The organism is Thalassotalea agariperforans (assembly GCF_053470345.1).
In genome coordinates, this window is sequence record NZ_JBQMWH010000006.1 from 1 (window position 1) to 115,343 (window position 115,343).

Consider the following 115,343-nt stretch of genomic DNA (forward strand, 5'->3'; position numbering starts at 1 on the left):
TTGGACTTCAAATTAAGTTTATTGTTTAGTCCAAGTATTGGACTTCAAATTAAGTTTATTGTTTAGTCCAAGTATTGGACTTCAAATTAAGTTTATTGTTTAGTCCAAGTATTGGACTTCAAATTAAGTTTATTGTTTAGTCCAAGTATTGGACTGCAAATTGAGTTTACTGTTTAGTCCAAGTATTGGACCAAAAATAGAGGTGATAACTTGGAAATAAATAAAAAATACGACACATTCAATAAAAGGGCGTTAAAAAGTTAAATAATAAGGTTTAGATCCATAAAAAAATTATATTTTTAATTTAAATACTGATAAATTATACCCAGATTAAAAATAAAACTGGATGAACTATGGAAGATAAAGCTCGTACTAAAGCACCAATGCGGACTTGTGCGGTAGCTGCAAGAAAAGGGGGCGTAGGTAAAACTTTTGCCTCTATATCTTTAGCTGTTAATGCTGCATTTGGTGGACCTGATAAAAAATTACCACCGCTGAAAGTATTATTTATTGATGTTGATTCTCAGCAAAATTCTACTTATTTCTTCTTAAAACACTTTGGCGCAAAAGTGGTATTCGAAAAAGTATTATTACCTAAAAATCCTGATTGCGAAGATGGCAACGTATACAACATTACCGATGTATTTATGGGTAATGACTTTATGGAATATCCAACGCAATATGAAAATCTAATGGTATTACCATCCGACGGACATATCGATAACTTTAACGGTTTAGAGTTTAAAGAAGGTGAAGAAACTGTTGCTATGGCAACAAGCACACAATTTAAAAAGCTGATCAGGTTCGTTGAAGAAGATTATGACTTAGTCATTATTGATACTCCGCCATCAAAAACATTCGCTGCCACAGGTGCGCTAGCTGCAGCATCGGATTGTTTGGTGGTAGGGGCTCTAGACTCTTGGAATTCAGAGGTTGCATTACCAGGCATTCTTAGCGATATAGAAAATAATAATCAGTTATTTAGGGAAAAAAACAATCCTTTAAACGTAGTTGGTATATTGCTAAATAAATTATCGAGCAAAAAAATAACCAACGATGAAAAGAAACATCTCATCAAGATCAGAGATAATCATAGAGAACACTTAAGCAGTAACTTAATGTTAGTAGACCGGGTAGCATTTAAAACAACCGAGATGCCACAAGATCCATTGAATTACGATTACATGAAAGATGCTGAAACCGCACAACAAATGAGAAACTTTTATTATCATTTTGCTCAAAACGTACTTAAAGATATTTACGCTGATGTAGGTGTGGATATAGATAAATTTATTGAAGAGCAGAAAGGGGCATAATAATGGCAAGACAAAAACGGAAGTTTAGTGATACAAATTCATTAGATAATATTATGGCTGCTGCTGATCAAAAAATAGAAGAGCAGCAAAAAATAGAACCTGTAATAAAAGAAAAACCAAAACAACTGTTACATGCTGAAAATACAGCCTTGTCATGTGTAAATTTAAGTTATTTTAATAAAAGAGTAGTTACACAACTCATAAGATTTATTCCGGATTCAATTATTGAGTTATTAAAAGAAAATGAAGTGGCAGAAGATAACGTAAAATCTTTTGTTTTAGATCATCTAGAAAAAATTCCGGTAAATAACATTGTTAGAGAATACCGTAAAAGAGATATAGCGATAGAAGAGGGCGGTAGTTTATCTGCCGACTTTAAAGAAATGGATAAGTACATCAGACACGATGATATTTATGATCCTGAACGTGAAGGTATATTTATTGGTAAGGGCGTTTGTTTTCACAATATTGATAGTAATAATAAAGCAATTTTAGATGTTATAAATAGTTTTGTTGATGCTGTACATACAAGTGGAGAAAGTGTAAAAGAAAGCGGTGATGTTGTAGAAAAACCTTCAATCTACAAAGTAGGGGGCCAACAATATCGTTTAGTGTTTGGTCACCAACGCTATTGTTATTTAGTTTATGCTTTTGGTCGCGAACATATTTACAATTTTATTCTGGCATCAAATACTGAAAAACAAAACCAAAAAATATATTTAGAAAATAATACCAAACGTTCAGAAACCGGCTATGAAAAGCTGGTCTCATTACGTGATACTTATGCTGAATTAAATTTGAAAAATCATGCAACCCCTTGGGTCGCTTTAAGTGTAGGCAGGGCAACATATTTTAAAATAAAACGATTTATGGAAAATCCTGAATGCATTGATGTTATAAAGAAAAAAGCATTTAATTTATCTTATCATCAAGCACATCAAATTATGGATGAGGTCTATAAAGCACTCACAATTATCCATGGTAAAAGATTATCTTCTGCCATGGTGCTTGAAGCATTTTCGACCAAACTAGAAGAGTTAGAACTAAAAGGTTCAAAAAACAAAGAACTAACAGAGAAAAAAGCAACTAAAGTAAAAGTAACCTTACCACAAGAGAAATCTATCATTGAAAAATTACTCTTTGAAGATGTGAGAAATTGGTCAAATATTGATATAAATAAATATGATCTAAACAAGAAATCAGATCTAACAAAATATTTCAAAAATTTGATCGATGAACTAGAGAAATAATTTTAATTTATTGTTTTTATGATCTTTTTTTAATGATCCTAACAAAATATTTATGATCCACTAATGGATCATAAATATTATATTTTTACTAATTTACTTCCAATAACACCTCTTTTAACCGAACATATATAAAAATATAAATATGTCACGGTTACCCATGGAAACTAAGAAACATTTCTTAAAATCAATTAGTCAAGAACGCAGATATAGAATATCTCTCTTTGATGATCTTGAAGATAATGTTGCTAGTTATGGCTACTTAACCTTTAAAGAATTATCAGAAACATTAACTACTTATACCGAATCGGAAATAAAAGGTGAGGTTCCTCTTTTCAATTCAACATTATTTAAAAATAAAAGTAGAACCGTAGAATCAAGCATATCTTCAGATTTAATAATTTTTGATCTCGATGGAAAAAATTATAGCTATTCAAAAAATGATTTAGAAACTCTGTTAAAAGAATTTAACTTTATTGCTTGGGAAACTTATTCGTCAAATAAAAAACTTGAACAACAAAGATGGCGAATAGTGATCCCACTAGAAAGAAGTGTTACAGCCAAAGAATACAATTTTTTATATTTAGCATTAATTGATAAATATAAACTCGATTGTGATTTAGTAACTCAACAAGCCAATGCGATATTTTATTTACCAAATAAAGAACTAGGTAGTAATAAAGAAACCATAGTTAATGGAAATAAAAGTAATTTAAATCCTGATAAATTTATTAAAAACAAACAAATAGAAAGAAATAACGAACTACTTAACACAGATATACGTATTACTGAGTTAAAATCGAAAGGCTCTGTTAACTTATGTGGTTTTGATGTGCCTCAGTTTGTAAATCCGAATCTATCTCTTCTAGAGTTAAATGAATTAACTTCTAATACCGGTGTTGGATTAGCCCTTGCTAAGTTAATTGGTTTAAATGTTGAGAAAAGTAAATTATCACATGATAAGTTTACTAGTACCGCGTTACATTCTGTTATGCCTTGGCATGATAAAGATAGAAAACCAAGTACTGGTCTTATTATCAAATCTAGAGGGGATAATCAGGGTAGGGTGCTTTATCGATCGTTTAAAGATGAGGATAGTGATAATCCAATATTTGATCTTCATTATGTTTATGCTTGTCAGCAAACAGGAAAAAAAATACCTTTTGAAAGGTGGACACCATCTACTTCTGTGGTTTGGTTAATTAGAGCTTTAGTTGCAGCAAATGTTATTGTATTGCCCGATGTTATACCGGTTAAATCTAACAATGCTTTATTTGGTAACTTATTAAAATTTTATGAAAATTTATTATTACTTCAACGTTGTAGAGCTGTGTTGAATCATTTTAAAGATTCTGAAGTTGCATTTAGTTTTTCATTTGCTGAAGTTTGGTGTGGTCTATCTAGACAAACAGCAAGTAAATATTTTAAAGCACTTGCGTCTGATGGTTATATCGATGGTCTTGTTGTAGAAACTGCTCGAATGAAAATTAATGGTTTTAATATTCGGCTTAAAGCTAGTGTTAATATTAAGAAAAATTCACAAGTTAATATTTCTACGTTTGAAATAAATACAAAGAATGATTTATTTTCGGGTACTTATAAAGTTAAAGATTTAATATTTAATGATAGAGAAGGGAAGCAGTCAAGAGAAACACTGTTATTTGATACGGGTTAAATAGTTAATTATCTGGATTAATAACACTAGAAGATATATTAACTTTTGAAGTTAATAAAACTGTAAATTTATATTTACCCGGAATGATACAGAATACTTAAAATAAGTGATTGCTTACTAACTTAAGGTTTTGACACCAACAAGTTTTAAGTAAGGATTAATCATAGTTTTGTTGGTTCGTAGTTTTATCGCCTGATCTTTATTCTTATTAATATATGCCTTTAAGTTAGAGAATTTAGGTAACGTTTTATTATTTTGACCGAGCAATATGACAGGGGTAGTCGCATTACTCTTCTTACGCTTTTTAATATTATCTTCATTTATATATTGTAACTCTATGGTTGGTAAAACACGGTAATCTTTTAGTTGCTGAATATAATCGAAAGTTCCTGAATTAACATCATTAATGGCTGCTGTGATCATTTGCTGCCAATCTTTTTCAGCAATAAAATATTTTGGCCTGTTGAATTGTTCTTCCAACATTTTTAATGCTTGTTCAATGGAATAGGTTTTTGGAACAGGGCGTCTTGCCCAATTAAACCAGGCATTAGAAACATCATGTTCAAAATAATGGATATGTCGATAAACTTGCTCTGTCATAATAAAGTTGAATGTGTCGTGAATAAATTTATGACGTTCATATTGGTCGCGGCCATTACGAACAATACTAGCGATGATATCTTTGGTTCGATTAATTTTATCAACTAGTGTTTTAATCATTTGACAATTTTCTGTGATCACCACAATACCTGGCAGCCTATCAACAAACTTAGTTGAATAACCATCTGCTTTATAAAATTGCTTCCAACTAGCAAGTACTTGATAAAGTTGGCGAGGATTATTATCGAACAATGGAGATACATTTAATGATTGGATGCCATCTCGTAAAACCTTATCTTCATCATCCGTTTTAATTTTTTCAATTTCAAATACGATATATTGTGGTTGCTGAGATTGACAACATTCGATCAGTTGTTTGGTTAATGAATTAAGCTGATCCATTGTTTTAATTAGTTGCTCTGTATCACCCATGTTAAACGCCATAAAAGTGTGTCTACCTCCAAGAGTAGATGTTTTTAAATAGGGAGTCAATCAAACCAAATATTAACCTTACTTACAAAGAGTCAATCACCTGAATACTTATTTAGCAAGAGTTGACTAGAATAAAATGGCAACGAACTACATTTTATAAATAAAGCTTTTTGAAGGTAGACACACTTTTCTGAGGTATAATATAATTGGCTTAGAATAGAAGTAATAAAATTCAGATAATGATGAATACTGGGTTAAATTACATGAGTTAATGAAGTAGAAGCTGAATCTACGTAAAATCTAGTGATGTAAATCACTACGAAAAGTATTTAATCGTCATAGAGCAACGTTTATTTTGAAAAAATAAGCTATAAACTAACCTTAAATGATTGTTATATATAGGTTAATTTTAATGTTTTGTTGGAGATGTATGAGTAGAATATATTTAATAAAAACCTAAAATGTTTAGCAAAAAAGGCTTGTGATATTGTTATTAAATAACAAACAGCAAGTTAAGGAAGTACTATATAAACTGGTTAATGATATGAACATTCCCTAAGGAGTCAGTATGAACAGTAGATCTTTATTTAAATTTTGAAAATTAAATCAAAATATAGAAATACTAGATCGGCATCTAACCAGTGATTTTAGAGGGGTAACAAATGATGTGGACGATAGTATAGTTTAAGTTAGTGGATTAATTAGAAAAGAGTAAACATAGTAACGTTATACAATTTGTTTCAAGTTAAAAAGCGAAACAACCCCAATTAAGTCCGATACCTTTCAGTATTGGACATTGCGCGTATCTCTATTTTTAGATCAGTTTGCGATATAAACCTAATAATTGACTAAGCTTGGGTTATTCAGTAGAGAATTTATATTAATACCTTTCTACAACAACAATACCTAGGCATGAACTTAGTATCAGGTTGGAAATTCAAGCGTAGAAGTTTTTAATTTAACTAAGACGTGAGAGTTACTTATACTTAATTTAAGATCTGATGACCTAGTTAAAACAAATAACTCTCAATATATAGATAGATGTAAACTCTAATCGGCACATGAATACATAATTGAAAAATAATTTGCAAGCGCCTATGGCATGAATTGCACGCCAAATTTGCCACCCCAATATATGTTATGGCCCCCATCTCTAAAAAGGCAACAGTCCATGTTGCCAACACACGAGAGCTTCCTTTCGCTTATGTCCAAACCTTTTTATTCATAACGCAAGTTATTAACAGGCTTAGCCATAGCAGTACATGTGGCTAGTACTGCAATAATGATCCACGCCAATATTAGTGGTAATAAACCCGATATTAAAAATAACTCAAAACTTAAATCGATTGCCTCGGTAAAACCTGCTAACCATGCTCGCATAGAAAAATAAGCAATGGGCCAAGCAAATACATTGGCTAATAACACCAATAGGGAAAATTCACTGGTGAGCAGCCATACAATATCGAATACCGAAGCGCCCATCACTTTGCGAATACCAATTTCTTTACGACGACGTTCAGCAGTAAACGAAGCTAAGCCAAATAAACCAAGAGCGGCAACAAAAATAGCCAAGCCAGAAAAGAACGCAAAAACTTGTGCTTGTTTATCTTCTTTCTGATACATGGCATGAAAATTATCATCTAAAAACGTACGAGCATTAGGTACGGTTGGCATTATTTCAAGATGAAGTGCATCAATATGCTCAAGTACCTGAGACAATTTGTTAGGTTCAAAACGAATACTGACGAAGCGCTCTTCTCCTTTAACAAGGTGATACACTTGGGGTTGTTTATTTTCATGTAAAGATCCCATGTGAATATCTTCCACCACGCCCACAATTTTGTAATTGGTATAACCCGGAGGAAAGGGTATTTTAATCAGCTTATTCACAGCCTCTTCTGGTGTATAACCTAATATTTTTGCTGATGTTCGACTAATAACAGCAATGCCACTACCGACAGGATTTTCGTTAGTTGGAACAATCACGTAGTTGTCACCGTGGCTTTCTGAAAAATAACGCCCAGCAATTAATGGTATTTGGTAGTGTTCAAAAAATTGAAACGTCGCATTTAGTGTAGGTAAGCTAATTAAATTTTCAGCTACAATATTTTGATCTTCTCGTACATAAGACCACATATCGCGTAATGGTGATGTTGGCAGTTGCTGTGCCGCCGTTACTGATGTTATACCGGGATGCGCTATTAAACGCTCACGAAAGTATTTATATAGAGCATTTCTACTCTCAAAGCCTTTAGCATTACTTAACGGCAAAACAATATTATTATTACGGTCATAACCTGGGTCGCTAAGGCGAGCAAACTCAGCCTGCTTTACTACAACAATGGTTGCCACAATTAAGGTAATTGAAATAGTAAACTGCAACACTACGAGTACTTTACGCAAATAAACGGGGCTTTTTCCATGTCCTTTTCCTTCACTTAAAGCACCTTTTAATACTTGGGCAGCATTAAAGCGTGAAATATAAAAGGCAGGATAGCTACCGGCAAAACAACCAACTAAAATCGTTGTCGTTATAATGCCTAATAAAACATCTGTTGAATAAAAGCTTGTTGGTATTAAATCTCGTTCAATAAAAGCACTAAACCAAGGCAAACTTAATTCAACAACGGCACAAGCTAAAAGCATGGCAACCATTGTCATTAAAATCGATTCAATTAAAAACTGCCCCATAAGCTGGCGTTTAGTTGCGCCTAAAACTTTACGTACACCCACTTCTTTCGCGCGCTGTGTTGAGCGTGCAGTACTTAAGTTCATAAAATTAATACAAGCGATTAATAAAATAACTAAAGCAATAACCGAAAAGCTATAAACAATAACATAGCTACCATTGGCCTTTATTTCATATAATAAGTCAGAAAAGAGGTGAATATCGGTAATTTTCTGCAATTTAAGTGACTGTGTATCAGTAACATTGTCACCTAACTGCTGCATCATCACAGGGAACTTGGCTTCTAATTGCCTCGCTTCAACACCTTCTTTTAAACGCAAATATATATAGTAATAATTTAAGTCCCAATTTTTCAAATCGGCTGGCACCCATTGGCGCATCGATTCAAGTGAAAATAATACACTAAACTGTAAGTGCGTATTTTCAGGTTGGTCAGCAATAACCGCTGTTACTTCTGTTGGGGTGTTATTCATTAAAATGTAGTCACCAATAGGATCTTTATCACCAAAGAATTTTTTCGCCATTGATTCAGTTAATACAATGGTGGAAGGCCTTGTTAAGGCCGTTTCTTTATCACCAGCTAATACCGTAAAGTTAAAAGTATCAAACACGTCACTTTCAGCCATTAGCATGTCGTCAATAACAACCGTGTTTTCTTCGTTGCCAAGTATAAAATTCCACCCCATTCCCATTAAGCTAAGCGACTCTATTTCATTGAAGTTACTTTCAAGTGCTTCTTTAAAAGGTGGTGCGATGCCAGCACTATGAATGTCGTCGGCATTATAATGACGTGTTACGCGGTAAGTGTTTTCAGCATTTTTGTAGTAATCATCAAACGAGCTTTCGTAGCGCACAAAAATTAAAATTAAAAAGCAAATAGCTAAACCTAACGCTAAACCTAAAATATTAATAACACTAAAAAGCCTATTGGCTAAAATATTCCTTAACGCAATAAATAAGTAGTTTTTGAGCATATTATACTACCTCTACCTTATTATTTTGTGTGACGACTTGGCCATCAAACAAATGAATAATACGGTTAGCATATTCAGCGTGATAAGCCGAATGCGTTACCATTAAAATAGTAGTACCTGCTTCATTTAAATTTTTTAGCAGCTCCATCACTTCATCGCCGTGTTTCGAGTCTAAGTTACCGGTTGGCTCATCGGCAAAAATAACCGCTGGTTTAGTAGCTAAGGCGCGAGCAATGGCAACACGTTGTTGTTGTCCACCAGATAACTGATTAGGCATATGTGAAGCACGGTGGTTTAAATCCATTTGTGCTAGTACTTCATCCACTCTTGCTTTACGCTCTTTACTGGCTATTTTGTGATAAAGTAACGGTAGCTCTACGTTTTCGGCAACCGTTAATTCGTCAATTAAATTAAAACTTTGAAAAATAAAACCAATCTGGCCTTTACGTTTATTTGCTAACTGACGCTCAGAAAACTTGCTAATATTTTCCCCTTCAAAGAAGTATTCACCTGATGTTGGCGAGTCAAGCATACCTAAGGTATTTAACAAGGTTGATTTACCACACCCTGAAGGCCCCATAATCGAAATAAATTCACCTTTTTCAATTTGCAGATTAACGTCTTGCAACGCATAGGTTTCTATATCACTTGCTTGATAAACTTTATTAATATTATTTAGGCGGATCATTAGTTATCCTCGATTGTTATTGTGTTTAGTTGATTAAAGTTGCTATAGCTTGAAACAATAACCATTTCACCTTCTTTCAAGCCTTGTATAATTTCTACTTGCGCAGGCGTATTTCTACCAATGGTAATATTACGGCGATGAGCTTGCTTACCATTTTCGTTCACAACATAAACCCAAGTGCCGGCACTTTCTTGCATAAAGGCACCACTGTCAATAAGCAGCACTTCCTCATTGTCGCTCAGCATTAAACGCGGCGTTAACGTTTGGCCGCGACGTATACTTTTGGGCCAGTCGTCATCAAAATGTAAGTCTATTTCAAACTCGTTATTATTAATTTGCGGGTATATTTTCTTTAACGTTAATACATATGCATTACCCGCAATATTTACTCGTGCTTTTTGCCCAATAGCTAAACGACTCAAATAAAATTCACTGACTAAACCAACCGCCTTAAATTTTGAAATGTCGTCAATTTGGCCTAAACGCTCACCATGACTTTTACTTTCACCCATTTCTATATCGAAAGAAGTTAAACGCCCAGCTCTTGGCGCTTTAACTAATAAATTGTCTAAATTTCTACGTGCTATTGATAAGTTTTTTTCTAATTGAGCTACGTTACTTTCAAGTTGTTCTATTTGCGCGATACGCATTTTTTCTTCTTGTTCTTGGCTTTCAAGGGTTACTTCACGACACTGTATTAAATAGGCTAATTCGTTGGTTAAATTTTCTAACTGCTCTTCATCAATAAAATTAGCGACTTTTCTACGGCGTTTTACTTGCTGTTGTAATTGCTTTATTTGGTAATCTAATTCAATTAAATCGCGCTTTAAGCTTAACCTATTGCGCTCAATAGCGAGTTTGGTATTTCGTAAATCATTCAACTGTTCACTTACTTGTGCTTCGCGTGAAATTAAATCTAATTGCAACTTGGTATTGCTTAAACGCAGTAAAGGTTGATTTTTAATAACAATATCGCCCTCTTCTACCAATACATCTTCAACTCGACCACCTTCAATAGCATCTAAATACACGCTTTTAAATGGCTCAACACGTACTCGTAATGAAATATAGTCTTCAAAGGCCACCTTTTTTACGGTTGAAAACACTAAACGCTCTTTCTCAACAGTCAAACTTTTTTCCGCTTTTGGCATATTTACATAGAGAGCAGCAATAACTACAACAGCAGCAACAAGTAAAATATGTTTCCATGAAAACTTCTTGGCTTTTTGAATTTTTCTATCCATTATCTATAACAACAAGTAAAAGTAACCCTAAATAGCGAACATCATGCCAAACATTAAACCCTTAATATTCATATAGATAACAAATTCACTAGGGCAACAGGTGTGCGCTTGCTATACACTGATGTGTACGATAACGTACACTAAAAAAGAAACTAACGTGCCAATTAAAAGCACGAGGGCATAAAATGAATAAAAATTTGGCTAATATATTAGTCATTGATGACGACCCTGATATTTTATTAGCGGCTGAAATCTTCTTAAAACGGCATTATCAAAAAGTGCTCACCTTAACTGATCCAAATGACATTGCCAGCACCATGCAAACAACGCCATTTGATATTTTTTTATTAGATATGAATTTTGCTATTGGCTTAAATACTGGTGACGAAGGTTTGTATTGGTTAAATCAAATTTTAGCTATTGAACCCAATGCCGTTATTGTCATGATGACCGCCTACGGCGATGTGGAACTGTCAGTAAAAGCAATCAAACAAGGCGCTGCTGATTTTGTGTTAAAGCCATGGAAAAATGAAAAGCTACTTGCCACACTTAATTCTGCGCTATTACTTAGTGAATCAAGAAAACAATTGAGCCATTCTCGCAAACAAATAAAACAGCTTAGTATTAGCCAGCAAGCTCTGCAAAACCAGCAAAAAATGCCAACTGCTATTGGTGAATCACGTGCTTGGCAACAGCTACTTAACATGGCGCACAAAGCAGCCAAAACTAACGCTAATGTACTTATACTAGGAGAAAATGGGGCTGGTAAAGAAGTCATAGCACATGAAATTTTTCAACGCTCTGAACGGGCAAATAACATTATGCTAAGTGTTGACCTTGGTGCGGTACCTGAAAACCTTTTTGAAAGTGAATTATTTGGCCATGTAAAAGGCGCTTTTACTGACGCCAATAGTGATCGCGCAGGTCGCTTTCAGGCGGCAGCAGGCGGTACCTTATTTTTAGATGAAATTGGTAACTTACCATTACATTTGCAGGCAAAATTACTCAGAGTTATTGAACAAAAAGAAGTAACACCACTAGGTTCAGACAAAGCAATAAAAGTTGATGTAAGATTAATTTGCGCCACCAACATGCCGTTACAAACATTGGTTGATGAAGGTTTGTTTAGAGCTGATTTATACTACCGTATTAATACCGTACAGTTACAAATACCACCTTTGCGCGAACGACAAAGCGACATTCCTTTGTTGTTGCAACACTTTATTGAACGCTATGTACGTAAGTATCAGCTTTCGCATAAAACAATTGATAATGCGGCTTTAAAAGCACTTAAAAAATATCGCTGGCCTGGTAATGTTCGTGAACTTGCCCATACTGTTGAGCGCGCATTAATTTTAACTGACAACGATATTCTTACCGAGCAAGATTTCCAACTAGCAACACAAGCACATACAACAAAAGATACCTTTGCTGATTGTAATCTCGAGCGTATTGAAAAACAGGCTATTAATCATGCCATTCAAAAGCATAACGGTAATATTAGCCACGCAGCTACAGAACTAGGTATTACGCGTACATCGTTATATCGCCGTATAAAGAAGCATGAATTATGAAACTAAAATTCCGTTGGCGTTATCGACTCAAATTACTCACTTTAATTAGTATTTATTCACTAGTGTTATTTGGCATTTTTCATTTAATACAGCAACCATTATTCTATTTTAGCCAAGTACTTTTTATTATTGTTGCCGTACTATTGGTTATTGGCATTATTTATTTATGGGAACACCAATTAAAATTATTAGAAATATTCTTTCAAGCAGCTAATCACGATGACTTTTCGCAGCGCTATAGCAATAAACGCTTAAGTGAAGAATTAGCCGATAGTTTAAATAAAATTACCGAAAAATTTCAACAACACCGTATTACAGAACAAACAGAAAACAGCTTTTTAAAAGCCATTATTAGGCAGGCGCCTGTCGCTATATTAGCGTTTGATCAGCGTGAGCGACTTACTTTGTTTAACCAAACAGCTAGCCAATTATTATCAATAAAATCACCAACAACTCTTCAAGACTTATCCGCCAGTTTCATTGATTTACCCCATTTATTAACTAGCTTAAGTAGTAACAACTTCGCTTTACATAAAATGTATCGCGACGGAGTTGCTTATAGCTTAAAGCTTTCTGCCAACCATATTTTATTGGGTAATAAAAACCAAACCATAGTAACCATTGAAAACATTGGTAGAGAAATTAATCAGGCTGAATATTTAGCATGGCGTAATTTAATCAGCGTATTAACTCATGAAATGATGAATTCAATTACCCCTATTGTTTCGTTAGCTGATAATTGCCGAGATATTTTAACGCAACCTGATCTTCTTGCCTTGCCAGAGGAAACCCTCAAGCAAGAACTTGAGGAAACCAAACGCGCACTCAATACGATTGCTCAGCGCAGCCAAGGTATTATGAATTTTGTGGATAGTTATCGCCAGCTAAGCAAGTTACCTTCGCCCAATATTCAAAGCATTTCATTACACGAATTGTTAACAACCATTGCGTTGTTAGAACAAGCGAAGTTAGCACCACTTAATATTAAAGTTTGTATACACGTTGAGCCAGAAAATCTTAGTTTACGCGCCGACAAACAACAGTTTGAACAAGTATTAATAAATTTAATTAACAACGCCGCTGATGCCTGTAAACAACAAAAAAACGGCGAAATTAACATTACCGCATCACTACGCGGTAGCCATATTGTTGTTGCTATTAACGATAATGGCGCAGGCATAGACGACAAAATATTAGAGCATGTTTTTACACCATTTTTCACCACTAAACGCAATGGCACCGGTATAGGTATGAGCTTAACAAGGCAAATTATACATGCTCACGGCGGGCAAGTGTCGGTGAAGTCAACGCCCAAAGTAGGTACCACGGTAGAGCTGATTTTTTAGTAAATATTTACTCTTTATTTTTACAGAATAAAATAACGCTGTTCAAAAACTGTATGTACACAGAAACCTATAAACCTTGCTTTATAAAACAGAACAAGCATTTTGCCGATTTTTAGTACAGCTGCTCAACAATAGCAGCTAAGCCATTTATCGACTTTCGAAAATCAACCGCACTGCGATAAAGAAAAACATCGGGTACGCTGGTAAACATCTTCATGATGTTAGCCCGTTAAGCAGTTCAATTAAAAATGGCGCCGTTGTGTTATTGTGCCAGGTAACGATAATTCATCAGCTGAGGTTGTTAATAGGAAGTTGGTGTTGTTGACAAAACTTAAGCACTGATAAGCCGCAGGCAATCTGTTTATCAACGAAGTTTTTTCAATCATCAAGTCTTCTGCGCTACATGGGTTGCTCCAATAAAATAAATTAAAACACTTTAAATTGAAATATTAAAGCAGGAATTGTGCTGATGGCAGGACGTTTACTATCTATATATAAAATAAGCCATTAACCTGAATGGATTAATGGCTTATTGATAAAGTAGATTAGGTCAATTTTAGCGGCAAGCTTAGTTATTAACTCGCTACGTTCTGAAAGGTACCAGCATCTAAAACTTGTTTTCTTGGAACAAATTTACAAATATAGTTCCAGTTCCAGCTAGCATCATATTTATGGCATAAACCCCAACTTAAACCTGGTTTAGGTAACTCTTTTCCTTCCGGATCTCGGTATAAACCAATTGCTTCTGGCGCACCTTTTATATGAGCTTTTATTTCGAAGTTAATGCCATCTTGGGCAAATTGTATGGTGTTTTTTTCTGGTCCATCAGTGGTTAACATCGAAGCGATACCACCTTGATAATTCCAAACAACAACTTCATGGCCACTATTAGAAATAGGGTTATATTCAGATTTTACATATGGTCCTTCAAAAGTATCCGCAATAGCAACACCGTGTTTAATTTCACGGCCACCAAAATTCATACTTTCCCCCATAGTTTCACCTTTGTAATAAAGGTAAAATTTATCATTAAAAATCATTAAACAAGGATCATGCACTTTGTGACTATCAAAGCTACCTTTACTTTTTACAATGAAGCGGTTGTCTTCATCACCTAACCATTCACCATCTTGCGATGGGCTTAGAATAGGTTGTGCCGATTTTTTCCATGGACCAAAAGGACTATCAGCAACAGCAATCGCAATTTGTTCAATTTGACGATTCGTATAAGGGTACTGAACTGATTGATAAACAAGGTAATATTTACCCTGATGAGCTAATACTTCAGGGGTAAATACGGCTCTATCATCATAACTACCGGCTTCACCACGGGTAATAGCAACGCCCTGTTCTTCCCAGTACTCGCCATCTTTAGAGGTAGCATGCCAGACTTCTGTTAAATCCCACGGAAACACTTTATCATCAAGGTTATCAGAGCCAAAGCCAACTGTTTCACCTTCACCTTTCGTGTACCAAACATGGTAAATACCATCAACATTAATTACCGATGATGGGTCACGACGGATCACGCCTTCTTCAAAAGCAAAGTCACCTTTTAATTCATGCACATCGAACTCGGTTAACCACTCGCTACCAAAACTATCGTAACCACGTTCAATAGCTCTTTTACTTGCTAAGCTTAATTTTTTCTCTTGCATATTAACCTCAAAATCATGCTAATTTAGCGCAGGTATTGATATAAGCGCTTTCTAAATGTTTAAAATTCAATTCCAGATACCCTCAAAAATATAGGGAACTGTTATTCTTACTTCGGCTGCAATACAACGTCTATCTATTCAATAGTTTACCAATACCTGTTATCACTACCGCAGCTTTAATATTAGTGCCATTTAGTAAAATCACACCTTAAATTTGGGTGATCGAGCTTTCCACCTAAATATAAATACCATGTTAAGCAATTTATTAATTGGCTTTTTAATAAAGTGCTTTCATGTTACATTATAAAGCCGCAATTGTTAACAATTAAATATATTCACTCGTTAGTATTGTGATAAAGCATTAAATAAAAGCATCTTTATAAACTTCTCTTACCGTATATATAAGGAAAATTCATGACTAATGTGAATTCATCTCCAATCCCTTCAGGGTCAACAAGGCCTAAAAATGGTAATAATCCTCATGGAATGATCGTAGGTAATGGCGATTTTACTTATCGTGTAGACTGTAACTGGGGTCAATTAGACGCTAACAAATACCCTGTTGAAAATTGTCACAGTTTAGCCTTTGATTCACAGAAAAATATTGTCATGACAACTGATCATCCTCAAAACAATATTATTATTTATAACCAAGACGGTAAGCTAATTGATGCATGGGGTACTATGTTTCCTGGTGCACATTCCGCTAAAGTGGTTAATGAAAACGGTGAAGATTACATTTATTTAGTAGAAAGTGGTTGGATCCTCAATCGCCGCTGGGACGGGGTATCAACCGATAAATGGGATTCCCCTTTTAATAAAGTGATACCTCAGGCGGGTTTTATTGCCAAACTCACCATGGATGGCCGGTTAGTATTCACGATAAGTCATCCGCAAACAATTGGGGTTTATACTCCCGATATGCCATTTAACCCAACCGATATTGCTATTGCAGCTAATGGCGATTTATATGTTACTGATGGTTACGGCTCCGATTATATCATTCAATATGATAGCCAAGGTCGTTATATTCGCCACTGGGGTGGCCATGATAATGCCGATAAAAATTACAATCTCATTAATACCCACGGCATTGAGATTGATCAGCGCGATCCACTTAATCCAAAACTTATGGTCAGCTCAAGAGCTGAGCAAGCAATCAAATATTTTTCATTATCTGGTGATTATATCAGTACTTTATCTGTACCTGGTGCGTGGATCCATGGACCAGTATTTAAAGGTGAGCATTTTTATGCGCCAGTATGTTGGTCTGATATAGATGGTGAAAATAAAGACGATTCAGGTTTTATTGCTATATTTAACTCATCTGATCGTTTAGTTGCCACCATTGGTGCACAAAGCCCTATTTACAAAAATGATCAATTGCAACAAGTGTCAACCTCTTGGAATTTATTTAATCACTGCCATGGGTTATGCGTTGACGATGATGAGAATATTTATGTTGGTCAGTGGCGAGCAAACCAAAGCTACCCTTGGAAATTACATCGACTTTAATCGGGGATTTAGGATTGATTTACTTATTTTAATTAATTCAAACCCTATTTTTTGTTAACAATATTCAATTTTAGGTTTAGTATATAAAAAAGTTTCCATAAATAATAAAGAATATAGTGTACAGTTTTTAAGCAATATAAGAGTCAGGCCAATACTAACGTTAAGCTGACTATAGGAGAATATATGAAGATGTTAAAAAATGTGGCAATGATATCAGCGTTTGCTTGTCTAGCCGCTGGTTGTCAAAACGAACCACCAGTTTTAAATGCTGGTAATGCAAAACAGCAATCAACAAGTACAGATGGAGCTGTGTTAAAACAATTAGCTAATTTTAACAACGAAAACCTTAACGTTAATTTGTCTTATGTTGATGCTAAAGGTGAAATTGTTGATGGCCAACTCAATGTCTCCTTTGACAACACCAATTCTACTTATACTAGCGTGGCAATCGAACCTAAAGATAAGTGGGATTGGAGCGAGTTTTCTGATTTCAACTTAGCATTTGATATTGCTAATCATGGCCAACGTTCAGCACAAATTTATTTAGATATTACCGATGGTAATGGTGATAACTATACCCGTTCGGTTAGTATTCCGGTTGGTGGCTTTAATACTTATTACGCAAAAATGAAAGGTCATGATTTAGCAACACCTGAAGGCAAGGACGGCGTTGAACTAAACTTTACCTCAGGTTTACGTTCAAACCCTGACACATGGGAAAGTAACGAAGTCCAATTTATTTCATTATGGGGTAAAAAGAACCTCAATTTAGCTGATATTAAACGCATTAATATTAGTGTACAAAGTGCAATTTTTGATAAGCAAATTCAGCTTAAAAATATTCGCTTACGTAGCAATCCTAAAATGGATCAAAACTTTCTTGCCGGTATCGTAGATAAATACGGACAAAACGCTAAAGAAAACTTTAATGGTAAAGTATTTAGTGATGAGCAATTGATAAAAGAAAGAGAAGCTGAATCAACATTATTTGCGAATCAAAAAATAGTTGACCGTTCTAAATATAGTGGTTGGGCTTCTGGTCCTAAATATAAGGCAACAGGTTATTTCAGAACAGAAAAAACCGATGGAAAATGGTCTCTTATTGATCCTGAAGGACACATATACTTTGCTTCGGGTATTGCTAATATCCGTTTATCAAATACTTCAACCATGACAGGTTACGACTTCCCGGCTTCCGTTATTAAGAAAAAAGATCCTAATGATGTAACTCCCGAAGATTCGCAAGGTTTAAACCGCGCCCCTAACTCTGCAGTGCCTTACCGTACAAAAGCGTCTGATACACGAGCAAACATGTTTAATTGGTTACCTGAATATTCAGAGCCGCTAAGTAAACACTTTGGCTATCGTCGTAGCGCCCATTCTGGTCCGCTTAAAAAAGGTGAAACATTCAGCTTTTATTCTGCAAACCTAGAACGTAAATACAGTGATATTAATCCTGATTTTATGGAAGCTTGGGAAGAAACAACATTAAATCGTATGACCAACTGGGGTTTTACTTCTTTAGGTAATTGGGCAGATCCTGCTTTTTACGATAATACGCAAGTGCCTTATTTTGCAAACGGCTGGATCACTGGAGACTTTAAAACAGTTTCAAGTGGAAATGACTTCTGGTCTCCGCTCCCAGACGTATTTGATCCTGAATTTACTGAACGAGCAAACTATACCGCAAGTGTTGTAGCAAGCGAAGTTAACAATAGTCCTTGGTGTGTTGGTGTTTTTATTGATAATGAAAAAAGCTTTGGTCGTTCAGAAACTGATGAAGCTCACTACGGTATTGTGATTCATACACTAAAACGTAATGGTAAAGACGTACCAACCAAAGCGGAATTTACTCGCTTAATGAAACAAAAATATCAGGATATAAAAGCTCTTAATAAAGTTTGGCAAAAAGATATTAAGAGCTGGGCTGAATTTGACCAAGGTGTTGATTCTTCGTTAAATACAAAAGCTCAAATCAATGACTACGCATTATTATTATCAGCTTATGCCGATAAATACTTTGCAGTTGTTGATGCCGCATTAGCAAAACATTTATCTAATCATATGTATATGGGCGCACGTTTTCCTGATTGGGGTATGCCAATAGAAGTTGTTAGAGCTTCAGCTAAGTATGTCGATGTTGTTAGCTATAACGCATATAAAGAAGGTATCCATAAGAAAAAATGGGAATTCCTAAAAGAAATTGATATGCCAGCTATCATTGGTGAATACCATGTAGGTGCGAGAGATAGTGGTTTATTCCACCCAGGCTTAATTCATGCGTCAGATCAGCAAGACAGAGCAAATATGTTTGAAGATTACATGAATTCCGTTATCGACAACCCTTACTTTGTTGGTGCACATTGGTTTCAATATATTGATTCGCCGATCACAGGACGTGCATATGATGGCGAAAACTATAACGTTGGTTTTGTTTCTGTCACCGACAGCCCATACCAACCGCTTATCGAGTCTTCACGTAAAATAAATGCTTCGCTTTACCAACGTCGTTATAAATAGTATCTCGACTTTATATAAGTTTAGCGATAGAATGTAAGCTATCAGGCCAATATTGTAGACAATATTGGCCTTTTCATTTCAAATCCTGCCAAAGTTAATAAACTTTTAAAACAATGATTTATTAACCCCTTAATTTATAAGACTGTTAACGCTATCAAAAATTGTCATATGTGAACAATATTCTATTTGCAATATTTGCCAAACTCGCTATGATGGAGTTAATTGTTTATTGAGGAGTTATTATGGCTGGAGCAAGACCAAAAAAAATCCTAACCATAAAAGATCAAATCGCAAATGAATTACGTTCTGATATCATTTCTGGTGCTATGCCGCCGGAAACAAAATTAAAAGAGCAAGAATTAGCACAGCGTTTTGGCTTATCACGTGGTCCTATCCGAGATGTTATTTTACAGTTAACTAAAGAAGGTTTGCTGGTTTCGAAAAATAATTGCGGTGCATCGGTTAATAGTGTTTTAGATCCTAAAATGCAAAAATTGATGATTAATTTACGTCGTAATATTGAAACATTTGCCATCGAGCAGCTCAAAGGTCAATTAACTGAAAAAGATTTTAACGAGTTAGATGCTATTCTTGACGATCTGCAATCGGCTTTTGACTCAGAAGATTATACAGAAGTAACTAAAATTGATATCTCCTTCCATAACTACCTTATCTATAAAGCTGGTGGGGATGAATTAGTTAATATTTGGTATCCGTACGTAATGCGTATGCGTTTAAATTATAAACGTATTCAATCAAGCGCTGCTTGTGTAGATGAACATAGAGAAATATTAAATTCACTACGTGAAGGTGATACAGCTAAGGCCGTTAAAGCCGTTAAAGCTAATATCAAATAGTTTATATTCTATCTTTTAATATCCCAAAAATAATATCTCTAAAAGCGCGATTTAACATCGCGCTTTTTTTTTGCCTAAAAAACGATAACGTAATTTAAGCTGTGAAAATACACTTATCAATCAGCTTAAATTTTATACCTTAAAAATATTTTTTCTCATAAAAAAACGATTAACTAAAACAATCAAGTAGTTATAAACTCAAAACCAAAATTCAAATAAAAATATTATATTTATATTTAAATAATTATTGATTTATTAAATTACCCTGATTAATATTGTTAACATTCAACAAATACTAACAATGTTATATAGGTACGAATATGAGCAAAATGATACTGACAGATGAACAAGTTGCCGACTTCCACCGTGACGGTTATGTCATCGTAAAACAATTTTATAACGAAGCTGAAATTAGCCGTTTACAAGAAAAAGCCTTTAATGATGAAAACTTATACAAAAATGCTTGGGACAAAAAAGATGCTTCAGGTACGGTAAGTAAAGTATCGTTATGGCAAGATTTAGGTGACGACTTTTATAGCATGTTTTCACGTGGTCGCCGTTTAGTTGATTCAGCAGAGAAAATTTTTGATGAGCCGGTATTTCATACTTCATCAAAAATTATGATGAAAGAACCATTTGTTGGTGGTGCATGGGAATGGCACCAAGATTATGGTTACTGGGCAACAGATAATTATCATCTTTACCCTAAGTTACTAAGCTGTATGATCGCCATTAATAAAGCGACTATCGAAAATGGGTGTTTACAAGTATTAAAAGGCTCACATCACATCGGTAGAATTAACCACAGTAAAACAGGTGATCAAAAAGGTGCTGATATGGTATTTGTAGAAGAAGCCATGAAACACCATGAGTTAATTAATGTGGAATTAGAGCCGGGTGATACGTTATTTTTCCACTGTAATTTATTACATAAATCTAATCAAAATCGTTCTGCCGATCCACGTTGGGTGATGATCCCAGCATATTGCGCAGAAAGTGCAAAACCTTTTAAAGAAAACTCATTGGTTTATCGCCCATTAGAAAAAGTAGAAGATGATGCCATTCTAAATTGGTCTGCATAATCTGCATTTCAATTAAGCCATCATTAAGATGGCTTTTTTATATCTCAAGTTAACAATTAAAGCATATATTTAATATTTTTTTCGTAATAATCACTATTTATAGCAAATTAACTACAATAAAATGATGTTATTACTTGCTAACTAAAGATGAATATTATGGATAAAAGTACATTAGCTGATCCTTTTAAAGTAACAAGAGAAAACCAAGGGGTGAGTGAAATAGATGATCAAAATGATCCTGTTACTATGGTATTAGGATTAAAAGACGTTAGAAAATGTGCTCACAACTGGAAAACGTTTCAATCAGGTGCTGTCCCTGGTCGAATTGTTGTACCATCAGAAGTTAATATTCGTGACACCAGACAAATTCCTTTCGAAGTTGACCCTCCTGAGCATGGTAATTTTAGAGCTTTGTTAGACCCATGGTTTAAGCGCCCATTAGAGCAAGACTATCAAGATAAATTGCGCGCCGAAGTAAATACCATTGTTGATGCCGTTTTAAACAAACCATCAGTTGAAATAGTAGAAGAGTTTGCATTAATACTACAATCTCGCGCCTTAACTTTACTGCTTAACACCCCTTACTATGAGGCAGAAACTTGGATTGGCTGGGGGACGCATGTTTTTAGAAGTGAAGATAGCGCCCTAGATGCAAGTAAAGCCAATATTTTATATGACTATATAGACAAGCAAATAGACCTTGCCATCGCCAACCCTGGTGAAGATTTATACTCGGTACTGCTAGCGTCTGAAGTAAATGGTAAAAAATTAACCAAAGAAGAAGTCAAAGGTGTGATGATTTTAACCTTTGCCGGTGGTAGAGATACTATTATTAATGCGGTTACCAATACTATTGCTTACTTTTCAGAACATCCAGAATCACTGCATCGTCTAAAAGTAGAGCCAGAAATCAGAGGTAAAGCGGTAGAAGAATTTATTCGTTATTTTTCACCACTAACTCATATGGGCCGTGTGGTAACAGAAGACACCCAAGTTTGTGAACACGCTGTTAAAGCCGATAGCCGAATTTCATTATGCTGGGCATCAGCAAACCGAGATGCCAAAGTATTTGAACAGCCTGATGAAATTGTTTTAGACAGAAAATTAAACCCACATGTTGGTTTTGGTTTTAGTCATCACAACTGTTTAGGTGCTACCCACGCAAGGCAATTACTTAATACTTTAATTGAAGTATTAGCTGAAAAAGTTGACTCAATAAGCCTACATGGCTGTGAAGAAAATATTGAAGATTTACAACATTTTCAACGAAAAGTAGGATTTCATAGTTTAACGGTTACCCTAAACGGTAAAAACTAATCTATTTAACCCAAGTTCAGTTTATTTAAAATAACAACGATTAATAAAGAGACACGATAATGGCAAAAATTACATTTATTACAACAGACAGTGATGAAATTACGGTAGAAGCAGACTCAGGTTCAGTAATGGAACTTGCCGTAGAAAACAACATTCCAGGTATTGATGGCGATTGCGGTGGCGTGTGCTCATGCGCAACTTGTCATGTACATGTTGCTGCACAAGATCTTGATAAAATTGGTCCTGCAAGCGAAATTGAACAAGACATGTTAGAGCTAGACGACAACGCTAATGAATTTAGTCGCCTTTGCTGTCAAATAGAAGTTAATGATGCCATTGATGGTGTTGTATTAACTGTCGCCGAATAATATAACCTGAACTCGGATTAATGGGTTTTGTAACAGTCTGATTTATAATCAATAATTTAACAGTTTACGTACTTATTTTGTTGCACCTAATTTATCTTAGGCTCAATGATGAAATTTAAGTGGATATCTAGGCGTTTTTCGTACTAATAGCCAGCTATTAGAACGAAAAATAACGAAAATAGGCGCTTAAATAGCGTTATTGAGCAAAATGGCTTAAACCGAATTCAGGTTAATATAGCAAATAAACGTTACCGCTCAACAACAGGTTAGGAATAAAACATGTCAACAGATCAAGCTTTAGAGCAAACTTGTATCATTATAGGTGCTAGCCACGCCGGCGTTAGTGCCGCCTTTGCTTTACGTAAAGAAGGCTGGCAAGGAAAAATAAAGCTGGTCGATAGTGACACCGCTTTACCCTATCATCGCCCCCCTTTGTCAAAAGCATATTTAACAGAAGATAGTGATAAAGCGCCTGCAACATTAAAGCCTGAAGCAAGTTATCAGAAAAATAATATTGAGCTAATATTTGGCCAAAAAGTTTGTGAAATTAACCGAAATGACACAGCAGTAATATTGGAAAATGGTGAGCAGTTACCATACAACAAATTAATTATTGCTGCTGGTGCCCGACCATTTATTCCACCAGTAACCGGTATTGATACAGCATCTAATGTCTTTACCTTGCGCAATAAAAGTGACGTTGAACAAATTCGTCAAGCCTTCAGCGCCAGCAGTAAAAAACGCGTGGTGGTCATTGGTGGTGGTTATATTGGCTTAGAAACAGCGGCCTCTCTCAAAAAAATGGGGGGCGATGTTACCGTCCTTGAACGGGAAACACGATTACTTGCACGTGTGACCTCACCACAAATGTCTGAATTTTTTGCTCAGTTACATGCAGATCATAATGTCACAATTAAAACTGAACAAAATGTCACGGCGATTGAAGAGTCTAACCAAGAGTTGACCGTTGTTTGTGGTGATCAGAGCCAATACCCTGCAGATATAATTATTGTTGGTGTCGGAGTACGAGTTAATCAAGAATTAGCACAAGCCGCCGGTTTAACCATAGCAAATGGCATAAAAGTTAACGAACAATGCCAAACCAATGATCACAATATTTATGCTATTGGTGATTGTGCTTTCCACCATAATCAACAATATGATCGATGGTTACGATTAGAGTCGGTGCAAAATGCAGTAGACCAATCAAAAGTTGCGGCCGCATCAATTTGTCAAAAACCGACACACTATGATGCATTACCCTGGTTTTGGTCAGATCAATATGACATAAAATTACAAATGGTTGGGCTAGCGACAGATTACGATAATCTAATTTTACGTAAAGAACGTGACAGTGATACTGATATTGATAACGCACCTTTAGCTAAGTTTTCTGTCTGGTACTTTAAAGGCGATACCTTGTTATCTGTTGATGCCGTTAATCACGCTAAAGCCTATGTATTAGGTACTAAAGCACTAAAATCCAATCTAAATATAAATAAAGAAAACCTCGAAAATAACGAGATTGATTTAACATTAGATAATCTATTTTTATAAGCTTTATTTAGTGGTAGACTTAATTATCAGGGCACGTGTTAATAGCGTGCCTTGTTTTTTAGTTCTAATTTGTTTATATAACCGGACATTTATAATTCTTATGTTTTAGCTGTTTTTTCAGTGTATATAGGATTTTTAATGTTATAGCTAGAGCGTGTTTTAATTTAGTAAAACATTAGAGATGCTCTATATTTGTTAAACCAATACATTATTTAGTAGTCTTTGGATTGATTATACCTTTCACACACCCACACCGCTTTTTCAAAGCGATTATTATATTTTTTATTCTCCTACTTCTTCCTAGAAGTGTCTGTGCGGTTAATACAAAAATAACAACAGAAACAGTGATAACAATATCGATACATGCTGATGGCGGTGAGCATAAAGACAAAGTACAGGATATGTTGAATGCCTTTAATATCAAACATCCTGAAGTTAGAGTTGAGTTACTCCCTTCTCGAGGTGTCGATAATTATTATAAAATTGTTGATGACTGGGTCAAACAAGGCAAAGGAGCAAATATTATCTGGTGGTTTGGTGGCTCACGAGTGGATAAGTATGCCCAACAAGGTTTAATTCATGATCTCACTGAATTTTGGCAAAATAACCCAAACCGTCATCATTTTCCAAAGACCATATTGAACACAGCAAAGTTTAGAGAAAAATTTTATGCTGTGCCAATTTCAACTAATCTGTATACCCTATATTACCGTAAATCATTATTCAAAAAGTTAGATATTCAAGTACCCACAACTTGGGATCAGATGATTAAAACATGTAACAGTTTAAATCAAAAAAACATCAGCATGTTTGCTATCGGCACAAAAACCACACCATGGGTACTGCATGGCTGGTTTGATTATTTAAATTTACGTTTACATGGTTTAGCTTTTTATAAAAGCTTACTGTCAGGAAAACATTCTTTTTTAGATGATCGCGTTAGGTCTACATTCGAACACCTGAAAGAGCTAATCGATAATAAATGTTTTAATAAAGACCATGAACAGCATTCTACTTGGGAAGTTTTTCCGTCAATATTAAGGGGATATAGTGCCATGTCATTATCACATAGTTTGCCAGAACAGGTTCACTTTAAAAATGTCGATGATATTGGTATCGCTGAGTTTCCTGTGATAAATGCAGCTATTCCTAATTATACCGTAACGCCTGTAGATGTATTTATTGTTCCAACCTACACACATTTAAGTAGTGAAGTAATAAAGGTACTTAATTTTATCACCACAGAAGCGTTTCAATTAGCTTATGTCGAAGCACAACAGCACATACCTGCAATCAAGCTTAGTCAGCCTGCAACGGATCCTAGTGTGAAAATTTCAAGTGAAATTATCAATGCATCACCGGGAGGAATTCAGTATTTCGATAGAGAAATGAATATAGAATTTTCTGGAATAACACCTGAAATACTTGTCGACTTTATTAATAACCCAGACATAGACGCAACGTTAAATAAATTAGAGCAGTTACGATTAAAAGTATTTAGCAAGAAATAAACAGCTGTTGTAATATGATCAACTAGTTTCAATGGGTAATTAAGCGTAACAACTCTTCAGTTTGCTTTTTATAATCACTAATATGATTTGCATTATTAATATCAGGGTTATTGATATAAATGATCTTTCTGGTCTCTATATTAGCGTATTTAGCTGCTGATTTTATCATTTCAGAAGATTTCAATATGGCATCATAACTGCCATCTTTAATGGCCATACGCATACCTTGTTCTAGGTATTGGTATAATTTTTCATTGTCTTTATTAACATAAAAAAATAACGCCATTGGATAAACGAGCATTAAATTCTTTTCTACAACTAAATCCAGCTCGGGTCTTATTTTTAGATCTTGCCAAGGCTCATGTATCGCTAGGGGTAAATAGTCAAAACGCTTTGACGCTAACATTTGCCAAAGGTGCCTTCCCCGCGTAGAAGTTACAACAGGTAATCCGGCATGTTCTAATACTTTAGTATCACCCCAAAATTTACCTTGTCCAGCAATAAACTTTTGTAAATCACTCAAGCTATTAACATTTTCAAATAAATGTTGATCGTTTTTTCGAATAACAAATATTCGGTAACCGAGTATGCCTTTAAAGATCGGAATATTAACCGGTATTAAAAGATCATTTGCAAAAGAGTCCGCACTCGCCCATTGCACATCAATAAAACCTTTTTCTATAGATTTCGACTTTCTTGCTTCACTCATTACCGTGTTGAGCTGTTCGTAACATACTTTTGTAGTGACTTTACTAATTGATAAGCTAAATAATTTGAAAATTAAATTATCTTTTGACGATTCAAGCATCGGATGTTTAATGGTCATCTCACAAGAATCATTAGCCTTTGCGGTACTTGATAAGCTAAGCATGAACAAAAGAGACATAAAACAAAAAAATCTAATCATAAATATCGGGAACCTGTCATCATCAAATCTTAATTTGTACCGAAGTGAACATTGAGCATAGCAATAAAGTTTTAGAATGTAATTAACTACGCTTTTCTATACTTATTAGCTAACTTTTTTATCAAACAAATGCTTTTGATATTGTAGCGGCGTATTACCAAATTGTTTTTTAAACTGGGCAATAAAATGCGACGGACTAGAAAAGTTTAAATTATAACTGATATCCGTTATCGATTCTTTACCCAAACTCAATTGTCGTGCCGCTTGATACAACTTATGTCGTAATAGGTATTCAGAATAACTTACCCGAAAAACTTTCTTAAACTGCCGAGAGAAATGTGACGGCGACATAAAACACATAGCTGCACCATCTACCATCGTTAAATCAACATTGTCACGTTGGCGAAAATAGTTGATTACGGGTAACAACTTTTCGTAACCTGCCGATTGATTTAAGCTACTAACATCCGCTTGTTGTACAGGTTTGCTATGTTCTGCTATCCATAGTATCAACAGTTTTAACAATGTCAGACTTTTTTGACTAAGCGGATCTTGTTGATAGCTTTCTAACAACCACCTCACTTGCAACTTAATATTTTCACGCTCTGCAACGGGTATTCGTAACTGCATACCTCGTTTGAAAAAATTTTCGCAAAAGGCTAAACCTTCTGATTGAAAATACTCAGGTAAAATTTGAACAATATGCCAAGATTTTGCGCTAGGGCTTAGTTTGAAGTCATGTGCCTCAAGTGCAGGTGTAAAAATAATATCATGGTTTTGTAATGATGTTTGCCCTAAATTATAAAAATAACTACCTTCAATTTCGTCAAAAATGATAAATTCATGCACTTCATGAAAATGCATAAAACAACTATAAGGCTGATTTTTTTGATAACTTACATGATGAATATCAAACTGGTGACCACGCTCTATACAAAAAGGTTCACAGTAAACATTTCGCATCATTAAGCCCTCTTATTCAAACACCGAAAAATCATTATAATGATATAAAAAACAAATTAACACCATTACTGATACGATGATGAGCATATATTTAATACTTTATCCTCAATTTATAATAGAAGTAGTTAAACTTACATGATTGAATTAAGGTACAGAAATTTTATTGAGTAAAAACATGAAACAAGCCAAAGCGATAATTTCAAACGGACAAGGTGATTATCAATTAACTCACATAACAGTTGCCGATCCCGCTGAAAACGAAGTGAGAGTAAAAATTAAAGCCGCCGGTATTTGTCATACCGATTGGGATTCAGTACAAAATTGGAATAAAGAATTTATTGTTGGTCATGAAGGCGCAGGTGTTATTGATGCTGTTGGTGCTGGCGTTGATGGTTTAAGTGTTGGTGATAAAGTAATTCTTAATTGGGCTATTCCTTGTGGTCAATGTTTTCAATGCCAAGAAGGCAATCTTCATATTTGTGAAACCAACTCTCCTGTTTGTGGTTGTGAGCTTGAAGGACACGCGCATATCGATAGTAGTTTACACAACAACACCCCAATAGAACGCTCTTTTCATTTAGGTACTATGTGTGAATATGCCGTGGTTAAAGCACAAGCGGTTGTGAAAATTGATAGTAACATTTCATACCAAGCGGCATCAATTGTTGGCTGTGGTGTTATGACCGGTTGGGGTTCGGTAGTAAATGCGGCTAAAGTTCATGTTGGCTCAAGTGTCTGTGTTATTGGTTGTGGTGGTGTTGGTTTAAATGCGATTCAAGGCGCTAAGCAATCAGGAGCCACTATAATTATTGCTATCGACATCAACGAAGAACGTTTAGAGCAAGCAAAATCGTTTGGCGCTACCCATGGCATTATTGCCGATAAAAACGATACAGATTTTGTTAATGTTAAAGCACAAGTTTATGCCCTAACCAATAATCGTGGTGCTGATTATGCATTTGAATGTACCGCAATTCCAGCCCTTGGTTCGGCACCATTAACCCTAACAAGAAATGCAGGTACAGCAGTTCAAGTGAGCGGCATTGAGCAACGCATTGATTTTGACTGTGAATTATTTGAATGGGATAAAATATATATCAACCCACTCTATGGTATGTGTAACCCTGAACGAGACTTTACTCGCATTTTAGCGTTATATGATAATGGCACCATGAAACTTGATGAACTGGTCACCAAAACCTACACGCTTGAAACCCTTGCCCAAGGCTTTGATGACATGCTTAATGGTCGGATAGCTAAAGGTGTAATTATTATTGATGACAGTGAGTAACTTATGGCTGTTTTAAGATTAGAAAAATCTAACCCAGATTACAGTCGAAAAAACACAACTACGTTTACCATTCATAGTAGTTATCTGCAAAGCCGTCATGATGTCAGTGTTTATCACCAGTCAAGTGATAATAAAGACATTCCTATTGTTGTATTATTGCATGGTGTTTATGGCTCTCATTGGGTGTGGATGGATCTTGGTGGTGTCCACCTAGTTTATGAACAATTAAGAGCACAAGGTTTATCTGAATTTATCTTAGTGATGCCATCTGATGGGGGCTTATGGGATGGCTCTGGCTATCTTCCCTTAAATGAACATGGGAACTATGATGGTTGGATCGTAGATGATGTCATTAATACGGTAAAAGCAAATATTGACCAAGCATCAGAAAATAGTCCCGTTTATATTTCTGGCTTATCTATGGGTGGTTACGGTGCACTGAGACTCGGCGTTAAATATCCTGACATTTTCAGTGGAATTTCGGCACATTCATCTGTTACCTCATTAGCAGATTTACAGCAATTTATTGAAAATCCAGTTGATGATTATCAATGCCAAGATGAACAAGAAGCTAATTTATCTTATTGGTTAACTAAAAATAGCCATACTTTGCCCCCTATTCGCTTTGACTGTGGCACCGATGATACCTTATATCAAAGCAACCTCAGCTTAGTAAATACAATGACTGAATTAGCTATTCCCCATGATTTTGAAGCTTTAGCAGGCGCACATGAATGGCCATATTGGCACAAAAATGTCGCTAAAACTTTGCAGTTTTTTCACCAGCTAGAAACGCAAAAACGCTAAAATTCATGGCAAAAAACTTAATTAATATTGTTAGTTGCCTTCTACTTGTTTTAGCGACATTTGGGGTAAATATCACCTTAGCCACGTCTTATGAACTGCCTAAGGTGATTTATCCAAATGCTAACCCTAAAAATGAAAATAAACGCATTTTAGGTAAAATATTATTTTGGGAGGAACAGCTTGCCACCGACAATTCCATCGCATGTGGTTCATGCCATTTACCCGCTTTTTCTGGCGCAGATAAGCGCTTAGGCCTTGCCCCAGGTTTTGATAATCAATTAAACACAAAAGATGATGTTATTGGTAGTATTGGTGTCGTTAGTCGTGATCATTTAGGGGGGATTATTAAACACCCTATTTATGGTAATAATCAGCAGGTGACCGACCGAAGTGCCCAACCCTTTTTCTTAGCACTTTGGGCTAATGAATTATTTTGGGATGGTAGAGCAAAAAGTAAATTTATTGGTCCTGACGATAACTCTATTGTTATTCCTTATGGCGGCGCTTTAGAAAATCAAGCACTAGGTCCGTTAACAAGCTCTGTCGAAATGGCCAAACAAGGCCAGTTACCGAGCGAGATAATCAATAAATTAACCTATTCTAAGCCACTTGCCCTCGCTGATAACTTTCCCGACGATATCCGAGCACAATTAAAAAAACACCCTAATTATTCTGAATTATTCAAAGCCGCTTTTGGTGATGATACGATCAATATAACTCGCATTGCTATGGCGATTGCAAACTATGAAAGAAGTTTAATTGCCAACCAAACATTATGGGATAAAGCCATGAAAGGAGAAGCAGAACTACCATATTTAGAGAATTTAGGTTGGGAATATTTTAAACAAAGCGGTTGTCAAACTTGCCATACCCCACCACTATTTACCGACAATAAATTTTATAATATTGGTATTAAAGGACGCAATACAGATAAAGGACGGCAAAACGTTAGCCTCAACGATAAAGATATTGGTGCCATGAAAGTACCAAGTTTACGTAATGTCGGGTTAAAAACAACTTACATGCACACAGGCCAGTTTTCAAACTTAGATCAAGTATTTGACGCGTACGCCAATGTCCCATTTAAAGATATGGCAAGCCAACTTCCTTCAGGTGAAAAATACGACTTTCAATTTAGAGAAAACCAACGGCGCGCAATCATTGCCTTTTTAACTAACGCGTTAACTGACGAACGCGTAAAAAACGAATTATTTCCATTTGATCGTCCAAAATTAAGATCTGAATTAACATCTAAGTTAAAAGGGCATACTGAACAGCTGGTTTTTACTGAGCTATCGGCTAAGTTAAATAGCAACAACCAAGTTGAAATAACTTGGCAATTAAACAATGAAACTCTAAAAGGCTACGACCTAGAAATTGTAAGAAATGATGGCAGGCACTTTTGGGTGACTCAAGCGCCCTTTATTGATTTTTTCAGTAAATCCGGCCAGCACTACCAATATGAAATAATGCTAAGACAACCTGATTTCACCATTATTCAACAGCAAAAAGTGGCTATTAGCACCCAAGCTGAAAAAACATTCTTTAATAAAATAAGCGACTATTGGTTTCACTCAAACGAATAGTCGCAACAAATTAAAACAGGTTAACGGCCATCTAATAAACTTAACCTTAGTTTTCCAATAACTGACTAACATCATAATTTTTTCGAAATTCTGATGGCGCACTACCCGTTTCTTGTTTAAAAATACGAGAAAAATGAAATATGTCGCAGAAGCCACATTGCTCACCGATTATTTCGATACTGTCAGGTGTTACCAATAACTTTTGTTTTGCCAATGCAATCCGTTTTTTAACAATATAGCGTTTGGGGGAAACATTAAATGCCGCCTTAAATTTACGAGAAAAATGCTCAGGCGATAAATTTACAGATTGTGCTAAGGATTTAATATCCGGTGGGTTCATGATATTTTGATTAATATTACTCAGCGCCGGTAATAAATTTTGATGCCGAAACTTCGTATTATTAATACCTAATTTGGCATCATTTTGCTCCAGCTCCTTAAAAAAAGGCATTAACAATGTCAGCAAATGTTTTTTTCTTTCAAATAACGCACTAATTTTTTCACTTTTACAATGCCGGATCAGTTCATTAAAAGCAGACTCAATGTCTTTTAAATCAGAAAAATCGGGCTTAACCTCAAAGGCTGAACCATAAAGCATAAACAAATCTAAACCGGCATCAAGTTTCGCCTGAAAGTGTGTCCATGAAAAATGTAGCTCACCATAACTTTGGTGAGAAAGTAACTGATACGGCGGGATCAGATATAAACCACCTGGCTGCATTAAAATTTCTTTATTTTTGAAAGTTAATAAGGCCTCACCCGATTTTACATAATAAATACGATTGTAATGATTAATGAATTGGCTACCTGCCCAGCGTTCATCTATTTTCATATCAAAAGCAGAATAGGCATGCAGCTTTACTTGGCTAAATAGCTCATCAGGAACAATATTTTTCCAAACAAAGCCACCTGAGCCAGTTTCATAAGGTTCAATATCCATAGTATAAGCCTGCTTATTTTTTACAAACAATAACTCACACATCCCATAATAATCAACACTTCACATAAGAAAAGTCAATTTCATACAAATTAACATCATATTTATTCATTCTTTTGATGGATATGATTTTGTACTATGGAAACACTAAAAAATTAACATAATTATAAAAGCAATGGATTTAATACAATTTTTCGGTCGTTTTCATGTTCTTGTTTTGCATTTACCTATCGGTATTTTAATGCTGGCTGCGGGCATGGAAATGCACTCCCTTTTCAAAAAAACACCCCGCCATAGTACATTTAATTGGGTATGGTTTTGGGGTACCGTTTCAGCAGCAGCAGCATGTGTACTAGGCTGGATGTTATCGCAAGGTGAAGGTTATACACCTGAAGCCATATTTATCCATCGCTCATTTGGTATATCGGTTGTCGTCATTGGCTGTATTTGTTGGTATTACTTTAAAAATGTTAATGCCAATAAAACAACTACACTGCATCAAACGGTTGGCTATAGCTTAGCAACAATACAATTACTGGTACTATTTTCTACCGGTCATTATGGCGCTAACATGACCCACGGTGAAACCTACCTAGTCGATAAAGCACCTAATATTGTTAGGGTATCATTGGGTTTTCCTGAACATCCAAAACCACGTCCACCTATTAAAAATCTTGCTGATGCTGATGTTTATTTAGATGTTGTGCAACCTATGTTGCAAAGTCGTTGCATTAGTTGTCATAACGAACATAAGCAGAAAGGAAAATTAAATTTAGCAACGCTTGATGGTTTAACCAAAGGTGGCCGTTCAGGGCATACTATCGTTGCAGGTAATGCTAATGAAAGTGAATTATATCAACGTATAACACTTGACCACAGCGACAAAAAATTTATGCCAGCTGAAGGCAAAACCCCGTTTAGTGATGAACAAGTTAACATTATAAAATGGTGGATAGATAACAAAGCACCGTTCAGTGGCGCTGTTACTTCACTAGCATTATCCAAAAAAGATAAGAAAAACTTACATCAGTTCTTGGGGATTTATGACCAGACAAGTGTCGCTTCATTACCAAAAATCCAAGCTATTTCACAGGCACAGAAAAATAAGCTACGTGATTTAGGTTTTGTCGTTAAAGAAGTGTCTCAAACTCTGCCTTATTTAGATCTTAACTTAACGATTTCAGGCAACCCCCTTACCGACGAGATCATCACTGAGTTAAGCAAGATAAAATCACACATCGTCTGGCTAAACTTAGCAGGCACAAAGGTAACACCAAGCCAATTAACAACCATTGCCGGTTTTGAAAATTTGATGCGCTTAAAGCTAGAGAACAATCAACTAAGCAATGACGATATTTCTGTATTAATTAAGCTTAATAAACTCACCTACTTAAACCTTTATGGTAACCCTGTAGATGATGACATTTTAACCTTAGTTGATGACTTTCCTGCGCTTAAAAAGCTTTACTTAAGCAACACAAAAGTAACGCCTGAAGCCGTTAATAGCTTTAATCAACGTAGTGAACTTAATGTCAATTATGTTGCTTATGACAAAAGTAAAGTCTTAACCCAGTCCGAAATAAACGCTAGCCCAACATCAGAATAATAACGAGCTTAATATGACCCAATTAACTAAATCATCTTTATCAAATAAAGACATTAACGAAAACGTTAATTTAAACAAACGTCAGTTTTTACAACAGAGTACTTCATTAGGTGCAACTTTGTTAATGGCTGGCATGTCATCGTCAACCCGTGCACATGAACCGCCACCAAAGCCGATCCCAAAAGCGGCGAGAACACCGCACGGAAAAATTGTGGGTCATGGTGACTTTAAATACAAAGTAAATTACTTGTGGGGAAACTTAGATAGAAATAAAGTACCCGTTGAAAATTGTCATGGCTTAGCGATTGACTCAAAAGATAGGATCGTGATGTTTACCGATTCTGATGTGAATAACTTTGTTATTTACAACAAAGACGGCAAATTACTCGATGCGTGGGGTACTCAACATCCAGGTGCACATTCTGTCAAAATTAATACTGAAAACGGAGAAGACTTTCTCTATGTGGTTGACTGTGGTTGGGTACTAGACAGAAATCGCCCTGATGACCAATGGCAGAATAAGTGGTACCGACAAAATGGCTTTATTTCAAAGTTAACCATAGACGGAAAGCTGGTATATACCATAGGCCACCCGGTAACTATTGGCATTTATACGCCAGATATGCGCTTTCAACCAACGGATATTACCATAGCACCTACTGGCGATATTTATGTTACTGACGGTTATGGTTCTGATTATGTCATTCATTACGATAACAATGGTAAATATATTCGTCATTGGGGTGGCTGGAAAAATACTGACAAACAATTAAATTTAAAAAATACCCACGGTATTGGTGTCGATACCCGAGATCCAAACAATCATCATTTATTAGTCAGCTCCCGTGGAGAACAAAAACTTAAAAAATACACTTTAGATGGTAAGTTAATTGGCAACATTGACTTACCCGGTGCTTATGTTGGTGGGCCAATTTTTAAAGGTGAACATTTTTATGCTCCTGTTTGCTGGTCACATATTGACGGTAAAATGGCCGAAAACTCAGGCTTTATCACCATTTTAGATAAAGACAACAAAGTTGTATCCAACCCCGGCGGTACTCGGCCACATTATGAAGGTGATGTACTTACACCAATGCAAACCACCTACGACGTATTTAATCATTGCCATGCTGTTTGTGTTGATGACGACGACAACCTTTATGTTGGCCAATGGAATGCAAATCAGATTTATCCTATTAAGTTAGAGCGGGTATAAAATGACTAAAAGCTTGAGCCAAGCACTTTCGTTAAGTGCTATTTCTTTATTATTGACGCTGTCTGGCTGTGATAATAACAGCGACAATAAAACTTTTGCAGAGCCTATTCCTGAGGTTGTTGATTTTAACTTTGATGTTAAACCGATTTTATCGGACACCTGTTATTTATGTCATGGGCCAGATAAAGAAAATGCCCGTGCAGGGTTAACTTTGTCAAACTTTGCTGATGCCACCGCACATACAACAGATAGCGGTTTAAAGGCATTACTGCCTGGTAACCCTGACGATTCAGAAGCGTTTATGCGCATTATTTCTGACGATCCTAATTATATGATGCCGCCGCCATCTGCTAATTTAACGCTTTCTGCACGCGACAAAGCAATTATTAAAAAGTGGATTGAACAAGGCGCCGAATACAAAAAACATTGGGCACTAATAAAACCAGAAAAAACTGAAGTGCCTACGGTTAAATCTTCAGCTTGGGTCAATAACCCCATTGATGCCTTTATTGCTCAAAAAGCAGAGCAACAAGGCCTAGCATTATCTGAGCAAGCAGATAAAGAATCATTAATACGTCGAGTAACATTCGACTTAACCGGTTTGCCACCAACGCTTGCAGAAATTGATAACTTTCTAAACGATGATTCAGCAAATGCTTATGAAACCGTTGTTGAGCGTTTATTAGCATCACCTCATTATGGTGAGCGAATGGCTGTTGAATGGCTTGATGTTGCAAGATATGCCGATACTCATGGATACAGTACCGACTTTTATCGAGATATGTCGCCGTATCGTGATTGGGTTATCAATTCATTTAATAACAATCGCCCTTTTGACGAATTTATTACTTGGCAAATAGCCGGTGATCTGCTGAAAAACAGTACTACCGAACAAACGTTGGCCACAGCTTTCAACCGTATTCACGCCCAAAACGGTGAAGGCGGTATTGTTAATGAAGAGTTCAGAGTTGAGTATGTTAAAGACAGAGTGCAAACCATAGGTACCGGTTTGTTAGGTTTAACTATGCATTGTGCTCAGTGCCATGATCATAAATATGACCCTATCTCAGCAAAAGATTATTATTCAATGACCGCCTTCTTTAATAGCATTGATGAATCTGGACAGATTTCATATGACGCCGATGATATGCCGGTACCAACCATGTTGATGCCAACGGAAGAACAAACAAGCAACATAGCGGTTATTACTGAACAAGTCCGCGCTTTAGAACAAGCTATAAAAACTAGACATGATCACAAGAACCCGGCATTTACGACTTGGTTACGCAATAAAAAAGCGAAACGAATAGACACCAGTAATGCTCTGTTAGCCTATTTCCCACTAGAGAATACCGATAGCAATACTCAAATTGCTAACAAAGTTAAAGTGAAAGATATTGGCCGTGTTATTTACAATTCCGATCCTAAGAAAAAAGAAGGTGAACCTATGGTTCACATCAACGACGATGGTCGAGATGCGATCCAACTTAATGGTGATGATCCGTTATATTTCCCAAGCCTTAATACTTTTGAATCAGCTACGCCCTTTACTATAAGTATTGATGCAAAAATACCTAATGAGATCACCGATGGCGTATTATTTCATTACAACAAAGGCGGCATTTTATATAACTTTAAAGGTTTTGATGTCGGTATAGAAGGCAATCATTGGTTAGTGCGTTTTGCCCATACTTACCCATACAATGCGATTGTTTTAAAATCAACAGCCCCTGTGCTTAGAAATGAATGGCAGAATATTACGCTGACTTACGATGGTTCAGGAACCGTAGAAGGCATTCAGCTATTTTTAGATGGGCAAGTGGTACCAACTGACATAGTACGCAACAATCTATATAAAGACATCAAACACAATAAAGCCGGTGTTTTAAAAGAAATTGGTCTTAAAGTTGGCGCTAGATGGCGCAGCCGAGGCTTGCCTAATAGTTTAGTTGATAACCTAAAAGTGTATAATCAAGCCCTTACTCGCACACAAATTGCTGGTACATTTAATCATGCTACTGAAGATGAGTTGTTAGCGCTTTTTAATAATCAATACAACAAGCAATACCAAAAAGATCTTGCACAACTAACGGCACTTAGAAAACAACAAAATGCGTTAAAAGAACAAGTGTCAGAAGTGATGGTGATGAAAGAAATGGCAACACCACGCCAAGCCTACATTTTAGAACGCGGTAGTTATGCATCTCATGGTGAGCCAGTATCACCAGGAGTACCTGAGGCTATATTACCGTTTGATAAATCATGGCCACAAAACCGAGTGGGTTTAGCTAAATGGTTTACATCACCGGATCACCCGTTAGTTGCCCGAGTTATTACCAACAGGTACTGGCAAATGTTTTTTGCAAATGGCCTAGTAAGAACACCAGAGGATTTTGGTAACCAAGGACGTTTACCCAGTCACCCAGCATTGCTTGATTGGCTTGCCCGAGAATTTGTCGACAGTGGCTGGAATATTAAACAGCTCGTTAAAATGCTAGTTATGTCGGCAACTTACCAGCAAACAAGCAAAGTAACTGCAGAGGTAGCTGAAATTGATCCTGAAAATATTTTTCTGACTAGAGCACCAACAAGCCGACTAAGTGCAGAAATGATCCGAGACATGGCACTAAAAACTAGTGGTTTATTAGTAACAACCATTGGTGGTAAAAGTGTGCATCCATATCAGCCTGAGGGTATTTGGCGCATGAACAATATGGATTATCAACAAGGCACGGGAAATGAACTGTACCGACGTTCAATGTACACCATTTATAAACGCTCTGTACCACCACCAAATATGACAGCATTTGATTCGCCAACAAGAAGTTATAGTGTTGGAGTTAGACAAGAAACTAATACGCCTTTGCAATCTTTAGCCTTGTTAAATGATCCACAAATTGTTGAAGCTAGCCGTGTATTAGCTGAAAAAGTGATGCTAGAAATACCTACTAGCCAAGCACAATTAGCAAACATTTATCGGATATTGACAAGTAGAACGCCAAATGAAAAAGAAATTGAAGTTGTTACCGTAATGTATAACGACATGTTGGCTAGTTTCAGCAATGAGCCCGAGCGTAGCCAAGCATTTCTTGCGGTCGGAGAGCATAAATCAAACAATAACCTAGATAACATTGCGTTAGCGGCCCTGACATCAGTAACAAATATGTTAATGAATCACGACGCAGCAGTTATCAAACGATAAGGAATGATCATGAATAGACGAAATTTTATTAAAAGTTCCTTATACGGACTTTCAGCAGCACAATTAGCAAATATCCCAAACATTGCACAAGCGAAAGACTTATCGCAAGCATTAGGACAAGGTGCTTCGCCTGAGTTAAATGGCATATTGGGCGCGCCGCATATACCGGCAAAAGCTAAACGCGCAATTTATTTGTTTCAAAGTGGTGGCCCGTCACAACTAGAAACTTTTGACTATAAGCCGATGTTAGATAAGCGCCATGGCCAGCAATTACCTGCAGAAGTACGTGGTGAGCAAGTATTAACCGGTATGAGTGCCGAACAAACATCGTTACCTTTAGCCCGCTCAATTTTTGACTTTAAGCAACACGGGGAAAGTGGTGCTTGGGTCAGTGAGTTATTACCACATACCGCCGAAATTGTTGACGATTTGTGCATAGTAAAATCTATGCACACCGATTCAATTAATCATGATCCTGCGATCACTTTTTTACAAACAGGTTTCCCAATCCCAGGTAGACCCAGTATTGGTGCTTGGTTAAGCTATGGTTTAGGAACAGATAATCCAAATCTTCCGCCGTTTATTGTCATGGTATCCAGTAATGGTGGCGGTCAACCGCTCTATTCTAGATTATGGGGCAATGGCTTCTTGCCTTCTATTCACCAAGGGGTGCAATTTAGAGGCGGTAAAGATCCTGTATTATACCTTAATAATCCAAGCGGCTTAACAACACAAGATCGGAGAGGACTACTAAAACACTTTAGTCAGTTACAAAAACTACAACACGAAGAGTGGCAAGATAACGAAATTAAATCTCGCTTAGCTCAATATGAAATGGCAGAGCGAATGCAAGCCTCCGTACCTGATGCAACGGACTTTAGTGATGAGCCTGACTGGGTATTTGATATGTACGGCCCTGACAGTAGAAAACCGGGTACTTATGCTTCCAATTGTTTATTAGCAAGACGTTTAGCCGAACGTGATGTTAAGTTTACCCAACTTTACCACCAAGGTTGGGATCATCATGACGGTTTACCTGGCGGTATTAAAAACCAGTGTAAAAATACCGACCAAGCTTCTGCTGCTTTAGTGAAAGATTTAAAACAACGAGGTTTACTTGATGACACCCTAGTTATTTGGGGCGGTGAATTTGGTCGAACCAACTATTCACAAGGCAAATTAACTGACACTAATTATGGTCGTGATCATCACCCTGGTTGTTTTACCATGTGGATGGCTGGTGGTGGCACTAAACCTGGTGTTTATGGAGAAACTGACGAGTTTGGCTATAACATAGTCAAAGATCCCGTGCATGTTCATGACTTTCATGCAACTTTGCTGCATTTAATGGGCGTTGAGCATGAAAAATTGACCTTTAAATATCAAGGTCGTCGTTTCAGGTTGACTGATGTTCATGGCAAGATCATTAAAGACATTCTAGCTTAATGAAATAGTGTTAACTAACACGAACTCGGGTTAACAAATTGGCTGAATAGCACTTTATTCAGCCAATTACCTTTATCTGACATACTGAAATTATTTAACCTGAACTCGGTTTAATGGGTTTTGTAATAGTCTGAATTATAATAAATAATTTTAAAATTCACCTACTTGTTTTGTTGCACTTAGTTTGTGTTAGACTCAATGATGAAATTTAAGTGGATATCAAGGCGTTTTTTCGCATTAATAGCTGGCTATTAGAAGGAAAAATAACGTAGATAGGCGCTTAAATAGCGTTATTGAGCAAAATGGCTTAAACCGAATTCAGGTTATCTAGTTTTTACTGTACTAACCGATTGATTTTTAATTAGAGTCGGTTGAAATTTATTTTCTGACTCATCAATATACAAATGTGCGCTTTTCACCAATTGTAAAGATAACTTTGTTGCTCTAGCTGCAATGTCGGCGACAGGAGTATATATAGTGGCAAATGTAGGACGGCAAATTTTACTATACAATGAGCCGTTAAAACCTATCACTGAAACATCTTCTGGTACTTTAATACCTTGTTCTTGTAAAAAGGTAATTACGCCATAAGCGGTGGCATCATTTAAACAGGCTATCGCTGTAAACTTCTGCCCTGATGCTAATAAATTATAAGCCGCTGCTCTACCACCTTCAACAGAGCCATTACTCAATTCAATTAAACTCGGGGGTAGTATAATATTGGCTTCAGCTAACCTTGTTTTAATACCATCTAGCCGTTTGCAAGAATTTAGCAGTGAATGAGGTAAATCTATGATCGCAATATGATTGTGATGATTATTCAGCAAATAGGTTGCCATCATCGTTCCCGCTAAAAAGTCATCTAAAAAAACACAGCGGTCGGCTATGGCCGGAATATAACGATCTATTAATGTTAACCCTGGTACTTTGCTCGCGAAGTAAATTAGCTTTTCATCACTAATTGACGGACTAAATAAAACGATAGATTGGTATCTATGTTCAACCAGAGTCTCAATTGCGGCTAATTCTTTATCGCGATTAAATGACGATGAGTTTAAAACAAGTTGTACATTCGCCGCTAACGCAATCTTTTCAATACCTTGTACCATACACGCAAAATATGGTGTGATAAGATCGGGTAAAATAACACCAATTGCTGATTTAGCAACAAACTTAATTGAGCGGGCATTGGTATTTGGGAAATACCCCATTTCCTGCATAATCTTTTGAATTATTTCCCGTTTTTTAATACTTACACCGGGCTTGTTATTGATCACTCTTGAGACTAAAGCGGTAGAAACACCTGCGGCAAAAGCGACATCTTTTATAGTTGTCATAGGGTATTAATTTTATTCTTTATGTTTACTGGCGTGGTGGTGCTATCACGTTTTATTAATATCGCAGGATATTTATACCCTACACTTTGATCAGCAAAATAACTTTCATCTTTACTAAATGCTAAAGCTAATAAAGTGGCTTTTTCTGCCATAGTAACAATAGGATATTTAATTGTGGTTAATTTGGGAAAAGTAAACTGAGCAAAATGTAAATCATCAAAACCAATAACAGATATAGTTGCTGGTACAGCATAGCCTAACTGGTTAAGTTTCGAGATAGCGCCAATTGCTATTTGGTCATTGAAACAAAATAATGCACTATAATCGACTTGTCGTTTAACTAATTCAGTAACTGCAGCTTGCCCACCATCAAAGCTATTTTCTGTCGAAACAATATATTCTGGCGATAACGTTATATTCACTTCCTGTAAAAACTGTTTAATACCAATAAGGCGTTGTGATTCGTTTTGCGATTCACCATTACTGGTAAGCATTGCAAACTTTCGATGACCTAAATCATACAGGTGTTGTGCCATTAAGTAACCGCCAGTGTGGTTATCAAACCAAACACAACGAGATTTCAATTCTGGAATATACCTGTTTAGTAAGATCAACCCTTTGATTTCTTTTGCTAATTCGATCAGTTTTTCATTAGTAAGTGAGCGGCTATGAACAATCATGGTACGGCAACCTTCTGCTCGCAACCTATTAATCGCTTCTAACTCTTTATCAGCATTTTGTGATCCTGTATTGATCAATACTTTATGCCCTAAGCCACTAGCAGTTTGTTCGATGGTATGTGCTATCACCGCAAAAAATGGATCGGATAATTGCGGGAGCACCACACCTATAGTTTGTGTTGCTTTAGTGACTAATTCGCGAGCACTGGCATTTAGCACAAAGCCTATTTCTTTAACTGCTTGTTCAACTTTATTTTTAGTTGAGATTGTTACCTTGTCAGGTGTGTTTAATACTCTAGACACGGTTGCAACAGACACATTAGCTAAGTTCGCAACATCTTTTATGGTCGGCATGAATAAATATTCAAAATCAATTATAAGAATAGTGATTTTATGTGAAAAATCAGAAATATCAAAAGGGTATATTGGTTATTTATATCAGTCCATCAAAATCTTCATATCCAATTTCGATACAGTGTGCCTAGGTTATGATTAGTACGAAAAATAAAACATATATTATCGTATATAAAAATAGATTTAAAATTTTATTACCAGCTCCCACCTGCCGTCATCTAAAAATCAATACTATCTGTATTGAAGGCAATTATAAAATAAATATCAATATTGCTTGGCAATCCTATTTCTATCTGCCCTGTTCTAGCAGTATACATTTCATCTCTAAATAGCTGTTGTTATATGGTACCGACATAATGATTAGCAAGCGCGGCAGCCGTACTTAACACTTTTATGAGGGGGTCGTTTAAAGCATGCTTAAGCTGAGAAGCGTTGGGCAATCTTGAGGTAGAACTAACTGAGCTTATTGGTCAAACTCAATTGTAGCTGGTGCTATATAATCCTTAAAAGTAGCTCCGCCAACTCGGTTTACTGTGTTTATTGGCTTCCAAAAATTGATCAGTTAAATTTGTATAAGCATTTATATACATCGGCACTTCCTTGTTCAGTGTTTGCCTTCAATTATATTGCGCACATCTTCTAATTTTGCTTGCTCTTCCGTTTGGTCAGCAGCCTTTTTATACTCGGCCTGTTTTTCTTTAGCTAAATTTTCTAATAAATTCATTTTCACATCTTCTGGAATGGCATTATCATTTATAATGGCTTCCATTTTATCGTTTATTTCTTCAATTTTATCTCTATCAAGGCCCATTCTATTATCCATTATTGCCTGATGAGCTTTTTCAAGAAACGTCATATTGTCATAAGTATTCAAATCACCATACTTTAGTGTATATAGGTTTTCTTCGTTTTTATCTTGTACCGTTTGAGTTGTTATATGCTCTCGTTGGCGGGCTTGTACAGAGATAGAAACGCTATCTTGATATTTATGATCATCCTTTGATTTTTGATTCTCTGTCAATGAATTTGTATGTAAATCATTATGACGACTATAGAAATGAGCAACATTATATGTATTAAAAGATACTGTAGACATAGAGACATGAAATAATTATGAAACTTGCAAATAACGAGCAAATAATAGGCCATATATAAAAGGTGATATCACTACTAAAAAGAATTAACATCAAATAATATGTGGCAAGGAGTTACCGTTTTATGGCAATTCGTAGCCTTATAATGAAACATAACTCTTATAACGTATAGATATTGCTACATTTAATTTATATAGGAGCAACCAAAGGTGTTAACCTTATCTTGGACAACGTTATAACCATTTGTAAAGACGTACATACTTGGTTGCTTATATATACGGTTTTTACTTGATAAAAGCATTTAATACTTGTCGGCCAAGAGTAGCCTGTGTCATATCTAAAGCTTTGGCAGCTGCTGATAACGTTACTTCTTCAGCGGTAACAAGAGAAGCTCTTGCTCTATTCCAATCAAATTTTATAGCGCGTCTATTCATGCGGTAGATATATCCGTTACGTGACTTTTTACATTAGCTAATTAACAAATATTATCGGTATTACTGAAAATTTACGGCGATACTCATAGTACAGTGACTATTTCTTTATGAAAATATAACTTAAATGTCGGTGTTATAGATTACTGGCATTTGGTTTTTCCATTGTTCCCAACAATCTACATTAAGAACCAACTGTGACATAAAATGAGCAACGTTGACTCTACTTGTTTTACCATCTCCAAAAAGTGCGCTGCAAACTGGGCTTGTATATACCTTATAATTTGATACCGATCCTTCGTTGATTAAGCTATCTGGACGAACAACAACCCATTCTATTTTATTATTTCTGTTTTCTAACCGATTTTGTAAATAATCAGCTGCCTCTTCGTTATCCGCGTGTGGTGGTAGCAATGCTCTGATCAAATTAATCACGATCGCATCAAACTTAGGTAACTTTTCGTCTGCAGCTACATTTCTGTTACCTGTTGAGTTCATCAAAATAAACTTAACGGGTTGTTGATTAACCGATGAAAAGCATATCGCAGTACAAACTCGATGCACAAACTCAGTCACTAAACGCCGAGGGTGCCCGTAAATACCTTTTAGTGTTAAATTATGGCCTAAGCAGGAAACAACCGCTCGGCAACCTTTTACTTGTGCTACTAAATCTTCAATCGACAATGTTAATAAATCGGCTTCCATAACAGATAATCGACCATCTGTTTTGAAGTTATCATCTAATGTTGACAAAAATAGTTCCTTAGAGCGGACAATAACGCTTACCTTTTCATTTTTCATGAGCAATTGTTGAACTAATAATCTTCCAGTAGCACCACTAGCCCCTACAACAAGTGTTTTCATATTACCTTCTCAAGTGTCTTCATATATTTTTATTCTACCTATACAATATAAGCATTAATACGAAACTTATTTCATAATAGGTATACATAATTGTATGAACTGGCAATCACTAATTTTCGACTGGAATCATATCCGCGCTTTTTTAGTAACCGCAGAGGAAGGTACACTTTCAGCTGCTGCAAAATCGCTAAACTCAACACAACCTACATTAAGTAGACAAGTCGGGGCGCTTGAAACTGAATTGAACATCACTTTATTTGAGCGTGTGGGGCAAAGACTTGTTTTAACTAAAAGTGGTTTAGAATTATTAGAACATGCTCGCGAAATGGCTGATGCAGCCTTAGCTTTTTCATTAGGTGCTTCTGGGCAATCTAAACAAATTGAAGGTAACGTTGTTGTTTCTGCTGGTGAATTAACTGCCGCGTACATTTTACCTAAAATCATAGCTCAATTAAGACGCATGGAACCAGGCATCACAGTTGAGGTTGTTGTAACCAATGAGCCTAGTGATTTAAAACGTCGTGAAGCAGATATTGCTATCCGAAGTTTTCACCCCAAACAGAATGATCTTATTGCTAAAAAAGTCGGAGAAGAAACTATATGGTTATATGGCGCAGCTGAATATTTAAATACGCTCCCTGAGGTAACTAATTTATCTACTCTTAAAGAAGTTCAAATTATAGGGTTTGATAGAAGTAGTACGATAACTGATATATTAAATAAACAAGGATGGAATTTATCTAAACAAAATTTTTCAATTATTACGCCATTTCAATTATTGCAGCTTGAACTATCTAAAGAAGGACAAGGATTAATATTTTTTCCAGAGCAAATGGGCGATAAAGAACCCCAATTAGTCCGAGCATTTGAGAATATGGGCCCCATAATGACGTTACCTGTTTGGTTAGTCTGTCACAAAGAACTAAGAACTAGCCTGAGAGTCAGACGAGTTTTTGATTTTATTGCCGCAAAATTACAGGCTATTTATGCTTGATTTTTAGTAGCTCAGACCTGATCGTACAGTTACCCTATTTTTAAGGTGTCTTGTCACCTTAGATTTGAGCTAAATTCTTTTCAGCCCATATCGATTTTCCATCAAGTAACGTTTCTAATGGTGTTTGTCCACAGCACTTTTTACCTTGATGAGTTCGTTCATTGTTATAGTAATCCATCTATTCGTCTAGATCTTTTTGCAATTCCTCTATTGTTGAGTAGATTTTTTTCTAAATGTTATCTGATAAAACTCGTTCAATATGGTTTTGTGAAACCGTTCACAGATCCCATTCGTTTGTGGTGACATCGCTTTTTTTGTATGGTCAATATCATTAATCGCCAGATATAACTGATAATCATGGTGCTCAACGCGACCACAATACTCAGTACCTCTGTCGGTCAATATGCGTAACATTGAAAGGTCGTGAGCCTCAAAATATGGCAGCACTTTATCATTGAGCATATCAGCAGCAGTGATTGGGGTTTTAGTAACGTAGAGCTTGGCAAAAGCTATTTTGCTGTAGGTATCGACAAAGGTTTGTTGGTATATACGGCCAACTCCTTTACAATTACCAACATAGAAGATATCTTGCGATCCAAGGTAGCCAGGATGGGCTGTTTCGATTTCGCCACAAGCTTCATCATCGTGCTTTTTCTTTTCAAGTGCGGCAACTTGTGCATCAGTAAAAATTAGCCCCTCATTGGCAAATTTATCTTCCAAAGCTTTAAGCCGCTTCTTGAAGTTTTCTAAATTATTTCGTAACCAAATTGAGCGAACCTCACTACCTGAGACGAAGACACCCTGTTTACGTAATTCATTGCTTGTTCTATGATGGCCGTGAGCTGGTTGCTCAATAGCATAAGCTAAAACTGCTTTTACAGTTTATTCATCAACACGATTTTTGATATTTGGGGTTCGTCGATTCTTTTCTATCAATGCATCAATACCACCTTCTTTGACTAGTTCTTGATACCGATAAAATGTGTCTCGTGATACACCCATGACTTTGCAGGCTCTTGAAACATTGTTTAATTCTTCAGCTAAGTTAAATAAACCAGCTTTGTGTTTAATGATTGGGTTGTTAGTATGCAACATGAGAGTTACCTTTTTTGTTTAAATTAAAGATTCGACACCTTTAATAAAAACGGGTAACTCTCAACTTTTCAAGTCAATGTGTCAGATTAAGTCGGAACTAATACATATGAGTTTTTACTAAAACAGGTAACCTACCTTAAAAACAGAATACAAGCCTCCTGTGTTTATCTTGGAATCAAATAGTGTTACTTCAGCATCACTGTATCTTACTTCAGCACCAATAAAAATTTGGTTATCGAACTTCCAATTTACACCTGTTGCTAACCAATATCCTGTATCATCGTCATCTTGCTTTTCTATTTGATTATTAATAATTTTTTTACGCTCGGCTACAGCAAGGTTAATACCGCCACCAACATAAGGCTCAATATTGTTAAAAAGCCAGTATTTTCTAATACCAAGATGTAAACCGCCAGTAACTCTTTCTATCTTCCGATGTTCACTTTTTATTTCTTCACCTGAAGACATGAGATCTACAGCGATACTTACAGGCCAGCTTTTACGTTTTATGTCTAAATTAATACCAAATGCTGGGTGCTTATTGTCTACAAAATCATCTTTGTCTAAATGTTTTTTACCCAACAAGATAGAAATTCTATTTTCCCAATGTTCTTCAGCTAACGCTAGTTTATTAGGTATTACAGCTAGTAATAAAGTTGTCACTGAAATAGTAATTATGTTTTTTTAAATACATGATGTTTCCTTAATAAAATGTAAGATAAGATTATTGGCTTGAATGTATGGCTGAATATGTCGAAAAAATAACAACACCGTTTCCTATAAGTACTAATATCAAAGTACAAAGAGGCGATAATTTTTTAACCATGTTTTTATTTTGTGAATATGTTGCATTATTTATGCGTTTTTCAAATTTGTAACCTTCAATAAAAAGCATTATGCCAGCACCTATTCCAATAATTTCTATTGTCATTAATGCCGTTGACATAACTGATGGTGTTTGTGGGAATATGGAAAGTAGATCCAAAATATAAACTGCAATGTAAACGAGGGCTAATATTTTTGATACCTTAGCTGTAGCTTGATAATTGTTGATTGCTAAAGGTATAAATAATATAGAGCACATCACTAATGCGGTTAACAAAGCATTAAAGGCGACTAAAATCAAAGTATCAATATGAGAGAAATCTCTATTTTCAATCATGCCACCTGGTATTAATAAAATTAATAATAAGGCATTTAATATTAAGAAAAATGCTATTGTTTTATTATGTAATTGCTGGATAAATGAATACATGTCAACGTTCTCCTATTGAGTCAATAATTCAATTGCCATTTCTATACCAGCATCAACTTCTAGTGCTCTATGGTGTAAAGTAAAAAACGGTACTTCAACATCCACTGGTACACCGGTATGTTCAAACCACTCTCCTGTGGGGCTCAGATAAAACTCATTTGATAAGCCTATTTCAACGTTATTTGGTAAATGAAAAGATAAAATATCGGAAAATGAGCCTTGTGTTGCTTCGCCTACAATAGTTACGTTATTTAATTGTTTCATTGATAACGTAAATGTTTCTGCAGCGGAAATTGTATTGGCACTTGTTAATAAAATAACAGGTGACAAATATTGAATTTCATTACTAGGGTTAATATACACATCTGCTAATGGAGAGCGATGTTCATTTAATCTTGCTTGTTTACTATAAATATGTGTGTTTGATGCACTAACAAAACGACTTGCAATAGCTAAACTAATATAATCACTACCTCCATTATTTGTTCTAATATCAAGTATTAACCCTTGAGTGTTGGATAAATCATTAAGTGCTAAATTTAACGCAGCATTTAGGTTGTTTAATGAATCTTGAGCATGCTCAATATCCTCAGCGTCTTCAGGTAAATTGCTATAACCAGTCATTGCTCCAATATAAAGATAACCTATACCTTCGTTTTCAAACCAACGTAGCAGTCCGTTTTCAGCTGTTTTTATTTCTTCATCTGCACGGGCGTAATTGTTTATTAGTTCCCATTGCAATGCATACATTTGGGTAATATAAGCATTCAAATTATCAATCAATGTTTCACTTAATAACTCGACAGGAATCGGAAAAGGTAAATCATTAAGCGCTGCAAATTCTTCTACAAGTATCTGAGGTAGTGTTGGTTTATTGGTAATGTTATAAACATCAATACCCTCTGAATTGATGACTTGAATATGTGTGTCGGCTAATGGTGCAACCATTTCAACCATAATATTAAGTAACTCTTCTTCGGTTGTTTCAGACGTAAGTTTTTGAGTTGCTGTATGGTATAAGTTGTCTATGTCAACATTTTTAGTTTCGAAATCGAAGTAGTAGTTTTTAAATAATTCATGAAATATTGCCAAATCTTGTTCGTAGTTTTGCTGATAACCTGACGTTCCTACTTTATGAAGTAAATTTGTTTGGCAAGCTTCAGGCAATTCGTTAATCTTTTTATACGTCATCCCCGGTGCTGAAAAGGTTTCAGTACCATAACCGCCAAATAATTCTAACTGTGAATTAGCCTCCGTCAGCCTAATAACGCGTTCAATATCATTGGTACTAACATCAGCATTAGCGTCTTCAAGTAAGCAGTAGTTAGTTGTATACGCATAAGCATTCACTTTGTTATTCATAATATGGAAAACTGATCCATATTCAGGGGCTTGCCAAATACCTTGATACTTTTCATCAATACTGTTTTCACTATTGTTTGATGAACTGCTATTACAAGCTGCCATACTTAGTGTAAAAATACCGATGCATACATGTTTTATTATTTTCATGTGTGATCCTTATAATATTTTAAATGAGGTTGTTTACCTTCAGCTTGTTTGATTAACGAAAAGATACGCGTAACCTTATTAACTGAAAGTGGTAGTATTGTGTGTGAGTTTTTAAGTAAAGGTGTATTAGTAAGTAAGTGAGGACAGTTAATTGGCTGTTATAGTAAAAGATATTACATAAAACTTTGATTTTTATCTTATTTTTTAACTGTCTTATCTTATAGGAAAGAACAATAATGTTTGTTTATAAAAATTATTTCTTGTTTTTATATTGAATTGGCGTAACACCAACGTACTTTTTAAAGGCTGAATAAAAAGCAGAACGAGAGTTAAATCCGGCATCAATAGCAATATCAATAACACTTTTGTTTTTTAATTTTGGTTCATGAAGTTGCTGTTTTGCATAGTCGATACGTTGTTTATTTATATAATCGAAAAAACTCATCTTATATATTGAATTTAATGTTTGAGATAAATAATTCGGTGATACTGTTAATTTATCTGCCAACTGTGGCATGCTTAAATTAGGTTCTAAATACATCTGAGTTGCTTTCATTAAATCGTCTAACTTAGTAGCTATGCGTTGCATGTCATCGTTAGACAGTGCCGATTTAAGATACTTTGCTTTAGTTGACGTGTTATATGAAGTGGCTTCTACCTTTTCCTCGTTGTTATTATTTTTGGATGCTGTTTTTAATTCGTTAATATATGAGCGTTCAGTACGTCGATATATTCTTGGTTGCATTAATCCCATCACACCAATATAAAATATAACTGCAACAGAAAATAACTCCATAAACCCCATCATTGACGTTACTTCTTCAGATTCTTGGAAAAAAATTAATATGGATATTCCTTGAATTAAACCGAATAAGAATAGCCATAATAAGTTTGTTAACCAAAGTAGTGTTATACGTTCTCGATAAGAAAAAATATTTTTTAACTGACTTTTATGTTCAAGCAACATTTTAATACTAAGAAAAATATAAACACAAAAACTGCTAATTTTGATAACGGTTTGGCAACTAACGCTATAAAAAGCAATGCTTGGCCATTCTGTTGATATTACGCCATTTTTCATTAACGTAAGTTTAGTGTCAAAATCCATTAACCAATAAGGTATTGATAAAAGTATGCACAAGAAAAAAATTGAATAATGTTTAAGAATGACATGATTACAATTGTTCATTTCAGGATGAGTAGCTTGCCTTACATACCAATATAGAGCGATACCGACGCAAGCATCAAATGGCAAGTTAATACCTACCACTGCAGGAAATTGAAAAATATACTGAGTGTCTATTAAAAATTTTTGTATAATTTCTACACTAAAGGCAATTAAAATAATTGAAAGATGTATGTTAATTTTTCTACTTTTTTGACTGCGAAAATAGAGTAAAATGGCAAAAACAATGCCTTGCCCAGCAGCGAGAAATAAAAATAATGAGTTTAAGTTGACAATAGGCATCATTAATTTCAATAGATTAGATATCAATTGTATATTTTATATTGATTTAAAATATAACTCAGTAATTTTTTAATTAGTGGCACTGGCTATTGGTTTAAGTTCTATATGACATTTAATTTCAAGGAGCATAATTTGTACGGTCCTAACCCAAATGATAAAGAACCAATGAAAGGATTTCCACAAGTTGGTTATCTCAAAAACTTTATTAAAAGTGAGAATATCATCGTTGGAGATTATACCTATTACGATGATCCCGAAGGCCCCGAAAACTTTGAAAATAATGTTCTTTATCACTTTCCATTTATTGGTGATAAATTAATTATCGGAAAGTTTTGTGCAATAGCTAAAAATGTTAAGTTTATTATGAATGGAGCCAACCATAAAACGTCAGGTTTTTCTACCTATCCATTTCAGATCTTTGGTAATGGTTGGGAAAAAGTTATGCCTGAAGAAGGTAGCCTGCCATACAAAGGTGATACAGAAATAGGTAATGATGTCTGGATTGGTTACGATGCAACCATAATGCCTGGAGTAAAAATTGGGCATGGCGCTATAATAGCTAGTAAATCTGTTGTCACAAAGGATGTACCTGATTACAGTGTTGTAGGCGGTAATCCTGCGCAAACATTAAAATATAGGTTTGATCAAAAAACTATCGACGAGTTATTAGAATTATCATGGTGGGATTGGCCTGTTGAAAAAATATCTATCTATTTACATCTAATTGTTGATTCTGACATTTCAAAATTAAAAGAAGTTAAATAGATCTCTAACAAAGGGATAGCTTTCAGGTTCAGGATCGTTGTAAATGTACCCATAAATAAAACTGTACTAGATAATACCATCGATTGATTCAACTAAATCGAAATAAACAGCAATCGTTAAGAACGAAATACATTCTCTCCTACTAGCCTTTTTTCTTATCTCACCAGCATATCATCAGCAATAAAAGATAAAGATAAAGATAAAGATAAAGATAAAGATAATTTATACACCGAACCATTTTAAGAACTTTCTAAATTGGTTAATAAAAGGCGATTGTCAAACACTTAACGCTGACAAACAGGCTAATATTAAGCTTCATTTAATTATATTGTTGATATTTGTTCCACGGACGTATCAACATGGTAGCCCTTTAATTTTCTACGTTACAAAAATATGTAATAAGGCTATTCCCACCAAAAAATAAAATGTAAATCGCTTACATTTCATTTAACCGACTTCAGATAAATAATTAATTATAGTTATTTAGTAAAAAACAAAACCGAAAGAGTAAATTTAAAACAACCATAAAAACAATAATCTACAATACAAATACCATAAAAACCCTATCAGAGAGATTAATTTCATTACTACTCAGACTTGTTTTACCGATGTGTAACGATTACATTATATTGTTAACAATATAATGTAATCAAAATAGAATTATTAAAAGTACACAATAATAACGTCAAAAAGAGGTAGTGTTATGAAGATATATAGGGGGGTAGCGTTATTGGCCGCACTGAGTATTAGCTCAGCGCCGACAATAGCAGCTCAAGTAAAAGTTGATATTAACTTAGACACAAAACACGAAGTTAAGGGTGTTTCAGATTTTAATCGAAAAAAACATATTACTGTTCACTCAGCCTTGACCGAAACCGATTGGCAAGGTGAAGCTGACACCATGAATTACCTAATGAACGATCTAGATGTTTATTTTGGTCGTGATAACGGTATGGCTTCTTGGATATTCAAAGCGACCGCACAAGATCCTGAAAATCCAGGTAAACCACATATTGCCGATTTAACTAATTTTGGTAAATGGCACAAAGAAAACATGTACGATAATTTAGCCGAATCTGTACGTGCATATGAAGTCCGTAGTGATGAAATGATCATGGGGATCACACCACACGGCCCTTTCCCAACACAATCATACTGGCCAAAAGATTTAGCGGGTAAAGACGACGAAGCAGGTAAATATGTACTTCGCAATATCGCTGATGGCGCAGAATGGGTTGGTGAATATCTCGATCAATTTTTCCGTAAGGACGGCGAAACCAGCGGTGTATTAATGCCAAAATATTGGGAAGTAATTAACGAACCTGATATGGATATTAACGTTGGTCGAACCTTTGTAATGTCAAGCTTTGAACAACTCTTTGAATACCACAATTTAGTCGCTCAAGAAATTAAAGCCAAGTTACCAGAAGATCAACGTCCACTTGTAGGTGGGATGACTTGGGGTTTACACGATTTAGAAAAACCAGATCTGTCTGAACGATTTCCAACGCAAGAAAGAGCTGTTCGTAACCGGTACTCCTATGAACCAGGTGAACTAGAAGACTTTTTACAAGCGATCACAAGCTCAGAATATTGGGCAACGCAAGATGATACCTATTTCCAATGGGATGCGATCTGGAAAGGTTTTATGGATGCCTCTGGTGAAAACATGGATTTTTACTCACTGCATTTATATGACTGGGCACAATTAGGTGATAATCCACGTCAAGGTAGCACATTCCGTCGTGGTATGAAAACCGAAGCTATTTTAGATATGGTTGAATGGTATGACGCACAAGTTAACGGTGCTGACAATCTTAAACCTTGGGTTATTTCAGAATACGGTGCAATTGCCTCAAAGCATGGCAAACTAGAATTTCTAGCAAATGACTATCGCTATTCAGATTGGTTACACCTAAGAACGTTTAACCAAATGTTTATGCAAATATTAAGACGCCCTGCTCAAGTGGTAAAATCAATGCCATTTGCACCAATTAAAGGTAAATGGGGACTGTTGACTGGTCCTAATGGCGAAGCTATCCGCTATGAAGCAGCATTAATGCATACAGATGAACCTTTGTCTGCTAATTATGACGATGCTGAGTGGTATGTTACCGATAAAATTCAATGGTATGAATTATGGTCTGACGTAAAAGGTACACGTGTTGATACCCATTCAAGCGATCCAGATGTGCAAGTGGATGCTTATGTAGACGGTAATCATACCTATCTGATTCTAAATAACTTGGAGTGGTACGATATTCCAGTTGATTTAGCATTTATGGGTGCTAATGGTAATACTGTTAAAAGTGTTAAAATTAAACACTCATACTTGGCAGAAGGCTTAAGCCCAACTAACTTAGGGCGTCCAATTCTAGCTCAATCAACATTAACAAGCCTACCTGAATCAGTAACTTTAGAACCTGGTTCTACCATCATCTTAGATGTTGAATATAATGCCGATGTTGCAATTACTTCAACCATGCAAGAGAAAAAATACTATGGTGAAAGTTTAGCGGGTGCAGGTAAAGGCTTAGCAGCTAAAGGCCAAGTACATAGAATTACCGGTAATACTATGTCTGGTAATATTAATGGTGTTGTTGTGCCTGAAAATGGTGAAGCTACCTTGAGAATTGCGGCTGAATTTTATCCTTTCCATGCTGCAAAACCCAATAATAACACCTTTACCATCAACGGCCATACCTTAGCTGTACCAACTCAAGTTAACCCAAATACTAGTGGTGTTATGACTGAGCACTACGACTATATGGGACCAGAAGTTGATGAAGGTAGTGTTTCATTAAACTTAATTGAAATTCCAGTACCGTTAGAATATTTACAAGAAAACAATGTCATCACTGCGTCGGTTGCATCTGCTCGTACATTTACTGCGATCAGCTTATCAACTTGGGAAACTGAACAAGCAATCCCAAGAAGCCAAGTTCAAGCATGTGACCCTTGTATTACCGCAAGTGATTTAACCATCTCTGGTGAAAGTGATGTGTTATACAAAAATACCATAGCTTTAACCGCCAATGTTTTACCTGCCAACACCAGCAATAAAGCTGTTCATTGGACAAGCTCAAATGTATTAGTTGCAGCTGTTGACCAAAATGGTTTAGTTACTGGTACAGGTCCAGGTTCTGCAACGATCACAGCTAGCACACAAGAAGGTGTATTAGTCGCTGATCATGCTGTTAATGTAACTACAGTTCAGCCAACACATGTTGAATTAAACATTAACAATGCCACATTAGCGTTAAACGAAACACTTGCCTTAAGTGTTCAAATTGAACCGCTAAATGCGACGATCAAAAAAGTCACTTGGTCATCTTCAAATGAAGCTGTTGCAACCGTTGATGGTAAAGGTGTTGTTACTGCAGTTAGTACAGGATTAGCAGATATTACTGTCACTACTGTTGATGGTGGTATCAGCGATGTTGCCAGCATTGAAGTAACAAGTATTCCTGTTTCGTCAATTGAATTAGCTAGCAATGCAGTTATTGTTTTACCTGGCAGTTATCAAGCCGAAGCTAACCTTATCCCTGCAAATGCTACTGATAGTACGGTCACTTGGAAAACTGACAACTACACAATTGCAACGGTCGATGCTAATGGTTTGATCACGGGTGTATCTCCAGGTGCAACTAAAATCACAGCAACATCGAACGATGGCGGATTTGAGAGCAGTATCATAGTTAATGTTATTGAATCTCAATCAATTCCAGAATCTGGTTTTGTTATTGAAGCTGAGACATTAACTGCCACAGGCGGTGCATTTGGTGGTTTCGATACTAGTGCTGTTGGTATCAATAACAATCAAAGCGGCGATTGGGCTGAATATCAAGTGAATTTCGCGCAAGCGGGTGTTTATCGTTTAGCATTAGATGCAGGTACACCTACCGCTCCAGTAAATGGTGCTGAAGTATTTGTCAACGGACAATCCGCAGGCAGTGGTGACGTTGCTACAACCGGTGATTGGGATCTTATGGAAAGTAACCTGATCACTGATAACTTAGTTATTGCGACAGCGGGTACTCATACCATTCGAATTGAAAGTATTGGTGCTGATGCTAAATGGCAGTGGAATGCAGATAAAATGACTTTCATTTTAATAAGCTCTCTATCACCTGACCTAGCGCCAAGCATTGAACAGCCGACTGAGCCAGAAGAACCAACAGATCCTGAAACGCCAGCAACAGGCTCATTAACGTTAGATGATTCTAGCAAATACTTAACCACTGAATATCTTGTTGGTGGAAGTCTAACTGTATCAGCTAACTATGATGCTGGTAATAATCAAACAGTCACTTCAGGACAAGGTGGTGTTAAGTTTTTCTTACGCGAAATGACCTCAGGTTGGGGCTTGGTAAATGATGTATTAGCTTATGATGCAAGCGCAATCGGTGAAGCATCAGGCACAGCAACAGCTACACTGTCGCTGGTTGATTTAACTCCGTCTGCCGATTTACCAGCAGGTAACTTTTACTTCTTATTTGCCTCTTTCGATTCAACGGATGGCGAAACTTATAAAATTGCCGGTGTTAGCCCAATTAAGATTGTTACCGAATTAACACCTGAAGAGCCAACAGATCCAGAAGAACCGACAGATCCAGAGGTACCATCAGAGCCATCAATCAGTTTAGATAACGTTAATAAATATTTAAATACTGTCTATGGCAGAGGAACTTCAATGGACCTAAGCATTTCATTTAATGCAGGTACCGGTAATACGGTTGTTGAAAGTTCATTTGGTGGCGTGACTAGTGGTTTAATCGTTGTCTTGCAAGAGTTACGTGCAGATGGTTCACAAGTTAAGCGTGTTGTATTTGGGGAATCAAATGTTATTAATCAGCAAAATGGTGACATTAATATCAGTTTACCTTTAATACACCCAACTCAAGGTGCATTACCAACAACTGCCGAATTAAATGAAGGTCATTATTATAACTTAACCGCACGTTTTAAATCGTCAGATGGTAGTACCCAACTATTACCAAGTGTTTCACCAATTATTATTGGCGAAACAACAATTGAGCCTGAAGAGCCAACTGAACCAGAAGAACCAACTGAGCCTGAAGAGCCAGCGGATCCAAGTGAGTTAGTTGATGGTGAATCATTTACCATTGAAGCCGAAGCTTTTGATGAAACTGGTGGCCGAGTTGCCGGTGTTACTATTGGTGAAAGAGGGATCCCAACAGACCGTCGTACAGTAACTGATAGTAATCAAAATGGCGATTGGGTTGATTATTACATCGATTTCCCAACAAGTGGCTTTTATCGCATAGAAATGGTGGCTTCAAGTGCAAATGCAAACTCACAAGCCGAGTTATATCTTGATGGTGTAAGCATTACTCAAGACGTTGCTATTCATACAGGTAACCAAGGCATATTTGAAAGTTTTGTCTTAACCGATGCTACTTATGTTACAGCTGGTACCCACACTATTAGAATTGAAGCAACAACTGCTGCCGGTAATGGTTGGATGTGGTTTGGTGATACGGTTACTTTCACTGCGTTAGTAGAAAACGATGTAGTAGAAGTTGTGTCAGCATCAATAACACTTGATGAGGCTAGTTTGTATACATCGACCAATTATATGGTTGGTGGTCAATTAGAAGTAACAACCTATTTTGAAGCTGGTACAGATAATTTTGTTACCGACCAATTTTCTGGTATGCAATATATGTTACTTGAAATGACCTCAGAAGATCAGGTTGTTAATGATGTTATTGTCACTGACAGCAGCATTATTGAACTGAAAAATGGTGTGTCAACAGCAAGTATTCCATTAGCCGGATTAACGGCATCAGACAAACTTGCTAACGGTAATTATTACTTACTTACCGCGCGTTTTGGTACCACTGCTAATGGTGAACAACGTCTTGAAGCTGTTTCGCCAATAACCATAGAAGGTGATTTTGATGGTGATAAGATTGCTGATTCATTAGACCCTGATGACGACAACGACGGTGTTGATGACACTATTGATGACTTTCCTAATGATCCGGTATATGGCGTATTAGGTGATTTTGATGGTGACAATGATGTTGACCGTAAAGATATGGCTTATTTTGTTCGTGCTATTCGCAATCCTGCGTTAGTTCGTCCTGAGTTTGACCTAAACGGCGATGGCAGAGTTCACCCTAGTGATGTCAGTAAATTAAGAAGTTTATGCACACGAAGTGGTTGTGCTGAATAAAAATTTTGGAGTAGTAAAAATGAAAAAAATATTAACTTTAATCGCTGGTATTACATTAAGCTTTAACAGCATGGCGGGACTTATCATTAATGCTGATGAATCAGAATATACAGTAGGCGAAACCATTAATGTAAACTTGAGCTATGACCATGGCAGCCCTTTTGGTGATATCTTTGACTTTGGCTTCTATACCTCTACCTATTTTTCTTTTTCGGATGATATAGCAGATATCGAATCGCCATTACCATTGGGTTTCGAAGAAGACGGTTTTTTTGATGCTTATTTGTTTGACGGTGATGACTTTAGCCTTTCCTTTGATGCCACAGATAGCATCCTTGAATTAGGCTCGTTAAGTTTTACGGCTATGGAAGCTGGGATGTTTGATTTCAATGTTTCATTTTTTCAAATCTTCAACTATGAAGATTTTGAAATATTTAATTATGATATTAGTCATTCAGTTAACATAGTAGCAAGCGAAGTACCTGAGCCTTCAACGCTCGCCTTATTCGGTTTAGCGTTAGCAGGCTTAGCTAGATATCGTAAAAAAGCTTAATTTACTTTTATTATGTGATGACGAACGAGCTAATAATAGATATGAGCCTGAAATAAAGTTCATATCTATTTGCGAAACTATAAATCGCTTTAATTATTAGCCAAAGATAAAAATCCGATGAATATTTTTCATCGGATTTTTTTTATGTCCATTTATCCAGTCTGAAACCATAACAACCTCAAAATAATTCCAATACCTTACTTTTTAAGACGATATTTAAGGGATTCTTTTACTATTAACTTATCTCATTTAACTGTTTAATGTAAACAATAAACTATTTATTTAAATCTACTTTATTATTTTACCCATTGAAATCAAAGCCTTATACCTATGCGACTTAATAATAACCAGATGCTGTTGTTATTTTGTTCGGATTAATTTAGTCTAATTATGCAAAGTATCAGATCAATAGATTCACAATATTGATCGGAGACAGGGCCGATATTGGGTAAATAAATATCGCCCTGTTTTTTTGTTTTATTGAATATTGTTATCAATTAACAAGATGCTTTGCTTCGCGATTGTTGACAAGCAGGTGCTTGGTTTAAACAAGGTTAATCGCGAGTAAGAAAAACTTACATCACATAATAAAAAAATTGGAGAATAAGATGTTTAAAACTAAACGCTCTCTGTTGAACTCAAGTATTGCAATTTCATTTGCGCTACTTGGCGTGCACGCACAAGCAGAGACACTAGTGTTACAAGCAGAATCGTTTGCCAACTCAGGCGGCACATATAGTGATGGGCAACCGAACCCTGTCACTATTTACAATGTGAACGGTCAAGGCGCGATTAATTTCGTTAATGCTGGCGACTATGTTGATTACAATATTAATGCTCTGGGGGGGGAATACGATATTGAATATTTTGTTGGGACCAGTGTTTCATCTGGACCCAATATAGAAGTGCTTGTTAATGTAAATGGTACATGGCAAAGTCAAGGCTCGGTTGCTGTTCCTTATGGTAACTGGGATGACTTTCAATCACTCACGCCATCTCATACAGTGACATTACCAGTGGGTACTTCGACTGTTCGCTTGTTAGCGGTAGGCTCAGCTTGGCAATGGAACTTAGAATCATTTAGGTTAACTCAAGTTTCATCCGCTGAGCCTGTTGGTGATGCAGATAATGACGGTGTCGATGATAATCAAGATTTATGCCCTAATACCCCATCAGGTGTCACAGTTGACAATAATGGTTGTCAACTAGATGGAGGCTCAGATCCGGTTGGAGAATCCTTTGTGATCCAGATGGAAGCTTTTGATTCAACTGGTAGTGATGATTCAAGAGCACAAGGTGTGGTTATTGGTGAGCGTGGTTACCCACAAGACAAGCATACTGTTATTGATAGTGTACAAACTACTGATTGGGTTGATTATAGTATTAATTTCCCATCATCTGGCAACTACAGCATATCTATGTTGGCATCAGGGCAAACTTCGCATGCAACGGCCGTATTATTTATTGATGGCACTGAAATTAATGAAGTACCAGTTCATACAGGTAATCAAGCCCATTTTGAAGATTTTCAACTAACTAGTTCTGAATATGTTACAGCTGGCACCCATACTATTCGTGTGCAAGCGGGTAGTTCAACTGGCGAATTTAGCTGGTTGTGGTTTGGTGATGCGTTAACTTTCACCAGCTTAGATGGTGATGGTGGTGAGCCTGAGCAAGATGCAGATAACGACGGCGTATTAGATGGTTCAGACATTTGTCCGAATACCCCAGCAGGACAACCTGCTGATATTAATGGCTGTAGTGCATCTCAGCTAGATAGTGACAATGACGGTGTAAATAACAATATCGATCAATGTCCAAATACAGCAGCAGGTGCAACAGTTGATGCTGTTGGTTGTGTCGTTATTGAGAATAATGACACGGACAACGATGGCGTTAATAACAATATCGACCAATGTCCAAATACAACACCTGGCGCAACAGTTGATGCTGATGGCTGTGAAGTTATTATTGATAACGACACAGATAATGATGGTGTTAACAATAATATCGACCAGTGTCCAAATACACCACCAGGCGCAACTGTAGACTCAAATGGATGTCAAGTAACATTTGCTGATACAGATAATGACGGCATAGAAGATTCGCAAGATTTTTGCCCGAACACACCAGCAGGTGAAGCGGTCAATAATTCAGGTTGTGGTGAGTCGCAATTAGATGCCGATAATGATGGCGTAACAAACAATATAGACCAATGTCCAAATACACCAGCGGGTACACAAGTTGATGCGTCAGGTTGTGTGATCGACAATGGTGGTGAGCCAAGTGATAGTTATTATCACAATGGTCAAGGTTTATTGTTTGGTCGTGTAGATGGCGCAACTAACTTTGTAGGTGAAGAAGGCTATGTTGCCAACCCTGATAACTATGATGTGACAACCGATTTACTCGAAACCGATGATGACATTAGAGGAAACTCTACTGAAGTCTTCCGAGGTGAGATTTATGACGCAGATGGTCATATTTCTTTCTATGAACATATAGATGATAGCGTTCGTCTATATATCGACGGTCAACTCGTGCTTTCAAATGATAGCTGGGAAAACTCGTCTCAAACTTCAGATTTAAGCCTCACACCTGGTTGGCATAATTTTGAGTTAAGACTTGGAAACGCTGACGGTGGCAGTGGTGCTGTGAGTGGCATCGGTTTTGGTATAGATGTTGACGGTGGCACAAACTTTGTTCACCCAAGTAATTTAAGCCCTAGTATGTTTAGATCGAGCGGCCAAGTTGTGGTTGATCCAATTTTACCACCACCAGGCGGAATTTATATTCAGCTAGAAGACTTTGACGAAACAGGTACTGTTGGCCGAGTCGCGAGCGATCCAAACGATGGCTTTGTTAGAGGTGATTCAAACGTTGGTTGGGTTACCAATGGAGATTGGGGTAAATACCACAATGTATTTTTAGAAGCTGGTACATATAGAGCATTCATTACTGTATCAACACCTGCGGGTGGTAGTTATGGTGCACGTGTTGATATCGACGGCGAACCTTTTGCTTGGGGATATTTTGACAGCACAGGTGGCTGGGATATCGCAGCAGAATATGAGTTGTATGGTGGTGATTTAGTCGTAGAAAGCACTGGTAACCATACGCTACATATTGAAGCAGTTGGTGGATCAGATTGGCAGTGGAGTGGCGACTTAGTCCGTTTAGCTAAAGTTAACGACAGCACAGTTAAACAACCTCGTGTCTACAATCCAAACGAACATCTTGTTGCTGAAATCGAAGGGCCTGCAACTGGTTTACAATATTTAAAAACACCAGTGGAAATTCCATTAGCCAATAAGGTATTAAAATCTGATGTTTGGTATACCTACCCGCAAAACCGAAACCTAGTCGTTGACGGTGACACACCATACGCTGACTTTGGCGCAACGGGTGCCTTCTGGGGACATCCACCTGAACACGATTTCTACGATGATACTGTGATCATGGATTGGGCGGTAAATGTTGTTGATGATTTTCAAAATGAAGGTTTTGAATATACTGCGCGCGGTGAATTCGACTGGGGTTATGGTTGGTTCACTGAGTTTACGACTAATCCACAGCCTCATTATGTTCAAACATTGGATGGCCGTAATGTACGTATGACATTCATGGGCTATTTAAGCCATGACGGTTATAACAACAATTGGTTAAGTAATCACAGCCCCGCGTTTGTCCCATTTATGAAGTCACAAGTTGACCAATTATTAAAAGCAAACCCGGATAAGCTGATGTTTGATACCCAAACCAACTCTACACGTTCAACCGATATGCGTGATTTTGGTGGGGATTTCTCTCCTTATGCGATGGAAAATTTCCGAGTTTGGTTGTCGAAGAAATACAGCTATACTGAACTAAGTGCTATGGGTATTAACGATATTACTACCTTTGACTACAAGCAGCACTTACTGGCTGCAGGTGTAACTCATACATCATGGTCAAATGCAGGTGATAGACTCGAAGGCAATATTCCAATGCTTGAAGATTTTATCTACTTTAATCGTGACGTTTGGAACCAAAAATTTGCAGAAGTATTAGATTACATACGCCAGCAAAGACCTAATATTGAAATTGGTGCAAGTACACACCTATTTGAATCACGTGGCTATGTATTTAATGAGAATATTACCTTTTTATCTGGTGAATTGAATTTAGGTGCAAAAACTAGCATTGCCGAGCTACCAACCAATATTCTTGTACACTTAAAAGGTGCACAAGCAGTGGGTAAAACGTTAGCGTACTTCCCATATCCTTGGGAGTTTGACGAACTACGTAAACAAAGTGCTCCGCGTTTTGGCCGTGGTTGGGTTGCTCAAGCTTATGCTTATGGAGGTTTATTCTCTATTCCTGCTAATGTATGGGTAGGGGGCGATGTGTGGACTTGGTCGCCGGGTGCTGATAACTACCGTGACATCTATCAATTTGTGCGTGCACAAGCGAACTTGTTAGATGGTTACACTTCTTATGCTAAAGCGGGTTATGTTCATGCTATGTTCAGCTCAATGAAAGAAGGTTTCATTGACGGTGGTAACCAAGTGCAATCAAGCGTGAAAATTTTAACCGAAGATAACATCAACTTTGACATGTTAGTGTTTGGTGACACTGGTTATGCTGTCGTGCCGCGCCAAGCTGACTTCGATAAATTTGAGCACATTTTTTATGACGGTGACTTAAACTTCCTAACCACTGCACAAAGAGAGGTATTAGATGATCAAGGCAGCAAAGTTAGACATATTGGCCAACGTGGCACCATTGCTGGTTTACAAATTAATGTAAGCATCAACGGCAGTGTAGCCAACGACACTGTGTCTGCTGTATCTCGTATCCATGAAACAGACTCAACGGCACCTTACGTAGTACACCTGATTAATCGTCCGTTTGCGGGTGGGGTAACACCAATACTGAACAATGTTGAAGTGGCAATTCCTGCAAGTTATTTCCCTGAAGGAGTAACCTCAGCGAAATTACACTTACCAGATGGAACAAGTTCAACCGTCGCGGTTTCGACCAATGCGAATGGCGATGCAGTTGTATCTGTTAGTAATCTTGAAGTTTGGGGTATTTTAGAATTAGCTCACTAATTCTTTAAGATTCCATTTAACCTAAGGGCTTACGCTATTGTCGTAAGCCCTTTTCTCAACTAAAGAACAACCCCCCTCTAGATTCAAGCCAAAAAATAAGTTTATTTGTAGGTTAAAATAAAATTTAAACTAGCCTGTAATAAATTGACTTGACCAACCACCAACTAGTCATAACATAATTTAGGATATTACTTTTTTATGGGAAGTGACTTTTATCTACAATCCATTTTACCTTTTGCTGGCATTATCATAAAAATTTGTCGGGCCTACACCAACAGCCAAGAAGATTTTGAAGATTATTATCAAGAGGTGTGTTTATAAAAATAAAAAGGGTCAGATCCACATAAATATAAAGGGTCAGATCCACATAAAGTGAAAGCTAATTTTCAATGGCTTGATTTTGACAATAAAAACGGTAAATTATAGCAAGTAATAAACAGATCCCTGCGGGTAATAACAATGACATAAATTGATATTGCGTGTATAACAACGCCCCTACGGTGCCGCCAAAAATAAACCCGGCGATAATAATAATAAACAACTTAGCTTTACGTTTATCTAAAGCTTCACCTCGAAGAAATTCACCACACATGATCCCTAAATCAGTGAAAATTCCTGTCACATGAGTTGTACGTATAATTGCACCGCTATATCTTGTAGCTAAAGAGTTTTGCAAACCACATGCCGCAGAGGCAAAAAAATGTCCATAAAAGGATCCCATCGCTAGCAACCCTAAAGTGGTCAAGAGCAAAGCTGACTCTAGATATAAAGCGGTATCGTAATGCCGTCCAAGTTTTAACGTAGAACCATGTAATAAAAAACCGGCGATGATCGCGCCAAACAAAAATGAAAGTAAAATTCCAGATAAGTGCAGAACATGTTGAAAAGACGAATTTAATACGCTTGTTCCTAATAAAGTTGCTGTACCCGATAAATGAGAAACAGATTGATGTTCAAAACTAAGCAAACCAACCGCATTCACAAAGCCAGCAACCAAAGCCAAAATGAAAGCGCCAACCTCTACCCAATGAGGCAATTTCGCAGTCAACGTTCTACACTCCTATCTAGTTAATACCTACTTTTATTTATGTCTAAATTACAAATCATTGTTCCGTCATAATCTGATTAATCTTTTCAATCTCTGCATATTTTGAGTAATTAGTTAATGCTTGTAATGTATCTTGATTAGTCATTAATTCCTGCATTGCAACTTTACCCACTAACTCAAATGCTTGTTGTACAGCTAACGGGTTAGATTTAAAAGCCGATTTTAGCTCATTTGGGCAGTCTACTGTCAAAATTTTAGTGATTAAGTTACCAACATATTTATCTGACTTTTCAATATTTTCAGGTGTTGCGCTTGAAAAATTTTTTATTTCAGGATGAGCACCAATCGAAAAAAAGATCCATTTCGCTAAATGTTTTCTTTCTTTACCATTTAAAGTATCAACCAAACAGGTACCTAATTTTTGTGTTTCTGGGGTATTAGCTAACACCATTGGGCTTGCCATTAACCCTGCAACTACCGTTATCGTAGTGAAAAGATTCTTCATATTTACTCCATTTTATTATTTTTTTATCTAACGAGTGCGCTGTAAACGCAACCTTGATTTTTTAAAAAGCACCAGCTAAAAATTCAGCAAACCGCACTTTACAGGAAAAATAGTTTACCTGAAAAACCTTTTAAATTAACAAAAACTATAATTTTATGCGAGCTAACTGTCGCTTAAACTCCAAACCGCAAATTCATTGCCACTTGGTTCAATAAAGTGGAAACGCCGGCCACCTGGAAAAGAAAATATCGCGGTTGAGATTATGCCCCCTGCTACTTCAACAATGGTTTGGGTACGCTCTAAATCATCACTTTTTAACACTAATAAAGCCGCGCCATTAGTTGCAAGAGAAGTGAGCTTAGATTGATAAAAACCACCATCAAGTCCTTGATCAGAAAAAGCGGTGTAGTCAGGCCCATAATCTACAAAGCTCCAACCAAATGCCTTTTCAAAAAATGTCTTAGTAGCTGGAATATTACAAGCGGGAAACTCAACATAATTGAGTTTTAACTGTGGGGACATAATATCTCCTTGACCTGAGTTCAGGTTTCTAATGTTATGCAAATTGAAGCAATAGCTTAATCATACCGATCTTTAGAAGGAAAATTAATTCAACAATTAATTAACATGGTCAATTAATTGTGACATTCCCTGCAAAAAGCACTCATTACCGTCAACTAAAATTACGTTAATGCCTAACTGCCCTGCTGCTAATTGATATTTTTGACATAACGCCAAAGCACCAACTAAATATACCGAAGTATTGAGTTTAAGCTTTCTTAATTCAAAGCCGATTAATAAACCCGATAAATAATCCGCTATTTGCTCAACGCTAAGTTGCTGAAATAAACGGTGTGTCCATGCGAGAAAAATTCGCTGCGTAAATTCACCATCTTGTGCATCAGTAACACCACGTAAAAATGCAGCTTGATCAAAAGTTGTATTTTCAGGTAAATCTTTACCTAATAAACTGTACTTAGATAACATTGAGTACATTTCACCGGTTAAATAACTGCTGAACGAGCAAAGTTCATGATTAGTCACGGTAATATGTTTACTATGTGTGCCAGGTAATATCGCAACAAAGTCACTGCTATTAAGATATTGCGCTAACCCCAATACTTGAATTTCTTCACCGCGCATAACATCAAATTTATCTTCATCATATTGATGACAAACGCCTGGAACAATGTAAGCTTTTGCTCCCCACGGTAGTACAAACGAATAACTATTAGATGCTAAACTCTTTGTATTCGCAGGCGTGCTAACATAATCGACATTTACCCAACCTTTTAAAGAGCCAACCATACCCGCCATAAATATAGGCAAATCTTGGTACGTCACTAACCATTCTTTTAACACTTGCTCAAGTGTTTGCGCAAATTCGCCATTATTAACTTGTAATAAACCTAAAGGTAAGCTTTTTGTACTTAGCAACTCATGTTCTTTTGACATGGCAAAAGCACGAAAATTAGTTGTTCCCCAATCAATAATAATATGGTGACATTGCTCACTATTCATCTTAGAAATATCCTGTACGCTGAAATTTAGCTATTATCAATAGCCGTAAACATTAAAAAGCAGACGTTATCTCTGCAAGAGTAAGCCCAAAAACTTGTTGGGTAATTAAATTCAGCGCACTTTCGTCGCCTTGAATATGTAGGGTAGTTTGATAATGCTGATAACTTTCATTAGGTTTTAATTCTAAAGCAATTGAACTGGTTTCTAATTCATAAAACGGACCGGACGTGCTTTCATCTTCACCTACACCATGATTAAAAATATTAATAATTTCACCACCAAAAGGGTCACCATCAAAACGCCAAATACCATTAACATAATCAACATTAGTTTGCTTAGTTATTGGAAAGTGAATTAAAGTTAGTAGTTTTCTTTTAGCATCATAACTACCAAACATAGGTTTAGCATGCTCGGGCGAAACGCCAGTTTTATTCATATAGCGGGCATCGGCTTTATAAAAAAGAACATTACCTTGAATGCGAGTATGGCTTGTTTTGATGTCACTAAAATAACGTGTTGCTTTAGCTAACGGCTTAGCAAGAGGTATAAAAATAGTAGTTTGCTCGTTAGGATAAAATGAACCTAAATCCCAAATTGAAAACAAGCCTGTTGCTTTTGTCCAAGCGACTGAGCTGGTATTGGTTACTTTAGTTGATGCTTTAAAAGCCACCCAAGTTAAACTGTCTGGCAATGCTATCGGCAATTTTGCTGACGATAACAGCTCAATAGTGCGCTCAACGTCAAATTCAAAATTAAAACCTTGGTAGTTTTTCATGGTTAACGCTTTCGCCATTACCACCTGTTCGTCTGTTTTTGAAATAACATTAAAGGGTACGGTTGAAACCGCTGCCGGCACTTTGATGTTATCAGGTATAGTGGCGGTATTAGGCTCAAAAAATAACGAAAATTTACTCGCGTCTGGCCCAAACCATAAACGGTCAGCCCCACCCATTGAAGCATTAACATTAGTATGTGGCTTTGATAAATAGTCATAATTAATCCAGCCATAACCTTTGTCTTCACCACCTTTACTGGTACTTGTCATCACGCGGCCTTGCAATTCAGCCAAGACCATAACTTTTTGTTCGCCTCGAGATAAAATAATTGGCGAATAATGATGACTTAACAATTCAATTTCACTATTAAACGAGCGTTGACTACTTAGGTTTTGCGCTTGAACACTGCCCAAAAAAGTTATCATCATTAATGCAATTAACTTAATAAGCTTCATGATAAATACTCTGATCCTTATAACATAAAAAACCAGTATATTTAGCGACTGGTTTTTATAAATTAACGTGTTTTCTTACTGAAACTTAATTTAAGTTTACCTTTAAGACACTGTTATGTGCCGTTATAAATAACTGTTTTTCATCGGCTGATAACGTGCAATTTGCCGTTAACTTACCTGTGTGTATTTTAGCTAGTAAGCGTCCTGTTTCACTAAATAGCCAAACACCACCAGGCCCTGTGGCAAAGACGACACCACTTGAATGAACGGCCATACCATCAGGCATGCCTTTATCTTGTTTGGGGTTATTGTCCCTAGCATCATGAAAAATACGTTTATTGTTAACCGAACCGTCCGCTTGAATATCGTAAGCTACCCAAACCGGTTGTTTCGGATCTGACACCGCGACATAAAGTGTTTTATTGTCTGGAGATACGGCAATACCATTTGGATAGGTTAACGTTTTGTCTAACAAGGTTAATTTACCTTCATTCGATAAACGATAAACCCCTTGAAAATCTAATTCTTTGCGAACATCGTCTAGTTGCTTTGCTAAACCATACGGAGGATCAGTAAAAAAGAGGTTTCCTTGCTGATCATAAACCGCATCATTTGGGCTATTAAGTCTTAAGTTTTGATAACTACCCGCTATAGTAATAAATTTTCCTTGAGGCTTAGATAAAGGCGCATTCATCACCGCTACACGGCGATCACCTTGTTGTAATAACACCAATTGCCCTGCGGGATTTAATAACAAACCATTTGAACCTTGTGAATAATCGCCCGCAACAAGCCCAGTAGCGCCTGACTTATCTAGGTATACAGATAAGCCCTTGTTATCGTGATATTGATAAATTTTATTATCTGGAATATCAGAGAAAATTAATGTTTGACTATCATCAAGCCAAAGAGGTCCTTCAGTCCATTTAAAGCCAGTTGCTAATTCAATGATTTGGGTATTTTCATTCAAATAATTCAGAGCCTTAGGCGCAATAATCTCTATTCGCCCAAGTGTTTTATGGCCTTCGATTTTTCTCGCCTTTTGGCTATGATCAATAACAATTTCATCCGCTGTTGCCACTAAGCTATAACTTGATAAAGCACAACAAGTAAATAAGCAGCCAAGCACTAACTTTTTCATGATAATTTCCCTATATATTTTTTAACATGGCTGATAAGTTCAACCTTTTCTTGTTCGGTACGAGCAGCTTGGGTTAAGTCATTACCCACGCCGACACCGACAGCGCCTGCTTGAAACCACTGAGATAAATTATCAACATTTACGCCACCAACTGCGATAAGGTCAATTTGCTTAAATGGCCCTGATAAATCGTTAAAATATTTAACTCCCATTGCCCCGGCAGGAAAAATCTTCACAAAATCCGCACCATATTCATGAGCATTAGCAATTTCGGTTGGTGTTAAAGCACCCATTAATACCGGTAAGCCTGACTGATGTGCCAAGTTAACAACACCCTGATGCGTATTCGGTGTTACTAAAAATTGCGCCCCTGCCGCTATCGCCTTTGTTGCTAATGCTTCATTAATAATGGTGCCAGCACCAATTAAAATATCAGGGTATAACGCTTTTGCTTTGCTGATCTCCTCAGTAAAGCCGGGAGTATTTGAGGTTATCTCTAAAATTTTTACTCCACCTTTAACTAAACATTCAACCACATTAGCAACATCACTTTGCTCGGCTAATCGAATAATAGCCACTAACTTATGTGTTCTAATCAGCTGACATGCATTTTCACGTTGCTCAGTTAACGCTTGTGTACTTAACGACTTCATTGATAAAACGTCCTATTATTTTATAAATTTTTAACCCAAGCTTAGGTTATTTAGTAATGATCACTTCATCTGAATTATTTTCAGGTGACTCTGGCACAGTAATTTGTTCAATTTTGCCAACCAAAAATAAATATGAAGCACTGCCAATAGCCGCTAAGGAAGCGATAAATAATAACGCCGGTTTAAAGTCACCATCACTAACTAGCATCCCAATAATAATGGGCACAATAACCGCAGCTAAACCTCCAATTGAATTAAATACGCCGCCCACTAAACCAACTAAACGCTCAGGAGCTAATAAAGACACAAAGATCCACGCAATAGAGGCTAAACCGTTACCAAAAAAGGCAATTGATAAGAAGGTAATTACCCAAAAGGTATCTTCAGTATAATTAGCGCCTACAATAGCCGTTGATAACAACATGCCAATAATAATTGGTAGTTTACGAGCCACCTCTTTTGAAACACCAACTCTAACCAAAAAGTCAGAACTAAACCCTGAGACCAAGACACCAAAAAATGCCGCTAAAAAAGGTAAAGAAGCTAGATACCCCGATTTAATAAAATCTAAACCTCGGTATTCCACTAAATAAGTAGGAAACCACGTTAAGAAAAAGATCAAAGTGCCGCCTAAACAGAACTGACCAATATAAATTCCCCATAATTTTTTACTGGTTAATACCGCAATTAAGTCAGTACGGCTAACCACAGATTTACTTTTATTGGATTTTTCACTGGCACTATTTTCGCTCGCCTGCGATTCACTGCTAGTTTTACTTTCAGCATTTTTGGCTAAGCCAAGATCTTCTGGATCGCGATAAAAAATATACCAAATACCCGCCCACACAATGCCAATAAGACCAGAGATAATAAACAAACCACGCCAGCCAAAATAATGCTGAATAGTGGCCAAAACCGGCATTAAAAAGGCAAGACCAATGAATTGACCTGAGGTATATACGGCAATAGCACCTGCCCTTTTTTCTTCAGGAAACCATTTAGTAATAATTTTATTGTTACAAGGGTAAGATGGCGCTTCAAATACACCTATCGCCATGCGGCAACCAATGATGGCAGCAAAAGAGCTCACCATACCTTGGATCAGGGTAGCAATTGACCATGCTGTTAAAATAAACGGGTATAAAATTCGAATACGAATGGCATCAACAGCAATACCACCTGGTATTTGTAGTATCGAATATGTCCAACCAAAGGCTGAGAATATTAAGCCCATTTGCACTGAAGTTAATGCTAGGTCTTCACTCATTGCCGATGCCGCTACTGAGATGTTTGTTCGATCCATGTAGTTGATCACAACACTTAGAAACACCAATAACAGTACCTGATAAGATTTCTTTTCTCGTAACTTTCCTTTGTCAATTTGCTTGTCTAGCTTGTTTTTAGTTGTCATAAGGATCACCAGTTTGTATAAGAACCATCAGGTTTAATTAAACGTGGTGGCTCCCAATAATTAAATTCAAGGTTTTTGATTTTTTCTTCATTAACGTCAATTCCTAGCCCGACAACGTCTTGAACTTCAAAAGTATTATTTGAAACTTCTGGCATTTGTGTAAAGTACTCAGAAAAAACTTCCGTACTGCCGTCGTAGGGTGATAACTCTAACCATGAAAAGTTATTAACTGCGGCACTATAATGAATAGAAGCTGCCGTACAGATAGGGCTTAATGGGTTATGCGGCATCATATCGATATAATGTAGCTCACACATCGCCGCTATTTTCATACCTTCGGTAAACCCACCAGCATTACAAATATCAATACGACCAAAATTGGTTAAACTGGTTTCGGTATAAGGCGCAAAATCCCATTTACTGGTAAATTCTTCACCAATGGCAAATGGTACATCACACATACTTCTTAAGGTTTGATACGCTTTTGGTGATTGATCACGAATTGGCTCTTCAATAAAATCAAGCGTACCCGCTGGCAGTTTTGACATAAAAGAAGCCGCTTCAGCAACAGACAAGCGATGGTGATAATCAATACCTAATACCACCTCATTGCCTAACACTTCACGCGCTTTAATTAATGAAGTTGATGTTTTATTAATTGAGGCACGAGGATCAAATACCTGTGGGTTATTAGCGCAGCCATGTTCGCCGGTTGTTGCTCTGATCACTTGCCAACCTTGCTCTTTAAGCTTTAATACATCATCAATAAACGCTTGCCCCATTGGTGCAGCCGATGTAGCAAATAGTGGAATGCGATCGCGTTGTTTACCGCCTAAAAGTTGATAAACAGGAATATTTAAAGATTTAGCAACTAAGTCATGCAACGCAATATCAATGGCAGCAATGGCTGCAGATAACACCCTACCGCCTTCAAAGTATTGACTACGATACATTTCTTGCCAAAGAGCATTAATATTTCGAGGGTCTTGCCCAACTAAAAATTCACGAAAGTGTTTCACACAGCCCATAACGGCAAGTTCTCTGCCTGATAGCCCTGATTCCCCCCAACCATATACTCCTTGGTCAGTTTCAACTTTTACTAAACAAACATTTCTAAAACCCGCCCAAAAGGCATAGGCTTTTACATCTATAATTTTCATAAGTTACTTACTCAATGTTTTAAAACGGCGAGGATATAATTGCTGATTAAAGCCTTTTACTGCCTCGATCATCGGCTGATAAGGGGTATCGGTAACGTTAACAAAACCAACGTTGTAATTTTCACCATCATAAGCTCGGCCGGTTAATGGTGAGTCGATATATTGGAACCAATGAGCACCCACAAAATAAGGGTTATCAACAACAGTATTCATATAATTTAGGTACTGCTGGGCTCTGTCTTGTTGTGTTTTCGCATGCACTAATCCAGGATTTAACAAGCCAGTATCCATGGCGCCCATGTGAAATTCACCAATAATACTTGGCATATCAACTTGCTCTAAAAATTGCCAATATTTACTATGCACGCCTTCTTTGTAGATGTTATAGCTCATCACATCAACATGCGGCTTGGCGGCAGCAATAATTTCCGGTGTCATTCCCCAGCTAGCAAACCTAACTCCCATGTACATATGATTTGGCAATACACGCTTAAGCTCTGTTTTAACAATACTGAAATATTCATTGGCGTATAGCGTTAACATATCGGCATAATCAACTAACTGCTCATCAGTAAATTCGGCTAAATCAACACCATTAGAAAAATCTTGCCATGAATCAATCTGCGTTTTCCACGACGAATTTAACGCACTAATTTCTTTATATTTACTTTTCATTAATTGAGTAAATTGTGTTTTGGTAGGGCTATCTTTATCACTACGTCTTAAGGTATTAATGACAATTGAATATCGACCATTTGTACTGGTGTTATTGCCCCAGCTTTTTTCGTTATCGATAAATACGCCCACACACCAAGGATTATTTTTAACTTCCTCAGCAATTTGTTCTAAGGTCACTCTTGCACGAGTTGCAAATAACGGATCAAATGGGTCAGGTAATGGTGACCATAGATCATCACCACTAGAAACGGTTTTAAAGTTTCCGATAATCCAACCGTTAGCAAAGTATGGTACTTGATTGTCATGATAAAACATCGGGTCAATCCAGTTACCAAATGAGGTAAAACCCCAATTCCGCATGCGTTTTATCGTCACGTTTTTCCATGTTTCGATATAATTTTCACCGTATTTTCGCTCTAAATTTGCTTGGTAAAAACTAAAGGTTTCACCATGCTCTAATGCCCCTTGATGCACCGAACGTCGATAGCCATAATGTTTTGCCAAAGGCTCATCATATTCAGGTAACCAAGTGAACATATTACGACGTATATCTGATGCAACGTAGGCGGTTGCCTTCGCTTTTTCACTGACGGGATTCAAACCAAGTGAGTCTTCCGGCGTTAAATCACCTTTAGCTCTTTGTTTGATTAAGCTTTTGTCAAAGTCCATGCCGGTAATAGTAGACGTGTTGGCCATACGAACATTGGCAATACCGGTAGAAAAGAATAAATAGCCTTCTGGATCTACTAAGGTCCATATACCATTAACTTTTTCCGTTCTAAAATAACCAGTCGCGGTTAACTTAGGGCCATTTTTCCAGCCACCAAAAGTTGAGCGGTCAGCCATTAACTTATTATCAAGCTGCATGAGCTCTTGCTGACTAATCGATTTTAACTGTTGATCCGATGAAATATCATACTCTGAATTAAAACCAACACGTTGTCCGTATTGATCAGCCAAATTTTCTAAATAAGCTAAAGATCTCGGTGGGTTTTTTATTAAACGAACATTATCAAAAATTAGGGTGCGATTTTCTAGCATATGACTAACGCTAAACTTAATACGATTAACCGCCGATAATTCGATATTTTTTTCACCCCCAACGCCAGATAAAAGGAGTTTCTGTTGACTGCCATGCCAGTGGATTTGAGCGAATACCCGATTCAATATCTAAGTCGATACTTTTTAATTCAATGTGGTAAGTATTACTGGTGTTAGCGGGAATATTGACACTACGATTATGTACTTGCCCTTGTTCATTACCTATTTGCACAAACAAGTGAGTCGCAATATCGGTGCTATTAGTTATATCTAACGCTATACGAAAATCGCCAAGTTCATGCCATTGCCAAGCTGCTTTTGGTGTTAAAGTCACTGATGGCTCTGGTGCTTGTGTTGCTAAAAAGTCAACTTTTAACGCTTGTTTTCCTGCGGTAACACCTTGGCTTTGTTCTTGATTTACATAGTTTAATTCTACGTCCGCTGCGCTAACATCAACTTGTATGTCGTTAGTTTCAAAAGACGTAATACCTTTTAAAGGGATCAAAGACTGAGTTGTAATTGATAGTGATGTAACTTCATTTTGTGAAGCAGGTTGCTGGCAAGCAACAAGTGGGAGCAACAATGGCAATAATATGCCTATGCTATTTATTTTTTTCATATCTCTCTACCTTTATACCAACTGAATCAGTTCTAACATTGGTTGATAATGCTGTATTTATTAGCCAGCGTTAATACAACCTAAAACACCTGCACTTAATATACTACACATTGTGTGCAATTTGGTAGTGTTTTTTGTTAACAATTGAAGAGTTGGCGATGATTTTCTATTTTGCGAAGAAATCTATCAAGGCAAGATTTTCAGAAATAAGTAAATTCGGTGTTGGTTCGTTTTAATTTGAAATGTTAAGAAATACAATAAATTTTAGCCATTATATATCGCTTACCATCTCTATTTTTATTGCGCTCTCAAAAGCCAAGGTAGCGACTTAGCAAAGGCCATAGGAAAAATGGTATGGTGATTAGCCCCATCTATTGTATCAATTACAAGCTCAATTTCAGGTTGTTTTTTATCTTCAAAAAGCAAAGAAAAATTTTCAATAACATCACTTATTGTTTGACCTTTAGCATTTTTCATTAACTCTAGGCTGCCAGAGGCAATATAGATTCTCGCTTTAATCTGCTTTTTTTTAGCCAGAAAGTCTTTTGTTACTTTAAATATATATTCATCTTCAAACCAAATAGATGGACTCGTTATTATATAACTTGAAAAAAGTTCGGGTTTAGTCGCAAGCGCAAACACACTGAAAAGACCGCCTAACGAATGCCCTGTGAGTGTCCTATGGTTAGAAGATGCTCGAAAATTGTTTTCAACAAAAGGCACTACTTCATCTGCAACAAAATCAAGAAATTGTGGTGCCCCGCCCGTGATATGAGAATTCCAACTAGGTGCTAGTTTAGGTGTAAAGTCACGGATACGGCTATTCATCCCACTCTCTCCTATCGCATAAGAAATACCAACAAGAATAGCTGGTTCAAACATACCTGAAGATATACCAGGGCGTAAAGTTCCTGAAATAATCGGAAATGCTGTCGGACCGTCATTAATGTATATAACTGGATAATTACGTTTAGAATTTTCGACTTTTTGATAACCGGGTGGTGTTTGAATAAACAACTGATAAGCGCGTGTTAGTTTAGCTGAATAGAGGCTGTGCACTGTTGTGTTTTCAATACTGTAAGGTTTTAAGATATTTAAATCGTTCTGAACACTAACTTCAGCATTGACATTAGTAGTGAAAATTAAACTTAATGTACATATGTAAAACAAATGGATGACTAGTTTAACCAAAGGATGAGAAAGTAATCTGACCAAAATTTTATTTTGTTTCAACATTTTTGTTCCAAAGCTTATGAATATTACAAACTCATTTAGGGCCAGATCACATATTAATTGCTAATTTATTTACAAATTCTTCATGGCTTAATAGTTGAGCGACATTATGTTCCAGCGCTGCTATTGCATCCGGTAATGCTGCTTCAATTTTCTCGAACTTTGAAGCATCAATGAGGGGATCATAGCTCTTGGGCCTAACTTTCATTCCTTCTAAAACAGCATACCAACTATCGGATGAAAATAGATCTAAGTCATTTTTGAACAACCGTCCGTGCTCTCTAAATAAAGTAAGCTTATTGGTTAAACTTTCAGGAATTTCAAGATGTTGCCACATTTGCCAAAATTTTGAATCCGTTCTTTGCGAAGTACAATAATGTAAAACAATAAAATCTCTGATGCAGGTATATTCAATATCCATTAATCGATTAAATTCATTAATTGTCGCAGGTTGCAAATTTTTATCTGGCAAGGTTTGTACAAACGTTAACATCGACTTCATGATTAAATGGATACTTGTTGATTCCAGCGGTTCAAGAAAACCTGATGATAGTCCCACTGCAAGACAATTTTTAAACCACATTTTGTCACGCTTACCAGTTACAAATTTTATTACTCTTGGCTCAGTTAATTTTTTGCCTATGATATTATTTTCCAATAATGCTTTCGCTGATTCATCATCACAAAAATCACTACAATAAACATAACCGTTTCCCGTCCGATTTTGCAGCGGTATTTGCCAGCGCCAACCATGCTCATGCGCTGTTGATTCTGTATAAGGTGGAAAGTCGGGATGTTTTTCTGTTTGCACAACAACAGCGCTATCTACTGGCAAATATTTTTGCCAATTTTCTAAGCCAACTCTTAATGTTTTATTAATTATTAATGCATGTTGACCAGAGCAATCAATAAAAAAATCGCCATCTACTTGATTACCATTTTCCAGTTTTAATGACGATATTAGCCCTTGTTCATTGGTATTAACGGTATCTATATGAGCTTTAAGATGTTTAACGCCATTCTTAACACAATATTCATTCAAAAAGGTAGCCACTAAGCCAGCATCAAAATGTAGTGCATAAGTTGAGTTTGATAAATTATTAGGTTTTTGAGGATCGGGTATATAAAACTTATTCTGTTTTGCCATGGCAATGGCTGGCGAAAAGTCAGTAAATTGAAACTTTCCGCCATTTAAATGATGTTTCAACCAATGCTGATAAAAAGGTTTACCATCAATTTTATTGCCGACATAACCAAATTGATGCCAATAATGCTGACCTTTTTGGTACCAATCAACAAACTTTATACCCAATTTAAAACTGGCATTAGTTTTAGCGATAAAGTCATTAGCCGAAATTTTAAGGTATGTTAATAAATCCATTATAGAAGGTATAGTCGCTTCACCTACTCCAACTGTTGGTGTATGGGGTGATTCAACCAAAACAATTTCACAACCACTATTATGCAATGCTCTTGCAAGAATAGCTGCAGATATCCAACCTGCTGTTCCACCACCAACAATCACATAACGATTTATTTTTTTGTTTTTATTCACGACAATCCTATTTTATTTCCGTTAAAATCTTTGAAAATTTAGTAAATGCTTGTTGGTCTACTTCAATATTTACTATATACAATTGCTCCCTAAGTAGAATTTCGGTGTGGTAATACTCTATAATTAGAGGCTTTGCTCGAACCCTTCCTGCTTCATAAGATACGAGAAAAGCGGCTAGCTACTGCTATATTTAACTATGTTCCCCAAACATTTGTTCACATTTATCTGTTTCAATTCCAATATCGACTTTATCTTGTAATTGACGGAATAATTCAGATATTCAGGAGATATTAGTTCTTTATTCAAGTGATAATTATATTCATCCAGTATTTTGCTAATCTATATTACTTGAGGTAAGGCCTATACGTGGTTAGCGTCTGCATCTAAAATGGTATTTGATAACGTTTATAGTTTAGGAAAAGTTAATTTTCCTAAACTTCAGGTGTCACCCGCTTTGATTTAGCGCTTAGCTCAAATCAAAACCTGACATCATTAACATAATCCTCCTGAACATGATAACTTAAGAGGTATGCACCACAGATGATCCCAACTTTTATCAATTGAATGGGCGTCCATGCCAACAATTCTTGGTGTATAAACTTTCTTTAGAACGATAACCCCCTAACAAAGATGCGACTTAGTTAAACATAGGATGTTGCTATTTTCAATACGTATACTATAAAAATTATTCAAATAGTATTTGTATGGTTAATTAACTTAATATGTCGCTAATTTTTGTTATAAATTAGCAAATTACTACAGACAAATTTTTGTAATATCCCAAATCACTACGCCACTATATATTGTCCTAACTGACTTATTTCTATTTGTTTAAGCGAACTCAGATATAAATATTTCTGACGAGGAACAACAAAGCCGAAAATTATCCTACAAATACAAAAAAGCCTGTCAGATAACTGACAGGCTTTAACAATTTGACGCATTATTAAGCGGCAAACAAACTTCAAGTTCAATGTTAATGATGCGTGTTTTTCTTGTTTCAGGAACAGTGATAGCAGCAATTATTGGCTACTACTTACTTGGTCATTACGATCTAAATGAAGAAAAGCTAGCGCAGCTTAAAAATAAAACTAGAACCCCATCATCATCTACTTAAGTATAAGGTAATGAACATAACTGCCAATATAGGATAACGTTTTCTTTTTGATATTCTATATATTTATTGATGATTACTGTATCGATTGATTTAAACCTTCATTAACCATGTATAAATAGTCACTTGAGTTACTTGTAATCTCAGCTTCCCCCGTTCAAACCGATTCCATATCTAAATACGACATTTACCATAATAAAATTTCATCATTTTTCTAAAAGACTAATTACCATTTTTATTCCTGATTACAAGGGAAAAACAATAAGTTATATCTTCACCAACATTTTTCTAATGAAGCTTGTATCAAAAGCTACGGAGATAAAATTTTATTAATAGCCTATTGCTTATTTTCTAAATAAGTGATTTTATAAGATAACACCAAGTTAAACGTAATATGTTTAGCTTAGTGCTATCTTATAAAACAAGAAAATAAATAGAGGGATATATGAAAAAAATTACACGATTTACCGTGCTACCATTAACGTTAGCTGTTTCAGCTGCATTAAGCTCAAGCATCGTACAAGCCGAAGAAACGTCAGGTGATGTTGAAGTTATTCAAGTAACAGGAATTCGCAGCAGTTTGACGGAGTCAATGCACTTGAAAAAACATTCGGCTTCTATTCAAGACAGTATAGTTGCTGAGGATATCGGTAAATTTCCTGATCAAAACGTTGCCGAATCACTACAGCGTATTTCAGGTGTTATGATTTCGCGTACAAATGGTGAAGGCTCGAAAGTAACAGTTCGAGGTTTAGGTCCTAAATTTAACGCGGTTAAAGTTAACAATAGAACTATTGCCACAACTGATCGTGGTAGAGAGTTTGATTTTCAAACCTTACCTTCTGAGTTAATTGCAGGTGCTGATGTCATCAAAGCTTCAAGGGCAAATATTGCTGAAGGTAGCTTAGGAGCTTATATTAATGTAAATACTGCTCGACCTCTAAATACGCCAGGCTTTCATGCTGTTGGCTCAATAAATACTAAATACAATGATTTATCAGAAAAATTTGATCCTAAAGCCTCTGCGATCATTAGTAATACCTTTTTAGATGATACTTTCGGCGTGTTATTTGGTTTTACGACACAATCTATTAATAATCGTATAGATGCCGCAAGCACAACCCATTGGTCATCTTTTCAAGCAGAAAATACTAACGTAGCACCAGGGCCAATTACCAATGAATTAGGGGATACTATCACAGAAGGTACTATCTGGTACCCCGGCCGTGCTACTTATACCATTGACACCGAAAAAAGAGAGCGTACGAGTACCAACTTAACTTTTCAGTGGGCACAAAATGACAATACTACCCATACTTTTGATCTTTTATATTCAGATCTAAGTCGCCAAGCATTAAGTAACGGTATGCAAGTACCACTACATTATGCCGGTTGGCAAGATGTAATTGTTTCCGAAAATATGACCGCGATTAAGGCAACCAAATCTGCTAGTCCAATTGATGGTCTTTTCCAAGAACGTGGACAAGATTCAGAAACCTTAGCCCTAGGCTGGAATATTTTATTATTTATGGATCGATGGACATTTAATACCGATGTTGCCTACTCAAAAGCAACAGCAGAGCAACGAAGCAATACTTTAGTGCCACACATAGTCAATAATAGTGTTGACCAAAGTGTAAAACCAGGCGATGACGGTTACATGCCGAATCAAGAATTAGGGTTAATAGTTGGTCAAGACTACATTAATTTTGATAGCCGAAATGGAGATATTATTGAAATAGAGTCAAGTATTGATTATTCAGATCCTGCATCAGTGAGAACCCACTGGAATGATATCAGACATACCGAAGTGGAAGATGAAATTTTAGAAGTTAAATTTGATGCAAATTATGAGATTGATGATGGTTTTATTAGCTCGATAGATATGGGGGTAGCCTATGGTGATCGCGAGAAGTCTCAACAGGTTTATATTATACGTGATGGCTGTGGTAATTTAGATCAGCCGACAGAAACACGTGTAAGTACTTGTGGAACAGCGCTTGAATTAGAGGATAGTTTATTTTCACTCAATAATAGCAACTTTTTAGATGGGTTTTCAGGAGATTTCCCAAGAGAATTTGTATTAGTTAACGATATTGAAAAATATAAAGATGCTATTGGCGATATTAGAAGCGAGCCTAACTGGACTGATGAATTATTAAAAGAGGAACAATCTGTTGCAAATACAGAAGAAACTCTTGCCATTTATGGTCAAGTTAACTTAATGGGTGAAGTTAGTGCTTTCAGTTGGAATGGTAATTTAGGTTTACGCTATGTAGACACTGAAACATCTTCATCAGGCCATACTATTGAACGCTTATCATTAATTGAAAAACCAGTACAAGATGGTGGTGGTTTAGCTTTAGAGGCCACGTATACTGATCCTCAGGTAATTAAAATTGCCACAGACTATCAAAAATGGTTACCTAGTTTAAATATTAATATGGATTTTGGTGACGGTTACTTCATCAAAACCGCGGCAGCAAAAGTAATTACACGCCCTGCATTAGAAGATACTGGCGTGAATAAAAGTTACCAACAAAACCCACGCGCCGGTGATTTAGCAACAAGCGGTGGTAATCCATATTTACAACCATATGAAGCCACCCAGTTAGATGCATCATTTGAATATTATGATGATGCTGGCAATGCTTATTCATTAGGTGTTTTTTATAAAGATATTACTAACTTTATTTCAACACAAACCAACAGTGTTGATACTGGTCTAGTTATTGATGGCTGGGGTTCCGTTTATGAAGCAATAACTCAAAAATCGAATCGTAGTGGTGGTGAAATTAACGGTTTTGAAATAGCCGGATTGCACTATTTTGATTATTTACCTGGTTGGTTAAGTGGTTTTGGAGTGCAAGCTAACTATACCTATACCAATAGTAAAGATGATGACTCTGCAGAATTTGAACGTCCAAATGTTGCCTCTCCTGGCAGTGGTTTAGAAGGGTTTTCTGAAAACGCATATAATGTCATCGCTTTCTATGAAATAGAAGGCTTTCAAGCAAGAGCTGCATATAACTGGCGCGATGCATTTTTGGCATATCGTTCAGGGCCTACAATTGGCAGTAACGGCTTACCACAGCATGTTGATGCATATGGCCAACTTGATTTAAGCGCTTCTTACGATATTAACGATGACTTAACCGTATCTGCAGAAGTAATAAACGCAACCGATCAACACATATTAGAGTATGCTGATGTTCGCGAACGTGTTACAGCTTTACAATCAACAGGCAGACGTTATCAAATTGGCATTACGGCTAAGTTTTAACCCTTCCAATTCCGTTATAAGTTAATCTTTTACGGTATTACACCGACAGTTGCTTGTATGAACAACTGTCGGTTCTTATTAAATATAAATGACACCAAAAAACATTTCTTAAAAGGATAAGAGATAAAAATAGTTGATTTACTAATATAACGAATTTATTATATAACAAATTCATTATGGAGAGATTGATGAAAGTTCTCTTTTTATGTACTGAAAATTCGGCTAGATCTATTATGGCTGAAGCCTTGCTAAAACATCATGGAAAAGGTAATTACGAAGTCCATAGCGCAGGCACTGAGCCGGATAGTGTTGATACAAGAACACTAGCTGCAATTAAGCATTTTGGCTTGAGAGCAGATGGATTACGTTCTAAACACCTTGATGAAGTTGCTAATATCTACTTTGATTTTGTCATTACATTATGTGATAAAGCAGCAAGAGAATGCGATAGCCGCGTAAATGGTACTAACTGCCTTGCTTGGGACTTTCCTGAGCCACGTTCACGTAAAGAGCCTAATCCATTTGAAAAAACGCTCCAAGAATTAAATGAGCGAATAAAAATGTTTTTGCTTATTCAAGAAAAACAACAGCCAGCCGCAATTACGCCAACAACTTTTTACAAAGCTTTAGCTGATGATATTCGTTTAAAAACCCTGTTAATAATCGCTGTCGAAAAAGAAGCATGTGTTTGCGAGTTAATGACTGCACTCGATGAAGAGAGTCAACCGAAAGTGTCACGACATTTAGCACAGCTAAGAAAAACAGGCATTTTATCTGATCGAAAACATCAACAATGGGTGTTTTATTCAATTAATCCAACATTACCTGAATGGATGAAACAAACAATAACCTCAACGGTTGTCAACGAACCCATGTTCATCGAAAAAGAATTAGCTCGGCTAAATAAGATGGGCGATCGCCCAACTCGTGTCGCCAGCTGCTGTAATTAAGAGGATGACAGATGGGAATATTTGAACGTTATTTATCGGTATGGGTAGCAATATCAATTGCTGCAGGTGTGGCATTAGGTATTATCTACCCACCATTATTTGAAGTGATTGCAACACTGGAAATCGCCCATGTTAATGTCATTGTAGCCATATTCATTTGGGTAATGATCTACCCCATGATGGTACAGGTTGATTTTTCAACCATCAAAGAAGTTGGCAAAAATCCGCAAGGGCTTGTATTAACTTTAGTGATCAATTGGCTTATCAAACCGTTTTCTATGGCTGCTTTAGGTTGGTTATTCTTCGAAGGCGTTTTTGCAAGCTTTGTTTCACCTGAAACCGCACAAGAATATATTGCAGGTATGATTTTATTAGGGGTTGCACCTTGTACCGCCATGGTCTTTGTTTGGTCACAACTCACCAAAGGCGATGCTAACTATACCTTGGTTCAAGTGTCTGTTAACGACATTATAATGATTTTTGCTTTTGCCCCAATTACCGCTTTATTACTTGGCGTTAATGATATTCATGTACCTTGGGGAACATTATTTATTTCGGTGGTGTTATATGTCTTGTTACCTTTAATCGCCGGCATATTGACAAGAAAACGCCTAAATCGCTCTGGTCGTGATGAAACCGCTATTACCTCGTTATTAGAAAAATTCAAACCCTTTTCTGTCATCGGCTTACTGGCAACGGTAGTACTTTTATTTGGTTTTCAAGCGAATACTATTATCGAGCAACCGTTAAATATTGTCTTAATTGCAATCCCATTAATGTTGCAAACATATGGCATTTTCATCATTGCCTACTTTATGGCTATAAAACTCAAACTAAAACACAACATAGCCGCCCCCGCCTGTTTAATTGGTACATCAAACTTTTTTGAATTAGCTGTTGCCGTTGCTATTTCGTTATTTGGTTTACATTCAGGGGCGGCACTGGCAACGGTAGTTGGGGTGCTTGTGGAAGTGCCTATCATGCTATCTCTTGTTGCGATAGTGAACAAAACTAAACATTGGTTTAATGAATAATTTCTAGAGGATAATTATGCAAACTCACCCATATGACAAATTAGTGCTTGATAACAGAGCTAGTTTTATTTTTACGCCATGTCCTGGCACAAAAGCCGTTGATTTAACAACATCAGTTGAACAGTTAAAAAACGCTGGGGCACAAGCGATTGTTACCTTAATGTATGAGCAAGAATTGATAGAAAATAACGCTGATGCACTTCCTAAAGCATGTCATGAGCTAGACGTAAAATGGTTTCAACTACCAATTTTAGATGATGATGCCCCAAATGAAGATTTCGCAGTAGCTTTTAAAACTCACCTTAGTGAACTGCTCTCTATTTTACGCACTCAAGGCACCATCGCCGTACATTGCAAAGGTGGTTCAGGACGCACCGGCTTAGTGATTAGTTTGTTGATGTTTGAACTCGGTTATAACAAAAAAGACATCATCAAACGCGTACAAGAAATTCGTCCAAAAACACTGACGAACCCAACACAACTTTCATTTTTTAATGAGTTTCAACAAGTAGGAGCTTAAAAATGGCAATTAAAATAGGTATTAATGGCTTTGGCCGTATGGGGCGTTTAACCCTCAGAGCGGCTTTTGACTGGCAAGAAGTAGAATTTGTGCAAATTAACGATCCTGCTGGCAATGCTGAAACCCTTGCGCACTTGTTAAAGTATGACTCAGTGCATGGTATTTGGCCGCAAGATGTTACTCATAATGACGCTAATGTAATTATCAATGGTCAAGCAATTACGGTTACTCAGAATAAACTGATCAGCGAAACTGATTGGTCAGGGTGTGATGTTGTTATTGAAGCGTCTGGTAAAATGAAAAAAACATCATTGTTACAAGGTTACTTAGATCAAGGTGTTAAAAAAGTAGTCGTAACGGCACCAGTGAAAGAAGAAGGTGTGCTAAATGTGGTTATAGGTGTTAACGATCACCTTTATGATGTTAACCAACACGCTATTGTTACAGCGGCATCTTGCACCACCAATTGTTTAGCGCCTGTAGTAAAAGTGCTACAAGAAAATATTGGCATTAAACATGGTTCAATGACCACTATCCACGATATCACCAATACCCAAACTATACTGGATGCACCACATAAAGATTTACGTAGAGCACGTGCTTGTGGCACGAGTTTAATTCCTACTACTACCGGCTCTGCAACCGCTATTACCCATATTTTCCCTGAACTTAAAGGTAAACTCAATGGTCATGCGGTGCGTGTACCATTAACAAATGCATCAATTACCGATTGTGTCTTTGAACTTGAACGTTCAACAACGGTTGAAGAAGTTAACGCTTGGATGAAAGCTGCCGCTGAAGGTGAGTTAAAAGGGATTTTAGGCTATGAAGAAAAGCCGCTAGTTTCTATTGATTACAAAACAGACCCTCGTTCAAGTATTGTTGATGCACTTTCAACTATGGTCGTTAATGGTACCCAAGTGAAATTGTATACCTGGTATGACAACGAGTGGGGCTATGCCAATAGAACGGCGGAATTGGCTCGCAAAGTTGGTTTATCAATAAAGGATAATTAAACATCATGAAGCGCTCGGCATCATTATCAGCTGACATTAAGCAATACCTTGTTGTAACAGGGAACTATTGGGCATTCACTCTAACAGATGGCGCACTACGAATGTTAGTGGTGCTGCATTTTCATGCATTAGGTTATAGCCCACTTAGCATTGCTATGCTGTTTTTATTTTATGAAATCTTTGGTGTCGTCACTAATTTGGTAGGCGGTTTCTTAGGTGCTCGCTTAGGGCTAAATAAAACCATGAACATTGGCTTAGCCATTCAAATTATTGCCTTGTTGATGTTAGCAGTTCCTGCTGAATGGCTTACCGTAATTTATGTCATGATCGCACAAGCACTTTCTGGTATTGCCAAAGACCTAAATAAAATGAGCGCCAAAAGTTCAATTAAAACTTTGGTCTCATCAGGACAAGAAGGAACATTGTTCAAATGGGTTGCGGTGTTAACCGGCTCTAAAAATGCGTTAAAAGGCGTTGGCTTTTTCTTAGGTGGCTTACTCCTAACCTTACTAGAGTTTAAAGGTGCTATGATACTGATGGCTGCTGTGTTAACACTTGTCTGGTGCTATAGCCTGTATGCCTTAAAAAATGATTTAGGCAAAGCCAAAAATAAACCTAAGTTCACCGACATTTTTTCAAAGAGCCGCTCAATAAATATTTTGTCGGCCGCGAGATTATTCTTGTTTGGTGCGCGCGATGTTTGGTTTGTTGTTGCACTGCCAGTATTTTTGTCACAAGTCTTTGATTGGGGTCATTGGACAGTCGGCGGCTTCTTAGCACTTTGGGTGATCGGTTATGGTATTGTGCAATCGGTGGCACCAAAACTTATCAACTTCAAAGAAAACCTATCACCAGCAAAAGAAACGGTAAAATGGGCCAGCTTACTAGCGCTAGTAACCTTAGGTATTTCATTATCCTTGTATTTTAATTGGGAAGTAAAAACTGTGCTGATCAGTGGATTAATGGTGTTTGGAGTGTTGTTCGCTATTAATTCTTCGTTACATAGCTACCTGATTGTCAGCATGGCTGATGCTGATGCGGTTTCTTTAGATGTTGGCTTTTATTATATGGCAAATGCAATGGGACGCTTAATTGGAACCGTTTTATCGGGTTGGGTATTTCAGCTTTACGGCTTAGCTGCTTGTTTAGCAATATCTTTTGTCTTTATTGCGCTAGCCGCTGTTATTTCAGTTCGCTTACCATACGTACCAACACAAAAATAATGCCACAAACAACGAGCAGCTTGATAACCTGTCATTCGTTTAAGTAAAGTTTTGTAACTATTCATAGCTCAGGTAATACTAAAGAACCTGTGCTATGAATAATAACTACGTTATATTTGATTGAAATGCACCCAATTATGGAGAAGGTAGAGCAACGCAGGAGCAGTTGTCGAAAATAACCACATTACATCGTTTACGCACTTTTCTGAAATGTCGTTGTTAGCACAAAAATCATACACAAAAAGTCAATATTCTATAATGAAGCAATTAAAAATAGCATATAGCTGCCCCACCAAATACAGACTTTTCTATTGTCGCTTTTTTCTAGGGTGTCGCCTGAGTTAATGAGGTTTGGCTAATTAATAACGACATCCGCATTAGTTCATCATAAACGTAAAGCCCTTTATCATATAAGCTATGTTCACCTAACAACGACCTTGACTCCCATCAGCACGATATAAAGGTCACCGTAAACCCTCATCTTTAGCCCTTTACAACGGGTTTGTTCTGTTTTACCAAAAAACTATACATAGTATAAATAAAAACATATTATGTTTCAGCTTTTTTAAACTCAATAACAATTTACGATCAATTTTTACTAAAATTATTTAAAAGGTGACTTAATGACTCTAATAACTAAATCTAAGTTCATAAAACTCAATGCTAAAGTGGCTTTGCTACTTACGCTGTTCGCCTGTGGTGCTGTTAAAGTTTTGGCTAATGAACAACCGGCAAAACTATTTACAAATTTACCAGCGAACTGCCCAACACCTGATGCTTTTGCAATTGCTCCAGATAACACGCTAACTTTATCATGTCCAAACTTTGCCAATAATAAATTACAAGGGGAATTGTTTTCATTAACAGCTGATGGCCAAGTAAGTCATTTATTAACCGTGCCAACACTTAACTTATCAAATAAAGCAAACCCTATGGGTATTGCTTATGATGATAAAGGCGCTCTATATGTAGCGGATTCGCGTGGTATAAAACATGGCCGGATACTTAAATTAACTTTTGATCCCCAAGATAAAAAGAAATTACTAAATACGGAAGTGATCGCCTCTGGTGTTAACCCAAATGGTCTTAGATATCATCAAGGTGCGATTTACATTACCCAGTTGAACATGCCAAAAGTTAAAAGTGCCCATACCACGAGTGCTATTTATCGTTTTGATGAAAGTTCGCGTAACTTGAAAATGTTAAATACACTTGAAGACAAAGAAATAATATTCTCAGTTGAAACCTTAAACCCTAACGTTAACTTTGGTTTAGATGGCTTAGCTTTTGGTCCTGATGGTAATTTATACGCTGGCAACTTGGGCGACAGTGAAATTTATAAATTAATATTAAACAATAATGGCAAGCTAGTTTCTTCTTCTGTTTATGCTAAGTTAGACAATAACGCCCGCATTGATGGCATGGCATTCGATGAACAAGGTAATCTTTACTTAGCTGGCTTTGGTCAAAACCAAATATTTAAAGTCGACCAACAGCAAAAAATAGTAAAAATTGCTGACTACCCAGATAACGACGGCTCAGATGGCCAAATAGATCAACCCGCAGATTTAATAGTCTTTGAAGGAAAATTGATTATCTCAAATTTCGATTTAATGACCAATAATGGTTTACGCAATACTAAACATAGTAAGCCATATACACTGTCTTTTATCGAACTAAATTAGAATATACAACCAAAATATATTGAGTGCTTTGAATGTTCAAGATAAGGGATTATCGCCACATTACAAAGCCCTTTTTGAAGCACAAATCGTTTATTTTGGGTAATTACCAATAAGCCAAATTCTTTTGGTACTGATAAATATTAATAATAAAGCGTACTACCTGAGGGGAACAGGTAGTACGTTTATTCCCTTAATTATTAAACGAATCTACTTAAAATGTAAATTTAGCGCCAATATTATACCGAGCACCAAATTGCTCTAAACTAATTAACTGATCAGCAAAACGACCGTGTTGTCTGGTTGTTTCATTGGTAATGTTAAGACCCTCAATAAAAATAGATACACTATCATTTACTTCGTAACTCGCATTTAAATCCCATTGTCCGTACGCTTCAGTAAAAGTTGGCTCACCACCTCGTTGTGGTTGATGCATTGCCCATAAAAAATCATCTCGCCAGTTATAAGCAATACGTACTTGTAAACCGTCTTTATCATAAAAGCCAATAAGGTTAGCTGAATCGCTTAATCCCGGTAAGGCAAATGAACTTTCAATATCATAAAGATCTAGTTCAGCGTTACCATTAACGAATGTTAAATTGGCAATAGCGCCAAAACCAGAATTACCAAATAAATGTTGAGCATTAAGTTCCCAACCATTAATTTCAGCATCTTCTAAATTACTAGGTGTTGATATTAAAAAGTTAATAGCGGGATCTTCAGCTGATGAAAAACAATCAGGGTTACCGCCAGGTACTTCACTTGGACAACCTGCTTGTTCAATAATACTAGGATCACGAAGTGGCTGGCCATTTATGTCTGGTAATGTTCCCTCTACCGTACTTTCACCTATAAAGTTTTCAACATATTTTTGGAAAAAACCAACTGAAGCATAGCTACCTTCGTCGTAGTACCATTCTAATGACAAATCAATATTATTTGACTCTAACGGTACTAAATCAGTGTTACCCACAGAAGCACTAAATGGACCATTTGGTCTCGCATCTATTGTTGTAGACGGGAACATTGAGGATAAATCAGGACGACTTAACGTAGTACTATAAGATAAACGTGCAATAACATCGTCTGTAACATCAATACTTAAATCGATATTTGGTAATACCCTTGTGTAATCCGATTTTTCACTTACTGCAAATAAATCTTTTTCTGTAATTTCGCCAAATCTACCCGCGGTATTAACATAATTTAAATGTTCAATTCTACGTTGTAATGAAACCGCTTCAACATCGGTTGACTCCCAACGTAAACCAATATTAAATTGAAATGGTATGTTATTAAATTCACTTTCAACATCAAATGTTACATACGCTGATAGTGTTTCTTCCCCTACATTATTAAAAGTCGGTTCAGCTTCACCACCGTACAACCCTTGATTTTTGGTAAGCGCTAAAGCCTCTAGTGCACTGTAATTAGACAACAATGGAAACAAGTTTTCATTTCCACCCATTTCACTACCAAAGCCTTCACTGGAAGCAAAGTTTAGGTCTAATGTAGAAATATCTGTTGGTACAAACTCAACCGTACGGCGCCTTGTCGTATCAATTTGATAGTCTGTTAACGATAGGCCAAAATTAATAGCAGCTAACGCACCATTTTCTCCATTTATCCACTGGCCATCAAATTGGAATTGCTGAATATTATTTTCAATTTCTAAGCCACGTAATTGATAAAGATCAAAATCAACATTTTCAGCAGAAAATGCATTTTGTCCCGGTAGATCTGTCGGTAAAAACGAAACATCTGGACGACCTGTTGGGCTGGTAATATAACTAACATCTACTCCGCCACGATCAGCAATGCCATCACCGTTGGTATCATTAACCCGTGGATTTTTTAGATTAATAATCGTTTCAGAGTTTTGACCATCTGGTTGAGAATGAGACGTTGAATTATGATAATCAAAGGTTAAATTTAGTGTTTCTGTAGCTTGCCATTCAAGGTTAACCCCAACAGAGTCATTTTCGGTTTCAGTTAAAAAGTGAAATGCCCAAAAGTTTAATTCATCATCAACTCTGATCGGATTAGTTACTGTACCGTCAGCATTAGCATCTCCTCCCGTGTCACCATCAAACCAAAAACTAGTTCTATTAGTATTATTGATTTCTTTAAAGCGTGAAAAGGTATAATCAACTGTGCCGGTGATCACATCATTAGGTGAAAACTGCATCACTAATTGACCATTTTGACGCTTACGTTCCATATCTTGTGTATCAACATCAATAGTAAGTGGTGCCCAGTGTGTTCCGTTCGGGTTTAATGTGCGATCAATACCACTGGTATCAACATTAGAACCTCGGCCAGGAACCCAACCTTGAGAGCCAACTCTTTCTTTACGGCTATGTCGTTCAGCATGTGATAATGAAGCTAAAATACCTAATGTGCCATCTAAAAAGGTATTACTGACCATAGCTGATATTTCAGGAGTTACGCTATCACCTTTTTCGACACTGGTATCAATAACAGCTTTGGTTGAAGCTACCGCTTTAAAACCGTCATAATCAAATGGTTTAGCTGTTTGAATATTAATAGTTGCGCCTATACCACCTGAAGTAATATTCGCTTTACCGGTTTTATGAACCTCTACCCCAGACACACTTTCCGCAGCAACTTCTCTAAAGTTAAAGCTACGATCAATGCCATTTTCAAGTAATGTTGAAGAAGTTGGCATTTGTCTATTATTTAACGTAACTAAGTTAAACGTTGGACCAAAACCACGAACCGATACTTGATTACCTTCATTATTAGCGCGATCTATAGATACACCGGTAATTCGCTGAAGTGACTCAGCCAAGTTTGTATCAGGAAACTTACCAATATCTTCAGCAGTAATGGCATCAACAACACCACTTGAGCTGCGCTTAATATTAGAAGCACTGATAAGTGAGCCTCTAATACCCTTTACTTCAATTACTTCTATCTTATTATCAGCGTTTTGTGTTTGTTCTTCTGCAATAGCTATCGCTGGAAAATTTAAACCCAGCATTGCTACAGCTGCTGCAACTTTATTTGGTTTAAATTGTGCGTTAAGAATCTTCATGCTTATTCCTTTTAATCTTTCATTATTATTGTGTTATTAAATCGAATGATATTTATCCTGATATAACACAAGAAAACGATCACTTATCGATCAACAAAACAAATATTGCACACAATCTAAATTAGATCAACCATCGAAAACCACAAAAAAGGGAATTATAAAAATATATTAGCCGTGTTATAACTGAAACATTAGAAAAACAACCAATAAAAAACACATAAGCATCTGTTTTTTATTGGTTAAATAAATAAGGAAAGATTATTGGAATGAATAATAAAAGCTATAAAACAATCTATGAATTATTTCGTATATACATCAACATAATCGTTATAATGTTATTTAATGCTATGTATTTTGTTCAAAAGTGAACGGTTGCTTTCTAGTCCAGAAAGGTACTTTGCTGTTAATCGCTGATTTTCATTATAATTATTTACCGCGGCTTCCTGTGCTTTAATCGAAAGAACTAAATCATCTAATTGCGTTTTAAATCCCATACCACATAAAATATATTGATAACTTGCTGAGGGAAAAACTTCACAACGGTCAAAGTCATAATGCCAAGGTGCTTGGTGTTGCCATGACTCTAAAAGTTGTTTTAACGAATTTGGAATAGTATGAGGTAAACGATTATCTAGCCAAAACTTACTATCTGAACGAACGCTAAGTACATAATGTAACTTTAAAAAATCAATAATCCGTTGCCATCGATAAATAAAACGTTCATTAAAACGTTTTTCTAAATTGTTCATCGCCATTCTAGACCTTGGCAGTTGCTCCGCAATCATTGACGCAGCTTGCTCCACTAAAGCAAGTGCAGATGCCTCAAGCGGTTCAATAAAACCCGCAGACAAGCCAATTGCTACACAGTTATGTTTCCAGAATTCTTTTCGGTGGCCTGGTTCAAATTGAATTTTCCTAAAAGATAATTCATCTATTTTTTTGTGTGTGGCTGATAAATATTTTAAGAGCTGACTTCTAGCTTCATCATCTGAAATGTATTTACTTGCATAAACATAACCAACCCCTTTACGGGAAAAAAGACCAATATCCCAGATCCAGCCGGCATCTTGCGCGGTAGATAATGTTGTAGAACTGATATCAGTATTTTCATCACTATATGGAACTTGTACTGCTAATGCACTATCGATAAACAAGACATCTTTCTTAGAAATAAAGGGCACCTGATAGTGCTCTCCTAATAAAAGAGATTTAGTGCCTGTACAGTCAATAAATAAATCACCTTCAATATCTCCATTACTTGCTGTTTTAATGGAATTTATATCAGCCCCCTGCTGACCATTAACCGATATAACATCATCAACAATATGCTCAACATTTAAATTTTTAATACAGTGTTGTTGTAAATATTTAGCAAATAAACCGGCATCTAAATGATAGCCATAATTACAAACAGTAGAGAATTCTGGTGTAGTAATCTGCTTTGGTGCTAAAGATAATTCGGAAATAACCTGCTGAGGCGTTACAATTTCAGCAAACGGCATCCCATGATCATTTAACATCCAATGCTCTGCTAAATTGGTTTTTATATAATCAATAGGAAGGGAAAAAGGATGGTAGTAGTAGTCACCCGTTTGTCCTGTATTCCATCCGACAAACTTTGAACCTTGCTTAAAACTCACATTACATTTTTGAATAAAATCAAACTCTGAAATACCCATTTTTGACAAAGTTTGTCGCATTGTTGGCCAAGTACCCTCGCCAACACCAATAGTTGCAATATTCGCAGATTCAATTAACGTTACTCTAAATTTATGAGCTGCATATTTTTCTTTAATGGTCGCGGAAATTATACCTGCAGTTAACCAACCTGCAGTGCCACCGCCAACAATAACAATGTTGAACGCCGAGTTAGACATATATCCCCTTAGATATATAGGCTAATACCGAAAGATATTAGCCTATATAAAACCTTAATATTTATTCATTTTAAAATAAATGAATTAAAATGATGCTCTTAAACCAATGGCATAACGGCTACCAAAATCTTCAGCCGCTAAAAATTGGTTCTCAAATCGACCATGTCGATGAGCTGTAGCTTCCAATATATTTAGTCCTTCTAAAATAACAGTAAAATTGTCGTTAATGTCATAACTTACACTTAAATCTAATTGACCATAAGCTTCGGTAAATATTGGTTCATTGCTACTATGAAACTGACTTGTTTTTAACAAAAAGTCATCACGCCAGTTGTATGCTAAGCGAGCTTGTAAACCATCTTTATCGTAAAAAGCGACTAAATTAGCTGAGTCACTTAAACCCGTTAACGCAACTGTTTGATCAAATGAATAAATATCATATTCAACACTTCCATCAACTACAGTAAAGTTAAATTGACCACCAAATCCGCTGTTACCAAAAAAGTGTTGTATAGCAATCTCCCAACCATCTATTTGCGCATCTTCTAAATTACTGGGTGTTGTTACCTCAAATTCAATTTCAGGATCAGAGGAATTCGCTAAACAGGCAGGGTTTGAAACAGGATCAGGACAGCCCGGTCGAGGATTTGCTGAAGGGTCTCTCAGCGGCGTGCCATCAGCACCATTGATAGTACGAAAATCCGTTGTTGTACCAATAAAGTTATTCACATATTTATTAAAATAACCAATCGAAGCATAACTTCCTTCGTTGTAATACCACTCAAGAGATAAATCTAAGTTATTAGAACTATAAGGTAATAAATTTGGATCTCCTTGTGTTGCATTGAAAGGTCCGCCTGGTCTTGTATTTGTGATACGAGTAGCTGGTGCAATCGCCGTAACATCACTACGTGTTAGTGTACGACTATATGAAAATCTACCAACTAAATCGTCAGAAAATTCCAAGCTAATGTCTAAATTTGGCAGAAATTCTGTGTAGCCGCCAGTTAATGTATCAATCGTTGCTCCACCATCGGCAGGGAAAGTTTGTCTTATTTCTTCTACAGTTAAATAAGCTAAATTTTCAGGCAAAGTCACTGTAGAAGATGCTGTAACATCAGTATGTTCATAACGAACCCCCATATTTATGTTCACGGGAATATCATTAAACTCACCTTCAAAATCTAAAGAAAGATAAGCATGTAATGTTTCTTCATTTATGCGGTTAATATTTACCGGATCTTCTGTAACTAAATTACCATCAGTAATAGCACTATTTACTAGCTGAGGATCAACATTAAATTGCAATGGAAAAAGGTTATTTCCATTACTAAAGTTTTTTCCAACGGTTGAAGGGGTAAAAGACAACCCAAAATCATTAACATCTAAAGCATTAGTGATAACACTAAAGCCAAAACGTCTTCCGGTGTCAAATTGATAATCGGTATTACCTATACCAAAATTAACATTAGCTAACGCACTATCGTTTTGATTTACCCAAACGCCATCAAACTCCCATTGTTTAATATTATTCTTAACCTCATAACCACGTACCACTACAACATCACCATCAATATGCTCTAATGAATAAGGATTGTACTCATTAGGAATAGGTCCTGGTGCCGTACCGGCTTCAAATGTTGATGATGGATTGGCAATAACACTAGGAACTTCAGCACCTGTAAAATTTAAACCTATATCAACATAACGCGCATCAGGTGGTGTACTAATAACGGTGGTAAATTCACTAATTTCACCACTTGGTTGAGTTTCAGATGTGGAATCATGATAATCAAAAGCAAGATTTAAACTATCATTGACTTGCCAATCAATATTTAAGCCTATAGAGTCATTTTCAGTTTCAACAACTTGATGTGTTGCTGTAAAATTTAATCTATGGTTTTTATGGCGAGGATTTATAACTGTGCCATTTGAGTCAACTTCACCAATTGTATTTTCATCAGAATCAAACCAAAATCCAGTTAACACTCGGTCAATCGATTCATCAAAACGAGCACCGGTGTAATCAAGTGTAACTGTAACATCATCTGTTGGTGCATACTGTAAAACGGCTTGAATATTGTCTCGCTCACGCTCGTGATCACCATACTCAACCGCAAAGTTTCTCGGCACCCAGAAAGTCCCGCCTGGATTTTTGGGATTGCTTATGCCCGAAGAATCTATACCGGTATAAGTTGTGCCATTATCTGGTAACCAACCATCATTGACGACCGACTCTTTACGGCTATCTCGTTCTGAATGTGAATATGCGACCAAAAAACCTAACATACCATCAGCAAAAACATTACTATATAATCCAGTAAGTTCTGGCGTAATGTCACTTCCTTTAACATTACTTGTATCCATAATCGCTTTTGTCCCAAGCGAAATCTTTCGTTCACCTAAATTAAAAGGTTTTGCCGTTTGTAAATCGATTGTTGCACCAATGCCACCACTTGCCACATGTGCTTTACCTGTTTTATGTACTTCTACACCCGAAACCACTTCCGAAGCGATATGTTGAAAATTAAAAGCACGATTAATTCCTATATCAGTATCTAATGTCTGTGACTTAGGCATGGCTCGACCATTCAAAGTAACCATGTTAAATGTAGGACCAAAACCACGAACCGATACTTGGTTACCTTCATTATTCGAGCGGTCAATTGACACCCCTGTAATTCGTTGAAGTGACTCTGCTAAGTTAGTATCTGGAAACTTACCAATATCTTCTGCAGTAATAGCATCAACGACACCACTTGAGCTTCGCTTAATATTAGAAGCGCTGATAAGAGAACTTCTAATACCTTTTACTTCAATTACTTCTATCTTATTATCAGCGCTTTCAGGCTGATCTTCTGCAAAAGCTATCCCTGGTAAATTTAAACCTAGCATTGCTACAGCTACTGCAACTTTATTTGGTTTAAAGCGTGCGTTAAGAATCTTCATGCTTATTCCTTTTAATCATTCATTATTATTGTGTTGTTAAATTGAACGATATCCACCTTGATATAACATAATAAAAGGTTATTTATCGAACAACAATGCAAATATTGCACACAATTTATATTAGATCAACCATCTTTTAATTTATATAGATAAACCAAATATCATTATTTGTCCGCAATATTATTAAGAATTGAGCTTTTATAATGGTGTTTTTATTAAGGTTATTAGCTAAAGAAGATTTTTTATTAGCAAATTTATGTTAATATTTTTTCTTTTTATCAATAATTAATTTTATGACAGACACTCAAGATTTAACTTTATCGTCGCCACTCTTTTCTGACGATGAGTCTATTTATACGAAGATACTTAAAGATATTGCCAATGGTGTGTTCTTAGCTGGTGATAGGTTAGTAACCACTAAATTGTCTGAAAAGTATAATACGAGTGTTAACCCAATACGTGAGGCGTTAAAGCAATTACAAGGCGAAGGCTTTGTCACTGTAAGTCAAAATAGTGGTGCGAGAGTAACCAAATTTGAATACAGTACCATGCGCGATGTCTTTGAAATTTTGCAATTGCTCGATCCTTATTTAATGGAATGGTTTGTTTTAGAACATACTAATGACGATAAAAAAAGGTTGTACGAAATACTTAAGCAAATGGAGAATATTGCTGAAGGTGATCACCTTGCCTTTCGTAACCTAGATACGCAATTTCATTGGTCTATGTATAAGCTTCACTATAATAAAAGTGCAATAGAGTTGTGGCGACAAAAACGTTTAGTATTGCAAATTATGCATGCTAATTTGCCCATCAGCCAAGCCCGCGCTGAACAAAGCTTAAAAGAGCATAGAGAAATATTATCAGCACTAGAAGATCGAGATCTCGATAAAACTATTTCGATACTAAAACAACATATATCAAGTAGTGGTAAATATTGGTCACGACAAAGCTAAGATTAAAATTAAGGTCAACACCATTTAAGTAAATGATGTTGACCCTCTGACTTGCAAATAATTAAGCGATTAACGACTTAACATAGGCAGCAATCTCTGCATCTTGACAATTATCAAAGAAAGCTTTTTGAAAACGTTCGCCGCCCACAGCCGTAGCAACTAGTGCTTGATCGAGTGATTTTAACGAGTCAACTAAACTGTCTTTAGCCATGGCGCTTTTCACTTGTGTTAAAATACTCGCGTTTTGTTGCTGTGGTGCCGCACGTTCTAATGGATAACCTTGACCGCGTTCACCAGTAGTAAATGCTTTTTCAAACATATAACGAATGTTTAATTCAGCGCCCCAGCCAAACCCTTTTGCAAAGGCTAATGCAATAGCATTACCGTTATTTACTTGGTTAAACAAAAAGGCATCGGTAGGTTCTAAACAGTAACCACAAAATACCCCTGGGTGTGCGTTCAAAGACATCATTGCCCCTTGCCCGGTACCACAACCCGAAACGACAAAATCAGCCGCTTTTGAATTTAGTAAAATACTGGCCTGAATACCTAAGTGAATATAAGTTAGGTGATGATCATTTTCATCACTCATGCCAACGTTAAAAACCTCATGACCAAGTGGTTTTACAACGCTTTCTAATTCACCTAAAACGATTGAGTTTTTGCCCGCTTGGCTGTTTTCCATCATTAATGCGATTTTCATTTTTTGCTCCGAAATTATTACGACGATAAGTTAAATATAAATATTAAATAAAATCTTTACGCATAGGCGTAAAATTATCAATTAGAATACCAGCTTCTAAACAAATACAACCATGTTCTATCTTTGGCTTACAGTACAGAATATTACCTACATGTATTTTTACTTTTATAGCAAGCTAAAATAATAGCTTACAAAAAATTAGATCTTAGCATGTAAAGACCAATAACGTTTAAAAGCTGACAGGGATTTAACACAATATATATAAGTTAACTGAAAAATGGTGAAGTTGCGAGGGACAAAGAATATCTGAATTGTGGGGAATATAAGAGGGAAATTAGTATTTGCTAACATTTATTCTTTAAATGAAATTTAGTCGTTGTAAAAAATGGCAACTTTAAAATATTCTCCTACATTTTAATCAAAACAGGGTTAAGCCACAAAAAGTAGCTTAACCCTGTATTTTATTTAGCCTTATTTAAACGCTTTGTTATAACGTTTTGAATAAATAGTGCTATTAAACTCTTTTGCAGCTTTAACCATTTCTGGATAAGGAATATCCGTTGTCGAAACAAAGCCAACATTATAAGGTTCGCCATCAAAAGCTCTACCTGTAATTGGAGAGTCTAAATATTGGAACCAATGAGCACCTACCATGTTTTTATGGCGGGCAACACTTTTCATATACTCTTGATACATTTTAGCGCGATCTGTTTGATCACTTGCCATCACAAGCCCAGGGTGAAATAAACCGGTATCACTCATAGCGCCAATGTGGAATTCACCGATAACAGTTGGTAAATCAATTTCATTAAGGAAATCCCATTGATGTGGCTGAACACCTTCTTCGTAAATATTAAAACTTAATACATCTGAATATTTTACTGACGCTTTAATGGTTTCTTTTGGCATACCAAAGTTAGCCATTCTTGCACCCATATATAAGTGGTTTGGTAATGCGGCAGCTAAAGTATCATGTACTACTTTAAAATATTGCTCTGACAGCATTTCCAGCATGTGTGAAAGATCATTGACTGTTTTGGTTGTATACGATTTAGCCTCTACGCCAGCAGAAACTTCATCCCATGAAGATAGTGATAATTGCCAAGCTTGGTTAAATTTCTCAATAGTTTGATATTGCGATTTCAAATAGTCAGTAAATACTTTTTTCGCTGGGCTGTCATCATCACTTCTTGTTAAAGTACTAATGATCACACCATATTTAACTTGTGGTGTCCCCGTTGGAAAGCCCCAACTTTTTTCATTATCAATAAAGACACCAGCACACCAAGGTGAGCCTTTGATTTCTTCGGCAATAACATCAATTGTAATTTTGGCACGATTTGCAAATTCAGCATCAAAAGGATCTGGTAACGGTGCCCAAACATCATGCTCAGATTTTAACGTTTTAAAGTCGCCAATAATCCAACCGTTAGCAAAATATGGCACTTTTTCATTGGTATAAAAAGCAGGATCAACCCAGTTACCAAACGAGGTAAAGCCCCAGTTGTTCATACGTTCAAGAGTCACCTCTTCCCACTTTCTAATGTAGTCGTCAGTAACACCGTTACCGTAACGACGCTCTAAATTAGCACGATAAAAACTAAACGTTTCACCTGAAGTAACAGGCCCTTTGTGTACAGAGCGTCGGTAACTATAATGTTTGGCTAATGGCTCATCGTAATCCGGTAACCATGAAAACATGTTATGTCTTAACTCAGATGAAATATAACGGGTTTTCATTACTTCATCTGAAACGTTGACTATGCCAATAGAATCTTCAGGAGTAACTTCATTTGGGTCAACATAACGTACGGCATCATCATGGAAGTCAACACCTGTAATGGTTGTAGTGTTGGCCATACGAACATTAGCAACACCGTGCGAGAAGAATAAATACCCTTCTGGATCTACCATCCACCATTGATCGTCAACTTTTTGCGTACGGAAATAACCTGTTGCTTCAAATTTAGGACCGCTTTTCCAGCCACCAAATCGCGAGCGATCTTTCATTGGGCCTTCCGCTTTTAATTGCGCCAGCTCTTTATCTGCAGCCGCTCTTAACGCTTCGGCTGAATTTACTTTAATAGGAAATGACTGTTTCGCGTTTTGTCCAAACTCATCAACAATATGATGTAAATAATCATTGTTATAAGTAGGGTTTTTCTTCAAACGAATATTATCAATGCTAACTTGTTTGTCTGCTAAAGTGCCGCGAACCAAAAATGACAGTTCATTTACTTTGCTTAAGTCCATATCTTTTGTGCCATAGCGCCAGACAAACATTTTGTCGTCTGTTTGCCACGGTACCGGGTTATCTCTGATCCCTGTTTGGGTATCAATAAATTTACCGCTAAGCACTACAAAATAGGTACCTGACTCACCTGGTGCAATATTCACCGCATAGTTTGCCGAACCTGTACGAGTACCGGCCGCAATATTATCGGGATCTTCCGAATAAGCTAACGACAAATATAACTGCACTGATTCAGTACCGGTATTTTTGGCATCAAGCGCTAAGTGAATTTCATTTTCTGAAAAATCCCATGCTTTTTTAGGCTTTAAAGACACTGATGAAACATAACTGTCTTTTGAAAAATCAATTAATATATTACCCGCATTATTTTTATGCTGATGTTCAAACGTTGCTCCTTGAGCAACAATATCTAATGATAATTCGGCTTGATCAAAATCATTAATCACTGTGGTTTGTGATACTTTTTTACTTGCTGGATCAACAGCTTTAGCATCATTTTTGTCATTACAGCCTGTTAACATAACAAAAACAAAGCTACCAATTAAGGCCACTGTTTTTGTGCTGATAACACCTTTGTATTTAGTTGTTTTTTTACTCATTTTTCCCCAACCTTAGTTTATTAATATGCACTCAAAGCAAAAACACCGAGCAGATGTTTTATGCTTTTACGTGCTAGTATTCATGAATAACCGTTTTCCTGTAGCTATCCATTCTATGCATTGCTTTTCCTTCATATTCACGTTTTAACTGCCATAGCGGACGCTCTAACGTTAATTCCCAGTCAAATATTTTTTTGTAAAGTGCTCTTACTTTTTCAGGGTATTTATAAGCAAGGTTATGTAACTCACTTTGATCTTGAGCCAAGTTGTATAACTCGGCTGGTCTATCTGGATAACGTAGTAATTTCCAATCGCCTTCTCGTACAGCAGCACGTACTTCTTTTTTCCAAAAAAGTCGTTCATGTGGTGCGTTTTTATTTTTTCCTTGCACATAAGGAAGTAAATCTACGCCATCAAGTTCGTCAGTTTTCTTCACCGTGCCACCCGCAGCAGTGATAAATGTCGGTAAAAGATCGAGTGTGCTGATCGGCTGATGATACGTGGTATTAGCTAATACTTGAGCAGGCCAACGCATGATAAAAGGAACACGAATTCCACCTTCTAAATGATTTGCTTTAGTGCCGCTTAATGGAAAATTTACTGAGGCATTGGTATCAGATGGGCCACCATTGTCATTGGTATAAATAACTAAGGTATTATCTGCTAAGCCAAGCTCTGCTAATTTATCAGTAACTTTACCCACGGCACGATCCAGTGCAATGGTCATGGCGGCAAGTTCACGTCGTTTCCCAGTAAGTCCTTTAACTTTAGCTAAATCATCAGGATGTGCTTCCATTGGTGTATGTACGGCATTAAACGAGACAAAAGCGAAAAACGGCTTGTTTTGATGTTTTTCAATAAAAATATTGGCCTGTTCAGCTAGAAAATCCGTCATGTACTGTTTTGATTCCCGGTAATCACCAAAACCATACTCTAGTTTTTGACTAACCGTATATGTAGGTAATTCACCTTCTACATATTCAAAATAACTTCTTGCGCCAGTCCTAAAACCAACAAATTCATCAAAACCTCGTTTTAACGGGTGGTATCTATCAGCATCACCTAAATGCCATTTGCCAAAAATTCCTGTTGTATAGCCAAGCGCTTTTAATCGATCAGCGATGGTTATTTGGTCAAGCGGCAATCCCATATCATCATGATCTAAGCCTGATTTACTCATATAACCCGGCACGTTGTTTTCTTCAAAACCAAAACGTTGCTGATACTTTCCGGTCATTAAACCTGCACGAGAAGGACCACAGACAGCAGCGGTAACATAAGCCTGAGTAAATTTAACGCCTTGCTTAGCTAACTTATCAATATTAGGTGTTTGAAAATGTTGTTTACTTTCTTTATTTTGCTTTTGAAAACTAAAGTCACCATATCCGGCGTCATCAGAAAATAAAAAAACAATATTTGGCTTATTTTCATTAGCCAAAACAGAACCTGTAGCGATAGCAAATAGTAGCAACAACGGTGGTAATGTTTTCATTATTAAGTTCTTTTCAATTGAATGATTATTGGTTTGGGTTTAACTAAGACGCTGCCTTTTTAAATTGATCAGTTTTTGAACATGCCCCATTGACGCTAATAATAAATAACAGGCTTGCAAGTAACCTTTATTGTTAAGCTCACATAGTTGTTCCGCTGTTAAACTTTTTAGCTTGTCTTCATTAATGGTGTATATACCGTCAAAACGTTTTTGTTCTTCACCAATAAAGTTCACACTTAATTGAATTGACTCAATTAAATCGTAATCTGCCAATGTTTGGATGAAAGCTTGTGTCCGAACAATCCCATTCATTAGGGTTGATAACATGCTGTTAATTTCTTGCATAAATGCTGTGCTGTTCCCAGCTTCGTCAAACAAGCGTTCACCGCTGCTTTCTTGCACTCGCGTATTCGCCATATTGATGGTGATCACGGTATTGTCAGCGCTTGGCTGTTCACCGTTGGCACTGTTAACTGAAACATGAAATGGTTGTCTTCTAATATGTAAAGGCAGGTAATTAGCTTGCCATGTATTCCCTTCAAGGAATAAGTTTTCTCCAGCCTCAAAGCCTAATAAGGCATGTAAACCAAACTGGCCTGTATCGTTGTCTTTGATCAAACATACCGGATATTCCAGCATTAACTTATTTAACTCTTCGGCTATCACTGGTACCAAATGAATATTTTCACCGTACACAGCACCCCGTTCGGTAATGATGCGAGTATTGCGGTGAGTGTCATTATTCAAAATTGTGAAGTTTGTCATCTTAATGCCCCTATTTGGCTACACACGTTGTAAACCGTATTGATGAATTTTATTGAGCAGCGCTCGATTACTCAGCAAGCTTGAAGTTAAACGCTGAGTTTCTTGATAGTTTTTCTCAAATGCCGCGTTAGCCATGGCATTACTTTGCTCAGACAAACCAAAAGCATTAGCTTGAGTTTTAAAGCCCATGCCATATAAAACATATTGATAACTAGCCGCAGGAAATACCTCTAGTGCTGATTCAAAGTCACCATCACAAGGAAAATGATACTGCCATAATTCAAGCTGCTCTTTTAATTGTTCTGACATAGTAGACGGGTTACGATGATCAAGCCAAAACTGGCTATCTGTTCGTTTACTTAACGAGTAATGAAGTTTTAAAAAATCAATAATACGTTGCCAGCGATAAGAAAATGTTTGGTTATAACGCTTAGCAACAATATCCATGGTTGTTCTATTGGCTGGTAATTGATCGGCAATCATTTGCGCGGAAATTTCAATCAATAAAATCGCTGATGCTTCAAGTGGCTCTAAAAAGCCAGCTGATAAACCAATAGCGACACAATTGTTTTGCCAAAATTTTTCACGGTGGCCAGCCTTAATCGCTATATTTCTAAAATTTAATTTTTCTGGCTCAGCTACTGTCGGTTTTAAATAATTAAGTAATTCTTGATGTGCTTGGTCTTCACTGATATGGCTGCTTGAATAAACATGTCCAACACCTCGGCGTGTTGATAAGCCAATATCCCAAACCCAACCGGCAGATTGTGCTGTTGAAATAGTATGTGATTGAATGTCCGCTTGTTCATCCGCATATGGCACTTGTACCGCAATGGCTTGATCGGCAAAGAGCGTATCTTGGCAAGAAATAAATGGCACGTTATAGTGCTGACCAAGTAATAATGAAGAAAAGCCCGTGCAATCAATAAAAAGATCGCCTTGAATATTGCCTGCAACTTTAGTGGTTACTGAAGCGATATCACCATTTTCATGCGAATTGATTTTTGTCACATCATCAACAATGTGGTTAACAGCCAGCTTTTCGATACAATGTTTTTTTATAAATTCTGCAAATGCACCAGCATCAAGGTGATAAGCATAATTAGCAATGGCAGCATATTCTGGCGTAATAATTTGTTTTGGTGCTAACCCAAGTTCACACAAACGTTCTTGTGTACACACCATGTTAGCAAACGACTGCTTAGTATGGCTTGCTTGCCAATGTGGAACTAAATCGATGCTTTGATAATCTTGCGGTAATACCAGTGGATGATAATAAAAGTCACTTTTTTCACCGGTAACCCATTGCGTAAACTTAGCGCCTTGTTTGAAAGAAACATGGCATTGCTTAATAAAGTCAGTTTCACGTATGCCCATATTTTTTAAGGTATTACGCATGGTTGGCCACGTGCCTTCACCCACACCGATACTCGGAACATTATCCGATTCAACTAAAGTAATGGTAAAACCTGAGTTGAACTTATTCTTTAATTTGGCTGCTAGTGTACCCGCGGTTATCCATCCCGCCGTACCTCCTCCGACAATAACGATATTTTTTATTGCTTCGGTCATGTGAATACTACCTAATAATGACTAACAAATATGTTAGGGGTAATAGGGAACCAATTATTTGGTTCCCTTGCTTACCTTTTAAGTTTCACTAAATTTAGTGAATCAATTGAACTTACTCAATTTTACTTAAAATGTTGCTCTTACACCCACGTTATAACGTGCGCCATATTGTTCAAAATCAATAAGTTGATTTGAAAAACGACCATGACGACGCGTGTCTTCATCGGTGATGTTAATACCATCGATAAATACTGATACAGAATCATTGATGTCATAGCTTGCTGACAAATCAATTTGTGAATATGCTTCAGTAAATATTGGTGATGTACCACCTTTTAGTAAGAACTCATCACGCCAGTTATAGGCAATACGAATTGAAAATTCATCTTTTTCGTAAAATGCCACTAAGTTAGCAGAATCACTTAAACCTGTTACAGCAAAGTCATTTTCTAAGCTATATGGATTATATTTATCATCCGTATCCGCGATTGTGTAGTTAGCAATACCACCAAAACCAGTATCTCCGAACATGTGCTGAATATTTAACTCCCAGCCATCAACCGTAGTACTGTCTTTATTAACTGGTGTTGTTACTTCCCATAAAATGGCAGGATCACCCGCTTGCGATAAGCAATCAGGGTTTGGATTAGCAACCGAGCCAGATGGACATGTACCACGAGGATTAACACTCGGATCAGTCAATACTCCATTTGGTCCGATAATCTCACGATTTTCTTCACCTGGTGCAATAAAGTTATCAACATCTTTACTGTAATAACCTGCCGATACATAGCTACCTTCACCGTAATAATATTCTAACGATAGGTCATAGTTCGTCGCTTCATAAGGTAATAAATTAGGGTTACCTTGTGATGCTCTAAATGGCCCACCAGAAAAGTGATTATTTAACGATGTTGCTGGGAACATAGCATCAATGTTACTTCTTGAAATTGTTTGGCTGTAAGAGAAACGTGCAACTAAATCATCTTGAATTTCTAAACTTAAATTAACACTTGGTAAGGTATTGGTGTAATCACCACTTAATTCACTTGCTACTTCATCATCAGAACGAACTTTTGACATTTCAAGAGGAGTGATCCAGTTAAAACCAATAACCGGATTTTCAAGCGAATATGAGGTAACATCAGTGTCTTCATAACGTACACCAACATTAGCCTTAAATGGCATATCAGAAATTTCGGTTTCAAAATCTAATGACACATAAAGGGCCGTAGTATCTTCTTCAATACCATTAGTTGAAATACCTTTTTCATTTAATAAATCTTGTTCTGCAACAAGTTCTAAAAACTGCGCTGCACTGTAATTTGAACGTTTGTCAAAGCCAATATCTCCTTGGGTAAAGGTTAAATCAAGATCACTAATATCTAATGCGCCATCACCTAAACCAAAGTTGGCGCCATAAATATTTTTAGTGTCAACTTCATAAACCGTACTTGATGCACCAAAATGCACTGCGATTAGTGGACTATCGCTATCATTTTCCCACGTACCGCCCAATGACATTTGTTTAATGTTATTTTCTATTTCATAACCACGTTCTTGGTATAAATCACCTTCAATATTTGCTTTATTAAAAGCACCACCAGATAACGCAGAGTCATCATATGAAACTGATGGCATATCTGTTGAAAAATTAGCAGCGATATGAACCGGTGCGGCATCACCGAACGGGTTTTTTAAGTTAGCAATACGTTCTGCCGGTAAAGCACCAGGATTAGAATGAGAGGTAGAGTCATGAGCATCAAAATTTAGAGTCAATGAATCTGTAGCAAGCCACTCAACATTAATACCAAATGAATCATTTTCAGTTTTAAATGCGTATTCCCATGCCCAGAAATTTAATTCATCACTTTGACGAGCCGGATTTATAATTGTCCCGTTCGCATCAGCAGTACCTGTTTGAATATTATCAAACCAAAAACTGGTACGATTCATATTACTTTTAGATTCTAAACGCGACATAGTGTAATCAACAGAAGCGATTACTGAATCTGATGGCGCCCATTGTAAAACTAATTGAGCATTTTGACGTTCACGTGTGGTATCACGTGCATCTAGATCAACTGTAGGTACACCCCAAGAATTTTGATCAGGATTTTTTGATGTATCAATATTACTTTTATCGATAGCGACTTGCCCTGGATAACCTGTGCCCCAATCACCAGATGTTCCAATACGATCGGTATGGCTATCACGCTCAGCATGCGACGCTGAAAATAAAACGCCAAAAGTATCATCTGCAAAGGTATTACTGATCATACCTGATAGTTCTGGTGTTATTGAGTCACCTTTATCAACACTAGTATCAATTACACCTTTCACACTCGCTAGCGCTTTAAAGCCATCATAATTGAAAGGTTTAGCTGTATTAATATTTATTGTTGCACCAATACCACCCGAATTAATATCCGCTCGGCTTGTTTTAAATACTTCTACCGCAGAAACTGACTCCGAGCCAATTTCATTAAAATTATAACTACGCGAAATACCATCAGATTGTAATGCTGATGAATTTGGCATTTGTCGTCCGTTTAGTGTCACTAAGTTAAAGCTAGGGCCAAAACCACGCACAGTTACTTGGTTACCTTCGTTATTTGCACGATCAATCGATACACCGGTAATACGTTGTAAAGATTCAGCTAAGTTAGTATCTGGAAATTTACCAATATCTTCTGCTGATATCGCGTCAACAATACCTTTACCGTCACGTTTAATTGCTGCTGATTTATTTAATGAACTAAAGATACCTTTAACTTCGATAACTTCAATTTCATTAGCCCCCTGTTCTTGCTGTGCTTGAACCTGTCCTTGGGTAGCAACTAATACTGCCATAAGAACTGAATTAAGTTTAAATTTAGTATGTTTCATGTAATTTCCTTTGCTTTCGCGGTTATTATTTTAAGAACATTACCGACGCTAAATGATTAAAAAACATCTAACGACGACCAAACATTAAACCTTTTATTGTTAACAATCAACAGTGTTGTATATTTAAATTAGTAATTATTTCGTAAGTCTTTAAAAGCGAGAATAAAACCGTTTTAACTTGTATTAACCTATGATTAAATAGTTCTACATTTAAATTAGCTTCAAACAAGAAGATATAAAATCACTGTTGTGTAGCTATTGTTTATTAAAAAGTAGATAGTTAATGCCTGAAAAAAGCACGAATAAATATGCCGTTCCCGCACTTGATAAGGGATTTGATGTTTTAGAATTTCTAGCGTCGAAAGCCATGCCATTATCACAAACCGAAATAGCTCAAGGCATTCATCGTTCCGCCAATGAAATATATCGTGTGCTGATCGGATTAGAAAATAGAGGCTACTTAATTAGAGATGAGATTTCGGGTAAATACAGTGTTTCATTAAAGCTTTTCAGTTTATCTAGACAAATTTCGCCTATTGATCAGCTCCGCCAAACAGCAATTCCTATTATGGAAGATTTTTCTGCCCAAACCGGACACGCGGCACACTTAAGTGTTTTATACCAAAGTAAAGTAATGGTGGTAGTCAACTCAAAAAGCCAAGCCCCTATTTCATTATCAATTGCAGAAGGTACTTTATTCCCTACCGTTGATACCACGTCAGGTAGAGTTTTATTAGCTAACAGTAACGAAGCGGTAAAAAAATTGATTTATGAGCGTGATGAATCTTACCAACAAATGTCGCTCAAAAATAAAAATAAACTTGAAGATGAATTACAAACTATTTTGTTAGATGGTTACCACTTTCGACATAGTACATTAGCGGAAGGAATAACTGACTGCGCAACCATTATTGGGCAACCAGAAGGAGCCGTTATCGCGGTTTTAACCGTTTCAACCTTTAGCTCAGCACTGAGTGATAGCGTGTCAAAACAACAGCTAATTGAAAAAATTAAAGAAACAGCAAATAAGATCAGCATGCGTGTAGGTTGTTAATTTTAAACTTATACGGGTTGGTATTACTCTGAGCTTATAAAATTACCACTGTATTAATAGTATTTAGTAAATTAAGGGATAAATACCAAGCTATAAACCAATGTTAACCCTGAACACAAATTCAAATACAAATCTGTTGATTTATATTTACATATAATTATATACTGCTTTTATTTTCACGCTTCATATATGATCTTAAAAATTGATCCTAATAATAAATATTAAAAAGGTAGTATCCGTATGTTAGACAACCTCGATTTCACCGTATTCATTGCTTATGTTATAGGGCTACTTTGTATCGCCCTATGGATATCCAGAAATGATCATAAAGGCGACCGTAATACTGAAGATTATTTCCTAGCTGGTAAATCTTTACCTTGGTGGGCCATTGGTGCTTCGCTTATCGCCGCCAACATTTCAGCCGAACAAATCATCGGTATGTCAGGTTCCGGTTATGCCATAGGTTTAGCCATTGCATCGTACGAATGGATGGCAGCAATCACGCTGATCTTAGTGGGTAAATATTTACTACCAATATTTTTAGAAAATAAAATATATACCATGCCGCAATACTTAGAGCAGCGCTTTGATGGTCGAGTAAAAACCACCTTAGCGTTATTTTGGTTAGCAGTATTTGTATTTGTTAACTTAACTTCCGTTTTATGGTTAGGAGGTTTAGCCATACAAACCGTTGCTGGCGTTGATTGGATGTTCGGCATGATATTCCTTGCAGTATTTTCTGTCGCCTATTCCCTTTATGGAGGTTTAAAAGCTGTAGCTTTTACCGATATTATTCAGGTAGTTTTATTAATATTTGGCGGCTTATTTTTAAGTTATTTAGCGCTAATAAAAGTATCTGACGGAGCTGGATTAATTGCTGGCTTCAACATATTAAGTGAAAAAGCGCCTGAACATTTTGATATGATCTTAGACTCTGAAAGCCCTAACTACATGAGTTTACCAGGCATTTCAGTGCTTATTGGTGGTTTATGGGTAATGAATATCGGCTACTGGGGATTTAACCAATATATTATTCAACGAGCATTAGCGGCTAAAAATATTCAAGAAGCACAAAAAGGTATTGCTTTTGCGGCTTATTTAAAATTACTAATGCCATTTATTGTGGTACTGCCCGGTATTGCTGCCGTTATTCTATTTCCAAGTTTAACTGCGCCTGATCAAGCTTATCCGTCAATGATGGGGTTAATGCCAACAGGGATTAAAGGCTTAGTATTTGCTGCATTGGTAGCCGCAATTGTGTCATCACTTGCTTCGATGACTAACAGTATTTCAACTATTTTTACCATGGATATTTATCGCTCGATAAAACCAAATAAAAGCCAACGTCATTATGTTCATATCGGACGAATTACCACACTTGTTGCACTTGCACTTGCATTAGTTACTGCTGAGCCTTTATTAGGTAAATTTGATCAAGCATTTCAATATATTCAAGAATTTACCGGCTTATTCTCACCGGGTATAACTGCTATCTTTATTATGGGGATGTTTTGGAAAAGAATGACATCATCAGGGGCTTTAGCAGCCGCAATAGGTTCGGCTTTATTATCTGTCGGGTTTAAATTTTTATGGCCCGAGCTACCTTTTATGGATCGCATCGGTTTAGTCTTCTTACTGTGCCTTGTTATTTCAGCCATTGTTTCACTTAATGATAAACCCAGTGATCACGACAGCTCAGTGAATATTGATACGATTAATTTTGCTACCGAGAAGTCGTTTAATATTGCAGCCCTTGGTTGTGTCATTATTTTAGTACTTATTTATGGTACTTGGTGGTAACAATAAAGTCAGAATAACCCAAATGACATTTTTAGTGTGACAAGGATCTATTTGTCACGCTAAAAATATATCTGTATATACTCTAATATTTTTTCGATTAACTACTAGTTAAATTCCGCTAATGCGGTCATTGCTAAATCCGCTTTATCCACTTGTACAAAAATATGATCATGATAATAAGCAGCAATCACATTAGCACTGATGCCTTTTTCAGCTAACTTTGTTGAAACTGCTGCAGTTAAACCTACAGCGTCAAGGCTTGAATGTATGGTTAGTGTTATGCCTTTAAATACTGACTCAAAGGGTAAGTTATTGGCAATAGCCATTGCTTTGGTGAGTACTAATGTTAGCCCTTCAGTTTCTCGAAATGTAGCTAAAGGTAACAAATGCTCAAATTGAGCATACTCACCTTGTAGCGAACAAAAAACATATTCATCCGGCATTAATTGCGGTGACATAGCTGCGAGTAATTTATTTAAATTAGTTTCACCGACCATTATTTTTCCTGTTAAATATGGATGTAATTTTTGAACTAGTTTTGTATTTCTGATAAATAACCTAAACTCAGGTTAAATAATAATGACAGGCCTTCCTGACAACTTACCAATTAAATATCAAATAACAAAGCCGCTAATTTTTACTTTATAATTTGAATGAAATAATCATCAAGAACTATTGAAGAATGCCTTTTGTCCTCGCTTTCACCAAGATTTTCGCCTGAGCTTTGACCAAAATACAATCTTTCGCTATCAAGATAAATTAACGTGTAATTGGGCGGTAAATCATCTTCTGAATTATAAGTAAACGTTTCATTTAGACGATAAGCTTCAATACTTTCGTCACTTATCGTTTTACCTTTAATTTCAAGGTTTGAAATATCTATGGTATCAAATATCATTGATTCACATGTAGTATCCGTTGGGCGAAAATACATGGTTTTATACTTAGCTTTCAAAGAAGAATCTATACTTAGTGTCGTTTTAACATTCCAGGCTGTGTTTGAACCATTAAGCGCTAACTTATTGTAAGAAGAACATTCTTTTTCCCATGAACTATTCGATAAACTTGTAGCAATACTATTTTTTGGTAAGTCTGTATTGCCTTCACTTTCTGTAGCATCTCCGCCAGAGCCGCCACATGCAAACAAAATCACCGAGACAAGGAGCATAACAATATGCGTGTTTTTCATTTTTACCTCATGCGCTGCTAAAAACTTAGCGGCTAATTAATAATAAAAAGTTGGCTAAAAGAAACGATGATGAAGAAAGAGCAACGATGCCATTTTAAACCGCTTATTCCGACTACTGACTTAAACGTTTTTTAAGTGATTCATCAAGTAGCTTCTTTTGATTTTCTTGCTCATGTTTGCATCGGTTTTTTTCATATTCGTATGGGTGATTACAGTTTTTGTCTGCCCCTAAACTAACAACCAACTTCCTTTCTCTTTCTTTGCATTTTTCTTCTTGAGCTGGTTCCATATTTACACATAGTGATCCTTTTTTACCGGCACCAGGTTCACCATAATCTTCATCACTGTAGCTACTGCAGCCATTAAGTGAAATAAAAATCGCAATCAAAGATATTACATTAACCTTAAAATTCATGAGTTTACCCTCCATGTATAGATGCGCCCGAATAAAGGCAAAAAATAGTTAACTAACATAAACGAGGCCGTAGAAAAAACCAATGGTTATTTGCCTGTTTATTTACCCTAACCCAATTCTCGTTTAATGTATTTTGATACCTTAGCATTAGCTGCCGCATTGCCATAAACTTTTGCAGACGGGTAATACTCGGCATTTAATTGTACTTCAGATGCCACTGTTTCGTTAAAATAATCAGCGATAAATGCTAAGGTCATATCCATACCAGCAGAAACGCCTGCGGATGACCAAATATTACCATCTTTAATATATCGTTCTTCAACAACGTCAATTGTTTTATCTTTTTTCAACTCATCAAGAAAAGCCCAGTGAGTTGTCGCTTTTTTGTTGGTAAAAAGCCCAGCTTTTTGTATTAAATACATGCCGGTACAGATAGATAAAATACTATGACATGCAACATTCGCTTGTTGTAAGTATTGAATAACATTAGTATCTTTCATTGCTAACCTAGCACCACTGCCACCAGGTACTATTAATACATCAGGAAAAACACCTTCAGAAAAATGGATATCAGCGCTAAAACGCATGCCATGTTCACCTGATGGTGTCATCGAATTTAAGGAGATAAGTTTAGGCGGCTGACAAAATTTCATTTCAGCCAAAAGGCCGATAAGTTCCCACGAGCCAACTAAATCTAGTTCTTCTACTTTGTCAAAAATTACAAAATATATCTTCAAAATGCCTCCTTGCTTTAATGAATAATTACGTATGTTAGCTTTTGTACTGCTACACACATATTTTTCTTAATCATTTCGACGAACAATAGAAAATGAAAGCATCGGATTTTGTTCGTTATAAGGATCATTCATGCCTATATATTCAATAAGAACAAGTGTTTTGTATGGTGTGCTTTCTAATCTATCACCAACATCAAGCCAGAACTCACAAAATTCTTTTTCTCTGCAAATAATATTTTGATTATCGTTTTCAAATTTAAGTTTTGCTCGATGGTTGGCTAGATCCATCTTTATTAACGAAATGGTCACCCCTTCCATGTTTTGGTTAGGGCATTTAGCATTTCCGCTGATTGTAATTTGATCAGGGTTTAGTTCATCCTGATTATCTCGTAAAGTTAAACTCTCGCAAATGATGGCAGCCAAGCCATTATATTTATAGATTTGAGCATAAGAGTACCTACGTTCTAGAGATACAAGAGCAGAATTTAAAGCTTTAAAATTAATATCTTGGTAATTATCACTGATATAACGTGTCATCTGCCTAACAAGAAAAGCATTTTCTTTATATTGAAAAACTTTATTTAAGTTATCTTCTCCTGCCCCGTCTTTAAGCATAACAGGCCGACCATCAAGTACCTTTTCAGCAACAAGCTTAATCACTTCATTATTTATTATTCTTTTTGATTCTGCGGCTTGGTAGGTAGAAGTAATAAATGAGCCAATGATCCCGCCAATCAATGTCATTAGGGTAACCATTATTACGGTTTTCGATTCCAATAAGTTCATTTTGTGCTCCATGCTTTAAAGGCTATTAACACGACATTAAATTGCCTTATTATATTTTATACCGTAACAATATGGGTACTGACGAGATTTTATATTATAGCTAATAATACGAGCGTAACATTAGCCGAGAATTTCGATCAATTTATAAATCAGTCTCTTAATTCAGGTAGTTATGTTTTGCTGTAATCCGATATTATTTTTCTGCTGTCGCTTCTTATTGTGACCATTTTTTTAAAAAATTTAAATATTTCGCAAATACAACTTTCGACTGCTTAGGCGCAGAAGCAGATAAACTATGCGTGCCCCCTTTTACCTCATGGTATTCAAAAGCATGGTTAATTTTTTTCAGCTCATTCACAAAATCACGACTCATCTCTACCGGAACAATAGGATCTTTATCCCCGTGTGATAAGAAAAATGGCGGATCATTTTCGTCAAGGTAAGTGGTGGGTGACATTAAAGATAAAGTTGTTATTAGATCTTTATCATCAGCAGGCAATAAGCGAGTAACTAAAGCACTGTTAGCATATTCGGAACGAGTAAAATCACCTATAGGCGCTGATTGTGCTGCCACAGCATGAACCGAAGAATTAAAGTTAGTATATAAACCATGATCAGAAAAAGTTTTTGAGTTTCCGGTTACGCCTGCCATCACGGCTAAATAACTACCAGCAGAAGAACCACTGACAATAATTCTGTCAGGGTTTATATGATATTTAACAGCATTAGCTTTTAAATATCGAATTGCAAGTTTAATATCTTCGATTGCAGCAGGAAAACGATAGTCTGGTGAAAGCCTATACATAGCACTTGCAGCGACAAATCCTATTTTTGACAACTTTAAAATTTGTTTATTTTTGGAGGATTTATCTCCAGATATAAATCCTCCACCATGAATTAAAATTACAACGGGCCGAGGTGCTAAAGCAATTTCTTCTGGAAATGCCATATTAATAGCCAGTTGAACACCCTCTATTTTCCCAATAGGAATATCCTCTTGAAGACCTTTTAACACCGTTGCCTTTTTTTGATAACCATAAGCCAAAGTACTTAAACACATCAAAGTAACAACAAAATATATTGAGAATTTAATTAGGCTTACTCTAAACATGAAAGATCTCAACAAAAGGCTAAAAGCGTGAGTAAATAAAAGAGGTACAAGCAAAAATAGTTTTTAATCTACTTAAAAAATTAAAGATTAATTTCATACTCATTAACCTCAAAAGATTCAACGAGAGAAAATGAATCATTCTCCGGCCCTGAATTTCTAAATGCATCCAACGAGGTACGTGATTGCCATTTTTCGAATATATTCACTCTATTCTCATCAATAGGATCGGGCGAAACTGAGAAATCTTCACATGCAGATAATTTTCTTGCTTGTGATATCGCCTCAAGCGACTGTTCAATAAATTTATCCCGCGAGCCTGACTTTAGTTTTAATTTTCCGGCAACAATTATCGTCATGTAAGGTTTTCTCCGAGGTACATAGTCACTAATTTACAGGAAATAAGATTAGATTAAAAACTAACAGACGCACTAGTTACCCACTGTTCTAGCCCAAGCGCTTCCATAATAAATTCAACAGATAACGCTGCTAGGATCATCCCCATTAACCGTGTTAAAAGTGATGCCCCGCCTACACCAATAACTTTAATAATGGTGTTTGAAAGAAGAAGCAAAACCAAAGTAACGACCAAAACAAATAACATTGTTATTGTCGTAACAACTTGTTCTTCAATGGTATATACGTGATTATCCGTGATCAAAATTACCGCTAAAATTGCTCCCGGTGAAGCCGT

Annotated in this window: 82 protein-coding genes and 1 pseudogene (1 of these 83 running past the window's edge); 35 read left to right on the top strand and 48 right to left on the bottom strand. The window is 36.5% G+C overall.

The window, feature by feature from the left end; genetic code table 11:
- Positions 1-353 precede the first annotated feature (353 nt).
- From ACSLUO_RS09875 to ACSLUO_RS09885, 3 genes are all read left to right on the top strand, one after another.
- Complete coding sequence (locus tag ACSLUO_RS09875) at positions 354-1,316, top strand: ParA family protein (RefSeq protein WP_448248365.1); 963 nt, start codon at positions 354-356, stop codon at positions 1,314-1,316.
- Positions 1,317-1,318: 2 nt separating this feature from the next.
- Positions 1,319-2,566, top strand: a complete 1,248-nt coding sequence (locus ACSLUO_RS09880; protein ID WP_448248366.1) for a hypothetical protein — start codon at positions 1,319-1,321, stop codon at positions 2,564-2,566.
- A 157-nt stretch (positions 2,567-2,723) separates the two neighbouring features.
- Complete coding sequence (locus ACSLUO_RS09885; protein ID WP_448248367.1) at positions 2,724-4,238, top strand: hypothetical protein; 1,515 nt, start codon at positions 2,724-2,726, stop codon at positions 4,236-4,238.
- 117 nt (positions 4,239-4,355) lie between these two features.
- Here the strand turns inward: ACSLUO_RS09885 and ACSLUO_RS09890 are convergent, their stop codons facing one another.
- The 4 genes from ACSLUO_RS09890 to ACSLUO_RS09905 form a co-directional block, all read right to left on the bottom strand.
- Positions 4,356-5,282 carry a DNA replication terminus site-binding protein gene (locus ACSLUO_RS09890; protein ID WP_448248368.1) on the bottom strand — a complete coding sequence of 309 codons (927 nt, stop codon included), beginning with the start codon at positions 5,280-5,282 and terminating at the stop codon, positions 4,356-4,358.
- Between the two features lie 1,206 nt (positions 5,283-6,488).
- Entirely contained in the window at positions 6,489-8,933 is a 2,445-nt protein-coding gene (locus tag ACSLUO_RS09895; protein WP_448248369.1) for an ABC transporter permease, read from the bottom strand.
- A 1-nt stretch (position 8,934) separates the two neighbouring features.
- Entirely contained in the window at positions 8,935-9,621 is a 687-nt protein-coding gene (locus ACSLUO_RS09900) for an ABC transporter ATP-binding protein (protein ID WP_448248370.1), read from the bottom strand.
- On the bottom strand, positions 9,621-10,865 hold the full coding sequence (locus ACSLUO_RS09905) for an efflux RND transporter periplasmic adaptor subunit (RefSeq protein WP_448248371.1): 1,245 nt from the start codon (positions 10,863-10,865) through the stop codon (positions 9,621-9,623). Before ACSLUO_RS09905 ends, ACSLUO_RS09900 begins: the two co-directional genes overlap by 1 nt.
- Before the next feature lie 185 nt (positions 10,866-11,050).
- On the opposite strand from ACSLUO_RS09905, the gene ACSLUO_RS09910 reads away from it, so the two are divergent.
- On the top strand, positions 11,051-12,439 hold the full coding sequence (locus ACSLUO_RS09910; RefSeq protein ID WP_448248372.1) for a sigma-54-dependent transcriptional regulator: 1,389 nt from the start codon (positions 11,051-11,053) through the stop codon (positions 12,437-12,439).
- Positions 12,436-13,785, top strand: coding sequence for a sensor histidine kinase (locus tag ACSLUO_RS09915; RefSeq protein ID WP_448248373.1), 1,350 nt, complete (start codon positions 12,436-12,438; stop codon positions 13,783-13,785). The genes ACSLUO_RS09910 and ACSLUO_RS09915 overlap by 4 nt, the downstream gene beginning before the upstream one ends.
- Before the next feature lie 575 nt (positions 13,786-14,360).
- Here ACSLUO_RS09915 and ACSLUO_RS09920 read toward each other — a convergent pair.
- On the bottom strand, positions 14,361-15,443 hold the full coding sequence (locus ACSLUO_RS09920) for a glycoside hydrolase family 117 protein (protein WP_448248374.1): 1,083 nt from the start codon (positions 15,441-15,443) through the stop codon (positions 14,361-14,363).
- Between the two features lie 414 nt (positions 15,444-15,857).
- On the opposite strand from ACSLUO_RS09920, the gene ACSLUO_RS09925 reads away from it, so the two are divergent.
- The 8 genes from ACSLUO_RS09925 to ACSLUO_RS09960 all read left to right on the top strand — a co-directional run bounded on the left by ACSLUO_RS09925 (position 15,858) and on the right by ACSLUO_RS09960 (position 26,170).
- Complete coding sequence (locus ACSLUO_RS09925; RefSeq protein ID WP_448248375.1) at positions 15,858-16,958, top strand: NHL repeat-containing protein; 1,101 nt, start codon at positions 15,858-15,860, stop codon at positions 16,956-16,958.
- Positions 16,959-17,141: 183 nt separating this feature from the next.
- Positions 17,142-19,478 (top strand): agarase, encoded by a 2,337-nt coding sequence (locus ACSLUO_RS09930; protein ID WP_448248376.1) that lies wholly within the window; start codon positions 17,142-17,144, stop codon positions 19,476-19,478.
- A 242-nt stretch (positions 19,479-19,720) separates the two neighbouring features.
- On the top strand, positions 19,721-20,335 hold the full coding sequence (locus ACSLUO_RS09935) for a GntR family transcriptional regulator (protein WP_448248377.1): 615 nt from the start codon (positions 19,721-19,723) through the stop codon (positions 20,333-20,335).
- 320 nt (positions 20,336-20,655) lie between these two features.
- Positions 20,656-21,417 (top strand): phytanoyl-CoA dioxygenase family protein, encoded by a 762-nt coding sequence (locus tag ACSLUO_RS09940; RefSeq protein WP_448248378.1) that lies wholly within the window; start codon positions 20,656-20,658, stop codon positions 21,415-21,417.
- Between the two features lie 156 nt (positions 21,418-21,573).
- Entirely contained in the window at positions 21,574-22,734 is a 1,161-nt protein-coding gene (locus tag ACSLUO_RS09945) for a cytochrome P450 (RefSeq protein ID WP_448248379.1), read from the top strand.
- A 59-nt stretch (positions 22,735-22,793) separates the two neighbouring features.
- Positions 22,794-23,102: a 2Fe-2S iron-sulfur cluster-binding protein gene (locus ACSLUO_RS09950; RefSeq protein WP_448248380.1), complete on the top strand. Its 309-nt coding sequence runs from the start codon at positions 22,794-22,796 to the stop codon at positions 23,100-23,102.
- 279 nt (positions 23,103-23,381) lie between these two features.
- Entirely contained in the window at positions 23,382-24,659 is a 1,278-nt protein-coding gene (locus tag ACSLUO_RS09955; protein ID WP_448248381.1) for an NAD(P)/FAD-dependent oxidoreductase, read from the top strand.
- Between the two features lie 344 nt (positions 24,660-25,003).
- Positions 25,004-26,170 (top strand): ABC transporter substrate-binding protein, encoded by a 1,167-nt coding sequence (locus ACSLUO_RS09960; protein WP_448248382.1) that lies wholly within the window; start codon positions 25,004-25,006, stop codon positions 26,168-26,170.
- A gap of 28 nt (positions 26,171-26,198) precedes the next feature.
- On the opposite strand, the gene ACSLUO_RS09965 is transcribed toward ACSLUO_RS09960, so the two are convergent.
- Both ACSLUO_RS09965 and ACSLUO_RS09970 read right to left on the bottom strand, forming a co-directional pair.
- Entirely contained in the window at positions 26,199-26,996 is a 798-nt protein-coding gene (locus ACSLUO_RS09965) for a transporter substrate-binding domain-containing protein (RefSeq protein WP_448248383.1), read from the bottom strand.
- 186 nt (positions 26,997-27,182) lie between these two features.
- On the bottom strand, positions 27,183-28,043 hold the full coding sequence (locus ACSLUO_RS09970; protein ID WP_448248384.1) for a helix-turn-helix transcriptional regulator: 861 nt from the start codon (positions 28,041-28,043) through the stop codon (positions 27,183-27,185).
- Positions 28,044-28,215: 172 nt separating this feature from the next.
- Between ACSLUO_RS09970 and ACSLUO_RS09975 the strand changes: the two genes are divergently transcribed.
- The 3 genes from ACSLUO_RS09975 to ACSLUO_RS09985 are packed head-to-tail and all read left to right on the top strand — an operon-like array spanning position 28,216 to position 31,724.
- A complete protein-coding gene (locus tag ACSLUO_RS09975; RefSeq protein ID WP_448248385.1) occupies positions 28,216-29,331 on the top strand; it encodes a Zn-dependent alcohol dehydrogenase in 1,116 nt (371 codons plus the stop codon).
- Between the two features lie 3 nt (positions 29,332-29,334).
- Positions 29,335-30,138, top strand: a complete 804-nt coding sequence (locus ACSLUO_RS09980; RefSeq protein WP_448248386.1) for an alpha/beta hydrolase — start codon at positions 29,335-29,337, stop codon at positions 30,136-30,138.
- A gap of 5 nt (positions 30,139-30,143) precedes the next feature.
- Complete coding sequence (locus ACSLUO_RS09985) at positions 30,144-31,724, top strand: cytochrome-c peroxidase (protein WP_448248387.1); 1,581 nt, start codon at positions 30,144-30,146, stop codon at positions 31,722-31,724.
- Between the two features lie 46 nt (positions 31,725-31,770).
- Here the strand turns inward: ACSLUO_RS09985 and ACSLUO_RS09990 are convergent, their stop codons facing one another.
- Positions 31,771-32,664, bottom strand: coding sequence for a helix-turn-helix domain-containing protein (locus ACSLUO_RS09990; protein ID WP_448248388.1), 894 nt, complete (start codon positions 32,662-32,664; stop codon positions 31,771-31,773).
- 172 nt (positions 32,665-32,836) lie between these two features.
- On the opposite strand from ACSLUO_RS09990, the gene ACSLUO_RS09995 reads away from it, so the two are divergent.
- Genes ACSLUO_RS09995 through ACSLUO_RS10010 form a run of 4 tightly spaced genes read left to right on the top strand, consistent with a single transcriptional unit; the run spans position 32,837 to position 40,131 of the window.
- On the top strand, positions 32,837-34,267 hold the full coding sequence (locus tag ACSLUO_RS09995; RefSeq protein WP_448248389.1) for a c-type cytochrome domain-containing protein: 1,431 nt from the start codon (positions 32,837-32,839) through the stop codon (positions 34,265-34,267).
- A 13-nt stretch (positions 34,268-34,280) separates the two neighbouring features.
- Entirely contained in the window at positions 34,281-35,483 is a 1,203-nt protein-coding gene (locus ACSLUO_RS10000) for an NHL repeat-containing protein (protein ID WP_448248390.1), read from the top strand.
- 1 nt (position 35,484) lies between these two features.
- Positions 35,485-38,685 carry a DUF1553 domain-containing protein gene (locus ACSLUO_RS10005; RefSeq protein ID WP_448248391.1) on the top strand — a complete coding sequence of 1,067 codons (3,201 nt, stop codon included), beginning with the start codon at positions 35,485-35,487 and terminating at the stop codon, positions 38,683-38,685.
- Between the two features lie 9 nt (positions 38,686-38,694).
- Positions 38,695-40,131, top strand: coding sequence for a DUF1501 domain-containing protein (locus ACSLUO_RS10010; RefSeq protein ID WP_448248392.1), 1,437 nt, complete (start codon positions 38,695-38,697; stop codon positions 40,129-40,131).
- A gap of 323 nt (positions 40,132-40,454) precedes the next feature.
- Here ACSLUO_RS10010 and ACSLUO_RS10015 read toward each other — a convergent pair whose 3' ends face one another.
- From ACSLUO_RS10015 to ACSLUO_RS10035, 5 genes are all read right to left on the bottom strand, one after another.
- Entirely contained in the window at positions 40,455-41,468 is a 1,014-nt protein-coding gene (locus tag ACSLUO_RS10015; protein ID WP_448248393.1) for a LacI family DNA-binding transcriptional regulator, read from the bottom strand.
- Positions 41,465-42,502 carry a LacI family DNA-binding transcriptional regulator gene (locus ACSLUO_RS10020; RefSeq protein WP_448248394.1) on the bottom strand — a complete coding sequence of 346 codons (1,038 nt, stop codon included), beginning with the start codon at positions 42,500-42,502 and terminating at the stop codon, positions 41,465-41,467. Before ACSLUO_RS10020 ends, ACSLUO_RS10015 begins: the two co-directional genes overlap by 4 nt.
- A gap of 604 nt (positions 42,503-43,106) precedes the next feature.
- A complete protein-coding gene (locus ACSLUO_RS10025) occupies positions 43,107-43,598 on the bottom strand; it encodes a hypothetical protein (protein WP_448248395.1) in 492 nt (163 codons plus the stop codon).
- A 282-nt stretch (positions 43,599-43,880) separates the two neighbouring features.
- Entirely contained in the window at positions 43,881-44,030 is a 150-nt protein-coding gene (locus ACSLUO_RS10030; RefSeq protein ID WP_448248396.1) for a hypothetical protein, read from the bottom strand.
- Between the two features lie 120 nt (positions 44,031-44,150).
- Positions 44,151-44,891 (bottom strand): NAD(P)-dependent oxidoreductase, encoded by a 741-nt coding sequence (locus tag ACSLUO_RS10035; RefSeq protein WP_448248397.1) that lies wholly within the window; start codon positions 44,889-44,891, stop codon positions 44,151-44,153.
- A 94-nt stretch (positions 44,892-44,985) separates the two neighbouring features.
- Between ACSLUO_RS10035 and ACSLUO_RS10040 the strand changes: the two genes are divergently transcribed.
- On the top strand, positions 44,986-45,885 hold the full coding sequence (locus tag ACSLUO_RS10040) for a LysR family transcriptional regulator (RefSeq protein WP_448248398.1): 900 nt from the start codon (positions 44,986-44,988) through the stop codon (positions 45,883-45,885).
- Positions 45,886-45,943: 58 nt separating this feature from the next.
- Here the strand turns inward: ACSLUO_RS10040 and ACSLUO_RS10045 are convergent.
- The 5 genes and pseudogenes from ACSLUO_RS10045 to ACSLUO_RS10065 form a co-directional block, all read right to left on the bottom strand.
- Positions 45,944-46,980, bottom strand: a pseudogene (locus tag ACSLUO_RS10045) (IS481 family transposase).
- A 117-nt stretch (positions 46,981-47,097) separates the two neighbouring features.
- A complete protein-coding gene (locus ACSLUO_RS10050) occupies positions 47,098-47,643 on the bottom strand; it encodes an outer membrane beta-barrel protein (protein WP_448248399.1) in 546 nt (181 codons plus the stop codon).
- Positions 47,644-47,704: 61 nt separating this feature from the next.
- Positions 47,705-48,235: a DUF8051 family protein gene (locus ACSLUO_RS10055; RefSeq protein WP_448248400.1), complete on the bottom strand. Its 531-nt coding sequence runs from the start codon at positions 48,233-48,235 to the stop codon at positions 47,705-47,707.
- A 12-nt stretch (positions 48,236-48,247) separates the two neighbouring features.
- Positions 48,248-49,747: a S41 family peptidase gene (locus ACSLUO_RS10060; RefSeq protein WP_448248401.1), complete on the bottom strand. Its 1,500-nt coding sequence runs from the start codon at positions 49,745-49,747 to the stop codon at positions 48,248-48,250.
- Positions 49,748-50,000: 253 nt separating this feature from the next.
- The gene (locus ACSLUO_RS10065) at positions 50,001-51,218 is read right to left on the bottom strand and encodes a helix-turn-helix domain-containing protein (RefSeq protein ID WP_448248402.1); all 1,218 of its coding nucleotides are present in this window, start codon (positions 51,216-51,218) and stop codon (positions 50,001-50,003) included.
- A 102-nt stretch (positions 51,219-51,320) separates the two neighbouring features.
- On the opposite strand from ACSLUO_RS10065, the gene ACSLUO_RS10070 reads away from it, so the two are divergent.
- The 4 genes from ACSLUO_RS10070 (at position 51,321) to ACSLUO_RS10085 (ending at position 63,828) form a co-directional block, all read left to right on the top strand.
- On the top strand, positions 51,321-51,980 hold the full coding sequence (locus ACSLUO_RS10070; RefSeq protein ID WP_448248403.1) for a Vat family streptogramin A O-acetyltransferase: 660 nt from the start codon (positions 51,321-51,323) through the stop codon (positions 51,978-51,980).
- Positions 51,981-52,683: 703 nt separating this feature from the next.
- Positions 52,684-58,182 (top strand): Ig-like domain-containing protein, encoded by a 5,499-nt coding sequence (locus ACSLUO_RS10075; RefSeq protein ID WP_448248404.1) that lies wholly within the window; start codon positions 52,684-52,686, stop codon positions 58,180-58,182.
- A gap of 19 nt (positions 58,183-58,201) precedes the next feature.
- Positions 58,202-58,735: a PEP-CTERM sorting domain-containing protein gene (locus tag ACSLUO_RS10080; RefSeq protein ID WP_448248405.1), complete on the top strand. Its 534-nt coding sequence runs from the start codon at positions 58,202-58,204 to the stop codon at positions 58,733-58,735.
- Between the two features lie 608 nt (positions 58,736-59,343).
- The gene (locus tag ACSLUO_RS10085; protein ID WP_448248406.1) at positions 59,344-63,828 is read left to right on the top strand and encodes a carbohydrate-binding protein; all 4,485 of its coding nucleotides are present in this window, start codon (positions 59,344-59,346) and stop codon (positions 63,826-63,828) included.
- A gap of 379 nt (positions 63,829-64,207) precedes the next feature.
- Here the strand turns inward: ACSLUO_RS10085 and ACSLUO_RS10090 are convergent, their stop codons facing one another.
- The 13 genes from ACSLUO_RS10090 to ACSLUO_RS10150 all read right to left on the bottom strand — a co-directional run bounded on the left by ACSLUO_RS10090 (position 64,208) and on the right by ACSLUO_RS10150 (position 77,624).
- A complete protein-coding gene (locus ACSLUO_RS10090; RefSeq protein ID WP_448248407.1) occupies positions 64,208-64,876 on the bottom strand; it encodes a YoaK family protein in 669 nt (222 codons plus the stop codon).
- Between the two features lie 55 nt (positions 64,877-64,931).
- Entirely contained in the window at positions 64,932-65,381 is a 450-nt protein-coding gene (locus ACSLUO_RS10095; protein WP_448248408.1) for a hypothetical protein, read from the bottom strand.
- A 162-nt stretch (positions 65,382-65,543) separates the two neighbouring features.
- Positions 65,544-65,903: a VOC family protein gene (locus tag ACSLUO_RS10100; RefSeq protein ID WP_448248409.1), complete on the bottom strand. Its 360-nt coding sequence runs from the start codon at positions 65,901-65,903 to the stop codon at positions 65,544-65,546.
- A gap of 96 nt (positions 65,904-65,999) precedes the next feature.
- Positions 66,000-66,902 (bottom strand): 2-dehydro-3-deoxygalactonokinase, encoded by a 903-nt coding sequence (locus tag ACSLUO_RS10105; RefSeq protein ID WP_448248410.1) that lies wholly within the window; start codon positions 66,900-66,902, stop codon positions 66,000-66,002.
- 52 nt (positions 66,903-66,954) lie between these two features.
- Complete coding sequence (locus tag ACSLUO_RS10110) at positions 66,955-68,133, bottom strand: DUF6786 family protein (protein ID WP_448248411.1); 1,179 nt, start codon at positions 68,131-68,133, stop codon at positions 66,955-66,957.
- Between the two features lie 85 nt (positions 68,134-68,218).
- A complete protein-coding gene (locus ACSLUO_RS10115; RefSeq protein ID WP_448248412.1) occupies positions 68,219-69,274 on the bottom strand; it encodes an SMP-30/gluconolactonase/LRE family protein in 1,056 nt (351 codons plus the stop codon).
- Positions 69,271-69,927: a bifunctional 4-hydroxy-2-oxoglutarate aldolase/2-dehydro-3-deoxy-phosphogluconate aldolase gene (locus ACSLUO_RS10120; protein ID WP_448248413.1), complete on the bottom strand. Its 657-nt coding sequence runs from the start codon at positions 69,925-69,927 to the stop codon at positions 69,271-69,273. Before ACSLUO_RS10120 ends, ACSLUO_RS10115 begins: the two co-directional genes overlap by 4 nt.
- A gap of 46 nt (positions 69,928-69,973) precedes the next feature.
- Positions 69,974-71,230 carry an MFS transporter gene (locus tag ACSLUO_RS10125; protein ID WP_448248514.1) on the bottom strand — a complete coding sequence of 419 codons (1,257 nt, stop codon included), beginning with the start codon at positions 71,228-71,230 and terminating at the stop codon, positions 69,974-69,976.
- Between the two features lie 113 nt (positions 71,231-71,343).
- Complete coding sequence (locus ACSLUO_RS10130; RefSeq protein ID WP_448248414.1) at positions 71,344-72,498, bottom strand: mandelate racemase/muconate lactonizing enzyme family protein; 1,155 nt, start codon at positions 72,496-72,498, stop codon at positions 71,344-71,346.
- Positions 72,499-72,501: 3 nt separating this feature from the next.
- Positions 72,502-74,217, bottom strand: coding sequence for a beta-galactosidase (locus ACSLUO_RS10135; RefSeq protein WP_448248415.1), 1,716 nt, complete (start codon positions 74,215-74,217; stop codon positions 72,502-72,504).
- 52 nt (positions 74,218-74,269) lie between these two features.
- Positions 74,270-74,836, bottom strand: coding sequence for a hypothetical protein (locus ACSLUO_RS10140; RefSeq protein WP_448248416.1), 567 nt, complete (start codon positions 74,834-74,836; stop codon positions 74,270-74,272).
- Between the two features lie 297 nt (positions 74,837-75,133).
- Positions 75,134-76,072 carry an alpha/beta hydrolase gene (locus tag ACSLUO_RS10145; protein WP_448248417.1) on the bottom strand — a complete coding sequence of 313 codons (939 nt, stop codon included), beginning with the start codon at positions 76,070-76,072 and terminating at the stop codon, positions 75,134-75,136.
- A gap of 46 nt (positions 76,073-76,118) precedes the next feature.
- Positions 76,119-77,624 (bottom strand): tryptophan halogenase family protein, encoded by a 1,506-nt coding sequence (locus ACSLUO_RS10150; protein WP_448248418.1) that lies wholly within the window; start codon positions 77,622-77,624, stop codon positions 76,119-76,121.
- A gap of 1,559 nt (positions 77,625-79,183) precedes the next feature.
- Between ACSLUO_RS10150 and ACSLUO_RS10155 the strand changes: the two genes are divergently transcribed.
- The 7 genes from ACSLUO_RS10155 (at position 79,184) to ACSLUO_RS10185 (ending at position 88,449) form a co-directional block, all read left to right on the top strand.
- Positions 79,184-82,021: a TonB-dependent receptor gene (locus ACSLUO_RS10155; protein ID WP_448248419.1), complete on the top strand. Its 2,838-nt coding sequence runs from the start codon at positions 79,184-79,186 to the stop codon at positions 82,019-82,021.
- 188 nt (positions 82,022-82,209) lie between these two features.
- The gene (locus tag ACSLUO_RS10160) at positions 82,210-82,971 is read left to right on the top strand and encodes a metalloregulator ArsR/SmtB family transcription factor (RefSeq protein WP_448248420.1); all 762 of its coding nucleotides are present in this window, start codon (positions 82,210-82,212) and stop codon (positions 82,969-82,971) included.
- 11 nt (positions 82,972-82,982) lie between these two features.
- Positions 82,983-84,005, top strand: a complete 1,023-nt coding sequence (gene arsB / locus ACSLUO_RS10165) for an ACR3 family arsenite efflux transporter (protein ID WP_448248421.1) — start codon at positions 82,983-82,985, stop codon at positions 84,003-84,005.
- A gap of 16 nt (positions 84,006-84,021) precedes the next feature.
- The gene (locus ACSLUO_RS10170; RefSeq protein WP_448248422.1) at positions 84,022-84,525 is read left to right on the top strand and encodes a phosphatase domain-containing protein; all 504 of its coding nucleotides are present in this window, start codon (positions 84,022-84,024) and stop codon (positions 84,523-84,525) included.
- A gap of 2 nt (positions 84,526-84,527) precedes the next feature.
- Positions 84,528-85,541 carry an ArsJ-associated glyceraldehyde-3-phosphate dehydrogenase gene (locus ACSLUO_RS10175; protein ID WP_448248423.1) on the top strand — a complete coding sequence of 338 codons (1,014 nt, stop codon included), beginning with the start codon at positions 84,528-84,530 and terminating at the stop codon, positions 85,539-85,541.
- 5 nt (positions 85,542-85,546) lie between these two features.
- The gene (gene arsJ, locus ACSLUO_RS10180) at positions 85,547-86,764 is read left to right on the top strand and encodes an organoarsenical effux MFS transporter ArsJ (protein WP_448248424.1); all 1,218 of its coding nucleotides are present in this window, start codon (positions 85,547-85,549) and stop codon (positions 86,762-86,764) included.
- A gap of 623 nt (positions 86,765-87,387) precedes the next feature.
- Positions 87,388-88,449, top strand: coding sequence for an SMP-30/gluconolactonase/LRE family protein (locus ACSLUO_RS10185; RefSeq protein ID WP_448248425.1), 1,062 nt, complete (start codon positions 87,388-87,390; stop codon positions 88,447-88,449).
- A gap of 211 nt (positions 88,450-88,660) precedes the next feature.
- Here the strand turns inward: ACSLUO_RS10185 and ACSLUO_RS10190 are convergent, their stop codons facing one another.
- From ACSLUO_RS10190 to ACSLUO_RS10200, 3 genes are all read right to left on the bottom strand, one after another.
- Positions 88,661-91,498: a TonB-dependent receptor gene (locus tag ACSLUO_RS10190; protein ID WP_448248515.1), complete on the bottom strand. Its 2,838-nt coding sequence runs from the start codon at positions 91,496-91,498 to the stop codon at positions 88,661-88,663.
- A 341-nt stretch (positions 91,499-91,839) separates the two neighbouring features.
- Positions 91,840-93,381: a tryptophan halogenase family protein gene (locus ACSLUO_RS10195; protein WP_448248426.1), complete on the bottom strand. Its 1,542-nt coding sequence runs from the start codon at positions 93,379-93,381 to the stop codon at positions 91,840-91,842.
- An 84-nt stretch (positions 93,382-93,465) separates the two neighbouring features.
- Positions 93,466-96,330 carry a TonB-dependent receptor gene (locus tag ACSLUO_RS10200; RefSeq protein WP_448248427.1) on the bottom strand — a complete coding sequence of 955 codons (2,865 nt, stop codon included), beginning with the start codon at positions 96,328-96,330 and terminating at the stop codon, positions 93,466-93,468.
- Positions 96,331-96,623: 293 nt separating this feature from the next.
- Between ACSLUO_RS10200 and ACSLUO_RS10205 the strand changes: the two genes are divergently transcribed.
- Positions 96,624-97,286 (top strand): GntR family transcriptional regulator, encoded by a 663-nt coding sequence (locus tag ACSLUO_RS10205; protein ID WP_448248428.1) that lies wholly within the window; start codon positions 96,624-96,626, stop codon positions 97,284-97,286.
- 61 nt (positions 97,287-97,347) lie between these two features.
- On the opposite strand, the gene ACSLUO_RS10210 is transcribed toward ACSLUO_RS10205, so the two are convergent.
- The 6 genes from ACSLUO_RS10210 to ACSLUO_RS10235 all read right to left on the bottom strand — a co-directional run bounded on the left by ACSLUO_RS10210 (position 97,348) and on the right by ACSLUO_RS10235 (position 107,560).
- On the bottom strand, positions 97,348-97,989 hold the full coding sequence (locus ACSLUO_RS10210; RefSeq protein WP_448248429.1) for an RpiB/LacA/LacB family sugar-phosphate isomerase: 642 nt from the start codon (positions 97,987-97,989) through the stop codon (positions 97,348-97,350).
- A 471-nt stretch (positions 97,990-98,460) separates the two neighbouring features.
- Entirely contained in the window at positions 98,461-100,842 is a 2,382-nt protein-coding gene (locus ACSLUO_RS10215) for an agarase (RefSeq protein ID WP_448248430.1), read from the bottom strand.
- Between the two features lie 73 nt (positions 100,843-100,915).
- A complete protein-coding gene (locus tag ACSLUO_RS10220; RefSeq protein WP_448248431.1) occupies positions 100,916-102,334 on the bottom strand; it encodes a sulfatase in 1,419 nt (472 codons plus the stop codon).
- 39 nt (positions 102,335-102,373) lie between these two features.
- The gene (locus tag ACSLUO_RS10225) at positions 102,374-103,099 is read right to left on the bottom strand and encodes a SapC family protein (protein WP_448248432.1); all 726 of its coding nucleotides are present in this window, start codon (positions 103,097-103,099) and stop codon (positions 102,374-102,376) included.
- 18 nt (positions 103,100-103,117) lie between these two features.
- Positions 103,118-104,671, bottom strand: a complete 1,554-nt coding sequence (locus tag ACSLUO_RS10230) for a tryptophan halogenase family protein (protein WP_448248433.1) — start codon at positions 104,669-104,671, stop codon at positions 103,118-103,120.
- A 126-nt stretch (positions 104,672-104,797) separates the two neighbouring features.
- Positions 104,798-107,560 (bottom strand): TonB-dependent receptor, encoded by a 2,763-nt coding sequence (locus ACSLUO_RS10235; protein ID WP_448248434.1) that lies wholly within the window; start codon positions 107,558-107,560, stop codon positions 104,798-104,800.
- A 283-nt stretch (positions 107,561-107,843) separates the two neighbouring features.
- On the opposite strand from ACSLUO_RS10235, the gene ACSLUO_RS10240 reads away from it, so the two are divergent.
- A complete protein-coding gene (locus tag ACSLUO_RS10240; RefSeq protein WP_448248435.1) occupies positions 107,844-108,614 on the top strand; it encodes an IclR family transcriptional regulator in 771 nt (256 codons plus the stop codon).
- Positions 108,615-108,854: 240 nt separating this feature from the next.
- Positions 108,855-110,414: a sodium/sugar symporter gene (locus tag ACSLUO_RS10245; protein WP_448248436.1), complete on the top strand. Its 1,560-nt coding sequence runs from the start codon at positions 108,855-108,857 to the stop codon at positions 110,412-110,414.
- Between the two features lie 104 nt (positions 110,415-110,518).
- Here the strand turns inward: ACSLUO_RS10245 and ACSLUO_RS10250 are convergent, their stop codons facing one another.
- The 8 genes from ACSLUO_RS10250 to ACSLUO_RS10285 all read right to left on the bottom strand — a co-directional run.
- Positions 110,519-110,911, bottom strand: a complete 393-nt coding sequence (locus tag ACSLUO_RS10250; protein ID WP_448248437.1) for an ACT domain-containing protein — start codon at positions 110,909-110,911, stop codon at positions 110,519-110,521.
- Positions 110,912-111,051: 140 nt separating this feature from the next.
- Positions 111,052-111,603, bottom strand: a complete 552-nt coding sequence (locus tag ACSLUO_RS10255) for a hypothetical protein (RefSeq protein WP_448248438.1) — start codon at positions 111,601-111,603, stop codon at positions 111,052-111,054.
- A gap of 112 nt (positions 111,604-111,715) precedes the next feature.
- Complete coding sequence (locus ACSLUO_RS10260) at positions 111,716-112,018, bottom strand: hypothetical protein (RefSeq protein ID WP_448248439.1); 303 nt, start codon at positions 112,016-112,018, stop codon at positions 111,716-111,718.
- A 107-nt stretch (positions 112,019-112,125) separates the two neighbouring features.
- The gene (locus ACSLUO_RS10265; protein WP_448248440.1) at positions 112,126-112,755 is read right to left on the bottom strand and encodes a DJ-1/PfpI family protein; all 630 of its coding nucleotides are present in this window, start codon (positions 112,753-112,755) and stop codon (positions 112,126-112,128) included.
- A gap of 66 nt (positions 112,756-112,821) precedes the next feature.
- Positions 112,822-113,541: a hypothetical protein gene (locus ACSLUO_RS10270; protein ID WP_448248441.1), complete on the bottom strand. Its 720-nt coding sequence runs from the start codon at positions 113,539-113,541 to the stop codon at positions 112,822-112,824.
- Positions 113,542-113,755: 214 nt separating this feature from the next.
- Positions 113,756-114,652, bottom strand: a complete 897-nt coding sequence (locus ACSLUO_RS10275; RefSeq protein WP_448248442.1) for an alpha/beta hydrolase fold domain-containing protein — start codon at positions 114,650-114,652, stop codon at positions 113,756-113,758.
- 80 nt (positions 114,653-114,732) lie between these two features.
- Positions 114,733-115,008, bottom strand: a complete 276-nt coding sequence (locus ACSLUO_RS10280) for a putative quinol monooxygenase (RefSeq protein ID WP_448248443.1) — start codon at positions 115,006-115,008, stop codon at positions 114,733-114,735.
- A 53-nt stretch (positions 115,009-115,061) separates the two neighbouring features.
- Positions 115,062-115,343: the end of a MarC family protein gene (locus ACSLUO_RS10285; RefSeq protein WP_448248444.1), read on the bottom strand. The gene runs 342 nt beyond the window's last position; only the last 282 of its 624 coding nucleotides appear in the window; its start codon lies beyond the right edge, outside the window; its stop codon occupies positions 115,062-115,064.

Excerpts from the sequence above, each read along its gene's own strand:
- ACSLUO_RS09875 (WP_448248365.1), top strand. The coding sequence starts at position 354 with ATGGAAGATAAAGCTCGTACTAAAGCACCAATGCGGACTTGTGCGGTA.
- ACSLUO_RS09880 (WP_448248366.1), top strand. The coding sequence starts at position 1,319 with ATGGCAAGACAAAAACGGAAGTTTAGTGATACAAATTCATTAGATAAT.
- ACSLUO_RS09885 (WP_448248367.1), top strand. The coding sequence starts at position 2,724 with ATGGAAACTAAGAAACATTTCTTAAAATCAATTAGTCAAGAACGCAGA.
- ACSLUO_RS09890 (WP_448248368.1), bottom strand. The coding sequence starts at position 5,282 with ATGGCGTTTAACATGGGTGATACAGAGCAACTAATTAAAACAATGGAT.
- ACSLUO_RS09895 (WP_448248369.1), bottom strand. The coding sequence starts at position 8,933 with ATGCTCAAAAACTACTTATTTATTGCGTTAAGGAATATTTTAGCCAAT.
- ACSLUO_RS09900 (WP_448248370.1), bottom strand. The coding sequence starts at position 9,621 with ATGATCCGCCTAAATAATATTAATAAAGTTTATCAAGCAAGTGATATA.
- ACSLUO_RS09905 (WP_448248371.1), bottom strand. The coding sequence starts at position 10,865 with ATGGATAGAAAAATTCAAAAAGCCAAGAAGTTTTCATGGAAACATATT.
- ACSLUO_RS09910 (WP_448248372.1), top strand. The coding sequence starts at position 11,051 with ATGAATAAAAATTTGGCTAATATATTAGTCATTGATGACGACCCTGAT.
- ACSLUO_RS09915 (WP_448248373.1), top strand. The coding sequence starts at position 12,436 with ATGAAACTAAAATTCCGTTGGCGTTATCGACTCAAATTACTCACTTTA.
- ACSLUO_RS09920 (WP_448248374.1), bottom strand. The coding sequence starts at position 15,443 with ATGCAAGAGAAAAAATTAAGCTTAGCAAGTAAAAGAGCTATTGAACGT.
- ACSLUO_RS09925 (WP_448248375.1), top strand. The coding sequence starts at position 15,858 with ATGACTAATGTGAATTCATCTCCAATCCCTTCAGGGTCAACAAGGCCT.
- ACSLUO_RS09930 (WP_448248376.1), top strand. The coding sequence starts at position 17,142 with ATGAAGATGTTAAAAAATGTGGCAATGATATCAGCGTTTGCTTGTCTA.
- ACSLUO_RS09935 (WP_448248377.1), top strand. The coding sequence starts at position 19,721 with ATGGCTGGAGCAAGACCAAAAAAAATCCTAACCATAAAAGATCAAATC.
- ACSLUO_RS09940 (WP_448248378.1), top strand. The coding sequence starts at position 20,656 with ATGAGCAAAATGATACTGACAGATGAACAAGTTGCCGACTTCCACCGT.
- ACSLUO_RS09945 (WP_448248379.1), top strand. The coding sequence starts at position 21,574 with ATGGATAAAAGTACATTAGCTGATCCTTTTAAAGTAACAAGAGAAAAC.
- ACSLUO_RS09950 (WP_448248380.1), top strand. The coding sequence starts at position 22,794 with ATGGCAAAAATTACATTTATTACAACAGACAGTGATGAAATTACGGTA.
- ACSLUO_RS09955 (WP_448248381.1), top strand. The coding sequence starts at position 23,382 with ATGTCAACAGATCAAGCTTTAGAGCAAACTTGTATCATTATAGGTGCT.
- ACSLUO_RS09965 (WP_448248383.1), bottom strand. The coding sequence starts at position 26,996 with ATGACCATTAAACATCCGATGCTTGAATCGTCAAAAGATAATTTAATT.
- ACSLUO_RS09970 (WP_448248384.1), bottom strand. The coding sequence starts at position 28,043 with ATGATGCGAAATGTTTACTGTGAACCTTTTTGTATAGAGCGTGGTCAC.
- ACSLUO_RS09975 (WP_448248385.1), top strand. The coding sequence starts at position 28,216 with ATGAAACAAGCCAAAGCGATAATTTCAAACGGACAAGGTGATTATCAA.
- ACSLUO_RS09980 (WP_448248386.1), top strand. The coding sequence starts at position 29,335 with ATGGCTGTTTTAAGATTAGAAAAATCTAACCCAGATTACAGTCGAAAA.
- ACSLUO_RS09985 (WP_448248387.1), top strand. The coding sequence starts at position 30,144 with ATGGCAAAAAACTTAATTAATATTGTTAGTTGCCTTCTACTTGTTTTA.
- ACSLUO_RS09990 (WP_448248388.1), bottom strand. The coding sequence starts at position 32,664 with ATGGATATTGAACCTTATGAAACTGGCTCAGGTGGCTTTGTTTGGAAA.
- ACSLUO_RS09995 (WP_448248389.1), top strand. The coding sequence starts at position 32,837 with ATGGATTTAATACAATTTTTCGGTCGTTTTCATGTTCTTGTTTTGCAT.
- ACSLUO_RS10000 (WP_448248390.1), top strand. The coding sequence starts at position 34,281 with ATGACCCAATTAACTAAATCATCTTTATCAAATAAAGACATTAACGAA.
- ACSLUO_RS10005 (WP_448248391.1), top strand. The coding sequence starts at position 35,485 with ATGACTAAAAGCTTGAGCCAAGCACTTTCGTTAAGTGCTATTTCTTTA.
- ACSLUO_RS10010 (WP_448248392.1), top strand. The coding sequence starts at position 38,695 with ATGAATAGACGAAATTTTATTAAAAGTTCCTTATACGGACTTTCAGCA.
- ACSLUO_RS10015 (WP_448248393.1), bottom strand. The coding sequence starts at position 41,468 with ATGACAACTATAAAAGATGTCGCTTTTGCCGCAGGTGTTTCTACCGCT.
- ACSLUO_RS10020 (WP_448248394.1), bottom strand. The coding sequence starts at position 42,502 with ATGCCGACCATAAAAGATGTTGCGAACTTAGCTAATGTGTCTGTTGCA.
- ACSLUO_RS10025 (WP_448248395.1), bottom strand. The coding sequence starts at position 43,598 with ATGTCTACAGTATCTTTTAATACATATAATGTTGCTCATTTCTATAGT.
- ACSLUO_RS10030 (WP_448248396.1), bottom strand. The coding sequence starts at position 44,030 with ATGAATAGACGCGCTATAAAATTTGATTGGAATAGAGCAAGAGCTTCT.
- ACSLUO_RS10035 (WP_448248397.1), bottom strand. The coding sequence starts at position 44,891 with ATGAAAACACTTGTTGTAGGGGCTAGTGGTGCTACTGGAAGATTATTA.
- ACSLUO_RS10040 (WP_448248398.1), top strand. The coding sequence starts at position 44,986 with ATGAACTGGCAATCACTAATTTTCGACTGGAATCATATCCGCGCTTTT.
- ACSLUO_RS10055 (WP_448248400.1), bottom strand. The coding sequence starts at position 48,235 with ATGTATTCATTTATCCAGCAATTACATAATAAAACAATAGCATTTTTC.
- ACSLUO_RS10060 (WP_448248401.1), bottom strand. The coding sequence starts at position 49,747 with ATGAAAATAATAAAACATGTATGCATCGGTATTTTTACACTAAGTATG.
- ACSLUO_RS10065 (WP_448248402.1), bottom strand. The coding sequence starts at position 51,218 with ATGATGCCTATTGTCAACTTAAACTCATTATTTTTATTTCTCGCTGCT.
- ACSLUO_RS10070 (WP_448248403.1), top strand. The coding sequence starts at position 51,321 with ATGACATTTAATTTCAAGGAGCATAATTTGTACGGTCCTAACCCAAAT.
- ACSLUO_RS10075 (WP_448248404.1), top strand. The coding sequence starts at position 52,684 with ATGAAGATATATAGGGGGGTAGCGTTATTGGCCGCACTGAGTATTAGC.
- ACSLUO_RS10080 (WP_448248405.1), top strand. The coding sequence starts at position 58,202 with ATGAAAAAAATATTAACTTTAATCGCTGGTATTACATTAAGCTTTAAC.
- ACSLUO_RS10085 (WP_448248406.1), top strand. The coding sequence starts at position 59,344 with ATGTTTAAAACTAAACGCTCTCTGTTGAACTCAAGTATTGCAATTTCA.
- ACSLUO_RS10095 (WP_448248408.1), bottom strand. The coding sequence starts at position 65,381 with ATGAAGAATCTTTTCACTACGATAACGGTAGTTGCAGGGTTAATGGCA.
- ACSLUO_RS10100 (WP_448248409.1), bottom strand. The coding sequence starts at position 65,903 with ATGTCCCCACAGTTAAAACTCAATTATGTTGAGTTTCCCGCTTGTAAT.
- ACSLUO_RS10105 (WP_448248410.1), bottom strand. The coding sequence starts at position 66,902 with ATGAATAGTGAGCAATGTCACCATATTATTATTGATTGGGGAACAACT.
- ACSLUO_RS10110 (WP_448248411.1), bottom strand. The coding sequence starts at position 68,133 with ATGAAGCTTATTAAGTTAATTGCATTAATGATGATAACTTTTTTGGGC.
- ACSLUO_RS10115 (WP_448248412.1), bottom strand. The coding sequence starts at position 69,274 with ATGAAAAAGTTAGTGCTTGGCTGCTTATTTACTTGTTGTGCTTTATCA.
- ACSLUO_RS10120 (WP_448248413.1), bottom strand. The coding sequence starts at position 69,927 with ATGAAGTCGTTAAGTACACAAGCGTTAACTGAGCAACGTGAAAATGCA.
- ACSLUO_RS10125 (WP_448248514.1), bottom strand. The coding sequence starts at position 71,230 with ATGGATCGAACAAACATCTCAGTAGCGGCATCGGCAATGAGTGAAGAC.
- ACSLUO_RS10130 (WP_448248414.1), bottom strand. The coding sequence starts at position 72,498 with ATGAAAATTATAGATGTAAAAGCCTATGCCTTTTGGGCGGGTTTTAGA.
- ACSLUO_RS10135 (WP_448248415.1), bottom strand. The coding sequence starts at position 74,217 with ATGCTAGAAAATCGCACCCTAATTTTTGATAATGTTCGTTTAATAAAA.
- ACSLUO_RS10140 (WP_448248416.1), bottom strand. The coding sequence starts at position 74,836 with ATGAAAAAAATAAATAGCATAGGCATATTATTGCCATTGTTGCTCCCA.
- ACSLUO_RS10145 (WP_448248417.1), bottom strand. The coding sequence starts at position 76,072 with ATGTTGAAACAAAATAAAATTTTGGTCAGATTACTTTCTCATCCTTTG.
- ACSLUO_RS10155 (WP_448248419.1), top strand. The coding sequence starts at position 79,184 with ATGAAAAAAATTACACGATTTACCGTGCTACCATTAACGTTAGCTGTT.
- ACSLUO_RS10160 (WP_448248420.1), top strand. The coding sequence starts at position 82,210 with ATGAAAGTTCTCTTTTTATGTACTGAAAATTCGGCTAGATCTATTATG.
- arsB (WP_448248421.1), top strand. The coding sequence starts at position 82,983 with ATGGGAATATTTGAACGTTATTTATCGGTATGGGTAGCAATATCAATT.
- ACSLUO_RS10170 (WP_448248422.1), top strand. The coding sequence starts at position 84,022 with ATGCAAACTCACCCATATGACAAATTAGTGCTTGATAACAGAGCTAGT.
- ACSLUO_RS10175 (WP_448248423.1), top strand. The coding sequence starts at position 84,528 with ATGGCAATTAAAATAGGTATTAATGGCTTTGGCCGTATGGGGCGTTTA.
- arsJ (WP_448248424.1), top strand. The coding sequence starts at position 85,547 with ATGAAGCGCTCGGCATCATTATCAGCTGACATTAAGCAATACCTTGTT.
- ACSLUO_RS10185 (WP_448248425.1), top strand. The coding sequence starts at position 87,388 with ATGACTCTAATAACTAAATCTAAGTTCATAAAACTCAATGCTAAAGTG.
- ACSLUO_RS10195 (WP_448248426.1), bottom strand. The coding sequence starts at position 93,381 with ATGTCTAACTCGGCGTTCAACATTGTTATTGTTGGCGGTGGCACTGCA.
- ACSLUO_RS10200 (WP_448248427.1), bottom strand. The coding sequence starts at position 96,330 with ATGAAGATTCTTAACGCACGCTTTAAACCAAATAAAGTTGCAGTAGCT.
- ACSLUO_RS10205 (WP_448248428.1), top strand. The coding sequence starts at position 96,624 with ATGACAGACACTCAAGATTTAACTTTATCGTCGCCACTCTTTTCTGAC.
- ACSLUO_RS10210 (WP_448248429.1), bottom strand. The coding sequence starts at position 97,989 with ATGAAAATCGCATTAATGATGGAAAACAGCCAAGCGGGCAAAAACTCA.
- ACSLUO_RS10215 (WP_448248430.1), bottom strand. The coding sequence starts at position 100,842 with ATGAGTAAAAAAACAACTAAATACAAAGGTGTTATCAGCACAAAAACA.
- ACSLUO_RS10220 (WP_448248431.1), bottom strand. The coding sequence starts at position 102,334 with ATGAAAACATTACCACCGTTGTTGCTACTATTTGCTATCGCTACAGGT.
- ACSLUO_RS10225 (WP_448248432.1), bottom strand. The coding sequence starts at position 103,099 with ATGACAAACTTCACAATTTTGAATAATGACACTCACCGCAATACTCGC.
- ACSLUO_RS10230 (WP_448248433.1), bottom strand. The coding sequence starts at position 104,671 with ATGACCGAAGCAATAAAAAATATCGTTATTGTCGGAGGAGGTACGGCG.
- ACSLUO_RS10235 (WP_448248434.1), bottom strand. The coding sequence starts at position 107,560 with ATGAAACATACTAAATTTAAACTTAATTCAGTTCTTATGGCAGTATTA.
- ACSLUO_RS10240 (WP_448248435.1), top strand. The coding sequence starts at position 107,844 with ATGCCTGAAAAAAGCACGAATAAATATGCCGTTCCCGCACTTGATAAG.
- ACSLUO_RS10245 (WP_448248436.1), top strand. The coding sequence starts at position 108,855 with ATGTTAGACAACCTCGATTTCACCGTATTCATTGCTTATGTTATAGGG.
- ACSLUO_RS10250 (WP_448248437.1), bottom strand. The coding sequence starts at position 110,911 with ATGGTCGGTGAAACTAATTTAAATAAATTACTCGCAGCTATGTCACCG.
- ACSLUO_RS10255 (WP_448248438.1), bottom strand. The coding sequence starts at position 111,603 with ATGAAAAACACGCATATTGTTATGCTCCTTGTCTCGGTGATTTTGTTT.
- ACSLUO_RS10260 (WP_448248439.1), bottom strand. The coding sequence starts at position 112,018 with ATGAATTTTAAGGTTAATGTAATATCTTTGATTGCGATTTTTATTTCA.
- ACSLUO_RS10270 (WP_448248441.1), bottom strand. The coding sequence starts at position 113,541 with ATGAACTTATTGGAATCGAAAACCGTAATAATGGTTACCCTAATGACA.
- ACSLUO_RS10275 (WP_448248442.1), bottom strand. The coding sequence starts at position 114,652 with ATGTTTAGAGTAAGCCTAATTAAATTCTCAATATATTTTGTTGTTACT.
- ACSLUO_RS10280 (WP_448248443.1), bottom strand. The coding sequence starts at position 115,008 with ATGACGATAATTGTTGCCGGAAAATTAAAACTAAAGTCAGGCTCGCGG.